The sequence below is a fragment of the Pseudomonas putida genome (assembly GCF_001941965.1).
In the GTDB taxonomy this organism is placed as follows: Bacteria; Pseudomonadota; Gammaproteobacteria; order Pseudomonadales; family Pseudomonadaceae; genus Aquipseudomonas; species Aquipseudomonas putida_L.
Window position 1 is genome coordinate 1 of sequence record NZ_MKZO01000017.1, and the last position, 113,698, is coordinate 113,698.

The following is a 113,698-nucleotide window of genomic DNA, read 5'->3' on the forward strand; positions in this document are numbered from 1 at the left end:
TCAAGCCAGGGTTTGGCTGGCGGTGTCAAGCGATGCGGTATAGGTAGTCAAAAGGGCTTCTCCCATGCACTGATTTGAGCGCTAATTATATGATATTTATGGATAATTTCCAAAGTTGATGACATTGGGGGCTGGCCCGTGCCTACAACGCTCCGGAAGCCACCGACCTGGCCGGCTACCGCTACCGTTACGCCCTGCACCGCACCGACCCGGACCTGCGCCGCCTGCATGCCGCCGCCCCGTGGATCGCCACCTGGGATGACCATGAGGTACAGGACGACTATTCCCAGGTCTATTCCAAGGATCCGAAGATCAGCGTCGAGCGCTTTCGCCTGCGCCGGGCAGCAGCCTACCAGGCCTTCCTGGAAAACATGCCGCTGCGCCGCCCGCCCATGGGCAGCAATGGCGGACCGCAGATCTACCGGCGCTTCCGTTATGGCGACCTCGCCGCGCTACCGGTGCTGGACGGTCGTCAATACCGCTCCAGGCAGCCCTGCTACCAGGCGCCGGTGTTCGGCAAGGGGCATATGGAAGGGGAAAGCTGCGTCGACCTGCGTGACCCGAAGCGTACCCTGCTCGGTTTCGAGCAGGAGCGCTGGCTCTACGACGGGCTGCGCCGTGGTGACAGCCGCTGGAACCTGATCGCCCAGGACCTGCTGGTCGCACCGTTGCGGGCGCAACGTCCCGGTGACGACGAGGCCCGCTACTGGACCGACACCTGGGACGGCTACCAGGCGGCCCGCGGGCGCCTGCTGGATAACCTGCGTGACAGCCGGGTGGCCAATCCGGTGGTTCTCAGTGGCGACTACCACTCCTTCTGGGCCAATCACCTGCACGAGCGGCCCGAGGACCCGGACTCGCAGTCGGTAGCGGCGGAGTTCGTCGGGACCTCCATCACCTCCAACGGCCCGAGCTATGAGGCGGTGCAATCGATCCTGCCGGACAACCCGCAGATCCGCTTCTATGACAGTCGTCCGCGCGGGTACCTGGCGCTGGACCTGCAGAGGGACCGGCTGGAGGTACGGATGCAGGCGATCTCGGACCGGATGGACCCGGCGGCCAGTGTGTCGACCTTGAAGCGCCTGGTGGTGGAGAGTGGGAGTTCGCGGATCCAGGAAGCCTGAGGACCTCGCGGCATGGGTATCTACACATCTTTTGAGGTAAGAAGGTCCGGTAAATCGCATCAGGGCTGGCAGGTGCTTGTCATGCCTTTTTCGGCGCCCTTGAGATCGAGCGCCGCCCGCGCGGCGCATCGCTGTGCATGACGATGTTCTTGCAGCGGCCTCAAGATCGAGCGCCGCGCGGGCGGCGCTCGATCTCAAGGTCGCTGAAGATCTCCCGGCTTGCACCTGGCGGCCATAACGCGGTTCTATGACGGGCAGTCACCTAGATCACCGGCGCAGGCTCAAACGTCCTCAACCCTGCCACCAGCCCCTCGAACGCCGCCAACACCTCCTGCGGTTTCTCCAGCATCAACTGATGCCCACACCGCTCCAGCACCCGGAACTGCGCCCGGGGCAACTGCCGGGCCAGTTCCTCGCCGCCGCTGGCCGGGGTCAGGCCGTCGCGGTCCCCGGCCAGCACCGAGATCGGCACTTCCAGCCGCGCCAATGCCGCGGCGTCCGGCCATTGCGCATGGGCAACCAGGGCCTTGAACACCTGCAACGAGTTCCCCTGGGCCAGCCCGTCTTCATAGTCCACCAGCGCCGGGTCCGCTTCGGGATGCCAGGCCGCCTCGCGGAACCCGCGGGCAAGGCGCGGCCTCAACAATTCCAGGACCCATACCGGCAGGTTCAACAGGCCCTTGCGCTTCAACGGCCGGTGCAACTGGCTGCCCAGCAGCAGGGCCGCGTCGACCCTCACCGCAGGCCCCGCCAACAGTGCGCTCAAGGCCAGCCCGGTGCCGAACGAATGGGCAACGATGATATTGCGCGCCCCGCCGAATCGCCGCAGGACCTCCAGCTCATCCGCCACCAGTTCGTCCCACGCGTAGGCCCGGGCATCCCGGGGCCGGTCACTGGCACCGTGCCCCAGCAGGTCCCAGGCCACCAGGCTGTAGCCTCGCGCCCCCAAGTCCCGCCACAGCTCGCGCCATTGGTCCTTGTTGCCACCGCCGCCATGCCCGAAAAACACCACGGTATCGCCGCCGGCCTGGTAGGCCACGCTCAGATGCCGGCCCGGACGGATCTCCAGGCGTTCGCCACGCACTCGCGGCAGTTGGGAAAAGTCAGCCATGGGCCGTCTGTACCTCTGTTGATTGCGAAGGAACGGGGCGGGAAAGCCCCAGGTGATCACGCAGGGTCCGCCCCTGGTAGCTGCGACGGAACAGTCCACGACGTTGCAACTCGGGGACCACTCGCTCGACGAAGGCGTCCAGCCCGCCAGGCAGGTACGGCGGCATGACATTGAAGCCATCCGCCGCCCCCTCGACGTACCACTGCTCGAGGCAATCGGCGACCCGCGGCGCATCGCCGACCACCACCAGATGCCCGCGCGCGGCGGCCATGCGCAGGTACAGCTGGCGGATGCTCAGGCCTTCACGGCGAGCCACGGCGATCAGCAGGTCGCGCCGGCTGACCCCGGAATTGGTCGCTGGCAACGCCGGCAGGGGACCGTCCAGCGGATACCCGGACAGATCCGTACCGCCTGCGATATCCGCCAGCAACGACAAGCCCACCTTGGGCTGCACCAGCGCCTGCAACCGCTCGAACAGCGCCTCGGCCTCGGCGTTGCTGTCAGCCACGATGGGTAATACACCCGGCATGATTTTCAATTGATCCGGGTGACGCCCGTAGCGCGGCAGCAGGCCTTTCAGCTCGCGGTAGAACGCCTTGGCCCCGGCCAGCTCGGGCTGCGCGGTAAACACCATGTCGGCATGGGCCGCCGCCAGCTCGCAGCCGGCCTTCGAGGCGCCGGCCAGGACCTGCACCGGCGCCACGCCGCTGGCCGCCCAGCGCGCCCTGACCTGTTCCAGGAAACCCCGTGCCAGCCCATAGCGCCGGGCATGTTCGAAGTGGGTTTCCCGGCCGAAATTGAAGGCTTCCCCGGCATTGCTCGAGGTCACCAGGTTCCAGCCCGTGCGTCCGCCACTCAGGCGCTCCAGCGAGGTGAAGGCCCGAGCCACGCTGTCGACACTGTTGTAGGAAGTGGTCGCGGTCGCCACCAGACCGATCCGCTCGGTCACCGCCGCAAGCCCGGCCAGCAAGGTCAGCGGTTCGAAATGCTCGGTGCGCGACATCCGGCCCAGGGCTTCCAGGCTGCCGGGCAGCATGGCCAGGGTGTCGGACAGGAAGATCGCATCGAAACAACCGCGCTCGGCGGTCTGCGCCAGTTGCCGGTAATGCTGGAAATCCAGGCCGCCATCGGCCTGGGCGTCGGGATGACGCCAGCCGGCCACATGATGACCGGTGGCCATGAGGAAGGCGTTGAGGCTCAGCATGCCGCCACCTCCGCCGCCGACGCCGAACTGCGTCTGAAGCCGCCAAGCAGCCTGCGGGTATAGGGATGTTGCGGCTGGTCGAGCACCTGCGCCGTCTCGCCGGTCTCCACGACCTGGCCGCCTTTCATCACAGCGATGCGGTCACACAGCCGTGCGGCCACCCGCAGGTCGTGGGTGATGAACACGATGCTCAGTTTCAGCCGGCGCTGCAGCGACTCCAGCAATTCCAGGATCTGCACCTGGATCAGCGCATCCAGGGCCGAGACGCATTCATCGGCGATCAGGATCCTTGGCCGCACCGCCAGGGCCCGGGCGATGCCGATGCGCTGGCGCTGGCCGCCGGAAAACTCATGGGGAAAACGCTGCAATGCCGTGGCCGGCAGGCCCACCAGTTCCAGCACCTCCCGCGCCCGCCGCGCCGCTTCCTCGCGCTCGACGCCTTGGGCCAGCGGCCCGGTCATAAGCTGGGTCTCGATGCGCTGGCGCGGGTTCAGTGAAGCGAACGGGTCCTGGAAGATCATCTGCACCGCACCGCGCAAACCTCGCAGGCGCGACTGGGACAACCCGGCCACCTCGCGGCCCTGCCACTGGATGCTGCCGCCATCCACCGCGAGCAGGCGCACCAGGGCCCGACCCAGGGTGGACTTGCCCGACCCCGACTCGCCGACGATTCCCAGGGTCTCGCCTTCGACCAGGCGCAGGTCGACCTGGTCCAGCGCCTGCGTACTGCGTCGCCCCCACCAACCGGCGCGGCGGCTGAAGCTTTTGGCCAACTGACGTGCCTCCAGCACGGCCTCGCGCCCGTGCAACGCCGGGCGCGGATGCAGGGCGCTGGCGCTGACCGCCGCGAGCAATTGCCGGGTGTAGTCCTGCTGGGGCTGCTGCAATACCTGCTGCGCACTGCCCTGCTCCACCAGATGGCCCTTTTCCAGGACCAGCACGCGGTCGGCAATGGCTTCGACCACCGCGAAATCATGGGTGATGAACAGCATGGCCATGCCCTTTTCCCGCTGGATCCGCCGCAACAGCGCGAGGATCTGCGCCTGGGTGGTAACGTCCAGCGCCGAGGTCGGCTCGTCGGCGATCAGCAGGAGCGGATCGAAGGCCAGGGCCATGGCGATCACCATCCGCTGGCGCTGGCCGCCGGACAGTTCGAACGGCAGCGCATGCTGCAGGCGCCCGGGATCGGGCAGGCCGACATAGCCAAGCAGATCGAGGATCCGCTGGCGCCGTTGCTCCCTGCCCCTGACGCCATGGGCCTGCAGCGTCTCGTCGATCTGCCGGCCGACGCTGAGCAGCGGGTTGAGCGCGCTCATCGGCTCCTGAAAGACCATGCTGACAGCACGACCACGCAACTGGCGCATCGCCTCCTCCCCCAGTCCGGCCAGGTCCTCGCCACGGAAGCGGATACGCCCGCCCTCCACCCGTGGCCCGGCCGGCAACAGGCGCAACAGGGCCTTGGCCAGCATGGACTTGCCCGAGCCGGACTCGCCGACCACGCACAGGCATTGCCCGGCCTCCAGGGTCAGCGACAGGTCATGCAGGGCATGGCTGCGGTCGGCACCGGCCGGCAAGGCGATGCGCAGGTGTTCGATATTCAACAAGGCACTCATAGGGAATCTCCTGGTCGGCGGGCCGCATCGAAGGCAACCCGCAGGCCTTCACCGACGCGGTTGACCGCCAGCACGCTAAACAGGATCGCCAGGCCCGGCAGCAGGCCCATCCACCAGGTGTCGCGCAACAGGCCACGGGAGGCGTTGATCATGTAGCCCCAGCTCATCGCATCCGGATCGCCGAGGCCGAGGAAGGCCAGGGCGGCCTCGGTGAGGATCGCCGTGGCCATGACGAAGGTCAGGATCACCAACAGTGGCGCCAGGGCATTGGGCAGGATCTGCCGGAAGACGATGGCCAGCGGCGATTGCCCGAGCACCCGGGCAGCCTGGACGAACTCGCGCTGGCGCAGGCTGAGGAACTCGGCGCGCACCAGGCGTGCCACCGCCGGCCAGGCCACCAGGGCGATGGCCAGCACGATGGAGAACAGCGAAGGCTCAAGGATCGCCACCAGTATTACCGCCAGTACCAATTGCGGAATGATCTGGAAGAACTCGGCGATGCGCATCAGCAGGCCGTCCAGCCAGCCGCCGAAGTAACCGGCGATGGCGCCGACCAGCAGGCCGGTAAACAGGGTCGCGAGGCTGGCGAGCAGCGCCACCGACAGGGACACCCGGGCCCCGTACAGCAGGCCGGCGCCGAGGTCACGGCCGAGCAGGTCGGTGCCCAGCCAGTGGTTGCCATCCTGCAGGGGCCCGAGCAGCGGCTGCGCGGCCATTTCCCAGGGGTCGCCCTGGCTGAGCCACGGCGCGGCCAGGGCCAGTAGACCCAACAGCAGCAGCCATATCAGGCCGAGCAACGCCGAGCGCTGGGCAAGAAAACGTCGCCATGGGGAAAAAGCTCTCATGCGCCCTGCCCTCCGGCACCGATCCGCGGGTCCAGCCAGCGGCACAGCAGATCGGTGAGCAGGTTGAAGCCCACCACCAACAGCGAGATCAGCAGGAAGCCGCCCATCAGCACGCCGTAGTCCCGTTGCGCCAGGGCGTCGTACATCAGCCGGCCGATACCGGGCCAGGAATACACCACCTCCACCAGCAAGGCCCCGCTGGCCAGCTGGCCCAGTTGCAGCCCGGCGAAGGTCACCACCGGCAGCAAGGCATTGCGCAGCACATGGCCGAACAGGATGCGCCGCGCACGCAAGCCCTTGGCCCGGGCGGTGTAGACGTATTCCTGGTGCAGGGCTTCAAGGGTGGCGGCGCGGGTCAGGTGGATATACAGGGCCAGGAACAGGAAGCTCAGGGACAGGCACGGCAGCAGCAAGTGCCGCAGGCGGTCACCCAGCCAGGCCGCGCCGTGCAGGTCGAGGGCAACGCTCTCCATGCCGAACGCCGGCAACCAGTCCAGATGCACCGAGAACAGCAGGATCAGCAGCATCGCCAGCCAGAAGGTCGGCACGGCGTAGAGCAGCAGCGCGCCCTGGGAAATCACCCCGTCCAGCCAGTGCCGGCGCTGCCGCGCACGGGCGGCGATCACCCCGAGGGTGATCCCCAGCAGCGACGAGAGCACGAAGGCCGAGCCCATCAGGCTCAGGGTCGCCGGCAGGCGCTCGGCCAGCAGCGCCCAGACGCTGGTCTGGTTGCGATAGGAGTAGCCCAGGTCCAGGTGCGCCACCTGGCCGAGGTAGCGCAGCAACTGCTGGAGCAGCGGCTGGTCCAGGCCCATCTGCTGGCGCAGGTTGGCGATAAAGGCCGGATCATCGACGCCGGCCTCCCCGGCCATCAGCAACGCCGGATCACCCGGCGCCAGGCGGATCAACAGGAAGCTCAGGACCAGCACCCCGATCACCATCAGGCCGGCACGCCCCAGGCGCGCACCGAGGAACACCAGGCCATTCATGGCGTCGGTGCGTCGAGGTAGACGCTCTCGTAGTCTTCATTAAGGCTGGTGGCGGTGCGCAGCAGGTTGTGCACCTGCTTGTGGTACAGGGTCGGATAACGCATCTCGAAGATCGGCGCGATCGGCAGATCCTGGTTCAGCAGGTTTTCCAGCTCGCTGTAGAGCTTCTGCCGCTGCGGACCTTCGGCGGTGTCGGCGACCTGGTTCCACAGGCGGTCGGCCTCGGGATTGTTGTAGCCGCTGACATTGGCGAAGGGCGAGGTCTTGAGGATGTAGTCGGAGCGGTACAGGTAGGCGTTGGTCAGGTACGGATCGCCGATCTGGAAGATGAAGTTGTAGGTCAGATCGAAGTCCCAGTCGCTGACCCGCTGGAACCAGGTCGCGGCGTCCGAGGTGACTACCTGGACCTTGAAGCCCAGTGGCTGCAGGGCCTGCTTGGTGTATTCGGCCAGGCGCTCCCAGGCGCCGCCCTTCTCACCGTTGAGCAGGCGGATGCGCACTGCGCTGACGTCCACCCCGGATTCGGCGATCAGCGCCTTGGCCTTCTTCAGGTCGTAGGCGTACTGCGGCAGCTGCGGGTCGTGGTACGGCGAACTGGACACGAACGGCCCCTGGGACACCCGCCCGGCGCCGAAGAAGATGTTGTCGACGATGAACTGGCGGTTCAGCGCCGTGAGGATGGCCTGGCGTACCTTGGGGTTGTCCAGCGGCGGCTTGCGCGTATTGATCTGCAGGAAGGCCAGCCCGGCATACAGTTCGTAGCCCTGCTCCGAGGCCACCACGTCAGGCAGCGCGCCGAGGCGCTTGAGGTCGGAGTAGTCGGCATCGCCAGCGCGCAGCACCTGCACGTCGTTGCGTTCGAAGGCGGCGGAGCGGGACGAACCGTCGGGGATCACGTGGAAGATCACTCCATCCAGGTGCGGCAGGCCCTGTTTCCAGTAGTGCGGGTTCTTCGCCAGCTTGATGTAGGCGCCGCGTTTCCACTCCAGGAAGACGAAGGGCCCGGTGCCGACCGGCTTGAGGTTGTAGGGGTTGGCACGGAAATCACTGCCCTCGTACAAGTGCTTCGGCACGATCGGCCGCAACCCGCTGCCCAGGGACGACAACAACGGCGCGAAGGGTTTCTTCAGGTGGAACGTGACCTGCAGCGGCTTGCTCGAATCGATGGCGGCGACGAACTGTTCGAAGATCGAACCGATGCGCTTGTCCACCTCGGGATAGAAGGTATTGAAGCTGAACAGCACATCCTGTTCGGTGAAAGGCTTGCCGTCGTGCCAGGTCACACCCGGTTGCAGGTCGAACGTGTAGGTCAGGCCGTCAGGAGAGACGGTCCAGCTCTTCGCCAGCACCGGCTGCGGCTTGAGGTCGGTATCGAAGGTCAGCAGCCCTTGCAGGACCTTGCCGCTGACGTATTGGGTGGACACATGGGTGACGACCCCGTGCATCAAGGATGGCGGCTCGGGCTGGGCGATCAGGCTAAGGATGCCGCCGTTCTGCGGCGCGGCCTGGGCGGTGCTGCCGAACAGCGCTGCACAGGTGAGCACGGCGAGTCCCAGCCTTTTCAAAGCGTGACGCGGGGGGTGTTGGGGCGCTGGCATGGTGACTCCTTGGCAAATGGTCTGCCGGGGATTTTGCAAGCGCTATGCCATGGGTCTGCTGCACCGTGTATACGGGGGCGAGGCGCAGGAATACCGGCCGTGGCTGGTGAAAAAGCCACAGCGCGGTGGCGGGAATGTGGAAAAAGCAGCAGCGGGATCAAGGCCATGGCCCGCTTTCAGGGGCTGCGCGGCGCTGGCACAGGGTTTGCCCTCCAATGCTCAACACGCTCATTCGACCTTTTCGCGGACTGTTCCCATGCCCCTTGACTACCTCGGCAACCCTCTCGACACCGACGACCAGCACGCCCGCCAAGGCCTGGACGATTTCATCGGCGGTTTCATCGGTTACCACCCTCGCGCCGAAGCCATCCTGCCGACCGCCGACCGCCATCCACAATCGGCACTGAGCAACGCCCTGGCGGGGATCCTGCTGATGTTCAGCGAATCCCCCGAAGGCCCGCTGCTGGCCGGAAAATACCGACAACGTGCCGCCGCGGTCGCCACCCGCCACCCCCGGGCCGCACTCTACCTGGCCTTGCTCGATGCCTGGATCGACGACGACCTGGACCGGGCCCTGACCCTGGGCGAGCAGCTCCTCAAGGCTTATCCGCGCGACCTGTTCGCCGCCAAGCTGACCCAGTACATCGAATTCAACCGTGGTAACTGGCCGGCCCTGCTGCGCATCGGCCTCAAGGCCGTCGAAGCGGCCCCGGAGATCGCCCAGAGCCACGCCATGCTGGCTTTCGCCTACGAGCAATGCCATCTGCTGGAAGAAGCCGAAGCCAGTGCGCGCCAGGCCCTGGTGATCCAGGCCGACGAGCCCTGGGCCCAGCACGCCCTGGCCCACGTGATGCTGACCGAAGGCCGGATCGAGGAAGGCATCGCCTTCCTGCAGGAGGTCAGCGGGCACTGGGACGGCCTGAACTCGTTCATGTACACCCACAACTGGTGGCACCTGGCGCTGTTCCACCTGGCCCGGGGCGACGAGGCGCGGGTGCTGGAAATCTACGACCGGCACGTGTGGGGGATCCTGCCGCAGTACTCCCAGGACCAGATCGGCGCGGTATCGCTGCTGGCCCGCCTGGAGATCGCCGGGATCGATGTCGGACAGCGCTGGCAGGCGCTGGCGCCGTACCTGCAACTGCGCCAGGGCGATACCGTGCAACCGTTCCTCAGCCTGCAATACCTGTACGGCCTGGCGCGCGCCGACAAGCTCGAAGCGAATCTGCTGTTCGCCGCCCTCGTCGAACGCAGCCAGCAGGCTCCGGACTTCAGCCGCGCCGTCTGGGCCGAGGTCACCCTGCCCCTGGCCGAAGGCTTGCTGGCCCACGCCCGCGGCGAGCACACCCGCGCGGCACGCCTGCTGGCCGCCAGCCTGCCCCGCCTGAACGAGATCGGCGGCAGCCATGCGCAGCGCGACCTGTTCGCCCAGATCGAACTGGATGCGCGGCTACGCAGCGGGGATTGGGCGGTCGCCCAGCAGTTGCTGGAACTGCGCCGGCGCTACGACGGCCTGGATGTGCCGAGCAACCGCCATCTGCAACGGGTGTATGCCGAACTGGGCCTGCCGGACCTGGCACGGCAGGCCGGACAGCGGGTCGAACAGGTGCTGCTCAACCGCGCGCAGCGTGCACACCCCGGGCAATAGCCCGGGCCACGCAATCGGCGGCAGCAGAACCGATGCTGCCGATACTGACCTGGCGCCGGGCACCAGCGCCCAGCTCCACCGTTCCGGTGGCCAGGGCGAACACGCTATCGCCATCGAACGGCAGATGCGCCGGACGCACCGCCCGGGCAATGCCGTCCTGGGCCATGATCGCCACGCGCTTGCACTCGGCGGTGCTCAGTTGCGCGGTACTGGCAACCACGACCAGGGTGGTATTGGCCCCGGCCTGCAGGCGCCCCATGGAATCCAGGCGCGACAGTTCGGGGATCGGATCGCTGCAATCCTGGTCGCCGGTCGGCCGCGCGCCACCGAACTCCCCGGCGATCTCCCAGGGCCAGGCCCAGAAGGTGCGGCCATCAGGCATGTACACCGAGCCGATGGGGTTGGCCACCACGAGCGCGGCGACCAGCAGGCCGTCGCCAAGATCCAGCGATGCCGTTCCCAGCCCGCCCTTGAGTACCCCGGCCATGGCCCCGCGACCGGCACCGACCGCGCCCTGGGCGGTGTCCGTGCCGGCATTGGCCAGGGCCTCGAAGCCAAGGCGCCGGTAAGGCGGCTCCAGGCCCCACTGCTTGTCGCCGCCGTTGGCCAGGTCATGCAGCACCGCCGAGGGCACGATGGGGATCGCCGGGGCGCCAGCCTTCAGGTGCAGGCCGACACCCTCGGCGGACAGCGCCGCCGCCACGGCATCGGCAGCGCCCAGGCCGAACACCGAACCGCCGGCAAAGACCAGGGCATGCAACTGGCCGACCATGTTCTCCGGCTCCAGCGCCGCCGACTCGCGCCCGCCGGGGCCGCCGCCGCGGATATCGACGCTGGCGGTACAGACGCGGGCAGCGCGGATCACCGTGACCCCGGTATCGACCCGGGGATCGGTGGCATGGCCGACGGTCAGGCCGGGGATATCGGTAAGGGCGTTGCGGGGACCGGGGAGCGGCATACGGGTAATCCTGGTGGGTGGTGGTACGGGGTGGTCAGCAAGTGATGTGCCAGGCAGATGATTGATGTGGGTTTTCATGGCCTTATCGCTGGCAAGCCAGCTCCCACAGGGTCCACAGCGACTTGCCAGCGGTTGGGCCGGCAAAACCACCGCCGCCCCGACTGTAGAAAAACCAGCAGCCTGCCCCCGGCATCGCTGAAAAATCACCAGCCAACTCCGCCACCAAGCTCCAACCAACTGTTTTAAAAGCCTTTTTTCGCCTGGCACAGGCCTTGCTCTTATCCGTACACCAGAGCTTGCCCCAACAAGCCGACCCTCTACCGACCTTTCCGGAGTAAGCCCCTATGCGTTCCTCGATCCGCACGGCCTTGCGGCCCCCACACAAAGCCTTCGCCTACAGCCTGCTGTTTCTCGCCCTGGCCGAGGCGGCACCGGTGCTGGCCGCCGACAACCCACTGGACACCGTGGTGGTCATCGGCAACCGCGGCCAGGCCCGGACCCTGGCGGAAAGCCCGGCGCCAGTCGATGTGATCTCGTCGAAGCAACTGCTCGCCACCGGCCAGGGCGACCTGACCCGGGCCCTGAGCCGGGTCCTGCCCTCGCTCAACCAGCCAGCCTCGTCCGGCTTCGGCTCGACTTCGGTGGTGCGCCCCATCAGCCTGCGCGGCCTCAACGGCGACCAGGTGCTGGTGCTGGTCAACGGCAAGCGCCGGCACAACAGCGCCCTGCTCAACAACGGCACCTACCTCAACTCCGGCTCGCAGCCGGTGGACCTGGACATGATCCCCACCGCCCTGGTGGACCATGTCGAAGTCCTGCGCGATGGCGCCTCGGCCCAGTACGGTTCCGACGCCATCGGCGGCGTGGTCAATATCGTGCTGAAGCAGACCGACCACGGCGGCAGCGTCTCCACCACCTACGGCCAGAACTATGAAAACGGTGACGGCGAGACCAACCGCCAGACCGGCAACATCGGCCTGGCCCTGCCCAACGACGGGTTCATCAACCTGGCCCTGGACGTCAAGCAGCAGAAGGTCTCCGATCGCTCCGACAAGGCGCCGTACACCGACAGTGCCGGCAACACCAGCCTGCAGCACACCTACTACGGCACCGGCCTGCCGGAAGCTCGCAACTTCAGCCTGGGCTACAACGCCGAGCTGCCGGTCAACGACAGCCTGAGCCTGTACTCCTTCTCCACCTACACCCGGCGCAACTCCGAGAAGCCGCTGGCCTTCCACCAGCCGGCCAGCTTCGACGGCATCGCCACGCCCTTCCCGGAAGGCGTGGAAGACACCCTGCGCTTTATCGAAAACGACTTCCAGGTGGCCTTCGGTGGCAAGGGCACGGCACTGGGCTGGGACTATGACCTGTCCACCACCTACGGCCAGGACCATGCCGAGGCGACCCTGCGCCACACCTACAACCTCAGCTACGGTGCCGACTCGCCGACCTCGGTGGACACCGGGGTGAAGACCTTCAGCCAGTGGACCAACAACCTCGACCTGACCCGTGCCTTCGACCTCGGCCTGGCCAGGCCGACCCAGGTTTCCTGGGGTCTCGAGCAGCGCTACGAGAACTACAAGATCGGCAAGGGCGACTACGCCTCCTACGCCAGCGGCCCCTTCACCACCGGGGCCAGCGGCAACCCGATCGCGCCGGGGACCATCTCCGGCGCCGGCACCACCCCGGCCGACGCCGCCGAAAAAGGCCGTACCAGCGTCGGCGCCTACGCGGAAATCGGCCAGGACCTTACCGAGAAGTGGCACGTGGACCTCGCCGGACGCTACGAGGACTACAACGATGGCTCCGGCACCACCAGCAACGGCAAGTTCTCCACCCGCTACCAGTTGACCCCGATCCTCGCGGTCCGCGGTACTTTCAGTACGGGCTTCCGCGCGCCATCCCTGGCCCAGCAGATCTATAGCTCGACCTCGCAGAGCAACGTCAACGGCAACCTGATCGATTACCGCAACGTCGCGGTGGACTCGGCCGTGGCCAAGGCCCTCGGTGCTACCACGCTGAAGCCGGAAAAATCCACCAACTTCGGCCTCGGCCTGACCCTGCAGCCGAGCGACAACACCTCGATCACCCTCGATGCCTACCAGATCAAGATCAAGGACCGCATCGCCCAGACCGGCTACCTCGGCGGCACCCCGCAGATCAACGCGATCCTCGCTGCCGCAGGCCTGGCCACCAACCAGTCGGTGACCTACTTCACCAACGCCCTCGACACCACCACCCGCGGCATCGACCTGGTCGGCGACTACCGCCAGGACCTCGGCGCCTGGGGCGGCGTGCGCTACAACCTCGGGTTCAACTGGAACACCACCGAGATCGACGACATCCACGCCTCCTCCGTGGCCCAGCAAGCCCTCGGCCCGACCGGCGGCTACGACCGCCAGCGTCAGGGCAACCTCAAGCATGGCCTGCCGGAATCCAAGCTGCTGCTCGGCGCGACCTGGACCTTCCAGCAACTGGAGCTGAGCCTGAACCTGACCCGCTACGGCGAGTACACCCAGTACGGCACCCTGGAAACCTACGACCGCACCTTCTCCCCGGCCTGGATAACCGACCTCAACCTGGACTACCACCTGACCAAGGACCTGACCCTCACCGCCGGGGCCAACAACCTGTTCAACAAGTACCCGGAGCGCACCCACCTGGCGAGCACCTCGGGTGGCTTCCCCTATGGCAACTTCTCGCCCTACGGCACCACCGGCGGTTACTGGTACACCGGCCTGAGCTACAACTTCTGACCCGCGGCCCTGCCGGCCGCGTGGCTGGCAGGGCTTTCGCCTGACCTACGGGAGTACTGTCCATGACCCGTCGCACCGATCAACTCAAGCTGGGGGCCTTTCTCGCCAACAGCGGTCACCATGTCGCCGCCTGGCGTCACCCCCTGGCCCAGGCCGATGCCAGCCTGGACTTCGAGCATTTCAAGGCGATTGCCCGCAGCGCCGAGCGCGGCCGCTTCGATGCGCTGTTCGTCGCCGATGTGGTCGCCCTCTGGGGCCATCACCTCGACGCCCTGAGCCGCACCGCCCGCGGCGAGCATTTCGAGCCGCTGACCCTGATGGCTGCCCTGGCGGCGGTGACCGAGCACATCGGCCTGATCGCCACCGCCACCACCAGCTACAACGAGCCGTACCATATCGCCCGCAAGTTCGCCTCCCTCGACCACCTGTCCAAAGGCCGCGCGGCGTGGAACCTGGTGACCTCGGTGGTTTCGGACGAAGCCTGGAACTTCGGCCGCGAAAGCCATATCGAGCACGCCGACCGCTACCAGCGCGCCGAAGAGTTCCACGATGTGGTCAAGGGCCTGTGGGACAGCTGGGACGACGACGCCTTCCCCCGGGACAAGGCCAGCGGCCAGTACTTCGACCCGGACAAGCTGCATACCCTGAACCACCGCGGCCAGCACTTCGCCGTGCGCGGCCCGCTGAACGTGGCCCGTCCGCCCCAGGGCCATCCGGTGCTGGTCCAGGCCGGAGCCTCGGAGCCGGGCAAGGCCCTGGCGGCACGGGTCGCCGAAGTGATCTTCGCCTCCCACCACGAACTGCCGGCGGCCCAGGCGTTCTACCAGGACATCAAGCAACGCGCCGCCGCCCTCGGTCGCGACCCGGACCATATCAAGATCCTCCCCGGCGTCACGCCCTTCATCGGGGAAACCCGCGAGCAGGCCCAGGCCCTGTTCGACGAGTTCCAGGCGCTGATCGACCCGGTACTGGGCCTGCGCCTGCTGGCCGACACCCTGGGCGAGGATATCGACCTGTCCGGCCACGACCTCGACGGCCCTTTGCCGGAAACGCCGGCGGGCCAGCGGGGCAGCCGTCGCGACCAGGTCCTGGAAGTGGCCCGACGCGACAACCTGAGCATCCGCCAGCTGTACCTGCGCCTGGCCGGGGGCAACCCGGTGATCGGTACGCCGGAGGACATCGCCGACACCTTCGAAGCCTGGTTCCAGGGGCGTGCCTGCGACGGGTTCAACGTGTTCTTCCCGTATTTCCCGGGTTCCATCGACACCTTCGTCGACCAGGTGATCCCGCTGCTGCAGGCGCGCGGGCTGTTCCGCCGTGAGTACGAGGGCCGCACCCTGCGCGAAAACCTCGGCCTGCCGCGTCCGGCCAACCGCTTCAGCGCCAGGGAGGAGGCCCGCGCATGAAGACATTGCCCGGCCTGCTCCTGGCCCTGGGCTGCCTGGCCGCCAGCCCGGCCTTTGCCCTGAACATCCTGCTGAGCAACGACGACGGCTACCAGCACCCGAACATCCGCGCGCTGTACAGCGCTTTGAAAGCGGCCGGGCACGCGGTGAAGATCGCCGCGCCACAAAGCGAACAGAGTGCCCGCGGCGGCGCCTTCCTCTACGGTCGCGAAGTGCAGGTGGGACGCGACAGCGACCCGGCCTACCCCGACAGCTATTACATAAGCACCCATGAAACCGGCGTGTGCAGCAGCCCGGCCTGCGCCGGCCAGCCGGTACAGATCGAGATCAGCGGCACGCCGGTCATGGCCTTGCTGATGGGTCTGAAGAAGGTCGAGCCGAACCCGGACCTGGTCATCGTCGGGCCCAACCCCGGCAACAACGTCGGCGCCATCAACAGCGCGTCGGGCACCTTCAATGCCGCCAGCTTCGCCGTGCGCGCCGGCTATCCGACCCTGGCGGTGAGTACCGACCTCAAGGACAAGGACCCGCAACGCATCGCCCGCCAGGTGCTGGGCCTGGTGGACGCCCTCGACCGGCATCGCCAGCCCGATGGCAGGCTATTGCCCGCCGGCCTCGGCCTGAACATCAACTTCCCCGCCGACAGCGCCGCACTCAAGGGCGTGCGCCTGACCCGCATCGGCAGCTACGTCGGCTTCGACACCCTGTACACCGACGATCTCGGCCCGCTGTTCCCGGCCCAGGCCGGCAAGCCGGGGATCAGCTTCCAGCACAGCGCCCCGGCAACGCCGGCGCAACAGGACGATGAAGCCGTGTGGCTGGCCAAGGGTTACCTGACCATCAGCCCGTTCAACGGCCAGCTGCAATCCAGCGACCAGGCCGGCGCCGCCCGTGCCCTGAGCGCCCTGCCCCTGATCAGCGAGGACAAACGACCATGAGCGGCGGATTCTCCCTCGGCTTTCTCAGCCGGGTGTACCAGACCGAGTACAACCCCCGGGTCTACCGGGAAACCCTGGAACTGTTCGAAGCCGCCGAGGCACTGGGCTTCGACACGGGCTGGGTGGCGCAGCATCACTTCGCCAGCGAACAGGGCCGCCTGCCCTCGCCGTTGGTGCTGCTCTCGGCGATCGCCCAGCGCACCCGGCGCATCGGCCTGGGCAGCGGAATCATCGTGCTGCCGCAGGAGCCGGCCCTGCGCCTGGCGGAAGACGCCGCAGTGCTCGACCTGCTGAGCAACGGGCGCCTGGAACTGGGGCTGGGCGCAGGCTTCGACCCGGACACCTTCAACGCCTTCGGCCTGGCCCACGACCAGCGCCATCGCGACTACGAGAACAACCTGCAACGTCTGCAGACCGCCCTTGGCAACGGCCCCCTGAACCACGACGGCCTGCGCCTGCAGCCACTGGCACCGAGCCTGGGCGGGCGTCTCTGGGAAGCCACCTCGCGGGTGGAACTGGTGGCGGCCCGGGGCAACGGCCTGATCATGGCGCCCAATCCACACCTGCCAACCCGGGCCGGCATCGAGCTGGTCCAGCGCTACCGCGACGCCTGGACCGGCGACAACGGCACCCCGGCGCGTATCGCCCGGGTCCAGGGCGTGTTTCCCCTGGCCCACACGGCCGCCTTGCGCGAGGACATCCAGCGCTACCTCGCACGGCAGAAAAGCATCGGCGTCTACCAGGGCCCATTGGACGGTGACTTCGAGGACACCCTGCGACGCCTCGGTGTGCTGCATGGCGCGCCCGAAGCGATCATCGAAGGCCTGGAGGACGGGCCGCGCCTGGGTCGTCACGACCACCTGATCGTCCAGGTACAGAGCGCCAGCACGCCGCTGCGCGACGCCATCCGCGCCCTGCAGATCATCGCCGAAGACGTGGCCCCGGCCCTGGGCTGGCGCCCCGCCCTGGCCCGCACCGCGAAGGAGTTTTCCCTGTCATGAGCACTGCCACTTCCCGCCCGCCGTTCAAACTGGGTTTTCTCACCCATGCGTTCGGCGAGGATGCGCAACAGACCTACCGTGACCTGCTGGAGCAGTTCGAAGTCGCCGAAGCCCTGGGCTTCGACGGTGGCTGGATTGCCCAGCATCACCTGAGCAACGGTTTCGGCCGCCTGCCCTCGCCGCTGCTGGCCTTGGCCGCAGTGGCCGAGCGCACCCGGCATATCGAGCTGGGCACGGCGGTGACCGTACTGCCCTTCGAGGACCCGGTGCGCCTGGCCGAGGATGCCAGCGTGCTCGACCAGCTAAGCGGTGGTCGGGTGCAACTGGGCCTGGGCAGCGGTGGCGCCAACCTGGACAGTTTCACGGTGTTCGAACGGGACGCCGGGCAACGCCAGCAACACTTCACCGAGGACCAGCAACGCCTGCAGGGGCTGCTCAACGGGGACGCGCTGTTCCCCGGCAGCGCACTGACCCTGCAACCGCCTGCCCCCGGCCTGGCCCGCCGTCTCTGGCATTCGCACGGTAGCCTGGAGGGCGCACGCTATACCGCCAGCCAGGGCAACGGCTTTCTCCTCGGTACCGCGACCCATGATCCGCTGACCGTGCAGAAGCCCCTGGCCGAGGCCTATCTCGCGGCCTGGGAACACCCGACGGAGCCGCCGCGCATCGGCGTGGTCCGTGCCGTCTTCCCCGCCGCCGACCGCGCCACCGCGCAGGCCGAGCTGGCGGTGGATATCGAGCGTCATGTGCCACGCCTGCAACGGGAGGGCCTGATCGAACAGGCGATCGACCTGGAAGAACACCTGCGCCTGCTCAATGTCCATCACGGCCATCCCGACGAGGTCATCCGCGGCCTGCGCGAGGATCCATCGCTGCTGCCCTATGCCGACTACCTGATCGTGGTGGTGCAGGCCGAGAGTTCGAGCCAGGAGCAGGTCCTGCAGCGCCTGCGCATCGTCGCCGAAACCATCGCCCCGGCCCTCGGCTGGCGGCCCCGGCCTGTCCAGCCGGAGGCGGCGGTGGGATGATGGTCTTTCCCCTGTTCGTACTCGCTGCGGAGCCTGTACATGGCCCTTGAACTCAGTTGGCAATTGCCGCTTTGCACCCCGACGCCCACGCCGGGCCAGTGGATCCAGCTGGCCCAGGCCGTGGAATACGCAGGGCTCGACGGCCTGTGGATCCCCGGCGGTGCGCCCTGCGCCGACAGCCTCGGGGTAGCCGCCGCGCTCTGTGCCCATACCCGGCACCTGCGCCTGAATATCAGCGTACCGCCGGAAGTGGTACTGCCCGCCGCACTGGCCAGCACCCTGCAAAGCCTGCAGTCGATCAGTGCCAACCGGGTCCGCCTGCACCTGCCCGATGGCGACCGCGACAGCTTGCGCCAGGCGTTCGGCGAATGGCTCAACCGCGACCAGCGCAACGAACGTATCGGCGAATACCTGGAGATCCTGCAACGCCTGCTGCGAGGAGAAGACGGCGGTTTCAACTACACCGGCCGCTATTTCCAACTGGAAAATGCCGGCTTCGCCCGCCGCGCCTTGCCCGCCCCGCCGCTGATCCTCGACGACAGCCACGACGCCAGCCTGATCGCCAGCCATGCCGACCTGTGCCTGCTACGGTCGGCGCCCCCGGCCTGGCTGGAGCAGGAAATCCGCCGCCTGCAAGGGCGCACGGGCTTCGTCTGCAGTTTCGGCCTGATCCTCGGCGACACCGAGGAACTGGCCTGGGAGGCCGCCGCACGGCGTTTCCCGGCGCCTGCCGAGCCCTTCGCCAATGCGGCGGTACGGCGCCTGACCCGTGACCGCCAGTTGGAGGTCCATCCCAACCTGCTGCAACCGGGGCCCGGGCAGCCGCTGTACCTGGTGGGCAACGCGCAGCAGATCGCCACCCGCCTCGGCGAGCTGCATGGCCTGGGCATCGAGCATATCGTGATCCAGGATCAGCCGGCGGTAGCCGAAGTCCTGCGGTTCGGTGAACGGATACTACCCCTGCTCCAGGAGCTGGGCCTGCGCAAGGAGCGCCAGCGTCATGCCCGCTGAACCGCGTCATCCCATCGAACTGAACTGGTTCCTGCCCACCAATGGCGACGGCCATCACCTGACCAGCAGCGGCCTGCCCAAGGTCGGCCTGTTCCAGCAGGGCGAGCGCGAGCCGAACCTCGACTACCTGCGGCAGATCGTGCGGGCCGCCGAACTGTCGAACTTCGACGGCATCATGGTGCCCACCGCCAGCGGCTTCGAAGACCCCTGGCTGATCACGGCGGTACTGGCCCAGGAAGTGCGGCGCCTGCGTTTTCTCCTCACCCTGCGCCCCGGCCTTGAACTGCCGGCCTGGAGCGCTCATCGCGCAGCGACCTTGCAACTGCTCAGCGACAACCGTCTGGACCTCCACATGGTCAGCGGCTCCAGCCGTTTCGAACAGCGTTCGCTGGGGGATTACCTGGAGCATGACGAACGCTATGCGCGCACCGGGGAATTTCTCGAAGCCTTCCAGGCGGTGTGGTCGGGGCGGCGCCAGCCTCATCACGGACGCTACTACCGCTGCGCCGGGGAGACGCCGATCGACCCGCGGGCACGGATGCCGGCGATCTACTTCGGCGGGGCGTCCAGCGCTGCCGAGCAGGTCGGTGCGGCCCATGCCCAGACCTGCCTGATGTGGTGCGAGCCTCCGGCGATGATTGCCGAGCGGATCCAGCGCATGCGCGAACTGGCGGCGGCGCGGGGACGGACCTTGCGCTTCGGTTTGCGCGTCCATGTGTTCGCGGCAGCCACCGATGATGCGGCCTGGAGCCATGTGCAGCGTTTGCTGGACGAGATCCCCAAGGACGCCATCGAGCGTGCGCAATCGCAACTGGCCAGTTATGAGTCGGTGGGGCAATCGCGGCAAAGCGGGCTGGTCAAGGGACGTGGCCGGCAGGCGCGGGAGCTGGAGGTGTCGGCCAATCTCTGGGCCGGGGTGGGCCTGGTCCGTGGCGGGGCCGGGACGGCGCTGGTGGGGAGCTACCAGCAGGTGGCGGAGCGGGTCGAGGAGTATTACCAGCTTGGGGTGGACTGCTTCATTCTTTCCGGGTTTCCCCATCTGGAGGAAGCGATTCATCTGGGCGCGGAGTTGTTGCCGCAGCTGCGCCGGCTGGGGCGCGAGGATCCGGGGCAGTCCCAGGATACCTATCTTTCCTGAGGGCCTCATCGCTGGCAAGCCAGCTCCCACAGGTCCGGCGGTGTACGCGGTCACTGTGGGAGCTGGCTTGCCAGCGATGAGGCCCTCAAGCCATCAGGCGATCGCCTTGTCCACCAGTTCCTGCGCCTCGCCCACCAGACGCTGCAGATGCGCATCGTCGATAAAGCTCTCGGCGTAGATCTTGTAGATGTCCTCGGTGCCCGACGGCCGCGCGGCGAACCAGCCGTTGGCGGTCATGACCTTCAAGCCACCGATGGCCTGGTCGTTACCCGGCGCATGGCTGAGGATCTGCTGGATCGGCTCGCCGGCCAGCTCGGTGGACTTCACCTGCTCCGGCGCCAGCTTGCTCAACAGCGCCTTCTGCTGTGGATTGGCCTTGGCCTCGACGCGGGTGGCGAACGGTTCGCCCAGCTCGGCGGTCAGGGCCGCATAGGCTTCTGCCGGGTTGCGACCGGTGCGGGCGGTCATTTCAGCGGCCAACAGCGCCGGAATCAGGCCGTCCTTGTCGGTGGCCCAGACGCTGCCATCCAGACGCAGGAAGGACGCACCGGCACTCTCCTCGCCGCCAAAGCCCAGGGAGCCGTCAAACAGACCGTCGGCGAAGAACTTGAAGCCCACCGGCACTTCGTACAGGCGACGGCCCAGACGCGCGGTGACGCGGTCGATCAGGCCGCTGCTGACCACGGTCTTGCCCACGGCGGCATCGGCGCGCCATTGCGGACGGTTCTGGAACAGGTAGTCGATGGCCACCGCCAGGTAGTTGTTCGGCGCCAGCAGGCCGGACGGGGTGACGATGCCGTGGCGGTCATGGTCCGGGTCGCAGGCGAAGGCCACGTCGAAACGCTCGCGCAGGCCGATCAGGCCCTGCATGGCATACGGCGACGATGGGTCCATGCGGATCTGGCCGTCCCAGTCCACCGACATGAAGCGGAAGGTCGGGTCGACCTCGCTGTTGACCACTTCCAGGTTGAGCTTGTAGTGCTCGGCAATCGCCGACCAGTAGCGCACCCCGGCGCCGCCCAGCGGGTCCACGCCCAGGCGCAGGTTGGCGCCGCGAATGGCGTCGAAGTCGATGACGTTGACCAGGTCGGCGACATAGGTGCCGACGTAGTCATGGCGATGGGTGGTGGCAGCCTTCAGCGCCTGCTCGTACGGCATGCGCTTGATGCCCTTGAGGCCCTCGGCCAGCAGTTCGTTGGCCTTGGCCTCGATCCACTTGGTCACATGGCTGTCGGCCGGGCCGCCATTGGGCGGGTTGTACTTGAAGCCACCGCTTTGCGGCGGGTTGTGCGACGGGGTGATGACGATGCCGTCGGCCAGGCCCGAGGTGCGGCCGCGGTTGTAGCAGAGGATGGCGTGGGACACCGCGGGGGTCGGGGTGTACTCGTCGTCCTTCGACAGCATCACCTCGACGCCGTTGGCCGCCAGCACTTCCAGGGCGCTGGCCAGGGCCGGGGTGGACAGGGCGTGAGTGTCGGCGCCGATGAACAGCGGGCCGTCGATGCCCTGGGCCTGGCGGTACAGGCAGATGGCCTGGCTGATGGCGAGGACATGGTGCTCGTTGAAACTCAGGTCCAGGGAACTGCCGCGATGCCCGGAGGTGCCGAAGGCCACACGCTGGGTGGCGACGGCAGCATCGGGCTGGCCGGTGTAGTAGGCGGTCAGCAGGCGCGGAATATCGACCAGGATGGAGGCCGGGGCCGGTTTGCCTGCCAGAGGACTGAGCTTCATGCAAAACCTCAAGAATTGAGTTTCAGGGTGATGAAAACACGACAGTTTACTGGCACTTCGACTGTCTGGCGATGACGAAGATTCCCGCGCCTGGCTAATTGCTTTCCGGTGCCCACCAGCTTGGAAACATGCGGCGCACCCGGTCTTCGGCGAAGCGGTCGTCGATCAGCATGACCGTACCGCGGTCTTCGGTGCCGCGGATCACCCGCCCCGCTGCCTGGATCACCTTGCGCACGCCAGGGTAGAGATAGGTGTAATCGAAGCCGGCGCTGAACAAGGCGCCCATGCGCTGCTTGAGCTGTTCGTTGACCGGATTGACCTGGGGCAAGCCAAGGGTGGCGATGAAGGCACCGATCAAGCGCGTGCCCGGCAGGTCGACCCCTTCGGCAAACGCACCGCCCAGCACGGCGAAGCCGACACCCTGCCCGCCCTCGACGAAACGCTCGAGAAAGCCCTGGCGCTGCTCTTCGTCCATCCCCGGCGATTGCGACCACTGGACGATGTCCGGATAACGCTCGACCAGCAGTGCAGACACCTGCTGCTGGTAATCGAAGCTGCTGAAGAACGCGAGGTAATTGCCCGGCTGCTCGCGATACTGGTCGGCGATCAGCTCGACGATGGGCGCCAGGGAGGCCTGGCGGTGCTGATAGCGGGTGGAGACCCGGCTGACGATGCGCACCCGCAATTGCTCGGCCACGAACGGCGACTGCACTTCCAGCCAGGCGGTGTCGGCCGGCATGCCCAGCAGGTCGGCGTAGAAATGCCGGGGGTTGAGGGTCGCGGAAAACAGCGTGACGCTGCGCGCCGCCGCCATGCGCGGGCCGATCAGCGGCGCCGGCACCACATTGCGCAGGCACAGGCTGGCCAGGCGCTTGCGCCCTGCCCCGCGCAGGCTGATATCGAACAGGAAGTGCTCATCGAACACCTCGCTCAGGCGCACGAACTGCAAGGCCTGGAAGAAGAACTGCAACAGTGCCGGGTCCACGGCTTGTGGGGTACGGTTCATCAGGTCCTGGACCAGCCCGACCACCCGCAGCAGCGCCTTGATAAAGGCGGCCGGCAACTCGCTGCTGGCTTGATAAGGTGCCAACTGATCCTTGTACAGGCGGTTCCACTCACGGTTGAGGCCTTGCAGGGCACTGGCCATGCCGGCCGGCGGCTCCCGACGCAGGGCCTGCAACTGGAACTGGTCGAGGCTGGCGCTGTACATCTGCCGCGCCCGCTCCACCAGGTTGTGCGCCTCGTCCACCGCCACGGCCAGGCGCCACTGATCGGTCTGGGCCAGGCCAAAGAGCAAGGCGTTCTGGTCGAAGTAGTAGTTGTAGTCGGCCACCAGCACATCGACCCAGCGCGCCAGCTCCTGGGCCAGGTAATACGGACAGACCTGATGGGCCAGGGCCAGCTCGCGGACCTGCGCCTTGTCCAGCATCGGCACCTGCATTGCCGCCGCCCGGGCTGCCGGCAGGCGATCGTAGAAACCCTTCGCCAGCGGACAGGCCTCGCCATGGCAGGCCGTGCCGGGGTATTCGCAGGCCTTGTCGCGGGCCACCAGTTCCAGGCTGCGCAGGGCCAGCTCGGGGCTGGCGGTCATCACCTGGCGCAGGGCATCGAGCGCCAGGCCGCGGCCCGGGGTCTTGGCGGTGAGGAAAAGAATCTTGTCCAGCGGCTGCTTCGCCATGGCCTTAAGCATGGGAAACAGGGTGCCGAGGGTCTTGCCGATGCCGGTGGTGGCCTGGGCCATCAGGCAACGTCCGGTGCTGACCGCCTTGTACACGGTTTCCGCCAGTTCGCGCTGCCCCTTGCGAAAGGATGGCCAGGGAAAGGCCAACGCACCCAGGCCCGCATCGCGCAGGCTCAAGCGCCGGGACTGCGCCTCGGCCCATTGCATGAAACGAGCGCATTGCTCGTCGAAATACGCTTCAAGGTCGCTGGCGCTGGCGGTGATCTCGAAACGGGTTTCCTGGTCGCTGTCCACCTCCAGGTAGACGAGCGCCAAGGTGATCGCCTCCAACCCACGCTGCTGGCACATCAGCCAGCCATAGACCTTTGCCTGCGCCCAGTGCAGTTGCCGATGGTTGTCCGGCTGGCTGGCCAGGTCGCCGCGGTGGGTCTTGATCTCTTCCAGGCAGTTGCGCGCCGGGAGATAGCCGTCGGCGCGACCGCGCACCTCCAGTTCACCGAATCGCCCTTCCAGCGCCACTTCCGCCTCGTAGCCCTCGCCCCGCCGCGAGACCACCCGCCGGTGCCCGGCAATACCCTCCTGGGCCGTGGGTGACGGGGTGAAGCGCAGGTCAAGGTCGCCGACCTTGGCGGTGAACTCGCACAGGGTGCGCACCGCGACCTTGTAGCTCATGCCGCGGCCCATTGCACATGGCAGACATCCACGGGCAAGCCGTGAAGGGTGCAGAACTCGATCCAGCGCAGTTGGTTGTCCTGCAGGCGGTCACCGGGGCCCTTCACCTCGATCATCCGGTAGCGCTTTTCTGTCGGCCAGAACTGGATCAGGTCGGGCATGCCGGCGCGGTTGGCCTGGATATCTTCCAGCAGGCGCAGGAAACACTGCTTCAGGTGCTCGGGGGGCAGGCAATCGATGGCCAGCTCCAGCAGTTCCGGGCTGAGCAGCTCCCAGTACACGAAGGGCGATTGCAGGCCATGCTTGGCGGTGTAGGTTTCGCGCAGGGTCTGGCGATAGCGGCCATCGTCGAGCTGGCCCAGGCACTCGGCGAACAGTTCGGCGCGGCGGTTATGGAAGCCGGCGTCGAGCAGGTCCTGCGGGCCGCTCTGGAACGGGTGAAAGAAGGCGCCCGGCAGCGGCGCGAAGATCGCCTGCCAGCACAACAGCCCGAACAGACTGTTGAACAGGGTGTTCTCGACGTAATGCACCGGGGCATCGGTGCTTTCAAAATGCACCAGCACCGCCTGTTCGACGCCGAGGGCAGACCAGTCGGCCGGCAGGGTCAGGTCGAGACGGCTGATGGCCTGGGCCTTGCGCCGGGACTGGGGCGGGCCACCGAGCTTGCGTTTCAGGCGCGGCAGGATGCGACCCAGGGCCTGGGCTTCGGCAGCATTGCCGGGGCGTTCGGCGGCCTGGGTCGCCAGGTCGAAGGCCGACTGGTACTCGCCGCTGTTCTCCAGCACGCGGATATGCCGCTCGCGGGCCTGGGGGTGGGCGCAGGCGGAATAGATCGACAGCGCCCGATCCAGGTGGCCGGCCCGTTCGCACAGGTAGGCGAGCTGGTAATGCAGCTTGGCCCGGCGCCGTTGCAGCCAAGGGTTCTCGGTATTCAGGCCGTCCAGCCGGGCGAGCAGCAGATCGACGTCCACCTCGCCTTCCAGTTGCTCGGCGCAGGCATGCAGGGCCAGGCACAACTCGATGTCGCCGCGCTCGCGCAGGGCCCGGGAGTCGGCGCTGAACTCCACCTGTTCATAGCGCAGCACGCCGAGGTCGGCGAGGACGAATTCCGACCAGTCCTGGTACAGGTTGCCGAAGAACAGCAGGCGCAAGCGGTCGCACACCGCCTGCTGGCGCAGGGCGTAGATCGGTTCGGGGGACTCGGGCCACCACTCGTGCAGCGTGCGGGCCTCCGGGAACAGCTCGCTCAATTGCTCGTACAGCTCGTGCTTGGCGGCTTTCGGGTGGGTCAGGTGGATGGCGAAGCAGCGGGCGATCTCGTCCTTGAGGAGGATCTGGAACAACTCGTCGAGGGTCAGCGGTGCTTCACTGTCGACCCAGCCCAGCTCCAGCAGCGGTGCCATGGCCGGCAACGTCGGGCCGATCTCGTCATAGCTCAGGCGCCGCTCGCGGAACAGCAGGCCCTTGCGCATCACCATGCGCACCAGCAGCGCCTGGCTCGGCTGGGGCAGCAGGCGGAAGCCCTCGATGAAACCCCGTTCCTCGGCGTCCAGCAGATCGGCGTAGCGCAGGTGCAGCCAGTCCAGTACCTGGCGGAAGTTGTGCAGGTAGTAGAAGGGGTCGTTGCGGGAGTCGGCGATCACGGGCGGGCAATACCTGGGGAAATCTGGCACTGGTTATACATACAGATAGTAGCGGCTGGCAATCACCGTGGATCGGATCGAGGCAAGCCCATGCCCATTCGGTGCCTCTACTGGCCCTATCGCTGGCAAGCCAGCTCCCACAGGTTCTGTGTGCGCCGCGAACCCTGTGGGAGCTGGCTTGCCAGCGATAGGGCCAGCAGGCGCAATGAAGAACCTGCGACGAACGCCATATCCATTACAGCTTCGTTAACAAACCTTAAACAAATAACTGCCATTTTCTTTCAGCCCGTCCACCAAGGATCCGCCCCACTCCATGCCCGTCCTCGTCACCGGCGCTGCCGGCTTCATCGGTTTCCATCTGGCCCGTCGCCTGTGCGAAGCGGGTCTGGAGGTGGTCGGCATCGACAACCTCAACCCCTATTACAGCGTCGAACTCAAGCAGGCGCGCCTGCAGCAGTTGGCGCAGTACCCGGCTTTTCGCTTCCAGCCGCTGGACATCGCCAACCCGACGGAACTGCTGGCCCTGTTCGCCAGGTTCAACTTCAGCGAGGTCTTCCACCTGGCCGCCCAGGCCGGGGTGCGTTACTCGCTGGACAACCCCGGCGCCTACGGCCAGGCCAACCTGGTCGGCTTCCTCAACATCCTCGAAGCCTGCCGCCAGCACCCGCCACAGCATCTGGTCTACGCCTCCAGCAGCTCGGTCTACGGCGCCAACGCCAAACTGCCGTTCGCCGAGGCAGACCCGGTGGAGCAACCGGTGTCCCTGTACGCCGCGAGCAAGCGCGCCAACGAACTGATGGCCCACAGCTACGCCCATCTCTATGGCCTGCCGATGACCGGCCTGCGCTTCTTCACCGTCTATGGCCCCTGGGGCCGTCCGGACATGGCGCTGTTCAAGTTCACCAAAGCGATGCTCGCCGGCCGTCCCATCGATATCTACAACCATGGCCTGATGGGCCGCGACTTCACCTATATCGACGATATCGTCGAAAGCCTGCTGCGCCTGCGTCCGAAGCCGCCAATCGCCGAGGCCGGCAAAGCGCCTTGCCAACTGTTCAATATCGGTCGCGGCCAGCCGGTGCGCCTGCTGGAGTTCGTCGATTGCCTGGAGAACGCCCTGGGTATCGAGGCCCGGCGCAATTACCTGCCACTGCAACCCGGCGATGTCCTGGAGACCTGGGCGGACGTGTCGTCCCTGGCGCGCTGGATCGATTTCTCCCCAGGCATTTCCCTCGAGCACGGCGTCAGCCAGTTCGTCAGCTGGTACCGCGGGTTCTACCGCGCCCAGCCCACCCCAACAGCCTTCAGGTAGCCCCGATGATCGATCTTTCGGTACTGATTCCGGCGAAGAACGAAGCCGAAAACCTGCCGTCCCTGCTCAGCGAGATCCGCAACGCCCTCACCGATGAGCGCTATGAAATGCTGGTGGTCGACGATGGCAGCGACGACCAGACCCTGGCCGTGCTGCAGCGCCTCAAGGCCCAGGGTTTCGAGCAGTTGCGCATTCTTCACCACGACCGCTCCCTCGGCCAGAGCACCTCGCTCTGGCACGCCGCGCAGGCGGCCCGTGGCCAATGGCTGGCGACCCTGGACGGCGACGGCCAGAACGACCCGGCGGATATCCCCGGCATGCTCCGCCTGGTCCGCGCCACCCCCGGCCTGCAACTGGTAGCCGGGCACCGGGTCAACCGCCGCGACAGCGCCAGCAAGCGCTGGGCCTCGCGCTTCGCCAACGGCCTGCGCCGGCGCCTGCTCAAGGACGCCACCCCGGACACCGGCTGCGGCCTCAAGCTGATCGAGCGCGCCGCCTTCCTGCGCCTGCCCTACTTCGACCATATGCACCGCTATATCCCGGCGCTGATCCTGCGCCACAACGGGCGCATGCAGGTGCACCCGGTCAACCACCGGCACCGCCAGGCCGGCACGTCCAAGTACGGCAATATCGACCGCGCCCTGGTCGGCATCCTCGACCTGGTCGGGGTCTGGTGGCTGATCCGCCGGACCCGCCTGAATACCCTGCCCCAGGAGATCGAAGGATGACCCGGGAAACCCTCTGGCTGATCGTCGGCTTCGCCGGCCAGGCGGTGTTCACCGGCCGCTTCGTCCTGCAATGGCTGTACAGCGAGTTCAAGCGGCGCAGCGTGATCCCGGTGGGCTTCTGGTACCTGAGCATGCTCGGCAGCGCCCTGCTGCTAGCCTACGCCATCTACCGCGAAGACCCGGTATTCATCATCGGCCAGTCCTTCGGTTTCCTGGTCTACCTGCGCAACCTGCAGTTGATCGCACGCAACAAGCCGCAGGAGCAATAGCCGATGTTCAGGTTCGCAAGCGCCAGGCGCGAAGGCCTGGCCCTGGTTGTCCTCGCCGTACTGCTGGTGGCCGCCGGGATCGGCTGGCGCCAGCCGATGAACGTCGACGAAGAACGGTTCCTCGGCGTCGCCCTGGAAATGCTGCAGAACGGCAACTGGTTCATCCCCCACCGTGCCGGGGAGATCTACGGCGACAAGCCGCCGTTGTTCATGTGGACGGTGGCGTTGTTCACGGTACTGACCGGGCTGCCCAAGGTCGCCCTGTATATCCCCGGCCTGCTCTCGGCGGCGACCATCACCGCGGTGCTCTACGACCTTGGCCGGCGCCTGTGGAACCGCCGCGTGGGGCGGATTGCCGCGCTGCTGTTCCTTGCCACCTACCAGACCTACAGCATCCTGCGGACCGGACAGATCGACAGCTTTCTCTGTCTCTGGGTCGCGCTGGGCTTCTACGGGCTGATCCGCCATCTGCTCCTGGGGCCCGCGTGGGGCTGGTTCTATGCCGGCTGTGCGGCGATGGGACTGGGCATCATCAGCAAGGGCGTGGGTTTCCTGCCGGCATTGATGCTGCTGCCCTATGCCTGGGCCGTGCATCGACGCTGGTCCGGCGTGGCCGTCATGCCGGGCCAGGGCTGGCGCTGGAGCCTGGGGCTGCTCTGCGTGCTGGCAGGATGCGCCTTCTGGCTGCTGCCGCTGCTCGCGTCGATTGCCCATGGCGGCGGCGCGGCGGAGATCGCCTATCTCAAGGAAATCCTCCTGCGCCAGACCGCCGCCCGCTACACCAACGCCTGGGACCATCGCGAGCCATTCTGGTACTTCTTCAGCGACGTGATCCCCAAGTACTGGCTGCCGCTGCTGCTGGTCCTGCCGTGGATGGTGCCGGCGTGGCGGCGTCAGTTGCGCAAGCAGGACGGGCGTTTCCTTGTCCTGCTCGGCTGGGTAGCGCTGGTGCTGCTGTTCTTCAGCCTCAGCAGCGGCAAGCGCAAGCTGTACATCTTCCCCGCCCTGCCCGGCCTGGTGCTGGCCATCGCGCCGTTGCTGCCGTGGTTGCTCAAACGCTGGTTCCTGGCACGTCCGCTCCGGCACAAGGTGTTCGTTGCGGTGGCGGTGGTGTGGTTCAGCCTGTGGTTCGTGCGCGGGGTGGTCGAGCCCTTCAAGGAGGGTCGCAACCCCCATGAGACCCTGATGGCCGAGGCGGCGGAGGCTACCGGCGGTGCCGACCTGGCCCTGGTGCAATGGCGCGAAGGCCACTGGCTGTTCGCCCGCCAGCCGATCGTGCATTTCGGTTTTTCCCGCTCCAACACCAGCGATGCGCTGTCCTGGATGCGCCAGCACCCGGGGACCTTCGCCCTGGTGCCGGAGACCGAGCTGGAGCGCTGTTTCGATGCCGGCAAGGCGCGCAAGCTGGGGGATACCTCGCGGGCGGAGTGGTATGTGGTGGGAGCGGATGCGGATAACGGGAAATGCGAGGCCAAGACCCCGGCTCGGGTCTATCGGTTCGCCTGGAACTGAACGGGCGACACGACAACCGTGGAGAGCCGTCTCACCCGCTCCCCACCGTCCACATCCCAAGTGCTATCGAGCACCACCCAACAATGGCGAACGCCGGTACAACGCTTGCAAGCTTTCCATCGGCAAGCCCGTGGTCCCGGTCAGCCATTGCTTCACCGGGTCGGTCGCCGACTGCCCCTGCAACGCCTTGTGCAGGTACGGCAGGGCCACCAGCATGCCCGGGTGACACCGGCGCAGGAAGTCCTCCAGGCGCCGGCCCTGCTCGATGATCGGGGCAAACAGCAGGCTGACCAGTTGCGCCTCGCTGATGCCCCAGGCCTGGGACGCGAAGTCTCCGGCCAGGCGGCGCACCTGCTGCAGGTCCTCTCCCCCTTGCCAGGGCCCAAGCAAATGCTCGCGCAGGACCGCCGGCAGCGCGTCGGCCTGCATGCCCGCCTCGCTGCGCTGCAAGCAGAGCGCCAGGCCGTCCTGGTAGCTGCCGTCCTCGATGAATTCCCGGCACAACCCGAACAGGTGCGCGCGCAGCATGGGATTGCCGACCTCGCAGCGGGAGAAGCCGAAGGCCCAAGGGTCATGCTCGAAGCGCAGCAGCTCGGCGAGCAGGCTGGTGTGACCGCAGACCGGGTCGTAGGTCAGGTCGTCGATGGCGATAAATCGCGGCATGCGCAGGCGCGTGTCGAAACCCTTGCTCTCGGCCGTACTGTCCTGTGGCTGGGGCATGCGGTACTCGTCGCGGATCGCCGCGACCACCTCGAACAGCGCCTGGGGAAACGCTTCGACCGGCCGCACCCGCGGTATCCCCGCCGCCCGCATCATGCGCAGGGCGGTAGCCATGAAGCGCTTGCGCTGGCGCCCCGGCTCGCCACTGATCAGGACGTCCACCCCACCGTTCCAGGCAGCACCGAGGCGATGCAGATCGGCAAGGTCCAGATAGTGCCGGTGGCCCAGGGCCATGCGCACGTCGCCGCCGGTCAGGTGCCCGGCCATCAGCACGGCATGCCGGTCGGCCTGCTGCTGGGCGCGGCAGATCGGCTGACGCACATCGAAGTCACGAACCTGGCCATCTTCCAGCATCAGCAACTCGACCCGGGGATCGTCATGCACCACCAATCCCGCAAAGGCGCGCTCGATATTGCTCAGCACCACCGCCGGCATATCGCTGTGCCGCGCAGTGGCGACGCGCAGGTTGAAGGTCGCGGGCGACCGCGCGGCCAGGGTCAGTTGCGCGGCGCGGAGAAAAGCCAGGCTCTGGGTGCTGTCCGGGCTTCCCGTGTGCACCAGCATCACCTTGAGCCCGCTAATGCACTCCAGGCCACCGGCGATCACCAGCAAGCGCTGGATCAGCAACTGCAAGGAAGCGCGCTGACCCTGGGTCATGCGCTCCAGCACCCGCTGCAGCACCTGCTGATAGACATATTGCATGGCCTGGTCGTGAATCGCGCCCATATTCAATTCCCTGATAATTATCGCAACCATTGAAAACTTGATGCCCGCCCATAAAAGTGCACATGCGAAGTTCTCTCGAAGTTCTGCATGGACATCACGGACGAAGCAGCGTCTATATTGAAGGAAACTTCCTACACACTTACCGCATCACTTCACAAGGTGTGAGGCGCCACGGCGCAGGCGTCCAGCCAACGGCTGCAGGCCTTGTGGCCGGGGCGTCGGTCCGACCGGGTATTTCGACGTACATATCTCGCTCCTTGAGACGACAACAGGAAGAACACTTTTCTGGCAGGCGGAGAAGTACAAGCCAGGCAGAGACCGGAGATTTCCGCACCGCTCCAGGTAACGCTACAGACGCTGCAGTACCTTTATTCCGATAGCAACAACATAGCCCATGCGATGTCCTTAGTCCCCATAAGACTAATAGGAAATTTCTGAAATTTAAGAAGGTAAAATTCACAAAAAAGCCCGAGCGATCGCTCGGGCTTGGCAGGAGGGCACAGCAGTGGTGATCAGGCGTCCGGCAGTTGCAACACGACACGTCCGCCACAAGGACATTCGTCCATATGTCGGTGCGCCTCCACCACCTGCTCGAACGGATAGACCTGGATGATCTGGGTCTGCAACTGGCGATCAGCCGTGAACTGGTTGATATCGCGCAAGGCACGGTGCAGGGCGACCTGGTCCTGGGTGATGCCCAGCTCCGGCTTGCCGGTGAAGTTGCTGATGCAGTGCACGAAGAACTGGATGTTCTTCTGGAACGCCGCGCAAGCCGGGAACGGTGTCTGGTTACCGCCCTGCAAGCCGTACAGCACCAGGCTGCCGCGGGGCGCCAGGACATCGCCGAGCAGCGACATCTGCGGCCCGCCGAGCCCGTCGAGGACCATATCGACGCCACGGTTGTCGGTGTACTTGTTGATCTGCATGAGCAGATCCTGCTCCTCGGTGACGATCACCTTATCGGCGCCCAGCTTGAGCAGCGGCTCACGCTCGTCGGCCTCGCGGGTCGCGGCGATCACCTTCAGCCCCAGGGCCTTGCCCAGTTGCACGAAGGACGGCCCGGCGCAGTGGCTGGCGTCGGTGATCAGCGCGGTCTGCCCGGCCTTGGCCCGGGCCAGGTCGACATAGGCAAAGTAGGCCATGAGGAACGGCGTGTAGTGCACGCTGGCCTCGACCGGGCTGAGGATATCCGGGTAACGGGTCAGCGCCGTGCGTGGCAGGACGATGATCTCGCCGTAGACCGGATGGTCGTTGGGACTGGTGGCCGGGAAGCTGGCGACCTTGTCGCCGACGGCCAGGTCATCGACGCCCTCGCCCAAGGCCGTCACCACGCCCGCCATCTCGTGGCCGATACCGGCCGGCAGACGCGCCTGGGACGGTGCCAGATTCTGCCGCCAGAGCACGTCGTACCAACTGACGCCAATCGCCTGGACACGAATCTGCACTTCCCCGGCAGCCGGCGCAGGCGTAGGCAGCTCCTCTATCTTGAGCACCTCGGACTGGCCGAACTTGTGGAAACGGATCATGCGGGACATCGCAAACCTCGCCTAGTGAACCTCTAATGCCCTGAACTCTATCGGGGCTTTCAGTGTTAGACCATCAGTGGTCATTAATAGTCGACATGCTTGTCATCGATTGGGCTCATGCTACGGGGCTTGCCGTAGAATGGCACGCAGCCATAATCTGTGCCGCAGGGTAACAGCCTTTACCCGCAAGAATCACCCCTCGCCCCACCCGCCAACGAAGCGAAGCCCGATGAACCGAAACGACCTGCGCCGCGTCGATCTCAATCTGTTGATCGTCTTCGAGACCCTGATGCACGAACGTAGCGTCACCCGGGCGGCGGAAAAGCTGTTTCTCGGGCAGCCAGCGATCAGTGCGGCGTTGTCGCGGTTGCGCACGCTGTTCGATGACCCGTTGTTCGTCAGGACCGGCCGCAGCATGGAGCCGTCGGCGCGGGCTACGGAGATCTTTGCGCTGCTCTCGCCGGCGTTGGACTCCATTTCTACTGCGGTCAGTCGGGCTGCGGATTTCGATCCGGCGACCAGTACTTCGGTATTTCGTATCGGTCTGTCCGACGACGCGGAGTTCGCCTTGCTGCCCCTGCTGCTCAAGCGCGTGCGCGCCGAAGCCCCGGGGGTGGTGCTGGTGGTACGGCGGGTCAACTACCTGTTGATGCCGGGTTTGCTCGCCTCCGGGGAAATCTCGGTTGGCGTCAGCTACACCGACGACCTGCCGGCCAATGCCAAGCGCAAGGTGCTGCGGCGCAGCAAGCCGAAGCTGCTGCGGGCGGACAGCGTACCGGGCTCGTTGAGCCTGGATGACTTCTGCAAGCGGCCCCATGCGCTGGTGTCGTTTGCCGGGGATCTGAGCGGGTTTATCGATGAGGAGCTGGCGAAGCTTGGGCGGGAAAGGCATGTGGTGCTGGCGGTGCCGCAGTTCAATGGGTTGGGGAGTTTGCTGACGGGGACGGATATTGTGGCGACGGTGCCGGACTACACCGCCGATATCCTGACGGCTGCTGGGGGATTGCGGGCTGAAGAGTTGCCGCTGGAGACCAGGACGTTCGAGCTTCATATGGCCTGGCGGGGGGCGCAGGATAATGATCCGGGGGAGAAATGGTTGCGGTCGAGGATCAGTATGTTCTTTGGCGACCCTGAGAGCCTATGATCCGCGCGTCGAGACCATAATTGTTATGTATCTAAAACAATCCCTCTCGGCATTCACCTGCAGGTGTCGGCCGCCGTCATCCCCCTTCGCACCACGGCGTGAAGACCTGTTATCGTAGCCCGCATGCAATCCATTCGCCCGGTCCTGCCATGACAATCCTCTATTCCACCGCTGAACTCGGCGCCAGGGAACGCTTCGACTACTGGCAGGATGTCGTCGGCGCAAACTTCGTCCCCACGGCCAACCGGCAACTGAGCGACGACTGGTTCGACGGTTCGCTCAGCACGGTCGCAAAAGGCAGCGTGTCATTCTCGCGGATTCGCTCACTCCCCATCGAGTACACCCGCGAACGGCGGGACGCCGAGATCGACCAGTTCTTCATTTCCCTGAGCTTCTGCACCGAAGCCCACGTGCAGCAAGGCAACCTGCTGTCCCGACAGGGCCCTGGCGACATCGTGCTGTACGACGGCGCCCGCCCCTTCACTGCGTCCTTTCCCAAGGGCGACGATCAAATCGTGTTGAGCGTGCCACGGGCGCTGGTGCTGCGCCACCTGCCGCAGGTGGAGCGCTACCTCAACCGGACGCTCGAAAGCCAGACGCCCCTCGGCAGTCTGGCCCGCACCCTGCTGATGGAAACCTGCACCAGCCCGGCAATGCCGGCCCCGATCAGCGAGCGTCTCAACGGCGCCTTGCTCGACGTGTTGTCGGGTGCCTATGAAGCGGCCTTCGGCAGCAAAGGCCCAGCGACCGAACTGCGCCGCGAACAGCAGGTGGAGCGGGTCAAGCGCTACCTGCTGGCGAACCTCGCACGGACCGATCTGACGGTCGACAGCATCGCCGCAGCGACCCACCTGTCCGCGAGAACCCTGAGCCGGATCTTCTCCGCCGAAGACTCGACGGTCATGCGCTGGCTCTGGCAACAGCGCCTCGCCGCCTGCCATGAGGGGCTGGCCAGCGGACGGTTCCAACAGGTCAGCGTGGCGGCGTTGACGTTCGGTTTCAGCAACCTCTCGCACTTCAGCAAGGCCTTCAGACAGGCCTACGGCATCGCGCCGCAACAGTTGCTGCGTAACGCCTGATCCTCGACTGGCGTACGCGGCACATCACCTGGCGAGACCAGCAAAGCAGCCTCCTCCTTCACGGCGCAGCATGAACTGCCCGTGCCCGCGCCTGTACCTCCCATAAAAACCAGCACTCGCCGGGGCGGGGTCGTATTCCTTTCGTAGCTGCCATAACACCAACAATCGAGGTCCGACCATGAACCGAGGCTACGTCTACGTATTGCTTTGCTATCTCCTTATCGGCATCAGCTACCCCATTGCCAAGGACGCCATGACCCAGATTCCGATCTGGCTGTTCACCTGCATCACCTTCGCCATCGCCTTCACGCTGCTCATGCCCTTCGTTCATTTTGGCGACAAGCTCGCCCTGCACCGCCTCGGCCTGCGCGCCTGGCTGGCGATCTGCACGCAGGCGCTGCTGGGTGCGGTGCTCTACACGGTGTTCCTGCTCTACGGCTTCGCCTCGGCCACGGCGATTGTCGCGTCGGTGTTCAGCAGCCTGGCGCCGGCCGCCGTGCTCACCCTCGCCTCGCTGGTGCTCAAGGAAAGGCTGAGCGCCCGAAAAGTCCTGGCGATCCTCCTGGCCATCGCCGGGGTGCTGGTGCTGACCCTGCCCGCCTCCGACGACAGTGGCCATACCACCCTGGCCGGCGTGGTGTTCCTGCTGCTGTCGACGCTGTCCACCGCCGGCGCGGTCGTCGCCGCGAAGAAGATCGATGTCGATCTTCCGCCCGCGACGCTGGCGGCCGGCGTCTGCCTGGCCGGCACCCTGTTCACCCTGCCGATGGCCGTGGACCAAGGGCTGAGCTTCGACTGGCCTCAACTGGGCCTGAGCAACGGCCTGGTGATGCTCTATTACGGCGCCCTGGTCTGGGCGGTGCCTTACCTGCTTTATTTCAAAGGCGTGCCGCGCATCCCCGCAAGTGCGACAGGGATGGCGATTGCAGTCATCCCGATCGCCGCCAGCTTCTTTTCGATCCTGTTCTACGGCGAGCGAATGCACCTCAGCGATGCACTCGCCCTGATTCTCGTGACCCTGTCGATCATTGCCGCCGAAGCCCGCGAGACGCGCAAGGCGGTGCAGGCAAGCCCCGCCTGACGAACCGTTAACCCCCAAACCGATGGTGACTTGATGAGCACTGCCCACGACAAAACCCTGCGCCTGCTGTTTCCCCAATGGCAGGGCGGCAACAACCCACCCTACTTCTTCGGCGCACACCTGCTCGCCTGGCTGGCGCCTGCCGCCCAGGGGCCGGTCGAGGAAGTACCGGTGATCGAACCCGACGGCCAGCCGCTGCCCCTTGAAGACGGCATCGTTGGGCGCGCGGCGTTGCTCCGGCAACTGCGCGGCGCCCGCCAACTGATCGACAAACACCAACCTGACCGCCTCGTCGTGCTGGGCGGCGACTGCCTCGTGGACCTGGCACCCCTCGCCTACCTGAACGAGCGCTATGACGGGGACCTGGCGGTGCTGTGGGTCGATGCTCACCCGGACGTCATGACCCCGGACGATTTCCGCCATGCTCACGCCATGGTGCTGGGCAACCTGCTGGGCGAAGGCGACCGCGACTTTGCCGACACCGTGCCGGTGCCGCTGAAACCGTCGAACGTCATGTACGCCGGGTTGCAGCAAACCCTGGCGGTGGAAACCGCGACCTTGCAGCGCCTTGGCCTGCGCAGCGCAGGGCCTGCCGAACTGGCCACCACCAGCGAGCCAGTCCTGCAATGGCTGCGCGAGACGGGCGCCAAGCGTCTGGCCATCCACCTCGACCTCGATGTACTGGACCCAACCCTGTTCCGTTCGTTGCTGTTCGCCGAGCCCAACATCGCCCCCGACACCTACGACGGTGTGGCCCAAGGGAAGATGAGCCTGGACCAGGTCATTCGCCTGCTGACCGATGTCGCCGGGGTCGTCGATGTGGTGGGCATCGGCATTGCCGAGCACCTGCCGTGGGATGCCCTGGCGATGAAGAACATGCTGGCGAAACTGCCGCTGCTCGGTAACCCGCAGGGCTGATCCCCTACCTCACCCTTCCCTTCGAGCGCTCTCGGGTTGATCCGCGAGCGCTTTGCTGTTTTCACCTGCCTGGATCTGAACCATGAAAGCACTCGTAGCGACCCGCTTCGGCACACACCCCGAAATGGCGATCGAAGATCGCCCCATGCCCACGCTCAAACCCGGCCACAGCCTTGTAAATATCCACGCCGCGACCGTCAACCCGCTCTCCCATCAGGTACGCTCGGGCATCGTTGCGGCCGCGCGAGCACCGCGGGTGTTGAGCAATGATGGCGCGGGCACCGTCGAAGCCAGCACGACCTTCGCACGCGGTACGCGAGTCGCCGTGTACGGCGGCGCCCAACTGGGCATCAGCGAAGACGGCCTGCAACAACAATGGGTGGTCGTGGAAGACAAGCGCTTGATCGAACTGCCGCAGCAGCTCGACCTCGACGAGGGCGCGGCGCTGCCCATCAATTACGTCACCGCGTATCAGGCACTGACGCGCGTCGGCCAGGTGGTCGCGGGCCAGCGGGTATTGGTCTCGGGCGCCTCGGGAGCGCTGGGCCACGCACTGATCCAGACCGCCCTGGCATTGGGCGCGGTGCCCATCGGTGTCGTTTCCAGTAGCCGGAAAGTGGAATTCGCCCGGCGCTCCGGGGCGGTCGAGGTCATTGACCTCGCCACGCAGCCGCTGAAGGAAAGGGTGTTGGCAATTACCGACGGCAAGGGCGCGGACCTGGCCTTCGATCCGGTGGGTGGCGAACTGTTGGGGCATCTGGTTGGCGCATTGCGCACCCGCGGGGCACTGGTGTCGATCGGCTTCGTGGGCGGTACCTCGGCCCGCATTGACGTCACGGATGTGGTGATCGAGGAAAAACGCATCCTCGGCTATGACGCCTGGCTGGAAACGGACGCCGATGTGGCGGCGGCCTTTGCGGCGATTCGCGGCTTCATCGGCAAAGGGCTGCTGCGACCGGTCATCGACAGCAGCTACTCGATCGAAGAACACGCGAGTGCCTATGCACGCCTCGCCTCTCGTGAAGCGACGGGCAGCATCCTGCTGCGGCCTTGAGGCGCCTCACGCCTCGACGACGGTGTGCGCGTTCACGGCCAGGGTCACCATGCTGGAGAAATCGATGAAGCGCTCACTGTCCTCGACGACCGCGACCCGCTGGGTAGTAAACACCGCATCCGCTTCGCAATGGTAGGTGTAGATCGACAGCGCGTCGTAGGTCGTGGCGCCGGCGTTGCAGACAATGCCGCCGACATCGGCGACGGCGCGGGTCGGGTACTGCACATAGCTGACCAGCCCGCGAGACTCGCGGGTCATGACCTCGCGGTGGGCTTCGTACAAGGCGTCGAAGGTTTCACGGCTGAGGCCCGGCTTGCGGCGGAACATGAAGGCGACGGTAAACATGGCTGCACTCTCCAAAAGGTAGATCGGAATGCAAGACGCCCCCGGCTGGCGGGGGCGCCTTGCAGCGGTCAGAAGGCGTGAACGAATCGAACCCTGGCGCCTCGGGTTTCGAAAGCGTTATCCACCTTGATGTCCTGGATGTACTCGACCTGCACCTGGTCCTGCCGGGTCACCTGCTTGGCGAGCCCGAAGGCCAGGGTCTGGACCTTCGACTTGTCGTTCTGGCTGACCTCGCCCAACTCCGTCTCGCCGCCGCTGGCCCAGGTGTACTTGGCCGAGGCCCAGAGCGTCGGGGTAAGGTTGTAGGCGTAGATGGCCTGGGCGCTCCAGACCTTGTCTTTCTTCTGGGTCTGGCCGAAGTAGTCGTCGTTGCGGCCGAAGAAATCGACCGCGGCAATCAGGTCGAGGGTGGTGTTCTCGCCAAAGCCCTTGGTCATGCCGAACTCGGCGGTGTAGCTCCAGCGGTTGCTGCCCAGGCTGGTGCCGGGACGTTCGTCGTTGTAGTTGCCGGTGGGCACCGTGACGTAGGGCGTGAAGGCGATCCAGGTCTTGTTGGCCGGGTCGTTCACGAACCAGAACGAGCTGAGCAGGATCATGTCGCCCATGCTGCTGCGCCGGTCATCCACGGCGCCGGGCAGGTTCACGTTCAACTGGCCCATGGGCAGGATGATCTGCGGGTCGATGATCATGCCGCCGACTTCCATGAAGTGGACGTAGCGGGCCACCAGCAGGTCGGACGAGAAGTCCGCGCCGATGTCCTTGCCATTGGCAACATAGGTGTTGGCCTGCTTGTGGGTGTAGTAACCGACGGCGAGGTCCACGCCCGCCGGGGCGGCGATGTAGTCCCGGGCCATGGCGTCGCCAGCGGCCTGGGCGTGAATGGACAGGGACAGCGACAGCGCGAGCGTGGAGATCTGGAGGAACGTCTTGGTCATAGGGCACTTTTATTGTTTTTGAGGTAAGCCGTCGCCCTGGCGGGCACCGCAGTGCCAACCTTCCGGGCAAATGAATGAACGATCTGAGGTAGTGCGCCGGGCGTCAGGTCTCGGCCTGGCCGGAAGCGAAGGTGACACGCGCCGAGGCGCTGCGTTTGCGCCGGTGGTCGTACAGCCAGGCGCCGGCGAAGAACACCACGACGACCAGCGGCAGGAAGGACGCCGTGTGGAAGATCGATCCCGCCGCATCGACCATGACCTGGTTATGCGCCGCCGTCCCCTCCTTGAGCGCTTCGAACGCCGCGCTGCCGCCCGCACTGGCGATCTTGGCCTGGTCGAACAGCTTGCCGAACGCCGGCATCAGCACGTAGGTGGAGAGCATTCCGGCGGAAGCGGTGATGCCGATCGCCAGCGACCCGCCCTGCGGAAAGCGCTCCGAGGTGCTCGCCAGCATGGTCGGCCACAGCACACTGGTGCCCATCCCGAACAGCAAGGCGGCGAACAAGCCCGACCCCGGGCTCGTCGCCTGGCTGAGCAGCGCAAGCCCAACGAAGGAGAACAGGCAGCCGAAGAACAGAATGCCGCTGGAACCGATGTGGCGGTACATCACCCCCGTGAACAGCCGCACGACGATCTGCACCGTATAGATGAACGCCACCAGCCAGAAGCCCTGGATGCCCACGATGCGGGTCAGGGTAAGGTCGATCCAGCTACTGGGCACCAGCTCCGTGGCCGACGTGAGGAACATCGCGCACAGGAACAGATAGAACGCCGGCCGGGTCAGGGTGTGGCGGAACATGCCGGAGAACGACACGCCCTGGGCTACCCGCTCGCTGGGCGGATACTTGACCTGGGCGATCATCACCAGCGCCAGCGTCGCCGGAATCGCGACCAGCACCAGTTGAGGCTTCCAGCCCAGCGCAAGCTTTTCCACCATCACACAGGCCGGCGCTGCGACCAGCATGCCCAGCGCGAACGCAGCATGGAACAGGTTGAGCCTGTGCACCTTTCGCGTCGGATAGATCGATACCACCAGCGGATTGAGCGCTGCCTCGATGGAGCCCCAGGCCAGGCCCTGGAGTAGCGAACCGCCCCACAGCAACTGATAGGCCCAGGGGGACTCGGGAGACGCCGACGTCACCGTGAACGTACCCACCAGGTACACCAGGATGCTCAGCACGTGGGTGCGGCGCAGGCCGATGGCGTCCACCAGCGGGGCCATGAAGAAGTTGGCGATGGCAAAGCCTAGGAACAGCACCCCCAGCACTTCGCCGATCATGGCGCCGGAAGTCAGCGGGTTGGTGGCATCGAAAAAGTCATGCTTGATCGAGCTAGCGGCATTGAGCCGCAGCAGCACCTCGAAGCCCATGCAGAACTGGGTGATGAAGGCGGCAATGAAAATCCGCGTGACGGGGATGCCTTGCAGGTAGGCGGGCAGGCCCGCAGGTGTTTTTTGCATGATGCTGTGCTCCTTCACCGACGCGATGCGGTGAATGCAGGTTGTTGTTTTTATCTGTCTGGATCGAAGCGGTTGGCAAGGCGTGCTGGTCGGTGATGAAATTCCTCGATTAGTGTCTGTCGTGCCGGAACGGACGCTGTGGGAGCGGCTTCAGCCACCATTACAGCGGTGAATTCACCAACTGATCGTGGTCAAGCCCGCGCCCGCAAAGCCCGCCGATCAACGCACCTGCTGGGCCTCGCGGATGAACGCCGCCGCGCGCTCGGCGATCATCACCGTCGGCGCCGTGGTGTTGCCGCGCACGATCACCGGCATCACGGAGGCGTCGGCGATCCGCAAACCGTCGATGCCCCGCACCCGCAACTGCGGATCGACCACCGCCTCGGGCCCTGTGCCCATCGCGCAGGTGCCGACCGGGTGAAACGCGTTCTGCGCATGGCCGCGCACGTAGGCTTCCAGCGACGCGTCGTCATCCCCCACTGCCCTGCCCGGCATCAGCTCGCCGTCGACGAAGCGCGCCAGCGACGGTGCCCGCAGAAAACGCCGGGCGACCCGCACGCCATTCATCAGGTTGCGCACATCGCGCGGATCGCTGAGGAAGTTGGCATTGATCAGCGGCGCGTCTTCGGGGTCCCGGCTGCGCAGGCGAATCTGCCCTCGGGAGTGGCTGGTCAGGCAGCACGGCGCAACGGAGTAACCGTGGGACGGTTCGCCGTCCGCCAGCTTGCCCCAGGCGGTGGAGGCCATCGCCAGGGTGTGAATCTGGACTTCGGGACGACCATCGCCGTCCAGGTCCATGAAGCCGCCTGCCTCCACCAGGCAGGAGCTGAGAATGCCGCTACGGAAAAGACTCCACTCCAGGCCGTGACGCAGGGCATTCAGGCCTTTGTCCTGGCCCAACAGGCTGATCGGGGCCTTGAGCTTGCCGTCTACCGGTGCAACCAGGTGGTCCTGGAAGTTCTCGCCCACGCCGGGCAAGTCCACTTGCGGCTCGATGCCATGCTCGCGCAGATGCGCCGCCGGCCCGATGCCGGACAGCATCAGCAACTTGGGCGTGACCAGGGTGCCGGCGCACAGGATCACCTCCCGGCGCGCGCGGATGACCTGCTCCTTGCCCCCGCGACGGACGACGATACCGGTTGCCCGCGCGCCCTCGATCACCACGCGCGACACCCGTGCGCTGGTCTGGACGGTCAGGTTGGAGCGGTGTTGCGCCGCCTTCAGGTAGGTGCGGGCCGAACTGCCCCGCTCGCCGCGCTGGCTGGTGATCTGGTAGTAGCCGAAGCCATGCTGCCGTTCGCCGTTGAAGTCGTCGTTGTAGCCGAACAGATTGCCGTCATCGTCACGAGTCTCCTGGGCGGCCTTCACGAAGGCTTCGCTGAGTGCATCGCGATGAGGGTTGTCGGACACCACCAGCGGACCGTCGTTGCCATGCAGCGGCCCCGCGAAACGTCGATTGCCCTCGGCCTTGCGAAAGTACGGCAACACCTCGTCGAACGACCAGCCGTCGCAGCCGGCAGCTGCCCAGCCATCGTAGTCCTCGCGCTGGCCACGGACATAGAGCATGGCGTTGATCGAATGCCCGCCACCGAGGGTTTTGGCCTGCATGATCTGGATCGGCCGCCCCGCCACATGGGCGCACGGCTCGGCGTGGTAAGTGCGGGTGCGCTCGCTGCCCATCATCCTGAAGTAGCCGCCATTCATGCGGATGAACAGGTTCTGGTCGTCAGGCCCTTCTTCGACGAGCAGCACGTTGTTGCGGGAATCTTCACTGAGGCGCGCAGCCATTACACAGCCACCTGCGCCGCCACCAACGACTATGTAGTCGTAAGCCTGGGTACTCATGTCATCACCGTATCGCTGTTGTATTTGTTGGAAGCGGTCGATGACATGCTAGGTTTTCGCGCCCCGCCCTGACTTGGACGGTGGCGCCAGTGTTTGGCCTGCTCGCGCCAGTGTCGCGCCTACTGGCGCAGCAATTGGTTGGGCGTGACCCCGTAGGCTTTCTTGAAGGTGCGGCTGAAGTGGGACAAGTCGTTGAAGCCACAGTCCAGCGCGGCCTCGCTGACTTGCCGGACGCTTTTCCCGGTCAATGCCTTGTAGCTGGCTTCGAGCCGTTGCTGCCAGAGCCAGCGGTTGGCGCTGAGCCCTTCGGCGGCGAACAGCCGATTGAGCGTGCGCAAGGAGACGTTGTGCTTGCTGGCCACCTCGCCCAGCGACAACTCCGGATCGCCCAGGTGCGTGTGCATGTAGCGCTTGATCTGCTCCAGCGGACTCCGGCGTGGGCTGCCGGCGCTCAGGCCCGCCGCGTTCTCGAAGGCGAAGCACATGACGTCGAGCATGCCACTGGGCAGGCGTGCATCATCGGCGCCGCCCCTCTCCAGGCTCCAGGCCAGCGACTCGCGCATCATGCTGCCGAGCATCGCGCCGAACGGCGAGCTGGCCTTCAGCGACAGGGCCAGCGCCTGCTCGTCACAGGCAATACGGCTGAGCACGCTGGCCCGTGGAATCTTCACCGCGATCGTTCTGGAACCGCCCGGATAGGCGATGGAAGACGGCGCCGTCGCGGTGTAGAGCGCCACGTCGCCAGGCAGCATCACCGCTTGCCGGCCGTGCTGCTGCAACAGGCCGGTGCCGCAGACTTGCAACACCAGCTGAAAGTGCTCCTCGTGGTGCAATTTCAATTGGGAAAGCTCACGGCGGTATTCCATCGGCGGGGAAACCACGTCGATCAGGTCCAGCCCGCCCAGGTGACACCCCTTCATTTCACCGTGGAAATCACTGCCAGGCTGCTGCCGGCAATCGACTGCCAGGAAGGTCTCACAGATGGCTTCGGTCCAGTAGGCAAGGCGCTGGAGCTGGTCAATCGAGGACGTGTTGAAGGCATTGAACATGGTCTGCGGCCTCGCGATCGGTGATTTGTCGTTATTTTATTAACAAGTTAACTACCGCCCTTTTTGCCGTCAACGCGCCTGCCGCTTCCATTCGTCGATTGGCGCGCCCGATCCAATCGCTGGCGCGCCGAACCAAGCGTGACAACAGCGGCCTTCGTAGCCTGTGAGCAAGCACAAAAACAACAAGGCGTTTTCGATATGCACATTGCCAATGGTCCTGCCGGCCAGAACAGTTTCGACTACATCGTGGTGGGAGGTGGTGCGGCGGGTTGCGTGGTCGCTGCCCGGCTCAGCGAAGACCCCGCCAACCGTGTACTGCTGCTCGAAGCCGGCCCTCACGCACGTCATCCATTGATCAAGATGGCGGGGGGCTACTTCAAGATCCACGGTACCGCACGCACCTACCTCTTCAAGAGCGAGCCGACGCCCGGTGCCAATGGCCGGCAAATGCCGCTGCTGCAAGGCAAGACCCTCGGCGGCGGCACCGCCATCAACGCCATGTGCTACAGCCGTGGACAGAAAGAGGACTACGACGGCTGGGCAGCGGCCGGCTGCACCGGCTGGAGCTATGACGAGGTGCTGCCGTTCTTCAAACGCGCGGAGCACAACAGCCGCCTTGCCGGCAAATACCACGGCACCGAAGGGCCCCTGCGAGTATCGGACGGTGTCCACCGCCATCCGCTCAGTGATGCCTTCGTCGTGGCCGCACAGCAAGCGGCCGGCGCACCGGGTCTGCCCGCCGCGTTCAACCACGACTTCAACGGCGACAAACAGGCGGGCGTGGGCTTCTACCAGACCATGAGCTATCGCGGCGAGCGCAGCAGCAGCTACATCGCCTACATCGAGAAGGCGCAGAAACGCCCCAACCTGACGGTCTGGACCGACGCGGCCGTGCTCAAGGTGCTGCTCGACGGCACCCGCGCCACCGGTGTTCGCGTTCGCCAGGACGGCCAGGCACGGGAGGTGAGTGCCGCGCGGGAAGTCATTCTCTCGGCAGGCGCCTTCATGTCGCCCAAGTTGCTCATGCTCTCCGGCATCGGCCCCGCCGCGCACCTGCGCGAGCACGGCATCGAGCCGGTCGTGGACCTGCCCGGCGTCGGCGAAAATTACCAGGACCATGTGCTGGTCCCGGTGGATGCCGATCTCAAGCAACCCATCAGCTTGATGGGGCAGGATCGTGGCTGGCGCGCGGTCTCCAATGGCCTGCAATGGATGCTGTTTCGCAGCGGCGTGCTGACCTCGAACATCGTCGAGTGCGGCGCCTTTTTCGACACCGACGGCGATGGCCGCTCGGAGATCCAGCTCAACGCACTGGCGGCGTCCTCCTGCGGCTGGGGCGATCCGATTCCCCAGGTCCACCGTTTCTCCCTCGCACCACTTTGTAACACCTGCCATTCACGCGGGCAGGTGCGCCTGCGCAGTGCCGATCCCGACGACATGCCACGCGTACTCGGTAACTACCTGGGGGCCCAGGAGGACGTGGACAACCTGGTCAAAGGCATCCGCCTCGCCCGCAAGATCATGGCGGCGCCGGCACTGGCGACGCTGCTCAAGGGCGAGTCGCTGCCAGGTCCGAGCGTCGGTGACAGCGATGCCGAACTGGAAGCCTATGTGCGTGCCCGCACCGGTACGGCGCTGCACCCCGTCGGCACCTGCGCGATGGGCGACGGCGCCGAGGCCGTGGTGGACACCCAGTTGCGGGTCCACGGCATCCAGGGCCTGCGGGTCGCGGACGCCTCGATCATGCCGACCATCGTGCGCGGCAACACCGCGGCGCCGACGATCATGATCGCCGAGCGCGCCGCCGAGTTCATTCGTCAGCAAACCGCCGTCGTGCCACAGCAAGCGTCGGCCTAGAGGTCCAGCATGAGCCAGATATTCCAGCCACTGACCCTGCGCGGGGTCACCTTGAAAAACCGCATCGTCATGGCGCCGATGCTGATGTACGCGGGCCAGGAGGACGGCAAGGTCAACGACCTGCACCTGGCCCACTACGCTGCCCGGGCGCTGGGCGGGGTCGGCCTGATTACCTCGGAAGTGGTGGCGGTATTGCCACAAGGTCGCATCAGCCATACCGACCTGGGGCTCTGGGAGGATGTGCAGATCGCCGGCCTCGCACGGCTGGCGCAGATGATCCGGACCTGCGGCGCGCACAGCACGCTGCAACTGGCCCACGCCGGGCGCAAATCGATGGTGCAAGGCACGATCGTCGCGCCTTCAGCGCTGCCCCACAGTGAACAACAACGCACCCCCGAAGCGCTGACGCTCGCCCAGATCGAAACGATCGTGCAGGCATTCGCCCGCGCCGCCGAGCGGGCCATCGACACCGGTTTCGACTGCCTGGAAATCCATGCCGCCCACGGCTACCTGCTCCACGAATTCCTCTCGCCGTTAAGCAACCACCGGACAGACCGCTACGGCGGCTCCGAGGAGAATCGCAGCCGCCTGCTGCTGGAAATCGTCGAGGTCGTCAGGCAGGTCTGGCCGCAGGACCGGCCCCTGATCGTGCGCCTGTCGGCCGAAGACAAGGCTGGCCCTGGCGGCAACCATGTGGAAGTCACCGAGCGTCTGGCGGTGAAGCTCAAGGCATTGGGCGTCGACCTGCTGGGCATCTCCGCCGGCGGCCTGTCGCCCACCTTCGAGGGCGAAATCGTACCGGGCTACCAGGTGCCCTACGCCGCCCGCATCCGCGAGCAGGTCTGCATTGCGGTCGGCTGCAACGGCTCGATCACCTCCAGCGAGCTGGCCGAGTCCATCCTGTTTTCCGGCGCCGCCGATCTGATCTATATCGGTCGCGAGCTGCTGCGCAACCCGTTCTGGCTGCTGGACGTGGCCCGCCGTGCCGGTGTCGAGCCAGCGCTGGCGATCCCCACCTACGCCCGCGCGACGGGGCCTTATGTCCGTGGCCACTGATAACCGGAGCACCCCGATGTTCAACGACTTGCAACAACAAGCCGCTCGGCACGAAATCCTGCAACGCCTACACGAATACTGCTGGGGCTATGACAGCAACGACATGGCCCTGCTGGGCAGTGTCTTCACCGAACAGGCCAGCAGCGGCGGCATCGTCGCCGACACCAACCTGTCGTGGGGCACTTGGCACGGCAAAGCGGCCATCGTCGAGGCCCTCTCGGCAATTCGCGACTCGCAGCCCGACCGACGCCGCCATGTCATCGACACCTGCGTCTTCGAGCAACTCGACGCTAGCCAAGCCAGCGCACGGGTCTACGTCAACATCTTCTCCTACGCCAACGGCAGGCCGCCGCACCTGGTCACCGTCGGCGAATACAGCTTGAGCGCTCGCCACGGCAACGACGGCTGGCGCCTCGATCGCCTCGACGAAGTGCTGGACAGCGCGTTCTGAGCCCCTCTTCCGACCCAAGGAACTCACCCCATGAACACCTCAAACGACGGATTCGACTGGAGCCAGGCGCAAGCCGTTCTCGACACCCTGCACCGCTATGGGTGGGGCTATGACAGCTTCGACATGGAACTGATGGGCGCAGCCTTCGCCGAAGACGCGACCACAGGTGGCGTTGTCAGCAACTCCACCAGCGGCTGGGGCCCCTGGACGGGCCGCGCGGCCATCGTCGCCGGGCTGTCGGCGATCCATGCAAGCCAGCCCGACCGGCGCCGCCATGTGATCACCACCCCGATGTTCCTCAGCCTCACCCCTGAGCAGGCGGAGCTCAAGGCGTTGCTGACCTGCTATTCCATCCTGCCGGGCGCGCAACCGGTACTGGCGACCACCGGCGAGTACCACGCCCGACTCTCGCGCACGAACGGCAACTGGGCCATCGACCGACTCGATGCCGTCCTCGACGGCGAATTCTGAGAGACCACCATGACTGCATTACTTGAACGCTACCGCCTGGGCGACCTGGAGTTGCCCAACCGCCTCATCATGTCGCCCCTGACCCGTGCCCGCGCCACTGCCGAGGGCGTGCCGACCGCGCTGATGGCCGAGTACTACGGGCAGCGGGCGTCCGCCGGCCTGCTGGTGTCCGAGGCTACCAACGTCAGCCCGCTATCCTGCCCGTTCGAGCGCGCTCCCGGCCTGTACACCGCCGGGCAGGTCGAGGGTTGGAAACAAGTGACCCAGCGCGTCCACGACGCCGGCGGACGAATCTTCGCCCAGCTCTGGCATGGCGGACGCATTGGTGCCATGGGCACCCTGAACTGGGCCGAACCGCTGTCGCCGTCAGGCTTCAACGACGACGTCGACCACCTCCACGTCTGGGCACTGCTGCACAACTACAACTACGTGCGCATCAGCGCAACGCCGTCACGGGCCATGACCCTGGACGAAGTCCGGGGCACCATCGCCGAGTACCGCGAAGCGGCACGCAATGCGATCGCTGCCGGTTTCGACGGGGTCGAGATTCATGCTGCCAACGGCTACCTGCCGCATCAGTTCCTGTCGGCGCGGGTCAATCACCGCACCGACGAATACGGCGGCTCCATCGCCAACCGGGCGCGCTTTCTCGAAGAGATCATCGACGCCGTTGCCGAAGAGATGCCGCTCAATCGGGTGGGCGTACGCCTCTCGCCCTTCACCACCTACAACAACGCCAACGACGACTTCGCCGCCGACACCTATGCCTGGGTCGGACGGATGTTGCAGGACAAGGGGGTAGGTTACATCCATATCGCCGACGTCAACGGCTGGTTCGGCGCCCCCGATCTGGAGCGGATACTGGAGATTTTCGAGGGCAACTTTGAAGGCGCCCTGATCGCCAACGGCGGGCTCGATATTCCACGAGCGCAGACACTGGTCCGCGAAGGACGCGTGCCGCTAGTGGGCTTCGGGCGATACTTCATGGCCAACCCTGACCTGGCCGAGCGCATCCGCGACAACGCCCCGCTCAACGCGCTGGCAGAGCGTGGTCAGTACGCAGGAGGTGAAGAGGGTTACACTGATTATCCACGGTATCGCTGACGGGGTGATCCCACGCTGTTTGACCACAGGTTGCGGGGACGCTGCCCTCTCAATTGCATTGAAAGAGTCGCTCCCCGTTATCGGAGCCCCGCGCAGGGCAAATATCAAAGAATTGCTCAGCCCAGAAAGTCGTTATGGCTAGCGTGGCGGCGAAAGCCTGGTGATTCAGTTCCACCAGGCGCAGCCGCCCTAGCTGCTGCTTACATGCATTGCCTGTATTCGAAGTCGTGCTTTAAGCGCTACAGAGCCCTCGCCCCGCCTATGCTTGATCAGCATAAAGCCAAGAACGAAGTGAAGATTGTTCCTTACTATTCATTCAACATATCCGGGGGAAAGCTCATGCCTGCCATCCACGAAATCGCCACGTTGACCTCGAAGGGGCAAGTCACACTGCCCAAATCCGTTCGCCAGCTGCTGGGCATTGACACCGGTGGCAAGATTGCATTCGAAGTACGCGGGGGTGAAATCGTAGTCAGCCGCGTAGAAACCACCCACGAGGACCCTGCCATCGGTGCATTCCTGGGTTTGCTGGAGGCTGATTTCCGAAGCGGCCGCAACCTCACCACCCTACCGGAAGGCTTGGCGCAAACCATGCTCGCCAACGCAAACCACCCTGTAAACCTGGACGAAGATATCGACGGCGAGGTCGCGATCTGATGGTGCGATATGGCTAGACACCTTTCTTCCATGAAGGTGTGACTCTACAGCTACACAAACTGCAAGAAACCGCCGCCCGAGCCGAGCAGAACGACTCGCAAAGTTTTTAGAGCAACGCCAACGTCAAGCTATTTCGGGCATTGAGTCATCTGATCATAGAGGCTGTGCCTGCCGACCCGGGCCGTGATGAGTTGCACCAAGGCAACACCCTGGGCACCACCTACCGACACTGGCGGCGGGCAAAAATCGGCAGGAGCTTTCGGCTGTTCTTTCGCTACGACTCAAAATCCAAGGTCATCGTCTATGCATGGGTCAACGACGAAAATACCTTACGATCCGCAGGCATCAAATCCGATCCCTACGCCGTATTCGAGAAGATGCTGGGCCGCAGCAACCCTCTTGATGACTGGGATGCGCTGACGGCTGCGACGCGTAGCGACTGGGACAAGCCCAAAGCATAAGCTGCGCGACTGGGTGAGGGATTGCACGTTTGAAACCGCCCCCTCGTTGCGTCCACTGAAGTCCACTCGTAGCTGCTGTTAAAAGGGGTACATCTGGGGGTACAAAACCAATTCCCCATTCATAACCTTTTGATTTATATGAATACCCAAATGTTCTTTGGTGATCCCGATAGCCTGTGAAGATTGAGGTCTCTTAATGACTGCCCTGCCCTCTTTGCGGACTACCGCCATGACGTACAATCCCCCGACCACTCCCCCCGAGGTCCAGGATGTCCCACCACTCCCTCTCCCCCAACACCCTGCCCGACTACAGCCGAGCCCTCCTCTACACCCTCGCGCTCTCCTTCCCCGGCAAGGGCAAAACCTCGCTGCTCAAACTCCTGCGAACCATGGGCGTCTGTGACGAAAGCGACAAGCTGCTTGACGTCACTACATTGCCCGTCTTGCTGGAATCGCTACAGGCGCAGGGCTGGGTCGAGACGGAGCAGCGCAGGGAGGGACAATACTTCGTCGTCCCTGCACAGCGCCGAAGCAGCGTGCTGCTCAGTCTGCTGCACGCCCCAGACGGCATGCTGCGCCTGCAACAGATCAACGACAGCCTGCCTGCACTCAACCAGTGGCAAGCCCCCAGCAAGCCTAGGGCGCTGCAGGAGCTCTGGCTGAACGTGCTGGGCAGCACCGGCGAGCGAGTGGAGTATTTCCTGCGCGACACGGGCAGATTGTTCAGCACGAATGACTGGGCGCCCCAGCACCCCATGCAACTGCTGCAATCCGACCCGGACGGCCTGAAAGTGTTTGGCCAACTGAGCCCGGACGTCCGCGAAGTCCTGCTGGAAGATCATCTGTGCCTGAGCAACTGCCTGCCTGGCCCGATGAGCACGAGTTACGACCTGGCGTTGGGCCAGATGGGGCACCGCCCGTCCCGGGCACTGGGCCAGCAGTTGCTGGAACAAGCCCTGTGGCGGGGTGACTGGGAAACGCTGGAGCTGTGTGGCGAATTTGCCCCACTGACTGTCGGGCTTCTGCATTTGATGCTGCACGGTGAGATCGACGAGGCCCTGGTGGTCTTGCGCAGCTGGCTCACCGAACAGCGCAGGCAAACCAAAAAGCGCAAGATCGACCTGCCGCCACTACTAAACGCCCTGCACTGCCTGGCGCTTATCGCTGAAAACGACAGCCAGCACCACGCGGCGCTGAAGCAGGCGCTGGTGCTCGGCGGCAAGGAAAACTACGGCGGAGCTTATTACGTCCTCAATAAACTGTACGAGCGACTGCAAGGCAATGCACCGGACCTGTCTGACCTGAGAGCCAGGGAACCGGTTGGTCTTGATGGCCTGCTCCATGCTCTCGCCGTGTACTGGCTGGATGCTCCGTTCGCACGGGAGCAGGCGTGGTGCACGATGCTGCAGGACTACCGGACCCAACTCCATCAATGGGGTTACGCCTGGCTGGCCGCCGAGTTCGATGCCTTGATCAGTGCGCAATTCGGCGTGCCAAGGCACCTTCCTGATCTGCATCAGGAGACAGGGCTGAAACCACTGTTCGAACTGCGCCAGCGCCGGGAAGCCTGGCAGCACGCACTCGATGCACTGAGCCAGCTCAAGACCGTCAGCGCGCCGGCCAGCCCGGCAGCCAAAAAGAGCACTCGCCTGGCCTGGCTTTTGAACCCGGACCACTGGTCCACCCAACTTGAGCCGCGCGAGCAGAAACTGGGGGCCAAGGGGCAATGGAGCAAAGGCCGTCCGGTCGCGCTCAGACGCCTGATGGATGAGGTCGATAGCCTGGACTTTCTCTGTGAACAGGACCGGCAAGCGATCAGCATGATCCAGGAAAGCCAGTCCTACTATTCCCACGCCGAGTACCAATTGCCTTTTGGCGTTGCCCTGCAGAAGCTGGTCGGCCATCCAGCGCTGTTCTGGCACGACGCCACGGACGTGCGCCTGGAGCTTGAGACCGGCCACGCCAGCCTGCACCTCGAAGCCGGAGACGGGCAGATTTACCTGCGCCTGGAACCGCAGGGCATCAGCCCTGACGACACCTACTACCTGGACCGGCAGACGCCGACCCGCCTGCAGGTATTTTCGGTCAACGCCGACCTGCGTCAGATCGCCAGGATCATCGGCAAAGGCCTGAGCGTACCGCAGTCAGGCAAGGCGCAACTGCTTGAGGCCATCAGCGCTATCGCCCCGCTGGTGCCTGTCCATTCGGACCTGCCCGAACTGGCGGCACAAGTCGACCACGAACAGGCCGATACCCGCCTGTACGCCCACTTGCTGCCACTTGCCGAAGGCTTACGCCTGCAATTGCTGGTGCGTCCCCTGGCCGAAAGCAGCTGGTTCCGCCCGGGCCACGGCGCCCAGAACGTACTCGGCGAACGCGATGGCAAGCCGTTGCAGGTATCCCGTGACCTGGCCGGCGAGCGCCAGGCCCTGCAACAGGTGCTGATGGCCTGCCCCGGCTTGGCCGCCGCCAACAGCGATGGCCAGGAATGGCAACTCGATCAGCCTCAGGACGCCTTGCAGGTACTCGGCGAATTGCAGGCGCTGGACGGCAAGCAGTTGCACTGCGTATGGCCGGAAGGCGAACGCATGCGCCTGAAAGGCCGGCTGAAACTGAATGAACTCAAGCTGGGCGTGCGCAAACAGGGTGAATGGTTCGTCCTGCAGGGCGAGGTAGCGTTCGATGACGGCAAGGTGCTGCAACTGCGCCAACTTCTGGAACTGATCAAGGCCAGCCCCGGACGCTTCCTCAAGCTCGACGACCGTGACTGGCTGGCACTGGATGACACCTTGCGCAAGCGCCTGGATGAGCTGGCGCACCTGGCTGACAAGGTCACGGACCAGGGCCTGCGCCTCAGCCCGTTGACCGCACCGATACTGGCCGGCCTGGCAGCAGAAGTCGGCGAATTCACGGCCGATAAAAACTGGCAGACACTCCTGAAAAAGCTGCAATCGCTGCGCGATTACCAGCCGCAACTGCCGCGTACCCTGCAAGCCGATCTGCGCGCCTATCAGCATGAGGGCTTCATCTGGTTGTCGCGCCTGGCGCAATGGGGTGTCGGTGCCTGCCTGGCCGACGACATGGGGCTGGGCAAGACGGTGCAGATCCTGGCCCTGCTGCTGCAGCGCGCCGCCGAGGGTCCGCAACTGGTCGTGGCGCCGACGTCGGTCACCCTTAACTGGCAAGCGGAAAGCCGGCGCTTCGCTCCTCAGTTGAAGCTGCGCCTGTACCATCAGGAGCGCAACCTCGATGACCTCGGCCCCGGCGACCTGGTCATCACCAGCTACGGCCTCCTGCAGCAGGACAGCGCCGCCTTCGCCGCGCGCCACTGGCACAGCGTCGTGCTGGACGAAGCCCAGGCCATCAAGAATGCCCAGACCAAACGGGCCCAGGCAGTCATGGCGCTGCAGGCGGATTTCCGTGTAGTCGCCACCGGCACGCCATTGGAAAACCACCTGGGCGAGTTGTGGAGCCTGTTCCACTTTATCAACCCGAGCCTGCTCGGCAGCCAGGAAAGCTTCACCAAGCGCTTCACCAACCCTATCGAGCAGGGCGATGCGGCAGCCCGGCGGACATTGAAGGCCTTGATTCAGCCCTTCATCCTGCGCCGCCTGAAAAGCCAGGTGCTCGACGAGTTGCCTGCCCGCACCGAGATTACCTACAAGGTCCCGCTGTCCGAGGAAGAGGCTCATCTCTACGAAGCCCTGCGCCAGGAAGCGGTGAGCAACGTTTCCGACTCGGCGCCAGGCGCCGCCAGGTCGTTCCGGATACTCACGGAAATCACCCGCCTGCGCCGTTTCTGCTGCCACCCAAGCCTGGTCATGCCGGAATCGACCCTGCCGGGGAGCAAGCTCCAGGCCTTCACCGCCCTTGTCGAAGAGCTGCTGGAGAATGGACACAGGGCCCTGGTGTTCAGCCAGTACGTCGACCACCTGAGCATCGTACGCACCTTGCTCAATGAAAAGCGCATCGCCTACCAGTACCTTGATGGCAGCGTCCCCGCCAAGGAGCGGGAGCACCGGGTGAATGCCTTCCAGGCGGGCATCGGCGAGATCTTCCTGATCAGCCTGAAGGCCGGCGGCAGCGGCCTGAACCTGACCGCCGCCGACTATGTGATCCACCTGGACCCGTGGTGGAACCCGGCGGTGGAAGACCAGGCCAGTGACCGGGCCTACCGCATCGGTCAGCAGCGCCCGGTGACCATCTACCGGCTGGTCGCCGAAAACAGCATCGAAGAGCAGATCGTCGGCTTGCACGCGCGCAAGCGGGACCTGGCCGACAGCCTGCTGGAAGGCGGTGAAGTAAGCGCCAAGCTGGATGCCGACGCACTACTGGCCCTGCTGGGTGGCGGAGCGCCCTGACAGCCACGCGGTTGCGGGTCTCCGGGCCCGCATGATAGCTTCACGAGATTTTCCAGCCCAATCACCAGCTCCAAGTCACAAGCCGTTGGTACTCAAAGCTTTTTGTCAGCGTTGTGGCCTGGATGCGCCGTGCGCCCGTTCCTACCCCGCCCCACCTGATAAGAAGCAATTACGCCCAGGAAGGCTTTTGAAGTGCGACCCTCACCATGAAAACCGTCTATCTGCTGAACAACGTCCAGAACGGTGGGAAAACCTACCTGGAATACCTGGTGCCCGCCCTGAACGCTCTCCGACACCGATACGAGTGCAGGGTCCTCAATACGAAGATCACCGGCGTGAGCCGGGCCGAAGCGGAACAGGCGCTGGGCTACCCGGTCGAGGACGTCGAGGTGGACTTCATCGTCGGCCTGCGCTCGCACGTCATCATCTCCAACGATGCCTTCATCGGCCGGGCGATCGACGAGTCCAACTTTGCGGTGTTCATCGCCCACGGCAACGTCGGCATGCCAGTCCGGGACAGGCACTACACCTCCAGCCTGGTGTCGCTGTTCGATGCGATCGTCGCACCCTCCCGCTCGTACTTCGCCCTGCTGAAAAACGGCATGCAGCTGTACCGGCAGGAGCGCCATGAGTCCCTGCCCTTCCCGTTCGCGACCTTACGCTCGGACCTGCGCCGCACCAGTGCGATCTCCACCCTGCCGGTGAAGATCCCGGCGATCCTGGACACCCCACCCGACTTCCCGCGCAGCCCCGACCGCTACGTCGTCGGCATCCTCCCGACGCAGAAAGGCATCTGCCCGGACGGCGCGTCGCTGTTCGAGAACATGGTGGAGGTCATCAATGCGGTGAAGACCCAGGTGCCCCACGCGAGCATTCTCCTGCGCCCGTACATGACCGACTTCGAACATCCCTTCATCCAGGAGATGTGCGAACAGCTCGCGCGCTACCCGTGGATCACGATCGACGAAACCAAGGGCCGCAGCGACGACTTCTACCGGCGCTGCGACACGATCATCACCGACGCCTCGAGCGGCGGTGTTTCGTTCATGCTCAATACCTGCCGCCTGCCGGTCTATTACGTGCCGGCCGACAGCGCCAGCCATCCGGTGGTCAACGCCTGGTTGCAGCAGATGGAAAACCACCTGCCCATCGCCCGCAACGGCGAGGAACTCATGGAGCTGCTGCACGGCTTCTCGCTGCTGACCCCGGATCAGCATTACGCCATCTACCGCAAGTTCCATGAGTCCGAATTCGGCGGCTTCCAGCACCCCGAGGAGGTCTTCCAGGAACTCGTGGAAATGCAGCACGACTCCAGGTTCCGCTATTTTGAAATGGCAGCCGACGGCGCAGTCGTCGAGGGCCCGACGACACCTGCAGCGAGTCACTCATGAGCCTTGCATGGACAGCGCCGGCATGAACATTGAAAACACCGGACACGTAGTGTGGATCACCGGGTTGTCGGGTGCGGGAAAATCCACCCTGGCCCGGGAATTCGCCGACGGGCTCAGGCGCCAGGGTCGCCCGGTCATCCTGCTGGACGGGGATGAGCTGCGCGAGGTGTTCGGCACCACCAGCGACCAGCCGCTCAACTACGGCCGGGACGGTCGCTTGAGCCTGGCCATGCGCTACGCGCACCTGTGCCACGTCATCGCGGCCCAGGGGCATACCGTGGTGATCGCCACCATCTCGCTGTTTCACGAAGTCCATGCCTGGAACCGCGCGAACCTGCCGGGCTACTTCGAAATCTACCTGAAGGTGCCGCTGGAAGAACTGCGTCGCCGGGACCCGAAACACCTCTATAAACGCTTCGACGCGGGTGAGTTGCACAACGTCGCAGGGCTCGACCTGCCGATAGATGAACCGGACGCCCCCGACTGGGTGGTGGAATTCGAACCCGAGCGCTCGGCAAGGACGTTGGCTGACGACTTGCTGCACCGTTTTAATCAAAGGAAACCCGCATGAAAACCGAATGGGACTACACCATCCTGGCTGACGCTTACCTGAAGCGTCCCGACTACGCCGATGCGGCAATCGACGCGATGCTGTCCATCGCCGGCGCCGAGCAAGGCGACCGTTTCTGCGACGTCGGCGCGGGCGTGGCGCACCTGACCCTGATGCTGGCCGCGCGCGGCCTGGACGTCATGGCCGTGGAACCCAACGACGCCATGCGCGGCAATGGCATCAAGCGCACCGCCGACCTGGGCAACGTCGCCTGGCACGAAGGCACCGGCGAGGCCACCGGGCAGGCCGCCGAAGCCTTCGACATGGTCACCTTCGGCAGTTCCTTCAACGTCTGCGACCGCCAGCAGGCGCTCAAGGAAACCGCACGCATCCTCAAGCCCCGCGGCTGGTTCGCCTGCATGTGGAACCATCGCCATCTCGATGATCCGATCCAGGCGCGGATCGAAGCCATCATCAAGGAACGTGTCGAGGGCTATGGCTACGGCACCCGCCGCGAAGACCAGACCGCCGTCATCGACGCCAGCGGCCTGTTCGGCCCGGTGGTTCATCTCGATGCCCGCGTCACCCACGAGCAGACCCTCGCGGAATGCCTGGAAGCCTGGCGCTCCCACGCCACGCTCGAGCGTCAGGCCGGGGCGAAGTTCGCCGAGGTGATCAGCGCCATCGACGAGTACCTGCAAAGCCTCGGCACGCCGTCGATCAAGGTGCCGTACTCGACCAATATCTGGGTGGCCCAACTGAGATAACGCCGATGGCGCTGCATTTCTCCACCAAGGCGGGAACCCTGGCCAGCCTGCAGGGCCGTCTCGGCTCGGCGTGCATCGCGCCCCTGCTGTCGTTCACCGTGGGCGACTGGCAGGCAGGGCGGCAAGCGTGCTTGCGCGATACCCGTGGGCGACTCGGCGACGCTCCCTGGATCGTGCGCTCCAGTTGCCTGCGTGAAGACGGTACGCACACCTCGGGGGCCGGGGCCTTCCTGTCGCTCGCCGATGTCGACGAGGCGGGCCTGGAGTCCGCAATCGAACAGGTGATTGCCAGCTACGGCGATGCACAGCCGGCGGACGAGGTGCTGATCCAGCCGATGCTGCAGAATGTGCTGCGCGCCGGCGTGGCCTTTTCCCACGACCCGAATACCTGTGCGCCGTACCGGGTAGTCAACTGGTCCGAAGGCGGCGACACCGCCTCCGTCACCGGCGGCATGGGCGGGCGTCTCTGGCAGCAGGCAGCGCTCAGCGAGGTGCCGCCTCCGCCACACCTCGCGCCCATCGTCGGGCTGCTGGAAGAGTTGCTGGCGCTGTTCGGCGCCATGCCGGTCGATTGCGAGTTCGCCGTCACCCGCGAAGCCGAGGGTGAAACCCTGTGGTTACTGCAGGCACGACCGCTGATCCTGCCAGCGGCGGCAGAGCCCGAAGCGGACCAGGCCGCCCGGCTGGACACCATCCAGCGCAAGGTGGCCAGGGGCATGCAACCGCACCCTTTCCTGATGGGCCAGCGCACTGTCTATGGCGTGATGCCGGACTGGAACCCCGCCGAGATCATCGGCGTACGTCCCAAGCCCCTGGCCCTCTCGCTGTATCGTGAGCTGGTGACCGATTCGATCTGGGCCTACCAGCGTCACAACTACGGTTATCGCAACCTGCGCAGCTTCCCGTTGATGCCGCATTTCTTCGGGCTGCCCTATATCGATGTGCGCCTGTCGTTCAACTCGTTCATCCCGGCGGACCTCGACGAGGGCCTGGCCGGGCGACTGGTCGACCATTACATCGACCGGCTGCTGGCCGAACCGGCCCTCCACGACAAGGTGGAGTTCGAGGTGGTGTTCTCCTGCTACACCCTGGACCTGGCGAAACGCCTGGAGCGCCTGGCCGATGCCGGTTTCCAGGCGCACGAACTGGAAGCCATCAGCAGCAGCCTGCGCACCCTGACCAACCGCATCGTCCATCCAAAGGACGGGCTGTGGCGGGCCGATGCCGCCAAGCTGGAAACGCTCCAGGCACGCCGTGAAGAGCTGCTGGCGTCCAACGCCGATCCGCTGGAGCGCATCTACTGGCTCCTGGAAGATGCCAAGCGCTATGGCACCCTGCCCTTCGCCGGCCTGGCCCGGGCCGGCTTCGTCGCGGTGCAGATGCTCAAGTCGCTGGTCACGGTCGGGGTGTTCTCCCAGGCCGACTACGACTGTTTCATGGGCGGTGTCTCGACCGTCAGTGGCCAGTTGGCGCGGGATCGCGCCACCCTGGACAAGGCGACCTTCCTGGCCCGCTACGGCCACCTGCGTCCGGGCACCTATGACATCCTCTCGCCACGCTACGACGAGGCGCCGGAGCAGTATTTCGACTGGAGCCAGCGCCCTGCCGTGCCCGAGCCGGTCAAACCCTTCTCGCTGACCCTGCCGCAGATGCGCGAAATCGTCCGGCAACTGGAGGCACACGGGCTACAGCCCGACCCGGTCGGCCTGCTGGACTTCATGCAAAGCGGGATAGAACTGCGCGAGCTGGCCAAGTTCCACTTCACCCGCAACCTCTCCGACGCCCTGGCGCTGATTGCCGAAGTAGGCGCCCAGCACGGTATCAGCCGTGAAGACATGGCCTATTGCGACATCAATGCGCTGAAGGAAATGCACGTCGCGGCAACGGACCCCAAGGCGCTGCTGTTGCACAGCATCGAGCAGGGCAAGGACCGTTACCAACGGACCCTCAGGCTGTCGCTGCCCCCCGTGATTACCTGCCCGGAGGACATCTGGTCCTTCGAATGGCCGGAAACCGCGCCCAATTTCATCACCCAGAAGCAGGTGACCGCGCACGTGGTCGACAGTGATGACCGGGACAAGCTGGCCGGGGCGATCGTCTGCATCCCCAACGCCGATCCCGGATTCGACTGGTTGTTCGCCTACCCGATCGCCGGCCTGGTCACCGCCTGGGGCGGCGCCAACTCGCATATGGCGATCCGTGCGGGCGAACTGGGCCTGCCGGCAGTCATTGGTACCGGCGAAGTCCTTTATCGCCGCTGCTCGGCAGCACAACGCCTGCACCTGGACTGCGCCGGGCGCCTAGTGGAGGTCCTGGCGTGAAGGTGGTCGCGGTCAGCCAGCGCGTGGATGTGCTTGCCGAGCGCGGCGAAACCCGCGACGCACTCGACCAGCGCTTGGTGGACTTCCTCCTGACGGGCGGGCTCCTGCCGGTGCCGGTACCCAATACCCTGTCCGCAACAGCGGATGCCCTGCAGACCTGGCTCGACCGCCTGGCACCGCAGGCCATCGTGCTGTCGGGCGGCAATGACCTTGGCGAGCAGCCGGCGCGAGACATGACCGAAGCCCGGTTGCTCGAGCATGCCCGGGCCAACCATCTGCCGGTCCTCGGCATTTGCCGGGGCATGCAGATGCTCGGGCACTGGGCCGGCAGCCGCCTGAAACCGGTGAGCGGCCATGTCCGCACCCGGCATCGGCTGTCAGGCCGGATCGTCGCCGAAGTGAACAGCTATCATGGCCTTGCCTTGGCCGATTGCCCGGAGGATTTCGACGTGCTGGCCCGCAGTGAAGACGGCGAAATCGAAGCCATCGGCCACCGCAGCCTGCCCTGGGAAGGCTGGATGTGGCACCCCGAACGGGAACAGGTGTTCGCCGTCCATGACCTCGCCCGACTGCGAGCCCTGTTCGGCGAATGAAGATCCCCGGGCGTACCCTGCGCTCATTCGAATTTCACGAGGTGAAACAGCTGTGAAAGCCATTATCCTGGCTGCCGGACGAGGCAGCCGCATGAAAAGCCTCACCGACGAACGCCCCAAGTGCATGGTCGAGCTGCGTGGCCAGACATTGCTGGCGTGGCAGCTTGCAGCGCTGCGCGAGGCGGGGATCGACGAAATCGCCATCGTCACCGGCTACAAACGCGAATTGCTGGCGGACCAGGGCCTGCTGGAGTTCCACAACCCGCGCTGGGCACAGACCAACATGGTCTCGTCCCTGGCCTGCGCCGAATCCTGGCTGCAACACGAACCCTGCATCGTCAGCTACTCCGACATTTTCTACAGCCCGGCGGCGGTGCGCTCGCTGATGGACAGTAGCGACGCCCTGGCAATCACCTACGACCCGAACTGGCTGGCCCTGTGGACCGAGCGCTTCGGCGATCCCTTGCTCGATGCCGAGACCTTCCGCCTGACGCCTGCCGGCCACCTGGCCGAGATCGGCAACAAGCCGGTCTCGGTAGACGACGTCCAGGGCCAGTACATGGGCCTGCTGCGCTTCACTCCCGAAGGCTGGGCGGAAATCACCCGGCTACGTGCCGCCCTGCCCCCGGAACAACGGGACAAGGCGCACATGACCGGCACCCTGCAGCAAGTGCTGGATGCCGCACGGGTGCCGGTGCGGGCGTTCGCCTATACCGGCGAATGGGGCGAGGTGGACTCTGGCGAGGATTTGCACCTTTACCAATAGAGCCACTCAGCCCTGCCTGAGCTCCTCGATGCTGATCTCGCGCATCCGGAACTTTTGCACCTTCCCCGTCACCGTCATCGGGAACTCCTCGACGAAGCGGAAATAGCGCGGCGTCTTGAAGTGGGCAATGCGGCTCTTGCACCAGGCCTGCAGCTCCACATCGGTGGCGCTGTGCCCCGGGTGGAACTTGATCCAGGCGACGATCTCCTCGCCGTAGCGCTCGTCGGGAATGCCGATCACCTGCACATCCGCCACCGCCGGGTGGGTGAAGAAGAACTCCTCCAGCTCCCGCGGATAGATGTTCTCGCCACCGCGAATGATCATGTCCTTGTTGCGTCCGGCAATGCACACGTAGCCCTGCCCGTCCATGCTCGCCAGGTCGCCGGTGTGCATCCAGCCCGCCGGGTCGATGGCTTCGGCGGTCGCGGAAGGATTGCCCCAGTAACCGAGCATCACGCTGTAGCCCCGGGTGCACAGCTCGCCGATCTGCCCGCGCGGGACCACGCAGCCGTGCTCGTCGACGATCTTGCTTTCCAGTTGCGGCTGGGTCCGCCCGACCGTGGTCACGCGCAGCTCCAGTTCGTCGTCCGGGCCGGTCTGCAGCGATACCGGGCTGGTCTCGGTCATGCCGTAGGCGATCTGCACTTCGCTCATGTGCAGCTCGCTGATCACCCGGCGCATCACCTCGATCGGGCAAATGGCCCCGGCCATGATCCCGGTGCGCAGGCACGACAGGTCATAGTCGGCACGCTGCGGCTGGTCGAGCACGGCGATGAACATGGTCGGCACGCCATACAACGCGGTGGCGCGTTCCTCGGCCACGGCCTGCAGGGTCAGGGCCGGGTCGAAGGCGTCGTTGGGGTAGATCATGGTGCTGCCATGGGTCATGCAGCCAAGGTTGCCCATGACCATGCCGAAGCAGTGGTACAGCGGCACCGGGATCACCATGCGGTCATGCTCGGTGAGGCCCAGGCTCTCGCCGACCATGTAGCCGTTGTTGAGGATGTTGTAGTGGCTGAGGGTGGCGCCCTTGGGGAAGCCGGTGGTGCCGGAGGTGTACTGGATATTCACCGCCTGGTCGAACTGCAGGCTACTCTGCCGGGTGTGATAGTCGTCGGCTCCGACCTTGTCGCCCCACTCCCCCAGCCCGTCCCAGGCAAGGAAGCCCGCTGGCGGCGCGCTGGCCAGGCTGATCACCCCGCGCAGGTCCGGCAGGCGCTCGCAGTTGAACTGCCCCGGCGCCTGGTGCCCCATCTCCGGCAGGAGCTCGGCGAGCATGGCGTGGTAATCCGAACTCTTGAAAGCTCCGGCACAGATCAGCCACTGGCAGCCGGACTGCTTGAGCGCGTATTCCAGCTCGCTGGTGCGATAGGCCGGGTTGATATTGACCAGGATGATCCCGGCCTTGGCGCTGGCGAACTGGGCAATGCACCACTGCGCACAGTTGGGCGCCCAGATGCCGAGACGGTCGCCGCTCTTCAGGCCCAGGGCCATGAAAGCGCGGGCATGCAGGTCGACGGCGGCAGCCAGTTCGGCCCAGGTGTAGCGCAGCTGCTGATGGCGGACCACCAGCGCCTCGCGCTCGCCGAAGCGCGCCACGGTACGGTCGAAGGCCTGGCCGATGGTCATGGCCAGCAAGGGCTTGTCCTGGCGACCCTGGGTGTAGCTCGGTTGATTCATGGCGTTCCCTTTTTGTGTTTGTTCTGGGAGCTGATCGGGGCGGGAACTACTCTCGCCTAAATTAACGTTAACGTAAAGGTCACCTTGACGATTGACAGTCCTTCGACGCAGGTTTACGTTAACGTAAAGGTGAAATACACAGTGCGGCTAGAATCACTGGTCGCCACCCCTGCTACTCCGCCCCATCCAAGAACAAACAATAGAAGGTGCCCGAGCATGCTTTATCCCTCCCTGAACTTCGCCCTTGGTGAAACCATCGACATGCTGCGCGAGCAGGTGCAGGCCTTCGTCGCCAGCGAACTGGCGCCCCGCGCCGCGCAGATCGACCACGACAACCTGTTCCCCGCCGACATGTGGCGCAAGTTCGGCGACATGGGCCTGCTCGGCGTGACCGTCAGCGAAGAATACGGCGGTGCCGGCCTGGGCTACCTGGCCCACGTGGTGGCGATGGAAGAAATCAGCCGTGGCTCGGCCTCGGTCGCCCTCTCCTACGGCGCCCACTCCAACCTCTGCGTGAACCAGATCAACCGCAACGGCACCCATGAGCAAAAAGCCAAATACCTGCCGAAACTGATCAGCGGCGAGCATATCGGCGCCCTGGCCATGAGCGAGCCGAATGCCGGCTCCGACGTAGTCTCGATGAAGCTGCGCGCCGACAAGCGTGGCGACCGCTTCGTCCTCAATGGCAGCAAGACCTGGATCACCAACGGTCCGGACGCCAACACCTACGTGATCTACGCCAAGACCGACCTGGAGAAAGGCCCCCACGGCATCACCGCCTTTATCGTCGAGCGTGACTGGAAGGGCTTCAGCCGCAGCAACAAGTTCGACAAGCTGGGCATGCGCGGTTCCAACACCTGCGAGCTGTTCTTCGACGATGTCGAGGTGCCGGAAGAGAACATCCTCGGCAAGCACAATGGCGGCGTGAAGGTGCTGATGAGCGGCCTGGACTACGAGCGTGTGGTGCTCTCCGGCGGCCCTACCGGGATCATGCAATCCTGCATGGACCTCGTCGTGCCCTATATCCACGACCGCAAGCAGTTCGGCCAGAGCATCGGCGAGTTCCAGCTGATCCAGGGCAAGATCGCCGACATGTACACCCAGCTCAACGCCAGCCGCGCCTACCTGTACGCCGTGGCCCAGGCCTGCGACCGTGGCGAGACCACGCGCAAGGACGCCGCCGGGGTGATCCTCTACACCGCCGAGCGCGCCACGCAGATGGCCCTGGAAGCGATCCAGATCCTCGGCGGCAACGGCTACATCAACGAATTCCCGGCCGGCCGCCTGCTGCGTGACGCCAAGCTCTACGAGATCGGCGCCGGCACCAGCGAGATCCGTCGCATGCTGATCGGCCGCGAACTGTTCAACGAGACCCGCTAGGGACAGTTGCAAGCTTCAAGCGACAAGCTGCAAGAAAAAAGCGGCTTGCATCCGATCCACTCTTGCAGCTTGAAGCTTATGGCTTGAAGCTGCCAAAGGACCTCCGATGATTCTGAAGTCTCAGTTGAACACCCGCGCGCCGGATTTTGCCGTCAACAGCGCGACCATGCTGGAACAGGTCAACAGCCTGCGCAGCCTCCTCGCCCAGGTGCACCAGGGTGGCGGAGCCAAGGCCCAGGAACGCCACACCTCGCGCGGCAAGCTGCTGCCCCGCGATCGTATCGATCGCCTGCTCGACCCGGGCTCGCCTTTCCTGGAGATCGGCCAACTGGCCGCCCATGAGGTCTACGGCGAAGACGTCCCCGCCGCTGGCGTGATCGCCGGTATCGGTCGGGTCGAAGGTGTCGAATGCATGATCGTCGCCAACGACGCCACGGTAAAAGGCGGCTCCTATTACCCGCTGACCGTGAAAAAGCACCTGCGCGCCCAGGCCATCGCCCAGCAGAACCGCCTGCCCTGCCTGTACCTGGTGGACTCCGGCGGCGCCAACCTGCCGCGCCAGGACGAAGTCTTCCCCGACCGCGAGCACTTCGGGCGGATCTTCTTCAACCAGGCCAACATGAGCGCCCAGGGCATCCCGCAGATCGCCGTGGTCATGGGCTCGTGCACCGCTGGCGGCGCCTATGTGCCGGCGATGTCCGACGAGACCATCATGGTCCGCCAGCAGGCCACCATCTTCCTCGCCGGCCCGCCGCTGGTGAAGGCCGCCACCGGTGAAGTGGTCAGCGCCGAGGACCTGGGCGGTGCCGATGTGCACTGCAAGACCAGCGGCGTGGCCGACCATTACGCCGACAACGACGAGCACGCCCTGGCCATCGCCCGGCGCTGCGTCGCCAACCTGAACTGGCACAAGCAGGGCGAGCTGCAACTGCGCACGCCGATCGCCCCGCTGTACGACACCGACGAGCTGTACGGCGTGGTCCCGGCCGATGCCAAGCAGCCGTTCGATGTGCGCGAGATCATCGCCCGGCTGGTGGACGGCTCGGTGTTCGATGAATTCAAGGCGCTGTTCGGCACCACCCTGGTGTGCGGCTTTGCCCACCTGCATGGCTACCCGATCGCGATCCTGGCCAACAACGGCATCCTCTTCGCCGAAGCCGCGCAGAAAGGCGCGCACTTCATCGAACTGGCCTGCCAGCGCGGCATTCCGCTGCTGTTCCTGCAGAACATCACCGGCTTCATGGTCGGGCAGAAATACGAAGCCGGTGGCATCGCCAAGCACGGCGCCAAGCTGGTCACCGCGGTGGCCTGCGCCAAGGTGCCGAAATTCACCGTGATCATCGGCGGCAGCTTCGGCGCCGGTAACTATGGGATGTGCGGGCGCGCCTATGACCCGCGCTTCCTGTGGATGTGGCCGAACGCGCGGATCGGCGTGATGGGCGCCGAACAGGCTGCCGGGGTGCTGGCCCAGGTCAAGCGCGAGCAGAGCGAGCGCAGCGGCCAGGCCTTCAGCGCCGAGGACGAAGCGAAGCTCAAGCAGCCGATTCTCGACCAGTACGAGCATCAGGGGCACCCCTACTACTCCAGCGCCCGGCTCTGGGACGACGGCGTCATCGACCCGGCGCAGACCCGCGAGATCCTCGGCCTGGCCCTGTCCGCTTCGCTCAACGCACCGATCGAAGCTACCCGCTTCGGCATTTTCCGGATGTGACCGATGACCGACTTCAGCACCCTCGAACTGATCAAGGATCCCCGCGGCTTCGCCACCCTGTGGTTGAGCCGTGCGGACAAGAACAACGCCTTCAACGCCGAGATGATCCGCGAGCTGATCGTTGCCCTCGATGAACTGGCGGCCGATACCCGCCTGCGCTTCGTCATCCTGCGTGGCCGTGGCCGGCATTTCAGCGCCGGTGCAGACCTGGCCTGGATGCAGCAGAGCGCGGCGCTCGACTTGCAGAGCAACCTGGACGACGCCCACGAGCTGGCGAAGCTGATGTACAACCTGGCGCAGCTCCGCCTGCCGACCCTGGCCGTGGTCCAGGGCGCGGCCTTCGGTGGCGCCCTCGGCCTGATCGCCTGCTGTGACATGGCGATCGGCGCCGAAGATGCCCAGCTGTGCCTGTCGGAAGTGCGCATCGGCCTGGCCCCGGCGGTGATCAGCCCGTTCGTGGTACAGGCCATGGGCGAACGTGCCGCGCGTCGCTATGCCCTGACCGCCGAGCGTTTCAGCGGCCTGCGGGCCCGCGAGCTGGGGATGCTGGCGGAGGCTTACCCGGCGGCGGAACTGGAGCAGCGCCTGGAAGACTGGATCGCCAACCTGCTGCAGAACAGCCCGCAAGCCATGTGCGCCAGCAAGGAACTGCTGCGTGAAGTCGGCGCGGGAGAACCGACCGCAGCCATCCGCAGCTACTGCGAGAACGCCATTGCCCGCATCCGCGTCAGCGCGGAAGGCCAGGAGGGCCTGCATGCCTTCCTGGAAAAACGCCAACCGGCCTGGCTGGCCGACTCGTCCAACAAGGAACCTCGCCCATGAGCCGTCCCGAGCTGACCACCCTGCTGGTCGCCAACCGTGGCGAGATCGCCTGCCGGGTGATGCGCACCGCCAAATCCCTGGGCCTGACCACCGTCGCCGTGCACAGTGCGGTGGACCGTGAGGCACGCCATAGTCGTGAAGCCGATATCCGTGTCGACCTGGGCGGCGCCAAGCCGGCCGAGAGCTACCTGGTCATCGACAAGCTGATCGCTGCGGCCAAGGCCAGCGGCGCCCAGGCGATCCACCCGGGCTATGGCTTCCTGTCCGAGAACGCCGGTTTCGCCAAGGCCATCGAGGACGCCGGGCTGATCTTTCTCGGCCCGCCGGCCAGCGCCATCGAGGCCATGGGCAGCAAGTCGGCGGCCAAGGCCCTGATGGAAACCGCCGGGGTGCCGCTGGTACCGGGTTACCACGGCGAGGCCCAGGACCTGGAGACCTTCCGCGCCGCCGCCGAGAAGATCGGCTATCCGGTACTGCTCAAGGCCACTGCTGGTGGTGGTGGCAAGGGCATGAAGGTGGTCGAGCAGGAAAGCCAGCTGGGCGAAGCCCTGGCCTCGGCGCAGCGTGAAGCGCAGTCCTCGTTCGGCGACTCGCGGATGCTGGTGGAAAAGTACGTCCTCAAGCCGCGCCATGTGGAGATCCAGGTGTTCGCCGACCAGCACGGCAACTGCCTGTACCTCAACGAGCGCGACTGCTCGATCCAGCGCCGGCACCAGAAGGTGGTCGAGGAAGCGCCGGCACCGGGGCTGAGCGTCGAACAGCGCCGGGCCATGGGTGAAGCCGCGGTGCGTGCGGCCCAGGCCATCGGCTATGTCGGCGCCGGCACCGTGGAATTCCTGCTCGATGCCCGTGGCGAGTTCTTCTTCATGGAGATGAACACGCGCCTGCAGGTCGAGCATCCGGTGACCGAGGCGATCACCGGGCTGGACCTGGTGGCCTGGCAGATCCGCGTGGCCCGTGGCGAAGCCTTGCCGATCACCCAGGAGCAGGTGCCGCTGATCGGCCATGCCATCGAGGTGCGGCTGTATGCGGAAGATCCGGCCAACGACTTCCTGCCGGCGACCGGCAAGCTGGCGCTGTACCGGGAAAGCACTGCAGGCGACGGGCGTCGGGTCGACAGCGGGGTGGCCGAGGGCGACGAGGTGTCGCCGTTCTACGACCCGATGCTGGGCAAGCTGATCGCCTGGGGCGAAGACCGTGAACAGGCGCGTCTGCGGCTGCTGGCGATGCTCGATGAGTTCGCCATTGGTGGGGTGAAGACCAATATCAGCTTCCTGCGGCGCATCCTCGCCCATCCGGCATTTGCGGCCGCAGAGCTGGATACCGGCTTTATCCCGCGCTACCACAACGAACTGCTGCCGGCGCCGAGCGCCCTGCCCGCCGGATTCTGGCAAGCGGCAGCGGAAGCATGGATACAAGGCCTGCCCCTGGCCTCGCGCGGCGACGATGCCGCCTCGCCCTGGGCTTCGCGCCAAGGCTTCCGGGCAGGGCTGCCAGCGCATATCAGCCTGCATCTGAGCAGCAACGGCGAGCAGCAGGCACTGAGCCTGGAGCGTTGCGCGCAATCAGCGTTCAGGCTGGACGGGGAAATGCTGCGGGTCGATGACAATGGCGTGCGTCATCAGCATCAGGCGATCCGTCGCGGTGACAGCCTCTATCTGCGCTGGAACGGCGAACTGCATGCCGTCACGGCATTCGACCCGATCGCCGAAGCCGAAGCCGGCCACGGCCATCAGGGCGGCCTGACGGCGCCCATGAACGGCAGCATCGTGCGGGTGCTGGTGGAACCGGGCCAGGTGGTCGAGGCCGGGACCCAGCTGGTGGTGCTGGAGGCGATGAAGATGGAACACAGCATCCGTGCGCCCCATGCCGGGACAGTTTCGGCGCTGTACTGCCAGGAAGGCGAGATGGTCAGCGAAGGGAGTGTGCTGGTGGCGCTGGAGGAGTGAGCTCCAAGCTTTAAGCTTCAAGCTGCAAGAAACAGCAGGTTGCGTCGCTGCCGCTTTTTCTTGTGGCTTGCAGCTTGCGGCTTGAAGCTGAAAAACAGAAACGGCGCCCTCGGGCGCCGTTTTTAGTTGGTATGGACTCAGAAACGAATCCCGGCCTGGATAGCCACCCCAAGCAACTCGCAGTCCTCACCGCAGAGCATGATCGGGTAGGTCGGATTGAGTGGTTTCAGAAAGCGCTGCCCGCCCTCCACCACCAACTGCCGCAACAGGCCCTGGGGATTACCCGGCACCCGGGCCAGCACCAGGCGCCCGACCTCGGCCTCGACGCCAGGATCGACCAGGACCAGCATACCGGCGGAAATGCTCAAACCGCTCGGCGCGGTCATCGCATCGCCCTCGATCCGCAGCCAGAAGGCCTTGCCCAGCGCCTTGTAGTCGGTGATCTCCTCGGCACCCTCGGCATCATCAGCGAAGTCCGTCAGCGCCACCCAGTCCGACAAGGGATAGCGGAAGGTCGTGGGCAGGCCATAGTTGGCCGGCTCCTCCTCGGTGTCCGGAGTAGGCTTCATGCTCATGTGCGGCAGCTCCAGGCATACCAGCACATGATTCATGCGCGTCAGGGTGAGCTCGCGCTCGCCACGCAGCCACAAACCGACGCAGCCCTGGGTCACCCCGACACGTTCGGCCAGTTTCTCTTGCGTGAGCTTGAGCTCACCCATCCGTCTTTTGACTAGTGCGATCCATTTTTCCATCGCAGGCACGATACGGACTGCTCATTCTCGCTCAATACACAAATTGTAGTATTTAAAATCCTGAAAGAAATACGCTAGGTACTATATTTCCCCATGCCTCTCAACTGCCCTCAGGGAAGACCCTCTACATGACTGCAAGCACCTCCAGCCACCTGCACAGCGACTCCGTACAACGTGCTCTCGACCACTACTTCAACCCGGCGCCGGAGCACTCCCCCGGGCTGAAAGACATGCAACTGGTGGTCGCCCGCGACGATCTTTCGCCCCAGGCCGCCGCCGAACAGGCCATCTGGCTGCTGCGCTGCGCTTCGTCCACCGCCTACGAGGCGGCGCAACACTTGCGCGACAAGACCCAGGACCAGGTGCTGGTGAGCATGCACCTGATCAATCTCGCGCGCGCGATGCTTGACCGCAGCCACAGCCAGGTCAGGAAAGACGAGGAAAACGCAGGGAAGAAATGAACGTCAGGAAGGAATAACAACAGCGTGAAGGCCCGGACTGCCTGGGTTCCAGGCACGGGAAGAAAGAATTTTCGTAAAATTACCGAAAATTCATTTGACTTGAAAATGAGAACGATTATTATTGATCGCAACTGGTCGCGAGACTGGTTGGATAACCCGGAGCCCTTAGGTCGGACTCCAGATTATCTCCTCATCAGGCTAATCACGGTTTTTGACCCGGCTTTTTGCCGGGTCTTTTTTTTGGGCTCTTCAGGCTAATGAAGGCGGTGTGTTACTTAATGTGGCAATGATATCAAAGGACTATCGTCGCCGTAACCCCGTAACAAAGCTTTGCTGAAATTAGCACTTGAGAATCAATCTCGTTACGATTAAGCTCTCAACCGCGTCAAGGAAGATGCCCCCTACTCGCCTCCTCCGTTTCCACCGCAAGGAGCTGGAACCATGACCCGTCTGTTGCTGCCGCTGGACCATCACGCCGACGCTGCCGACGCCGCCGAACTGGCGCTGCTGCACCGCCTGAAAGAGCTGCCACGCCGGGTACAACAGGTGTTCTTGCTCAATCGCCTCGATCAACTCACCCTTGCCGTCATCGCCAAGCGCCTGGACCTGCCCGACGCCACGGTCGAGCGGCAGATGAACCAGGTGCTGCAAGCGTCCCTGCCTTCTTCCACCCCGCTCGCCCGTACCGCCGGCCAATGGTATGTGCGCCTGCAAAGCCCGCAGATCACCGCCAGCGAACGCATCGACTTCCGCCGCTGGCTGGACGCCGACCCGGAGCACCTGGCGGCCTTCCACGCCACCGAACTGCGCTGGCGCAGCCTGCTGGCCCCGGCCCGGATACTGGGCGAAAACCTCTGGTACCGGCAGAGCCGCGCCGCCTTCTCCCTGGGCGGCTGCACCGTGGCCATGGGCCTGGGTCTTGCCGCATTGCTGGCGTTGGGTTTCTGGTCCTGACCGGGTTGTGTAGAGTTGTCGCCCATAACAACTCTGCACAGGACCCAGGCCATGACCGCATTGAGCATCGACTGCGACTTCGACTCCGGCAACATCCTCGTTCGGGATGCCAGCAATCCCGCCCAGGTGCGCCTGGCGATCCGCCCCGACACGGCCAGCGCTCATTTCCAGTGGTTCCACTTCAAGGCCAGCGGCCTGACACCCGGCCAGACCCACACCTTCACCCTGGAGAATGCCGGCGAGTCTTCCTACAACAAGGCCTGGGACGGCTATCACGCCGTGGCCTCCTACGACCAGCAGAACTGGTTCCGCGTGCCCTCCCGCTTCGATGGCAAGGCCCTGCACTTCAGCCTTGAAGCCAGCGAGCCGCAAGCCTGGTTCGCCTATTTCGAGCCCTACTCCCGTGCCCGCCACAACCAACTGGTCGAACGCGCCCGCCACCTGCCCGGCGTCACCCTGCTGGCCACCGGACGCAGCGTCGAAGGCCGTGATATCCCGCTGCTGCGGGTCGGTGACGGCGGCGCGGGCAAACGCAAGGTGTGGATCATTGCCCAGCAGCATCCCGGCGAGCATATGGCCGAGTGGTTCATGGAAGGCGTGATCGAGCGCATCGAAGGCAACGACCCCACGCTGCAGCAACTGCTGGCAGCCGCCGACCTGTACCTGATCCCCAACATGAACCCCGATGGCGCCTTCCGCGGCCACCTGCGCACCAACGCCAGGGGCTTCGACCTGAATCGTGCCTGGCAGGATGCAAGCAGCGAGCAGACCCCGGAAGTGCTGTTCGCCCAGCAGCAGATGAAGCTGCATGGCGTCGACCTGTTCCTCGATGCCCATGGCGACGAGGAGATTCCCCATGTGTTCACTGCGGCCTGCGAAGGCAACCCGGGCTATACGCCGCGCATTGCCGGGCTTGAGGAGCGTTTCCGCAAGACCCTGTGCGGGCTGACCCGGGACTTCCAGGATGTCCACGGCTACCCGCGCAGCGCTCCGGGCCAGACCAACATGACCCTGGCCTGCAATGCCGTCGGCCAGGCCCATGACTGCCTGTCGCTGACCCTGGAGATGCCGTTCAAGGACCATGACGATGCACCGAATCCGGCGACCGGGTGGTCGGGCAAGCGCTCGAAGGAACTGGCCTCGGCGGTGCTGGATACGATTGGGCGGATGGTCAACGAATTGCGCTGATCCAAAGCACGACACAAACCCTGTGGGAGCTGGCTTGCCAGCGATGAGGCCGGCAGGAGCAATGATGTTGTCCGGTCGGGCCTAATCGCTGGCAAGCCAGCTCCCACAGGGGTCAGCGTCGTTCTAGAAGGCCACATCCAGGATCACACTGTCCTGATAAGCCCCCGCCGGCGGCGTGGCCTGGTCGGTGTAGACCCTGGCGTTGTAGTTGAACACCTGGCTCCCGGTCCCCGTGCCGTTCCCCGGATTGATGTCCGCATCACTGCTCGCACGCCGCGCCGTGGTCAACGAGCCCCAGCGCACCGCTCCCGCGCTTTTGAAAATGTCGTAGGCCAGGTAGTTGTTGGCCGCCGACTTCATCCGCCGCCGCCCGCCCGACACATACAAACCATCATTCAAGCCCACGGTATAGGCACTGCCCTTGGTGCAACTGAGGCTGACGCTCTGGCTCACCGTGGAGAAACCGCTGACCACCGGCGCCGTGCCGAAGTTGATCGTCGGCGTGGTGATCTGGCAGTCGGCGGTGACCGTCAGGGTCACGGTCATGGTGGTGCTGCCGCTGGTGGTCTGGCGCCCGAGGCACAAGCCACCGACACCGATGCCATAGCAGTAGTCCCAGTTCCAGAACACGGTGAAGGTTTCCGAGTAGTTGCCGGCGGCGACGTTGCTGCCGGTCAGGGTGCGTACATACACCGGGATGGTCGCGGGTACCACGCTGCCGAGAAGCCCCAGCAGATCGATGATGCCATTGCGCGCGAAGTCGAAGGGCTGGCCGCGGGTGATCGGGTGTGAGGTGGTGTTGTCGGCATACAGCGTGTACTGGATAACGTCGCCGGTGGGCCCGACCAGCCCGGTGGTGTTTCCGGTCGGGGTGAAGGTGGCCTTGAAGAAGTCATCGGTGCGCAGCAAGGTCAGCAGCGACCCGCTGCAGCGCAGGCCGGCGTTGCCGCTGGAAGAGGTCTGCACGGTGGAGGCCACCGTGGTCGACGCCACGCTGCCGAACGCCGCATTGGTCGCCTGTACTACCGCGCACTGCGCCTCTACCCGCTGGGCGACGAACGCCAGCATCAGCACCAGAAACAGGCGCTTCATTTGCACACCAGCGGGCCAAGCAGCGGCACATCGTCCTGCCCGGCTTCGAGGCTGAACTGGACCATGCATTTGCCAGCGTTGGCGATCTGCACTTCCAGGGTGTTCTGCTCGGCCAGCCCTTCGATGTAGACCAGGCCATCCCAGCCCACCACCGCTGCGCTACCGGTCTGCAGATGGCGGACCTGACTGCCCAGGGGCAGGTCCTTGTGGCTGGCATCGACCAACTCGATGCTCGCCGCCCGTACCCGATTCAGGGAAAAGTTCAGCAGATACCCGGCGCCGCGGCGCACCGCGACGCGCTGCTCGACATTGTCCGAACGCACGTTGGCCGGCAATTCCAGGGTGTCGATCTCGTACTTGGCGCGGTAATAGGCGCTGCTCCAGGGCACCAGCAGATGGCCCTTGCTGTCGGTCCGTCCGACCATCTGGTTCTCGTAGCGCACCGGTACATCGGCGAAGCCGTCGGTGCTGACCACGACGAAGGCATCATCGATGCGGTTGGCGGCGAACACCCCGGCGTCCATCCACACCAGCGAGCCGCTGGCATCCGCCCAGCGGGTCATGGCCTGGCTGGTGCCGTAGGTGCCGGCCTGCAGTTGTACCGATTGCAGGCGCCAGGTCAGGTCGGCCTGGCGATAGGCGTCCTGGTCGCCGCCGGTGGCATAGCCGAGGTTGTAGCCCAGCCCGCCATCGCTGGGCACGGCGCGGCTGTAGTTGACCCGCTGGATATTCTCGCCGGTCTGGTTGCGCTCGGTGCTCAGGCTGAGGGTGCCGTGCAGGTCGAAGGGGATCACCAGTTGCGCCTGGGCTGCCCACTGCTCGCCGCCAATCTCCCGGTTGGCCGAGAGGTACAGGCTGGTATTGGCCCACAGCGACTTGCTCCAGCTCAGGTTGACCAGCCGGGTGCGCGAATTGTCGCCGGCACGCACGTCGAAATAACCGGCGCCAAGGCTGCCGTAGCGCTCCATGTTGAGGCTGACCGTGACCTGCTCGCTGCGCTGGCTGAGGCGCAGGTAGGGGCTCTCCAGCAGCGAGGCGTCGGCATAGTCGCCGTAACGTTCCAGGCGCTGGTAATTGAAGCCGATGCGCTGGCTGTTGTACTGGTAGCCGAGGCTTAGTTGCTGGCCGCTGCGGCTGTCGAAGCTGCTCTGGCTGACCGCCGCGTTGACCACGCCGAAGGTGCCCACCAGCAGGTTGCCGCCAACGCCACCGAGGGCCAGGGACTCGGCCGCCTCGCCGTGGGTCTCCAGGGTGAAGCTGTCGCTGACGCCGTAACGCAGGCTGGCCGAGGTCAGGCCCTTGCCGTAGGAAAAGTCGCTGATCCCGTAGTTGCGGCGCAGGGCACCGGCGGCCACGGAGAAATCACTCATGCCCTTCTGCAACAGGGTGCTGGTGACATAGAACGGCAGCGTGGTGGACACCTGCCGGCCCAGTGCATCGGTGGTCACTACCACTGCGTCCCCGGCGCCGTTGATATAGGGCACGTTGGTCAGGGTGTAGGGCCCGGGTTGCAGGTCGGCACTGGCGCTCTTGTAGCCGTTGATGAACAGGTCCACCGAGGACGGCACCGCCGCCTCGCCGGCAAAGGCCGGCAGCGGATAGGTGACCAGGTCCGGGCGTACCGAGAAGTCCCGCGAGACCAGGACGCCGCCCAGGCGCACCGAGCTGGTCCAGGGCAGCGCACCGCTGATCACGTCACCGGCCTCGAAGGTCAGCAGGCGATCTTCGTCGGTGTAGCGGAAGGTGGTGTCGTAGCGCAGGAAACCGCGCTGGTTTTCCGCGTAGTTGCGCCCGCTGATCTGCTGGCGCCACTGCCCGGTGGTGGAAAAGGTGCCCCAACTGTCGAACACCCGCAGCTCGTTCCACACCGACAGGCTGCTGCCGATATCGTCGGTGTCGTTGAGGTAGGCATCGTAGTTGAGCAAGGCCCCGAAGCTACTGTGGGCCTCGCCGCCCGGGCCCAGGGCGCGGTTGCCGATGCGCTGGTTCGGCAGCCAGCCCGGCGGCACCTGCAGGTTCAGGCGCTGGGCCTGGCTGTCGTAGTCGCTGTGCAGGCCACTGACGCTGTCGAGGGGCACCTCTTCCGGTACCGCCACGGGAAACTCGATACCCACCGCACGCAGGTCGCTGGCGGCCACATAGAAACGACCGGAGCGCTGGTGCACGACCACCACGTTACCGCTGCTCATCTGGTTGACCACCAGTTCCAGGTACAACTCTGCATCGCTGATCGCCTCCTGCCCGGAGGGCGGCGGCGGCAGTTCGCCCGCCCACAGCGGGCTGACCACGAACAACGCCATGCCGCCCGCCAACACCAGCGGACAGGTACCGTAGAGAAATCCCTTCACGCACCGTGTCCCACCATCGTCGGGTCCTCCCTGGCCCCTGGTTCATCCTTTATCCGTTCAGCTCACTGGCCCTGACCTATGGTCTGCGCCGTGTCGCCGCCATTGATTCGTCCCTTCAACACCGTCCCGGCCGAGGCCTGCAATGGCGCCGGCCAGCGCATGGTCGCCCCCGGCAACACATAGCCGAGCAAACCCTCCACCACCGGACGGTTCTGCCCGCCCTGCTGCATCACCACATCGGTCAGGCGCGCATGCACCGGGCCGGTGTTGCGGATTTCCACGTAGTTGCGCCCTTGCGCCGAGACCTGGCGCCAGCTCAGTTGCGGCTTGCCGACCCCGGCATCGCTGCGCTGTCCGGTGGGATCGACCTTGCCCCACAGGCCCTGGCCATAGACGAACAGCGGCACCGAATAACGCATCTGGAAGCGCACCGCCGCCTGCGGCTTGTCGGCGTTGTCCGGCGGCAGGGCCGGCGGGATCTCGTCGATGATGATGCGGTAGGCCTGTTCCTGGCCGACCGGCGAGGTGCCGGTACGGGTCAGGCGAATCAACTGTTTCTGCCCCGGGGCGATCTTCGCCAGCGGCGGGCTGCCGATGATCTCGCGCTGGTTCTGGTACTGGTCGTCGAACTCGCCCTGGCGCCAGGCGAAAATGCGGATCTGCAGGTTCGCCTCTTCATCACCGCGGTTTTCCAGCCACAGTGCGCCGGCCTTCTGCTCGGCCTCGATCACCGGATCGATCGGCCAGATCAGTACCGATGTCGCCGCCTGCGTCACTCCGGCCCACAGCAGCAATGCCGCCAATGCCAGCTTCGCCCTGTCCCTGACCATGCAGCTCTCCTTCATGGTGTTTTTGTTATCGCGGCCTTTACGCCGTCAAAAGGTCAACGTCACTTGCAGTACGTCGCTGTAGTTCCCCGCCGGCAGCGTCCCGGTCAGTTGTGCCCGGGCATACACTGGCAACTTGATCGCCGTGGGATCGGAGTAGCTGACGGTCACCGTCTGGTCGATGCCCAGTACCTGACTGAAGGCGGCGTCGCTGTACAGTTGGTAGGCCACCAGGTTGCTGCCGGTGCTGCGCTTGAGGTTGCGCACGCCGTTGTTGTTCTGCCCGCCCCCGATCTTCATGCTCAGGGCCACCCCCGGCGTGCATTGCAGGGTCACCGTGGTGCCGCTCAACTGGGTGGTCACGGCAGACGTCGACAGGGCCGAGAAGGTACCGAACGCCAGGTTGCCGTAGGTGGTCACCCCGCCCACCACCAGACACCCCGCCTGGATCGTCGCATTGACCAGGAAGGTGCTGGTGGTGGCCGCATCCAGCGGCACCGGCGCTGCTGCCGCGAGCAGCGCCAGGCCTAGTGCCAGGCGCACGTGCATGGCTCAGAAACTCAGCTCGACCGCCACGATATCGGTGTAGGTACCCGACGGCAGCCCGGCCTTGCCCGTTGCTTTACCGTAAAGATTCACGGTTTGCGCAGCGCCGGTACTGGTCGGCAAGGTGATGGTGCCGTTGATCGGGATCACCGTGGTGAGCCCGGAGTCGGAATAGAAGTCGTAGGGCACCGAGTTGCCGGAGCCATCGGCCAAGGCCCGGGTGCCGCCAGCGGACGCTCCGTCATGGGCGCCAGCGCCGATCTTGATCACCGGGATCGCGCCATTGGAGCAAAGGATGCTCATGGCACCTCCACCGCCCGCCAGCACCTGGGCGCCGGCCGTGGTGAACAGTGCCGTCTGGGTACCGAAGTTCAAGGCACCGAAGTTGGCCCCGGTGGTGGCCGTGGAGCCATTGACCTGGCAACTGGAGATCAGCACCAGCGAGGCGTTGATGGTTCCGGTGACCGTGGCCGCCTGGGCCTGGGATGCCAGCAACAGCCCTACGCTGGCGAAGAGGAAACGGGAGAGAGTCGGTTTCATGGGTTCACTCCTTGATGGCTGTTACCAGTCCAGCGTCACCGTCAGGGTGTCGCGATAAACGCCCGCAGGCAGGGCTTTGGGGTTGGCTACGACAACGCCGTAGATGGGGATGGGAATCTGCTGCGCGCTGCTCACGGTGAAGTTGAGCTGCTGGCCGATCCCGTAGTTGCTGCGGCCGGCCGGGTCGGTGGAGAGCTGATAGGGAATCAGCACGCCGCCGTTGCTCAGCCGGCGGGTGGCGCCGTCGGGGTTGGCACCGCCATTGATGGTCACGGTGAAGGCGCGCACCTGGGGGTTGCAACTGATCTGCAGGTTGCCGCTGCCGCCCGGATCGTCGATGGCGGCGCGCAGGGTCTGGTTCCACAGCGGGCCCTGCTGGCCGAAGTCGAGGACGCCGCCGCCTTCAGCCGGAGCGGTGACGCTCGGGTCGTTGCTGATCTGGCACGCCGAGGTGATCACCAGGCGTGCCTCGATGTGTCCGCTGACCGCGCCGTCTACGGCGGGGCTGAGCAGGAGCGGTCCCAGGCTCAACAGAAGAATGCGTGATGTCTGCATGTTGCTCGCTCCCTAAGCAATGCTACCTTCGGCCGTCACCAGGTGACGGTCACCTTCACCAAGTCCGAATAGCGCCCCGTCCGTGGAAGCTCGGTCTGTGTGTCGATACGTGCGTACAAGGGAAGTTCCACTGTTCCGCTGTCCGGTACCCGGGCGTGCTGGGCGATGTTCACCGACAGCGGCACGCGCCAGGCGGGATCCTGGAACAGGCGGTAGGGAATGGGTTTGGCTCGCGGATCGCTGGATACCAGATAGCGCACGTCACCCGTGCCGCCATGCAGGCCGCCATCGACCTGGACCTGGTAGGCAGTGTCCGGGTTGCATTCCAGCCGGGGTGGCCGCTGGGCGAGCAACTGGCTGCTCAGCGGACCGGCGGGGTCGTCCAGGCGCGGGCTCTGGCCGAAATCCAGCACGCCCAAAGCCTCAGCGGCCGCCGAGCGAGACTCGTGAATCAGCAGGCAGCCGCGCTGTACGTCGATGCGCACTTCGACGAGGAAATCCGTGGCAGCAACGCCTTGGGCCGCGCAGAGCCCGAACAGCGCTACCAGTGATCGTCCCTTCACCTTCCCTCCCTGTCCTTGCAGGAATTGACCTGGAGTTCAGGGTAGCAGCCGAGGAAAATGCTGCCAGCTGATCAGGAAATGTACAGCTCCTGTACAGGAATTTTCCGACGAACACGGGAGTCTCGACTGGCAGCGCTTTTCACTATCTGGTTAATATTGCCGCCGCTCGTCGCCTGCCTTTCATGAGGAACACCGCTTGCCTGCCTGGATCCGCTCGCCCCTGCGCGCCTTGCGCCAACACCTGACCGCCGCCCCTGCCCCGCAGCCCGGTGTCGCCAGCGGGATCCAGCGCTTCTTCGCCGACAAGGCGCGGCAGCAGGGCTACACCCTCAGCCAGGGCCAACAGCGGGTGATCACAGCCATGGCTGAACAGGCTGCCCGGCTGCAAGGCGGCCAGGCGCGCAGCCTGTACCTGTACGGCGAGGTCGGGCGCGGCAAGAGCTGGCTGCTCGATGGGTTCTTCAACGCGCTGGGCAATATTCCCAAGCGCCGCCTGCACTTTCACGATTTCTTCGCCCGTCTGCACCAAGGCATGTTCGAACACCGCCGGGAAGAAGATGCCCTCGCGGTGACCCTCGACGGGTTGCTCGGTGATTGTCAGGTGCTGTGCTTCGATGAATTCCATGTTCACGATATCGGCGATGCCATGCTTCTCACGCGGTTGTACAAGGCGTTGTTCGCGCGTGGCATCTTCGTCCTCGTCACCTCCAACTACCCGCCCAAGGGGCTGTTGCCCAATCCGCTCTATCACCAGCGTTTCGAGCCGGTGATCCGCCTGATCGAGGCGCGTATGGAGGTGCTCGAGGTCGGCGGCGAGCAGGACTACCGCGCCCTCCCCGACGCCGGCCGCCAGCAGCGTTTTACCCAGGGGCACTATGTCTGGCCCGGGACGGCGGAGCAGTTGCAGCGACTGGGCTTTGCCACGGCGAGCCACGAAGAAGTGCTGGAGGTGAACAAGCGGGAGTTGCCTGCCCGGGTGCGGGATGAGCGCAGCGTAGTGTTCGACTTTGCTGCCATCTGCGAGCAGGCCACCGCGGTGATCGACTACCTGGAACTGATCCAGCGATTTGAACATTGGACCATCGAAGGCCTGCCGGACCTGGAAGACTGCACCATCGCCGCCCAGCAGCGCTTTATCAACCTGATCGACGTGCTGTATGACCGCGACAAACAGCTGCTGCTGGTCGGTGAGCGACCATTGGCAGAGAGCCTGAACGGCAGTGTTGCCGATCTGGCGAGGACGCGGAGCCGGTTGGGGCAGTTGCAGCAGGTTGGGCCTGAGTGATGTGTTGTTGCTGACGGCCTCATCGCTGGCAAGCCAGCTCCCACAGGTATCGCGTAACCTGTGGGAGCTGGCTTGCCAGCGATGAGGCCGGCAAAGCCAACCACTACCTGTCAGGCACTCCTGGCAAGCCCAGCCAACACCTCCTCGATCTCCACCAGCACCGCCGGATCATCCAGGGTCGACGGCGCCACATACGGCTGTTGGTCGGCGATCTTGCGCAACACCGCGCGCAAGATCTTCCCCGATCGCGTCTTGGGCAAGCGCTTGACCACCCGCACCCGGTTGAAACAGGCCAGCGCGCCGATCTGCTCGCGCACCGTGGCCACCAGTTCGGCCTGCAACTGCGCCTCGCTGCTGTCCACGCCATCCTTCAGCACCAGCAACGCCAGCGGCACCTGGCCCTTGATCTCGTCGCGCACACCCACCACGGCGCATTCCGCCACCGCCGGATGCCGCGCCACCAGGTCTTCCATTTCCCCCGTGGACAGGCGATGCCCGGAGACGTTTATCACATCGTCGGTACGCCCCATGATGTAGACGAAGCCATCCTCGTCCAGATAGCCGCCGTCCCCGGTGTGGTAATACCCCGGATAGGCTTGCAGGTACGATTCCAGATAGCGCGGATGATCGCCCCATAGGGTCTGGCTGCACCCCGGCGGCAACGGCAGGGCAATCACGATCGCGCCCTGCTGGTCGGCCCCGAGCACCTGCCCGTCCTCATCCAGCACCTGCACGTGGTAACCCGGGACTGCGCGGTTGCTCGAGCCCGCACGCCCGCCACTGCCCTGCAGGCCAAGGCACGGCGCAGTCACCGGCCAGCCGGTTTCGGTCTGCCACCAGTGATCGTGGACGGTCTTGCCGCTGACGCTTTCCAGCCATTGATGGGTACTGGAATCGAGACGCTCGCCGGCAAGGAACAACTGGCGCAGCGAGCTCAGGTCGTAGCGGCGCAGCAACAGCCCATCCGGGTCTTCCTTGCGGATCGCGCGCATCGCGGTCGGTGCGCAGAACAGGCCATTGACCCGGTACTGCTCGACCACGCGCCAATAGGCCCCGGCATCCGGGGTGCGAATCGGCTTGCCCTCGTAGAACACCGTGGTGCAGCCATTCATCAGCGGGCCGTAGACGATCAGCGAATGGCCCACTACCCAGCCGACATCGGAAATGCCCCACCACACGTCGCCAGCCTGCATGCCATAGATGTTCCTCATGGCAAAACGCAGGGCCACGGCATTGCCGCCGTTCTCGCGGACAATGCCCTTGGGTTTGCCGGTGGTTCCGGAGGTGTACATGATGTACAGCGGATCGGCGGCGCGCAGCTCCACCGGCGGCACCGGCGTGGCGTTTTCCAGCGCGGCCTGCCAGTCGAGGTCACGGCCTTCCACCAGGCTGGCGCGGGCCTGCGGCCGTTGCAGGACGAGGACCTTGCGCGGCTGATGGGTGGCCTGTTCCAGGGCCCGGTCGACCAGCGGCTTGTACTCGATGACCTTGTCGAATTCCAGGCCGCAGGAGGCGGTGAGCAGCAGGGTCGGCCGCGCATCGTCGATACGCAGGGCCAGCTCGTGCGGGGCGAAGCCGCCGAACACCACCGAATGCACCGCGCCGATCCGCGCGCAGGCAAGCATGGCCATCGCCGCCTGGGCACCATTGGCATGTAGATCACCACGCCGTCGCCCTGCTCAACCCCAAGCTCGCGCAACAGCCCGGCGAGGCGCGCCACTTCGTCGTGCATCTGCTTGAAGGTGAAGGTCTGCTGGCTGCCGGTGACCGGCGAATCGTAGATCAGGGCGGGCTGGTCACCGCGGCCCTCCTCGATCTGCAGGTCGAGGGCCAGGTAGCAGCTGTTCAGGCGGCCGTCGGCGAACCACTGGTGAGTGCCGTCGGGATTGGTGCGCAGGATTTCCGTGGGCTTGTGGAACCACGCCAGCTCGGCGGCCTGCTCGGCCCAGAAATCGGCGGGCGCGGCGATGGAGCGGTCATAGCACTGCTGATAACTCATCGATGGATAACCCTGTGTTTGTTGTTATTAAGAGGGCGAACATCGAGTATGGCCCGTCGCAGCCGGCCCGCTATCGAACTTAAGTCGCATGGGCGGCGGGCTTTGCCGCTATCATGGCGGCCTTTTTTTCCACGGCAGCGCCTATGCATTCTCTCGACGACCTCAAGGCCGGCCGCCTGGCAGGCACCGCACGCCTCGACCTGGCCTGCGGCCTTGAGCGGTTCCCGGCGGAAATCTTCGACCTGGCCGACAGCCTCGAAGTGCTCAACCTCACCGGCAACCAACTGACCAGCCTGCCCGACGACCTCGGGCGCCTGTACAAGCTGAAAGTGCTGTTCTGTTCGGAGAATCGCTTAAGCGAATTGCCGGTGGGCGTCGGGCGTTATCCATCGGGCCCATGTCGCCGGTCGCGAGGAGGCGGTGGCGATCAAGCTGTACAAGGGCGAGATCACCAGTGATGGCACGCCACTGGATGAAATGACCGCGTGCATGCTGGCCGGCAACCAGGAGCACCTGATCCCGCTGCTCGGGCGGGTCGATGATCATCCCCAGGGCATTCCGGCACTGGTCATGGAACTGATCGACCCGGCCTGGTTCAACCTTGCCGGGCCGCCGAGCCTGGACAGTTGCACCCGGGATATCTACCCCGCCTAACGCACGCTGGACGCTGCCGGTGTGCAGCGCCTGGCGCGGTCCATTGCCGAAGTCGCGGCGCATCTGCATGGGCAGGGGCTCAGCCATGGCGATTTGTACGGGCACAACATTCTGTGCGATGAGCGCGGACACAGCTTACTCGGGGACTTTGGCGCGGCGTCGTTCCATCCGCGGGATGGGGGTGTCGAAGCGCGGTTGCTGGAGCGCATCGAAGTGCGGGCGTTCGGGGTGCTGCTGGGGGAATTGCTGGAGCGGTGCGGGGAGGAATTGGTGGGGATGAGGGGGTTGCAGCAGGCTTGTGTGCGGGCCGAGGTGCTGGAGAGGCCGAGGTTTGGTGAGATCCTGAATCTTCTGTGATGCTGATGGCCTCATCGCTGGCAAGCCAGCTCCCACAGGTACAGCGGTGATCTCAAGAACAGTGGTGAACCTGTGGGAGCTGGCTTGCCAGCGATGAGGCCGGAACAGACACCCAAAAAAGAAAGGGACCGCATGCGGTCCCTTCTTCACATCAGTCGCTATCAGCCCGCCAGGCCCACATAGACGTTCTGCACATCATCATGCCCGTCGATGGCATCGAGGAAGGCTTCGACCTCGGCCAGCTCCTCGGCGCTCAGGCTCGCCGCGCTGACCGGGTTCTTCGGGGTGTAGCCGATCTTCGCCGAGGTCACGGTGAAGCCTTGGGCCGGCAGGGCCTTCTGCACGCTGTCCAGGTCGGTGGTTTCAGTGATGAACAGGGTCGCGCCCTCTTCAGCCGGCTCGAAGTCCTGGGCGCCGGCTTCGATCGCTGCCAGTTCCGGGTCGGCATCGGCGCTGTCCGGGGTGGCTTCGATCAGGCCGACGTGGTTGAAGTCCCACGACACCGAACCCTCGGCGCCCAACTGGCCCTTGCGGAACAGCACGCGGACTTCGGCGACGGTGCGGTTGACGTTGTCGGTCAGGCACTCGACGATCAGCGGCACCTGGTGCGGGGCGAAGCCTTCGTACTTCACCGCGTGGTACTGCACCTGGTCGCCCAGCAGGCCGGCGCCCTTCTTGATGGCGCGTTCGAGAGTCTCACGGGTCATGGAGGCCTTCTTGGCCTGCTCGACCACCAGGCGCAGACGCGGGTTCATGTCCGGGTCGGCACCGCTGCGCGCGGCGATCTGAATTTCCTTGGCCAGCTTGCCCATGATCTTGCCCTTGGCGTTGCTGGCTGCTTCTTTATGCTTGGCTTTCCACTGTGCGCCCATTTCGACTCTCTTGTTTCAGGTGCCGGTTCAGGAAGCGACCGACAAAGTGGCAGGCAGTTTATACGCGCCGGGGCGGGCAATCGACAAAAAATGTCAAAAGGCCCCCGGGGGCTCGGGAAGGGCAGTTTTCTTCAATACCGGGCCAGGACTGCATCGATACAGTCCTGCCCTCGTTCCCCTGCAAGAGAAACACCCATGAGCCTGACCCTGTCCATGGCCGCCTTCGCGCTGGCCGCCTCCATTTCCCCCGGCCCGGTCAACCTGGTCGCCCTCGCCGCCGGCGCGCGCCATGGCCTGCGCCCGGCGCTGCGACATGTCACCGGGGCAACCCTGGGTTTCTGCCTGCTGCTGATGCTGGTCGGCCTCGGCCTGCATGCGGTCATGCTGCGCTGGCCGGGCCTGACCGAAGCGCTGCGCTGGGCCGGGATCCTGTTCCTGCTGTACATGGCCTGGAAACTGGCCGCCGACAACGGCCGCCTGAGCGACGGCGATGCGCACAAGGCTCCGGGCTTTTTCTACGGCGCGCTGATGCAGTGGCTCAACCCCAAGGCCTGGCTGGCCTGCGTCGCCGGGGTCGGGGCCTTCGTTGGCGAGGGCGAAACCGCGCTACTGTGGCGCTTCACCCTGATCTACCTGGTGATCTGCTACCTGTCGGTGGGCTGCTGGGCCTGGGCCGGCACGGTGATCCGCCGCCATCTCGAAGAGCCGCGACGCATGCGCCTGTTCAATCGCGCCCTGGCTGCGCTGCTGGCCGCCAGCGCCGGCTACCTGCTACTGGGCTGAGCGGTAATGCCCGGGGGTCGCCGCCAGGTGCTGCTTGAACGCCCGTTGCAGATGGGCCTGATCGGCGAAACCGGCCTCATGGGCGACCTCGGCGATCAACCGGCCGCGGCGCAACTGCGCGCGGGCATAGCGCACCCGCTGATCGAGCAGGTAACCGTGGGGCGTCAGGCCGAAGTGTTGCTTGAAGGCGCGGATCAGGTAGGACGTCGATAAACCCGCCGCGACGCCGATATCCTCAAGTTTGAGCGGTTCGGTGCAGTGTCGGCGGATGTAGTCCGCCGCCCGCTGCAAGCGCTCGCTGCCCTGCCCCGCGGTCTGCGGAGCCACTTCGATCTGCTCGCGCAACTGGCCGAAAAAGACTTCGGCGGCAAGGCGTTTGTCGTCGCTGGCGCAACCGCTGTCGGTCAGGCGCTGATACAGCGCCAGCAAGGCGCGATACAGCCCCGGCGAGGTGCTCAGGGTCTGCGCCAGCGGCTCGAAACCCTGCGCCCGCAGCCACGGCATATCGACGTAGAGCATCAGGTAGGACCAGGGCTGGTCGGCGATCGGGTTGCAGGCATGCACCACCCCCGGGTTCATCATCACCACGGTGCCGGCGTCCACCTCGTGCCAGCGTTGTCCGTCGAAGTAGGTGCTGCGCCCGGCAGTGATCGCACCGATGGAAAAGCCCTCGTGGGAATGTCGCGAATAACAGACCTTGCGTCCGTCGGCGACACCCCGGGCCTCGATGAACCCCAGCGCCGGATCGCGCCAGAAAGTCGAACCAGTGTTCATCGATAATTCTCCCGGGGTTGTGCGGAAACGATGACGAGCCTATCACCCACCGGGAGCCGCTGCCAGTCGCTGGTCGCTGGGCAGATCGCGGTCGAGCACGGGCTGGAGCAAGGCCATCAGGTCCTGGTACAGGGCCAGCGGTGCAGCGTTGCGGCTACGGTCGAACAACGCCAGCAACCGAGCGCCGACGCTGCCCTCGACCAGCGGCTCGTAGCGCGCCGCCAGGTACAGGGTCTCGAACAGCGAATGGTAGCCATTGCGCAGCCAGAAGGCGCTGTTGGCCAACTGGAAACGCCAGTAGTCCGGCAGCGTCGGCAGGCCGTCGAAAAGCTGGGGCAGGTCGCGGCACAAGGCTTCGGTGGTGACGCTGATACCGCCGATGAAAGGCGCGTCCAGGTCGTCCATGTAGGCCGTGGCCGGATGCTGCGGATCGGGGGCCCATTGATGGGCGCCACGGTACTTGTCCTCGGCGATCAGCCAGCGATTGTCGCCACCCGCCAGCCACTGCGGGCGGGCATTGAGGATCAGCCAGGGATCGGGACGGGACAGCGCATTGCCCGCACGCAACGAATGCGCATGGACTTCGCCATGGCCGCCACCGAGCTGACCGGCGCGGATCCACAACACCTGGAACAGCACCTGCCGACGCAGGCTGCGGGGTGCTTCGTGCTCGGCGAGCAGCCACTTGAGCAAGCGCAGATCACGGGCGCGATGGGGCATCGGCTCCAGTTCGTCAGCCCGGAGTTGCGCTGCCTGGGCCAAGGTAGCCTGCAGGTAGGGATCATCCAGCAGCTTCTGCACGCCACCAAGCGCGCGCAGGCGCAAAGCCATGTCCGAAAGCAGCGTATCGAGCGCCGGCCATTGCCAGATACGCTCGGCGAACGCCCGCTCCCACCGCACCTTGCCCAAGGCATTGCCCTGGCCGTCGCGCTGGCTGTCCCGGGGCCTGTCCGGCACCGCCAGCAAGGCCCCCGGCGTGAGGTGATTGCGGTCCAGCAAGCGTTGCCAGTGAGCCAGGAACAGCGTGCGCTCGCGCGGGCTGTTGAGCCACGGACAGCCCCCTTCGCCCTGCTCGCGCAAGGCTTCCAATTGCGCGAAAAACGCCGACTCATGTGTCCAGACCCGCTGCACTTCGCTGGCACACAGATGCCGGCTGCCCTGCCCGTCCACCACGGCGAACGGCGTTGCCGCCAGGTACTTGCCGGCATGGGGCAGTTCCAGCAGGCACAGGTGCTCGCCAAAGCCGAGGCTGCGCTCCAGCTCGCGGATACTGACGAAGCGGCCGTCGCGGTCCGGGTCGTAGTGGCTGCTGGCGTAGCTGTCCAGGGTGATGGTCTGGAAACTGTCGAGGTCGGCGTAGCGATTGAGCAAATCGTCCAGGCGTCGCGGCAGGTCAACCTGGCGCACCTTGCCCAGCGCATTGGGTTCGTCGAAGGCCTCGATGCCGATCTGGTTGCACACCTTGCGATCGACATTGATCACCCGCAACCGCGAGCCGTCCTCCATCACCCGCACCAGGAACCCGTCGCGCAAGGTGTGCTCGGAGACCAGCCACTGGCCCAGGAAGTCTTCGACGAAGGCGCTGCGCACCAGCACCGAGCGGATCGGCGCGAAGGTCGGCGAACGGCCCGGCTCGTGCTTGAGGCGATAATGCTGCTGCCAGGCCAGGGAGCGGGCCGCGGTGCCGAAGGAGAAGTTCATCAGGCTGCGGGTCCCGGTCACCAGCCGGCCGTGCTCGAGGTGCAGGTCCTTGTAGCGTCCGTCGAAGCTCGGATCGACCAGCGCTACGTTCATCCGCACATGGCCGGGGCGTTCCTCCATCAGCAGCAACGACAGGTTGACCGGTAGCCCGTCGGAAGCCGGCGGTATCTCCTCGAAGGTCACCGGCTTGCCCTCGAGCAGCGCCCGGTAGCGCCCGGCAACCGCCTGCCAGCCTTGCTGGCGGGCGAATGGTGTGACCCGACGCGTGCCACCTTCAGCGTCGATCTTGCGTTGCAACAGGTCGATCATCCGTTGCAGGCGTTGCAGCAGACCGGCGCAGGGATTGCGCAGACCGTCTCCCGCCCGGATCAGGCGCAACGCCTTGCGCCAGGCGCCTTCGAAGCCGTGCATGGCGGCCTGCTGGCGGCTGTAGAGGTGGATATCGCGATCCAGCGCCTGACGGTAAGGGCTCTCGCTGTCGAGTGCTTCGCGCTGGCGACGCAGCAACGCCAGGTGCTCGTCGATAGTCTGCGGATTGTCTTCCAGGCTGAAATGCTGCGCCGCCAGCACGCTCAGGGTGGTGCGCTGGATCTCCAGCAGGCGCGCATCGACCTCGGCGAGGTAGTCGGCACGCTCACCGGGATCGAGGTGAAACCAGGGGCTGCGTTTCGGCGCGGTGGCGATGCGCTGGTCGATCAGGGTATTGAGCAGGCGGGAGTAATCCCGCGAGGGCTGGAGCATGGCGGTCATCCTTGAGGGCCGGGTGGAATCGCGATGCTAGTCGCGGTCCCGGCCCAAGGGCGCCGGCAAGGCCTACCCGGCGTCGTGCACCACCACCAGCAGTTGCGCCGGCCCGTCGCCCAGGGAACGCAGGCGGTGCGGGGTTTGCGCGTTGAAATACAGGGCGTCGCCCCGTTCGAGAATGACCCGCTCGTTCATGAAGTCCACCTCGACCTGTCCTTCATGGACAAACAGGAACTCCTCGCCAAGGTGCTCCTTGAAAGTGGAGTCGCTGAAGTCCATCGGCGGATTGATCAGGAACGGCAACAGGCTGCGCTGGCCGATCTGGTTGGCCAGTACGGCATACCCCGCTCCCCCGGCCAGCGACTGGCGCTCGCCACTGCGTACCAGGCTGTAGCGCGTCGGGTTCGGTGCATCCTCGGCGAACAACTCCTCGACATTCACATTCAGCGCGCGCGCCAGCTTCAGCGCAGCGGCAATCGATGGCGTATTCAGACCGCGTTCGACCTTGGACAGGTAGCTCTTGGTCATCCCGGAATTCTCGGCCAGCACCTCAAGGGTGATGCCAAGTTTTTTTCTCAGCAATTTCAAACGGATAGACATGCGCTACGGTGTTTTCCGGTCAGTGAGGAAACTTTTCACTTGCTCATGACACTTTGTGTCATATAGCCTTGTTTGTGTCACAGGACAAACCGCCCCGTTCGTTTTCCAGGCAACCGGGGCGGGCTTCACTCACTTCACCGAGGAGCACTCGATGACCGACACAATGACACTGTCCAAGGACCAGCTGGTCCGGCAGGCACTGGCGCGGATGCAAGGTTCGCTTGCGGATAATACGTGGACTGTCAGGGAAAAGCTGGCCCTGACCTGCCGCATTCTGTTTGACCGGGGTCATGATTCCGGCCTGGCCGGGCAGATCAGCGCCCGTGGCCCGCAACCGGGGACCTTCTACACCCAGCGACTGGGCCTGGGTTTCGACGAGATCAGCGCCAGCAACCTGCTGCTGGTCAACGAGGACCTGGAGGTGCTCGAAGGCGATGGCATGGCCAACCCGGCCAACCGCTTCCACAGCTGGCTGTACCGCGCCCGCCCGGACGTCAACTGCATCATCCACACCCACCCGACCCATGTCGCGGCGCTGTCGATGCTCGAGGTGCCGCTGCAGGTTTCGCATATGGACGTCTGCCCGCTGTACGACGACTGCGCGTTCCTCGAAGCCTGGCCGGGGGTGCCGGTGGGCAACGAGGAAGGCGAGATCATCGCTGCGGCCCTGGGCGACAAACGTGCGATCCTGCTCACCCACCATGGCCAGCTCTCCACCGGCGCCGATATCGAACAGGCCTGCGTTACCGCCAACCTGATCGAACGGGCAGCGCAACTGCAACTGCTGGCGATGTCCGCCGGGACCATCAAGCCCATCGACCCGGCCCTGGGCCGCGAAGCCCACGACTGGATCGACCGGCCCAAGCGCCACGGCGCTGCCTTCAACTATTTCGCCCGGCAAAGCCTGCGCAAGCACGCCGACTGCCTGAACTGACCTTTGCTGGAGCACAGACCATGAGCAACCTCTTCCACGGCATCATCGGCTACACCGTCACCCCTTTCAGCGGCAACGATGGCGAGCACCTCGACCTCGCCGCCCTGGGCCAGTCCATCGACCGCCTGATCGACGGCGGCGTACAGGTCATCGCACCGCTGGGCAGCACCGGCGAAGGCGCCTACCTGAGCGACCGTGAATGGAGCCAGGTGGCCGAATTCAGCCTGTCGCATATCGCCAAGCGGGTGCCGACCATCGTCAGCGTCTCCGACCTGACCACCGCCAACGCCATCCGTCGCGCACGTTTTGCCGAAGAACAGGGCGCCGATGCGGTGATGGTGCTGCCCGCCGCCTACTGGAAGCTGAGCGAGGCGGAAATCCTCCGGCACTACCAGCGCATCGGCGACAGCATCGGCATCCCGATCATGCTCTACAACAACCCGGCCACCAGCGGCACCGACATGTCGGTGCAGTTGATTCTGCGCATCGTCAAGGCGGTGGAGAACGTGACCATGGTCAAGGAGAGCACCGGCGACATCCAGCGCATGCATGCCCTGCAGCAACTGGGTGAAGGCCAGGTGCCGTTCTACAACGGCTGCAACCCGCTGGCCCTGGAAGCCTTCGTGGCCGGGGCGACGGGCTGGTGCACGGCGGCGGCCAACCTGATTCCGGTGCTCAACCAGCAGCTTTATCGCGCGGTGACCGGCAACGACCTGGAGCGGGCGCGGGAGCTGTTCTACCGGCAGTTGCCATTGCTCGAGTTCATTCTCAAGGGTGGGCTGCCGGCGACAGTGAAAGCTGGCTTGAAGCTGACCGGGATCGATTGCGGCGTGCCGCGGGCGCCGGTGTTCCCGCTGGATGAGGTTGGGCGGGAGAAGTTGCAAGGCTTGATCCAGCAACTGGGTTGATACGACCGGCCTCATCGCCGAACCCTGTGGGAGCTGGCTTGCCAGCGATGAGGCCATCAGCATCACCAGAGATTTGTGCTCCAGCAGCAAAAATCTTGTGCCCCACTCCCCATTTTTCCTCTGCGCCCGCCTCGGGATACTACCCTCATCCCACCCCACTCGATGAGGACATCCCATGACACGTTCCACGACACTTCCCCTGCTCGGCCTCGGCACTTTCCGCCTCAAGGACCAGGTGGTCATCGACTCGGTGAGCCAGGCCCTGGCGCTGGACTACCGGGCCATCGACACGGCGCAGATCTACGGCAACGAGGCTGAAGTCGGCCAGGCCATCGCCGCCAGCGGCGTGCCCCGCGACCAGCTCTACCTGACCAGCAAGATCTGGACCGAGAACCTCGGTGCCGACCGCCTGATCCCCAGCCTCAAGGAAAGCCTGAACAAGCTGCGCACCGACCATCTGGACCTGACCCTGATCCACTGGCCTTCGCCAAATGGCGCCGTCCCGGTCAGCGAATTCATGGGTGCACTGATGGAGGCCAGGGCCCAGGGCCTGACCCGGGAAATCGGTGTGTCCAACTTCACCATCGACCTGCTGCGCCAGGCCATTGCCGTGACCGGCCCGGGCCAGATCGCCACCAACCAGATCGAACTGCACCCGTACCTGCAGAACCGCCGCCTGGTGGACTTCATGCACGCCCGGAAGATCGCCGTGACCTCCTACATGACCCTCGGCTACGGCAAGGTCCTGCAGGATCCAGTGATCCAGGCAATCGCCGCGCAGCACAACGCCACCCCGGCGCAGGTCACCCTGGCCTGGGCCATGCAACTGGGCTACGCGGTGATCCCGTCGTCGACCAGGCGCGAAAACCTGGCCGGCAATCTCAAGGCCGTCGACCTGCGCCTGAGCGAAGCGGACATGGCCCGCATCGCCGCGCTGGACAGCGGCCTGCGCATCACCGACCCGGCGGGGCTGGCACCGCAGTGGGACTGAGTCAGCCCTGGTCGGAGCACTCCTCTGCCAGCTTCAGGTAGTGCAATTGATGCTGCTGGCCGTGGGAGTCGAGGTAGGTCATGGTCGCCTTGACCACTTGGCACTGGTGGTCGCTCGACGGCTCGCGCAGGTCGAGGACCCTGGCGACATCCAGAGGCATGCCGTAGTGGTATTGCGGGATGCCGTCCTGGGTGGCATGGGCGGCACCCGGCAGCAACAGGACGAGAGGCAAGAGCAAACGCAATTTCATGGCGGAACTCCTTCGTAAAAGGTAGGCACCGAGCTGCGATCACATCACCTTTGAGTGTGGATTCACCTGGTTGACTCCGTAGTTCGGGCGGATCAACGGCAGTCCGATCGGTTAATCTGACGAACTGCTTCCTCGCCCCGGAATCCTGCTTCATGGAACTGCATATCACCCTGCACGGCCGCAAGCACCTGGCCGACCAGCTTTACCGGCAATTGCGCGACGCTATCGACAGCGGCCGCCTCGCCGCCGGCAGCCAGTTGCCGCCGACCCGGCTGCTGGCGGAGCAGCTCGGGGTGTCGCGCAAGACCGTGGCCGAGGCCTATTCGCGGCTGACCAGTGACAACCTGCTCAGCGGCCAGGTCGGACGCGGAACCTTCATCACCCCGCAGCCGCTGGCGCAAGCGCCCAGCGCCCGTGATACCCCGCTGGCCAGCGCCGACACCCTCGCCCGCTGGCGTGCCCGTGGCATCCCCTTGGGCCGCCCCGCCCTCGCCCAGCCCTCGCGCTACGACTTCGTCGGCGGCGCTTCCAGCAAGGTGCATTTCCCTTTCGATGCCTGGCGCCAATGCGCGCAACACGCCCTGCGCCAATGCCAGCGTACCGACACCCGCTACAGCCATGCCCAGGGCCTGCCGGAGTTGCGCGAAGCCATCGCCCGGCATATCGCCTTCGCCCGCGGCGTGCGCTGCACGGCGGCGGATGTGCAGGTGAGCAATGGCGCCCAGCAAGCGCTGGACCTGATCGCCCGGGTGCTGATCGAACCGGGCTGCACGGTGGCCATGGAAGACCCCGGCTACCCGCCGGCCCGGCACCTGTTCGAAGCCCTCGGCGCGCGGATCCGCCATGTGCCGGTGGATGCGCAGGGGATTCGCGTTGACCTGATCGAGGATGGCACGCGGTTGATCTATGTAACGCCTTCCCACCAGTTTCCCCTGGGCATGCCCATGAGCCTGGAGCGTCGCCACGCCCTGCTGGCCCGTGCCGCGCAGCTGGGCGCGGTGATCATCGAGGACGACTACGACAGCGAGTTCCGCTACGCCGCCCGCCCCACCGACGCCCTGCAAAGCCTCGACGAACATGGCCTGGTGGCCTATGTCGGGACCTTCTCCAAGACCGTGCTGCCGGAGCTGCGCCTGGGCTATGCGATCCTGCCGCCCGCCTTGCAGGAGCCGGTGCGCATCGCCAAGCAGTTGAGCGACTGGCATACCTCGACCCTGAGCCAGTGGACGCTGGCGCGGTTTATCAGCGAGGGCCATCTGCTCAAGCACATTCGCCGCTGCCACGCGCTGTACGCCGCGCGGCGCGAGCGCATCCTGCAACGCCTGGCGGGAGACCTGAGCCCGTGGTTCGAAGCGGTGCCGACCAGCGCCGGCTACCACCTCAGCGCACTGGCCAGGGGCGAGCTGGATGTGGAGTTCGTCATCGCCCTGGCGCGCAAGGTGGAGGTGGGGTTGTACTCGCTGGCGCCGTTCTACAGCGAAGTGACGCCCAAACCCGGCCTGCTCCTGGGTTTCGGCGCCATCGAGCTGCTGGATATCGACCCGGCGCTGGACCGCCTGCGCGATACCTTGCAGTCCCTCAGCTGACTGCCCGGGCCGGTTCGGCGCGATCGGCCATCGCCGTGCCGTAGCCCTTCGGCGCAAAGCGCCCGGTGACCAGCAGCATCAGCACCACGGTCACCATCAGCAAGGTCCAGGACGCCTGGAAATCCCCGCTGATATCCCGCAGCCAGCCGGTCAGGTAGGGCACCAGCCCGGTGATGATGAAGCCGATGCCCTGGACGAAGGCCGCCAGGCCGCCGGCATGGCGCGGGTCCTTGAGGTGTTCGAGGGTCAGGGTCAGGCTCAGGCTGAAGCAGGCACCCAGGCCGAAGCCGATCAGGCCCACCCACAGGCCGGGGGACAAGGCCGGGTCCAGCAGCAGGCCGGCGAAACCGATCAACTGCGAGGTCAGCGCCAGCCACAATCCGGGACGCCGGTCGGCCATCCCGCGTAGCAACAGCGGCAGCCCCAGGGCGCCGACCACCTGGAAGATGGTCATCACCCCTACCAGCTCGCCACCGGCCCGGGCACTGCCGCCGACTTGCTGATAGTAGGCCGGCAGCCAGGCCACCATGCTGGTGTAGCCGCCGTTGATCAGGCCGAAATACACCGCCAGCAGCCAGGCCCGGCGATTGCCGAAGAAGTGCCCGCCGCCGCTGCCGCCACGCCCGGCGGCGGCTTCCAGCTTCGGCCCCACCAGCCCAAGCAGCAGCAGGGCGAACAACACTGGCAACAGCCACACCCCCAACCCCGCCTGCCAGTGACCGAAGTGCTCGGCAACCCGGGGCCCGAGCACCGCCGCCACCCCGCCGCCACTCATCAGCGCCGCCGAATACACGCCCATGGCCAGCGCCAGGCGACGGGAAAACCAGCGATTGACCAGCCCTGGCATCAGCGCCTGGACGAAGGCCACGCCCAGTCCGGCGAGTACCGCACTGGCGATCAGTGCCGTACCGCTACCCAGCAACAGGCGCCACAGGCAGGCCAGACCGATGGCGCCCAGGCCCAGCAGCAAACCGCCCTGCTCGCTCAGCCAGCGCCGCAGCCAGGGCTGCAAAAGCGGCACCAGGCCCATGCACAGCACCGGCAAGGCGGTCAGCAACGCCGCCTGCTGATAGCCGATACCGGTCCCGGCGCGAATATCCTCCAGCAACGGCCCGATGCTGGTCAGGATCGGCCGCAGGTTGACCGTCACCGCGATCACCAGCGCCATCAGCGCGGCACCGCGCCAGCGCGAATCAGCCGGGATCATGTCGGCCGCACCTGCTGCCACTGGGCATACAGCCCCTCTTCACCGACCGGTTTAAACGGACGCAGCGGCAGCGACTGCTGCTGCGGCGGCCGGGTCATCTGTTCGTACACCGCCGCAGTGGACAAGCCGTAAGGCTCGCCTTCGGCATTGTCATAAGCGAACCACGCCCGCTCGATCCCGCACAGGTGCATCGCCGCCAGGCACATCGGGCACGGGTGGCCGCTGGCGTAGATCTCGCAGCCGTCCAGGCGCGGGCGACCCAGCACCCGGCTGGCCTGGCGAATCGCCTGCAGCTCGGCATGAGTGGTGGGATCGTTGCTGCTGTGGATCTCGTTGACCGCCCGGGCGATCACCTGGCCCTGATGGACCAGCACCGCGCCAAAGGGCCGGCCGCCGGCCCGGATGTTGTCCCGGGCCAGGGCCACGGCTTCACGCATGAAGGCTTCGTTAGCCATCTCGACTCCTCGCTGACGAATGAAGGGCGATTATCCCGGGCGGCGGGTGTAGCATGAAATTAATTGATTTCATGCATACCAGTGGATTTACGCATGCTTGACCCGCTCCTGCTCCGCGCCTTCGTCACCGTGGTCGAAACCGGCAACTTCACCCGTGCCGGCGAGCGCCTGCATTTGACCCAATCCACTGTCAGCCAGCAGATCATCCGCCTGGAGCAAAGCCTGGGCGCGCGCCTGCTGGATCGCAGCCAGCGCCAGGTCTGGCCCACCGAGGCCGGCGAGCGCCTGCTCGGTTATGCCCGGCGCATCCTGCGCCTGGAAGAGGAAGCGCGGCAGGCACTGACGCCGGCAAAGACCGAAACAGCCCTGCGCCTGGGAGCGCCGGAGGACCTTGCCGGGGAACTGCTGACCGAGGCGTTGCGCGGCTTTATCGGCGAGCGCCCGCACCTGCGCCTGGAAGTGGAAAGCGGGCTGAGCAACCCGCTGCTGCACCTGTATCGCAATGGCGAGCTGGATATCCTGCTGGTCAAGCAATGGGGCGCGGACCGGGATGCCCATGCGAGCTGGCCGGAGCCGTTGTCGTGGGTATGCAGCGCGCGGGGCATGGTGGCCGATGATCCGTTGCCGCTGGTGGTGTTTCCGGTGGGGGCGCTGTATCGGCAGGAGATGATCCATGCCCTGGAAAGCAGCGGGCGGCCGTGGCGGATCAGCTATTCCAGCACCAGCCTGGCCGGGCTAGGGGCGGCGGTGAGTGCCGGGTTGGGGGTGAGCCTGGTGCCGAGTCGCTGTGTGCTGGAGGGGCATCGGGTGCTGGGGGTGGAGGATGGTTTTCCGCCGGTCGAGGGGCTGGCGCTGGCCCTGTATGCCAGGGCCGGGCTGGATGAGGATGGGGTGGCGTTGCGGGGGTTGCTAGAAACCCTATGTACAACGCGATCAAGGTAGGAGCGTGGCTTGCCCGCGAAGGAGTGCGAAGCGCTCCCAAAATGGTGCTGACTGCGAGAATCTGGGACCGCTCCGCAGTCCTTCGCGGGCAAGCCACGCTCCTACACAGGGCTATACCAACCGGTAAACCGCGATCTGAACCTGCTCCGTCGATGGATAGGTAACCCGTCCGATAAAGCACTCCTCCCGCAACCACCCCAGCCGCCCCTCGGCCACCTGGAACCGCGGTGAACAGCTACAACGATAGCGCTCCTCTGCCAACGGCCACTGCCCCTCGGCCTCCAGCCGCTTGCCTTCCTCATCCAGCACCAGCAAGCCGAGGTTATGGATATTGATCCGCTCCCCCCGATCGCTGAGCAGGCTGTAGCGGGCATCCAGCTCTCCTACCCCGTCAGGCCGCAGCAGATACTGGTCGGCCCCACCGGGCAGGACCCAGCCGACCAGGCCCGGCCCTTCGAAATCTCCTCCCAGGATCGGATAGTTGGTCCGCGCTCCATCCACGCAACGGCCCAGTTCCTCTCCCGGGCCAATCCGCACGCGCAAGGTCATCACCCACGTCAGTCCGTTCATTCAGCGATTGCTCTTGATGGTGGTCCAGGTCCGGGTGCGCACGCGCTCCACCGCATTGGGCAGCGGTTCCAGGGCGAATAGCGTGCTGCGCGCCGGCTCCGGGATGTACATGTTCGGGTCGTTGCGGATCACCTGGTCGACCAGGGCGGTGGCGTCCTTGTTCGGGTTGGGGTAGCCGATTTTATTGCTGATCTGCGCAATGACCTCAGGCCGCAGGATGTAGTCGATAAAGGCATGGGCCTCCTTGGCGTGGGGCGCATTGACCGGGATCGCCATCACATCCGCCCACATCGGCGCGCCTTCCTTCGGCAAGGCCATGGCCACCTTCACGCCCTTGCCCGCCGCATTGGCCAGGGTCCGCGCCAGGGCGATGCCGCCCGACCAGCCCACCGCCGCGCAGATATCGCCATTGGCCAGGTCCATGCCGTAGCGTGACGAGTTGAAGTAGCTGATGTTCGGCCGGGCCTGGAGCATCAGGGCCTGGGCTTTCTTGTAGTCGGCGGGGTTTTCGCTGTTGGGGTTCAGGCCCTGGTAATGCAGGGCGATGGGCAGGATCTCCCCGGCGGCATCGAGGAAGCCCACGCCGCAGCCGGCCAGGCGCGAGAGGTTTTCCGGCTTGAAGATCAGATCCCAGGTGTCCAGCTTTGCGTCCGGCCCAAGGGCTTCACGCACCTTGTCGACGTTGTAGCCGATCAGCGTGGTGCCCCACAGGTAGGGCACGGTATAGCGGTTGCCGCTGTCGCCCACCGCTTCCAGGCTGGTCATGAAGGCCGGATCCAGGTGGCTCCAGTTGGGCAGTTGCGCCCGGTCCAGCGGCTGTACTGCGCCGGCCTGGATCAGCTTGCCGATATTGGAGGTGCCGGGGAACACCACGTCGTAACCGGAGTTGCCGGTGAGCAGCTTGGATTCCAGGGTCTCGACGCTGTCAAACACGTCGTAGACCGGGCGGATGCCGGTGTCGCGCTCGAAGTCCTTGAGGATCTCCGGGGGCAGGTATTCGATCCAGTTGTAGATGCGCACTTCGGGTTGGGCAATGCAGAGGGTGCTGGCGAGCAGGGAAGCAGCGGCCAGGGCGCTACGCGAGAAAAGCTTGGACATTACAGAAACTCCATCATTTGCTGATTCGACGCGGACCCTGTGGGAGCTGGCTTGCCAGCGATTGCTGTAGTGAATTCACCATCGCAATCGCTGGCAAGCCAGCTCCCACAGGGTTTGCGGTGCTCTTTTGGTCAGTAGCGGTAGGTGAAATAGGCTTCTACAGCACTGAATCGCTGGTCATCACCAAACACCTGGCGCGCCGCTGACCTGGCACTGACCCAGTTGTACGAAAGCGAGGTATACAGCCGCGGTGTCGGCGTCCAGTCCAGATAGATCACCGTCTCGTCGGCAAACCGCCGGCTGTCCACCGGCATGCCCTGGTAGTTCTTTTCATCGAGCCAGAACTGGTAGTGGATAGTGCCCAGGCTGAGGGTTTCACTGAGCCGGGTCTTGAGCGAGAACTGCTGGACATTCTCGTTGCTGTTGAACAGCAGGTAGTTGCCGGTGATATCCCCGACCAGCCAGGTACTCCAGTCGATAAAGCCCTTGCTCAGGGCATCCCAGTTCTTCTGGCGCTTGTCGCCAAGGTCGTCGTCGCCGGAGAAGTGCGCGTAGCGATAGCCCAGCACCGGGCTCAGCGGCAGATCCTCGAAGGCATAGTCGGCCTGGGCGTACCAGGCGTTGGCGTCGTAATCCACCCCATCGCCGCTGCCGCGCTGCACGGCATATTCGGCATTCAGGGTCAGGGCCGGCACACCCGGTACCTTGCCGTGCAGGGCCCGCAGGTTGTAGACCTGCATGCCGTCGCGCGCCGCTCGGGCCGTGCGGTTGCTGGCCAGGGCATCGACCTGCATGGCCATGGCGCCCAGGGTCACCTGGCCGTCGAGGTCGTAGTCGAGGTTGATGCCGTTGAGGCGGTAGTCGCCCAGGTGATTGTCGGTGCGCAGGCTGAAGCCCTGGACCTGCAACGGCCCGCCGTCCCAGGCGAGCAAGGCGGAATCGCGAAACGCCGTGCGCGGGCCCAGCCAATAGGCGCCATCGCCGAACATGTCGAGATTGCCATCCATCACGATAAAACCGTTGCCCACCAGGTAGTTCTGGCGCCCGGCGGTGAACTTCAGGCTCCCCGCACGAAACCCGGCCCAGGCCTCCTCCACCGTGGCGCGGCCGTCGGCGCTGTTGCTGTAGCCGCCCGGATCGCCATCGCCGAAGGTAGTCGCCGCTACCATGGAACCGCCTGCAAGCAGGCTGAAATCCGGATTCAGTCGATAGTCCAGGGTGATCCCCGGCTTGAGGTAGAACTCCTGCCAGTCGGCGCTTTCACCCGTGTTGCGGCCGCTGCGCAGGTCCGTGCGCCCGGCACCGAAATTGACATTGCGCGCGCTGAGCGTGGCGCCGCCGGCACTGAGTGTCAGCTCGCCCTTGAGGTCCCCTTCTTCGAAAACGTAGCCGGCCAGCGCCACCTGACTGGCCGACGCCAGGCCGAACGCCAGCGCCACGCCGGCATAACGCGCAGTGCGATGCATATGAAGCTCCTGTGCATTTGTTGTTGTATTACAGGGCAGTGGAAGCAGCGCAGAACGCCGCCAATCTCCGGCACGCCAGAGGCGGACGCCGGGTCAGCGGCATCCGCAGTTTCTAGTAATCAGCCGCGCAGACCCGCCGCGATGGCCCGCAGCATGCGCACGCTGTCGGCATCCTGTTCGTCCACCGCTTCCGGCAGCGAGGACTGCTTGACCATCACCGTGCGCGACGGCACGTCGATGAACAGGTACTGGCCGTGGATTCCGCCGGCCATCAAGGCCTGGCTGTGGTCGTTGAACACGTACCACTGGCTGCGGTAGGAAGCGCCGGGGGTCCAGTGGGAGAAATCGGCGTTGTTGGCATAGATCGCCGGATCGGCGCCGCCGAGGATGCGGGCGATGGCGTCGGCGGCGATCAACTGTTCGCCATCCTGTTGCCCGCCATCCAGCAGCAACTGGCCGAAGCGCGCCATGTCCCGGGCCGTCGCGCTGAAGCCGGCTCCGGCCACGCCACGACCCCAGGGATCGGCCATGAAATAACCATCGCGCTCGCAACCGAGGGCGCTCCACACCTGCTCCAGCAACGTGCTGCAGGCTTCGCCGCCGGCGCGCTCCATCACCCAGGCCAGGGCTTCGGTGGTGGCGGTGACGTAATGGAAGAAACCGCCATGCTCGCCGCGTTTGCGCAGGGACGGCAGGTACTGGTACAGCGACTCGAACTGCCGGTACGCCTCGGGCGCCGGCTGGAAACCGCAGGCGTAGCCGTATTGCGAACTCTCCGAGGCGGGATCGTCGTAGACCTCGCTGTAGGCGATGCCCACGGCCATATCGAACAGTTGCCGCACCGTGGCGTCGCCGAAGGCGCTGCCTTCGAGTTCGGGTACGTAGTGGCGGGCGAGGGCCTGCGGATCCAGCTTGCCGAGGGAGACCAGATGCTCGCCCAGGGTGCCGATCAGCGACTTGGTCACCGAGAACATGATGTGCCGGTCATGGGGCTGCTGGCCGTTGAAGTAGCGCTCGTACACCACCTTGCCCTCCTGCAGGACCAGGAAGGCATCGGTGTTGCTGGCCTCCAGGTGCCCGGCAACGCTCACCGAGGGGCCACCGACGCTGTCGAAACTCCACTGCTCCAGTGCCTGCGGGGCACTTTCGAATTCACGTACCGCCCTGCCCCCGGCAGGTACATCGATGCTGGGCCGCAACCGCGCCAGGTTGCGAAAACTCCAGCGATTGAACGGCGGACGCATCCAGTTGGCCCAGGTGACGCGCTGGTCTTGCGGTGCGGGGAAGCCCTGCATCAGCGGGGCGGTGGGGACGATAAGGCTCATGGGTCGATCCTGAGAAATGACTCTGCGTCGGAGCAGATGCCATTAAAGAATTAACCCTGTAAAAACCTTTAGTCAATAAAATATTTTACCGATACAAGCCTGAGAGGTATTCTCTGCCCACCGATGCAAAGCCAGGGAGCCAGCGTGAGCGGACTGCGGGAACTTCAGAAGGAAAAGCGCCGACAGGCGATCGCCGACGCGGCCATCGCCCTGTTCCAGAGCCAGGGCTTCGAGGCCACCACGGTGGAGCAGATCGCCCGGGAGGCCGGGGTGTCGGCGCCGACGGTATTCAAGTACTTCAACAGCAAGCAGGAAATCCTCCTGGAGATGATCCGCGAGGCGGACAGCCACGCGCTGCTGGACTTGCGGGAGCAGATCGGCCGTTTCGAGGACCCGGTGGATGCACTGTGTCATCTGGAGTCGCTGCTGATCGGCTACTCGCTGGAGGTGCTGCCGGCGCCGCTGTGGCGCGAGCTGCTGCCGCTGATCCTGAGCAACGAGCGCGAGGGACTGCCGCAGGCGTACCGGGAGATGAATGCGGCGTTGCAGGGGCAGATCGCCCAGGTGCTGGTGGACCTGCGGGACCAGGGCAAGCTGCGCGCGGACCTGGACGTGGAGCTGACGGCGTTTCTGCTCAATGACTACTCGCACCTGCAATTGCTGCGGCTGGTGAGTTCGGCGGAACCGGATCGGGAGGCGCATGCGCGGCAGGTGCGGTTGACAACCCGCCTGGTATTCGAGGGGATGCGGCCGGTCTGATGGACGACCAGCCGACAACAGGCCCGCATCAACTGCCATCGCGTAAATCGTCGAGCGGTTCAAGGCTCCAGTAGCCGACACATAACCCTGTGGGAGCAAGCCAGCTTCCACAGGTCGGTATCGAACGCTCGACAGTGCTCAGCGCACCAGGCACGGCCGCTTGTTATCGAAGGTCCATCCCTGCACCAGGTACTGCATCGCCACCGCATCATCCCGGGCACCCAGGCCCATGTTGCGGTAGGTCTCATGGGCCTGCATCAGCGCATCCCAATCCAGCTCGATCCCCAGCCCAGGCTTGGCCGGCACCTGCACCAGCCCGCCTTCGATCTTCAACGGCTCGCGGGTCAGGCGCTGGCCGTCCTGCCAGATCCAGTGGGTGTCGATGGCCGTGACATTGCCCGGCGCCGCCGCCGCGACATGGGTGAACATCGCCAGGGAAATATCGAAGTGGTTGTTGGAGTGCGAGCCCCAGGTCAGCCCCCAGTCATTGCACATCTGCGCCACCCGTACCGAACCCTGCATGGTCCAGAAATGCGGGTCCGCCAGCGGGATATCCACCGACTGCAACTGGATCGCATGGCCCATCTGCCGCCAGTCGGTGGCGATCATGTTGGTCGCGGTGCGCAGGCCGGTGGCACGGCGGAACTCGGCCATCACTTCACGGCCGCTGTAGCCGTTCTCGGCACCGCACGGGTCTTCGGCATAGGCCAGCACTTGATGCTGGTCCCGGCACAGGGCGATGGCTTCCTTGAGTGACCAGGCACCATTCGGGTCAAGGGTGATACGCGCCTCGGGGAAACGCTCGGCCAGGGCCGTGACCGCTTCGATCTCCTCTGCGCCACGCAGCACGCCGCCCTTGAGCTTGAAGTCCTTGAAGCCATAGCGCTCGTAGGCGGCCTCGGCCAGGCGCACCACACGCTCCGGGGTCAGGGCTTCTTCATTGCGCACGCGGAACCAGGCGTTGTCGGCATCGGCTTCGCTGCGGTACGGCAGGTCGGTGCGCTGGCGGTCACCGACGTAGAACAGGTAGCCAAGCATCTCCACGGCATCGCGTTGCTGCCCTTCCCCCAGCAGCGCCGCGACCGGCACTTCAAGATGCTGGCCAAGCAGGTCGAGCAGCGCGGACTCCAGCGCGGTGACGGCGTGCACGGTAATGCGCAGGTCGAAGGTCTGCAGGCCCCGGCCACCAGAATCGCGATCGGCAAAGGCGTGGCGCACCTTGTTCAGCAGGCCCTGGTAGTTGCCGATGGACTGGCCGATGAGTAGCTCGCGGGCATCCTCGAGGGTCTTGCGGATGGATTCGCCACCCGGCACCTCGCCGACGCCGGTGCGCCCGGCGTTGTCCTTGAGGATCAGCACGTTGCGGGTGAAGTACGGGCCATGGGCGCCGCTGAGGTTGAGCAGCATGCTGTCGTGGCCGGCCACCGGCACCACCTGCAGTTCGGTGATCAGCGGTGTGCCCTGGGCAGCCTGGGTCATTGCGTTCATTGGCATTTCCTTGTGGTCTTGTTGTAGGCGGAGTTCAACGGGAGGTCGCGACGGCGTCAGGCGCCGGGGTGGATTCGGGCAGGCCATGCAGTTCGATACGCTTGATATCACCGACCACGAACAGGTAGCTGATGGCAGCGATCAGGGCGTTGATGCCAATGAACACCAGGGCCATCTTGAAAGAGCCGGTGGCGGCGATGATGTAGCCGATGACGATGGGCGTGGAGATGGAGGACAGGTTGCCGATGGTGTTGAACAGCCCGCCCGCCAGCCCGGCGATCTGCTTGGGCGAGGTGTCCGACACCACCGCCCAGCCCAGGGCGCCGACGCCCTTGCCGAAGAACGCCAGGGCCATGAAGGCCACCACGATCCAGTCGGCTTCGACGTAGTTGCACACGATCATCGACATGGACAGGACCATGCCCAGCACGATCGGCGTCTTGCGCGCCACGCTCAGAGAGTTGCCGCGGCGCAGCAGCCAGTCGGAGAACACCCCGCCGAGAATGCCGCCGAGGAAACCGCAGATCGCCGGCAACGAAGCGATGATCCCGGCCTTGAGGATGGTCATGCCGCGTTCCTGCACCAGGTACACCGGGAACCAGGTGAGGAAAAAATACGTCAGCGAGTTGATGCAGAACTGCCCCAGGTAGACCCCGGCCATCATGCGGTTACTGAGCAGTTGGCGGATATACGCCCATTTCGGGCCTGCGCGGCGCGCCTGTTTCTGCTCATCGAGATCGACCAGCCCACCGTTGTCGGCGATGTACTGCACCTCGGCGGCGTTGGCCAGCGGGTGCTTGCGCGGGCTGTGGATGACCTTGAGCCAGACCAGCGAGAACAGCATGCCAAGCACGCCCATCATGATGAACACATGCTCCCAGCCGAAGCGATAGACGATCCAGCCCATCAGCGGCGCGAACAGCGCGGTGGCGAAGTACTGCGCGGAGTTGAACACCGCCGAGGCCGTGCCGCGTTCCTTGGTCGGGAACCAGGAGGCGACGATTCGCGAATTGCCGGGGAACGACGGCGCTTCCGCCAGCCCCACCGACAGGCGCAGCAGCACCAGCAGGACCACCGCCGTGCTGGCGCCGAACTCGCCGACGTAGCCCTGCAGGAAGGTGAAGAACGACCAGGTGAAGATGCTCGCCGCGTAGACCCGCTTCGAGCCGAAGCGGTCGAGCAGCCAGCCGCCGGGGATCTGCCCGAGCACGTAGGCCCAGCCGAAGGCGGAGAAGATGTAGCCGAGGGTGATGGCGTCGACGCCGAGCTCTTTCTGGATGCTCGAGCCGGCAATGGAAATGGTCGCGCGGTCGGCGAAGTTGATCGTCGTGACCAGGAACAGCATCAGCAGAATCAGGTAGCGGACGCGGGTCGGCTTGGCAGCCGGTTGGGCCTGTTGCATGGGTAACGCTCCCACGGATTTATTGTTGTGCGGGTAGTCGGGTTGCTCGCCGTGGACGTATGTCGTCGTACAACGATAACGTTATCATGATATGGATAACGTTATCATTCAAGCACCAGGAAAGGCTTTTTGTCGGACAAGCGGATTTTCAGGTGCTGGCGCGTTCGATCAGGCGGAATCCGGTATCGTGCCGTTCCACTGCCTTGCCGCCGGCCAGGCGACGCAGCAGGGCCTCGGCCACGGTGCGGCCCATGGCGGCGGAATTGACGCTGATGGTGGACAGCGCCGGATGGGCGTGCTGGCTGTCGACGGTGTCGCCGAAGCCGAGCACGGCGATGTCTTCGGGGACGCGCAGGCCTTGTGCGGCGGCCTCTGCGAGGACACCGAGGGCCACGCTGTCGGAGCTGCAGAAGACCAGTTGCGGGCGTGGATCACGTTGCAGCAGGCCGCGCAGCCCTTCCCTGCCGACCGACCAGGTGGACGGTAGGGGCAGCACTTCGACCGGTACATCGTCGATACCGAGTTCGGTCAGGCGCCGGGTCATGCCGTCGCAGCGGCGGATGCCGCGAGGGTCGTCGACGGTGATCACGGCGAAGCGCTGGTAGCCTTTGGCATGGAAATGCTCGGCAACCAGTTGTCCTACCTCTTCATGAGAGAAACCGACCTGCATGTCCAGGGCGTGCTCGCTCAGGTCCCAGGCCTCGACCACCGGAATGCCCGCCGAAGCCAGGCGCGCGCGGCTGCCGTCGGTGTGCAGGGTGCCGGTCAGCACGATGGCGTCCGGGCGACGCCCCAGGATCGCCTCCAGCAGCGCCTCTTCCTTCTCCGGCGAATAGCCGGTCGGGCCGAGCAGCGAGTGATAACCCGCCTCGGTCAGGCGCTCCATGACCGACTGGACCAGGGTGGCGAAGATCGAATTGGCCAGGGTTGGCAGGAGGATCGCCACCAGGCGGCTCTTGCTGGAGGCCAGACTGCCGGCCAGCAGATTCGGCACGTAGCCCATCTCGCGGACCACTTCCAGCACCCGTTCGCGAGTGGCTTCGCTGACCCGCTCCGGACGGTGCAGGGCTCGCGAAACCGTGATCGGCGAAACGCCTGCCACCCGGGCTACGTCGATGACGGTGACCGGGATCTCGCCTTGTTCGGCGAGGGCCAGTTCTCTTCTGGATTTTCGTGCCACGGGGGTCTTCCGGCGCTGGTGATTGCTGGGGGGCGAGCTTAGCAAAAACGACGGGGAGGCTGGCAGGGGCAAAGAGGTTGTCTGGTCCGGCCTCATCGCTGGCAAGCCAGCTCCCACAGGGTCCGCGTGCGCCGCCGAACCTGTGGGAGCTGGCTTGCCAGCGATGAGGCCGGCAGGGCCAACAATCAGCCTTGGGATTGCAGGTGAATCCCAAGCCCCTCCTCCCCCGGCGCCAGCTCGGGCCTGAGGGTCAACTCGGGAATCAGATAATCCCCGCCATTCTGCCGGCGGAACGCAATCGGCGCATCACTCCACAACCCGTCCAGCCGTTGCTCAAGTTCCCCGCAAGCCGCCGCAAACCCAGCCTCATCGACCCGACTGGTGCGATGCAGCACATACGGCGGCAGCACCTCGAACCCCGGATAGAACAGGATCCCGTGCTGGATCGGAAACAGAATCGCCTCCATCGGCCCATTGATCCCCCGCGGCGCATAATGAGATTCCCAGCCCCCGGTACTGACCATCAACATCGCCCGCTTGCCGCTCATGCTGCCCTCGCCATAGCGGTCGCCCCAATGCGTATCGGAATGCTCGCCCACCCCGTAGGCAAACCCATAGGCATAGACCCGATCGACCCAGCCCTTGAGGATCGCCGGCAAACCGAACCACCACAGCGGGAACTGCAGGATCACCGCATCGGCCCAGCGCAGCTTGTCCTGCTCCAGGGCGATATCGGCGCTCTGGGTACCGGCGGCGTAGGCCTGGCGGGAATCCTCCGAAGCCCGGAAACGCACGCCCGGCTGACCTTCGGTATTGTCGTCGGCATCGATCTGCGCCTTGAAATTCATCGCGTAAAGGTCCGAAACCTGCACGCTATGGCCCTGGCGCTGCAAGTGCGCGACCGCATGGTCCTTGAGCGCGCCGTTAAGTGAGCATGGTTCGGGGTGGGCATAGACAATCAGTACATTCATGGTAAGGCTCCACAAGGTGATGGAGCGCATCATGGCGAGCGACACGGTATAGTTGAAATGAATATCCAATATGCCAGGTATTGCCATGCATGATGCCTTGCGGCGCCTCGACCTCAACCTGCTGGTAACCCTCGACGCCCTGCTCACCGAGCTCAATGTGACCCGCGCCGCGGAGCGCCTGCATCTGGCGCAACCAACGGTGAGCGTGCAACTGGGCCGGCTGCGCGACCTGCTCGACGATCCGCTGCTGCTCCCTGGCCCGCGCGGCATGCGCCCCACGGCGCGGGCCGAAGCGCTACGTGCGCCGTTGCGCCAGGCACTGGAGGCATTACACCTGGCGGTCGCCCCGGCGCAGCCCTTCGATCCCGCCACTGCCACGCACACCTGGCGGGTGGCAGCCACCGACTATGGCGCCTCGACCATCCTCCTTCCCGCCCTCGCCGGCATTCGTGCCGCCGCACCGGCGACCCGCATCGCCGTGCTCGATCTGCAGCCGTCCGCCATGGTGCGCCTGGCCGAGAACGGCGAGATCGACATGGCCTTCCATATCGCCGAAGCGGCACCGGCCGAGCTGCGCCAGCGTTCGCTGTTCGTCGAGCGTTATGTGCTGGTGGGCCGGGTCGATCATCCGAAACTCAAGCGCAAGCCGACGCTGAAGCAGTTCTGTGCCTTGGAGCAGGTGATCGTCTCGCCGGATGGCGGCGGCTTCCACGGGCCGACCGATGCAGCGCTGGCGGAGCAGGGTTTGAGTCGGAAGGTGGTGCTGTCGGTACCGCATTTCATGTTGCTGGCGGCGGTGCTGGCCGGGTCGGACCTGGTGGCGATGGTGCCGCAGCGGCTGGTGCTGGCGGACCCGCGCTTGAAGGTGATGGAGGCACCGCTGGCGGTGCGCGGCTTCGAGATGCTGATGCTGTGGCCGGAGCGGGTGCATCGGGATCCGGGACATCGGTGGTTGCGGCAGATGATCGTTAACAGCTTGGGAAGCTGATGCCGACTGTGTCTGCGTCGAGCTTGATTTCCGCTGGCGATCCAATAGGGTGGAGGCCTTTGAAACTGCCAAGGACGCATCCTTTCATGGACCTCCACACCCGCCTGCACAACCGCCGCTTCACCGTCGCCGCCAATGCCAGCGGGCTCTCCGGCAGCGGCACAGTGTTCCACTACCTGCTCGACGGCGACGGTATTTCCAGCACCTACCAGGGTGGCCGGATTCGCGTCGGCAACCAGGTCGGCCGGGTGACCGGGCCGGACAGTATCGAGTTGCTGTTCCAGTGCCTGACCAATGACGGCGAGATGCTTGCCGGGTGGTCGCGGGGGACGGTGGGCGTGGATGAAGCCGGGCGGACGACCCTGGCCTTTGTCTGGGGCTGGCTGTCGGGGGCCAGTGGGGGTGGTGAGTCGAGCTATGTGGAACTGGTTGAATAATGAGTTGCTGCTTATGGCCCTATCGCTGGCAAGCCAGCTCCCACAGGGTTCAGCAGCGCTGCGGACACTGTGGGAGCTGGCTTGCCAGCGATAGGGCCAGCAGCAACACCATCAGATACTGCGAGTCACCCCACCATCCACCTTCAGATTCTGCCCGGTGATATACCCGGCACCCTCGCTAGCCAGAAACGCAATGGTCGCCGCAATCTCCTCACTGGTCCCATAGCGCTTCAGCGGCACACTGTCACGACGCTGATCGGTCGACGGCAGGCTGTCGATCCAGCCCGGCAGCACATTGTTCATCCGCACATTATCGCCGGCATAGGTATCGGCAAAGATCTTGGTAAACGCCGCCAGCCCGGCGCGGAACACCGCCGAAGTCGGGAACAGATCGATCGGCTCGAAGGCCCAGGCCGAGGAGATATTGATCACCACCCCACCCTTCTGCCGCTGCATGATTGGCGCCACCAGGCGGGTCGGGCGGATGACGTTGAGCAGGTAGGTGTCCATGCCCTTGTGCCAGTCCTCGTCGCTGATCTCGAGGATCTGCGCCCGAGGCCCGTGGCCGGCGCTGTTGACCAGCACATCGACCCGGCCCCACTGCTCCATCACGGCGTCCACCAGGCGTTGCAGGTCTTCCACCGACTGGTTGCTGCCGGTCACCCCGACCCCGCCCAGCTCCTTGGCCAGCGCCTCGCCCTTGCCGGACGACGACAGGATCCCGACCTTGTACCCATCGGCCGCCAGCCGCCGCGCGGTGGCCGCGCCCATGCCGCTGCCGGCGGCGGTGATGATCGCTACTTTTTCGACTGCCATGTTGCCTCCTGGGGTTCGGACTCTGGATGTTTCGAGTCCCTACACCCTAGCAGCCGGTTCACAGGCCAGGGAGGCAGTGATGCTTTGCAGAGGCAGTAGCTCAGCTATCGGCTGCCTGTTCCTTCAGCCACTGCTTGACCACCTGCAACAGTGGTGACTGCTGCGCCTTGCGCGGCCAGACCAGATAGAAGGCCTTGTCCAGGCGCAGGTCCTGGCTGAACACCTGGACCAGGCGGCTGGCGGCGATATCGTCCTTGACGAAGGCATGGCTGGCCAGGGCGATGCCCTGCCCGCCAATGGCCGCCTCGATGGCCAGGGAAGTCTGGTTGAAGCGCAGGTTTCTCGCGCTCGGTGAAGGGTGGCCGGGGAACAGCGCGGCGACGAACAACGGCCAGTAATGGTGGGCGTCGTGCAGTGCGACAAAGCCCTGCAGCGCGTCGAAGGTTTCCGGCGTGCCCTTCTCCGCCAGCAAGGTCGGACTCGCCACGGCCACCACCCGTTGCTCCATCAACAATTCGGCGTTCAAGCCACCCCCGAAAGGCGGCTGGCCGTAGCGCACGGCGATATCGACACCATCGGTGTGGAAATGGGACAGGCGATCGGTGGCCAGCAGGCGCAGGTCGATCTGCGGATTGCGCTCGGCAAAGCCGCCCAGGCGCGGGATCAGCCATTTCGAGGCGAAGGTCGGGGTCACGCTGACGGTCAGGTGGGAGGACTCGGGGCGCAGCAGGCGGGTCGCCTCGTCGATCATCGCCAGGGCGCTGCGGATGCTGGCGCTGTAGGCGCGGCCGGCGTCGGTCAAACCCAGGCCCCGGGGCAGGCGCTCGAATAGGCGGATCTCCAGGCTCGCCTCCAGCCCGCGGATCTGCTGGGCCACGGCGGCCTGGGTCAGGCCCAGTTCCTCGGCGGCGAGGCGAAAGTTCAGGTGTCGCGCCACCACTTCGAACATGCGCAGGGCGTTGAGGGAGGGCAAACCGGGGAAGCCTGCTGACATGGCGATGGATTTTCTACTGGAGTGGGAAAGTTTGGCTGTCTCTCTGGCTCCGACGCGGGCTTGCTAGCCTGCGCTGGCATCAAGGACTGCTGGACTCGAGGCTACCCGCCGCATCGTGGGATGGAAACCCCGGCCAGTAGAAAAACCATCCGCTCAGCCAAAGGCCCCGTCATGAAAAAGCCTGCCATCGCCGCCTTCGTCTTCCTCGGCGTTATCTGGGGCAGCAACTTCGTCTTCGTCAAGTCCGCTGCCCAGTACATCTCGCCCTTGCAGATCACCCTGTTGCGGGTGCTGTTCGGCTTCGTCCCGGTGCTGGTGTATGCCCTGCTCAGCGGCGCGCTGCGGCGTGAGCACTGGCGGCATGCGCAGCACTTCCTGGTGATGTCGCTGCTGGCGACGGCGGTCTACTACTTCGCCTTCGCCAAGGGCACGGCGCTGCTGGACACCAGCATCGCCGGGATGCTCGGCGGGGCGATTCCGCTGTTCACCTTTCTCTGTGCCTGGGTTTTCTTGCGCAGCGAGCCGCTCAGTGGCTTGAAGGTGCTCGGGGTCGGGCTGGGGTTTCTCGGCATTCTGCTGGTGGCGCGACCCTGGTCGACGCAGGGGGCGATCGATCCGCTGGGGGTGCTGTACATGATTCTCGGGTCGTGCAGCGTGGGGTGTTCGTTCGTGTATGCGAAGCGCTACATCAGCCCGCTGGGGCTGCCGGCGGTGGCGTTGGTGACTTATCAGATCGGGTTGGCGCTGGTGATGTTGCTGGTGGTTACGCCGTTGCAGGGGATCGACGCGGTGTTCGTCGACACCGGGGCCTGGGTGGGGTTGGTGTTCGGGTTGGGGCTGCTGGGGACTGGCGCGGCTTATCTGGCGTATTACCTGATTGTCGCGGCGTTCGGGGCGGTGGCGGCTTCGGCGGTGACCTATATTCCGCCGGTGGTGGCGCTGGTGATCGGGGCCTGGTTGGGGGAGCCGGTGACGGGGAGTTCGTGGGTGGCGGTGGGGTTGATTCTGGGTGGGGTTGGGTTGGTACAGATGCGGGTTGGTGGGTGGCGGAGGGGTGAATTTCAGCGGGATTGAGAGGGTGTTGCTGATGGCCTCATCGCTGGCAAGCCAGCTCCCACAGGGTTCACGGCCAGCCGCGGGATCGTGGTCATGACTTACGAATTCAACCCGGCCCGGAACTCTGGATGGACCATAAAATGTAGCCGCAACGCGGACCCTGTGGGAGCTGGCTTGCCAGCGATGAGGCCATCAGCAACACAGTTGAAACCAGCCCACCACCCAGTTGTCTGCTGCAACACAGAACCCATGTGGGAGCGGGTTCACCCGCGATGACGTCAGTGAATCCACCACCAAACGCGCGCCCCTGGCCAGAGCAATACAAGCCCCGGATAATCCCCTCCAGTTGAAGTACCTCATCGCAAACGGAGTGGACAATGGACTTCCCCGACAGACTCTGGGAATGGTACGGACAAGACGAATTCAAGCGGATACTTGCCGTATGCCTGGCCATCCCGGCGCTCGACTTCCTGGCAGCCTCGGCAGAGGTGCAGCGCTACTCGATCCCCTCTTGCCCGGCCTGTGAGACCTGGTCGGAGAAGATGTTGCCGGTCAACGAGGTGCTGGAGGTCGCAGGCAAGGCCTTGCCGATGGACGTGCGATCGGCGCTGGAAAAGGTCTGGCAGCTAAGCAACGACCTGTCTGAAGCTGCCTTTCACTGTGGAAACCAGCACATGTACATTCATGAGGAATGGCAGCCACTGCGGGACGCAGCAGCCCACGCTCTGGACTTGCTCGGCGCGAAGGAACTGGCACCGCACCTGGACGAACTGACATTGGATTGCCGAAATATCATTCTGGGAAGGAAGCCGAACTGATGGAAATCGAACAAGCAGCTTACGAGGAATTCCTGCGCCTCTGGCATTCGGGAAGTTTCGATCAGCAGCGGCTGGGTCAGGCGTTCTACAACCACTTCCGGCTGCACAAGCTCACGGACCAAAACCCGCTCCACGAGCTGTACGAAGCCAAGGGCGAGCAAGCCCTGCAACTGATCTCCCAGCTCTTCACCATCAAATAAGCACACTGCAAATCAAGGTAGGAGCGAGGCTTGCCCGCGAAGGATCGCAAAGCGGTCCCAAAACCATCCAGCACGAGCCCCTGCCTTGCAGCATTCCAGATCCCACGAGCAAAGCCCCATGCCAACAGAACCCCTATGCCTCGTCTTCACCCCGGCGCTCGTCACCCTGCTCCAAGCCGCCGAAAACCGCAAAGGCTCCCCTCTCACCGAGCCTGAAACCGTCGCCATCCGCGATGCAGCCACCTGCATCGCCGTGACCTTCAGTACCGCCTACGCCATGGAACAGGAGCGCGGCTACCAAGACATCGTCGCCGAGGACTGCTGGAACGAATGGCAGCGGGTACGCCTCTCGAACTGATCGACCAATACCTGCGCTACAACGCCGATCCTTGTGGGAGCGAGCTTGCTCGCGAAGGGCCGCACAGCGGCCCCAAAACCATCCACCTCGACGTATCAGCCCACCTGCGAACTCTGATTCCCCGACGACTCCACCGCCTGCCACCAATCAGTCCCAGGCTCACCACCGCCACTGTGGGAGCTGGCTTGCCAGCGATTACGCCAGTGAATCCACCGCCCTAATCACTACAGAATCATCAGCATCCGCCTACAACAGCTTCCCCTCGCTCGGATTTTCAGCTGCTGGTTTCCAGAGCATGCTTTCCCCCTGCCAAATCTTCATGGCAGCTGTGCATGGGGCGTATTCTCCGCAACGCGCCGGGTTCCTTGATTACCGGTCTACCAACCCATGTACAGCTGCCACCCCTCCCTTCTTTGGTGAAGATACACCTCACAGTCCCAGCTCCAATATCCAGCTAAACCCGCCACTTCTTCCTACAAAATCCCTTCAATTTCCGACTTTCATGTAGGCAATTTCCCAAGCATACTTTTCCGCCTCTTCAGCCGTTGCACATCTGGAAATGGTTACCTAGTCTTCGCCGGTCGCTGCGGTTTAGCGACTCAGGTTTGGTAGCCTGACTTCTGACTTCAGGCGTGCATGTCCCATCAATCCAATCGGCTCAGTCCGGCTGGTTTTGTTATGGCGGCTGTACGCTGGGCGCCTACGGGTGCGCCGGGGAGCCTGAAGTCCGGTCTACCAACCTGCGTACGGTCGCCACCCAATCGTTTGGTAGCGGTTGCGTGTCGGCTCCTTTCCTCTTCAGGAGCACTACGCAATGAAAAAGATGGTTCCAGATCCACCCGCCCCACCCCGCCGTAAAACCGCCAACGTCCACTTCGGCACCTGCGCCGGCGCCCATCCCCATATCTTCGCCGTATGCCCGGATGCCGATATCGAAGATGCTCTGGCCCACCTCTCGGCTGCGATCACCTCAGCCTTCGAATCCAACGCCCAACTCTGCGACATGCTCTCCCGCCCCTTGGCGGACAAGGCATGGGCCACCTGGCAATCGCTGGAAATCTGTCAGGCGCTGACCGAGGCGCTGCGCAAAGGAACGGCCTGCCCGCAAATCGAAAGCTGAGAGGTTCATCGCTTAACGGGCCGCACATGCGGCCCTACAGATCCATGCTTGATGGCAACTGCGCGTAAGGGCGCCTTCAGGCGCGCCGGGTTTTCTCTGTGGACCGGTCCGCCAACCTCACACGCAGTTGCCACCCTCCTCTCCTGCTGTATTCACTCAGAGATATGAACTTACAGTGTCCTCCAGCATGGAAACCAACTCCGGGTCCATGTAACGAAAGTCATCCGGAATATCCAGCACATGGACCCGCTTGTGCTCCAGCAAGCGCGCGTACTCCGCCTGCAACCGTTGCAGGTGCTTTCGCTCCATCACAAAGATGACGTCGGCCCACCGAATATCGGTGGGACCAACCGACCTGCGAGCATTCGGACTGGTGCCCGCCGAACGAGCACTGAAGCCAGCCCGCCGACGCCACATGGTCTCAGCGGTGGGACTGCGCCACTGATTGCGGCTACAAACGAAAAGAAGATTGGTCACTGTCTATCCGGTCGAAGAGTGAATGTCGCCGATGCGCAAACCACCAGCATATGGCCTCTCGACATCATGGTTCCAGCACTGCGACACTACGGCTTGCTTCAGTCATGCCCTCGCAAAGGAACTGCGTCATGGAAAGCACGCCCGTCCTCAAGACAGCCCGCCTGCTGCTCACCCCGCTCCAACTGAGCGACGCCACTGCTATTCAAGAGCTGTTCCCGCATTGGGAGGTCGTCCGTTACCTCGATAGTCGCGTGCCTTGGCCCTATCCCGACGATGGCGCGCTGACCTACGTGCGTGATATCGCTCTCCCGGCGATTGCTGCAGGGCACGAATGGCATTGGATGATCGCACTCACCTCGGACCCCACCCGAAAAATCGGCAGCATCAGCCTTTACAAGCAACCCGGAAACAATCGGGGCTTTTGGCTTTCGCCACAGTGGCAAGGCCAGGGTTACATTCGGGAAGCTTGCACCGTGGTCAATGCTTACTGGTTTGAGACCTTGCACCAGGCGGCCATGCAAGTGCCGAAAGCGAGCGAAAACGATGCTTCACGAAAAGTCTCGGTGCGCGAGGGCATGCGCCTGGTTGACACTCAGCCCGGAAGTTTCGTGTCCGGGCGGATGCAGAAGGAAATCTGGGAGATGACTCGAGATGAGTGGCTTCGTACGCTCGATAAATAACCTGCTGACATTTGTACCGACCGATCATAATCCTAGTCTCAAATCATGACCCCAATGAAAAAACCACCACGACCTTTCATCCTGATCATCGCGCTGCATATCGCCTGTAGCGCGCTGTATGTCCTCGACGCCGTGCAATCGAAAGACCTGACACCGGCATTGCTCGGTGTGATGCTGTCTCTACTGGCACTCCATGGAAGCGTAGTCGCCTGCAAAATCATGATAATCGTGTGTGCCTACTCAGCTCACAGCGCTTTCAACAGCGCAGTTGAAACATGGAGTGCCAGCCCCGCCTGGAGTGCGGCCTTGTTCGCTACTGCAGCGCTGATGGCTGCAAGCGCCAACTATTTGCTATCCAGCAAGAAAATCAAAGAATTTCAAGACTCAAAAACCGGCTCGAGTCACGCACTATGAGTTTCAGCCCTGAACGTACATGTCTTCTCACCACCCCCCCACAACCGAATCCGCCCGCGGCTCCGCCC

99 protein-coding genes and 3 pseudogenes are annotated in these 113,698 nt (G+C 65.0%); 57 read left to right on the forward strand and 45 right to left on the reverse strand.

The features are described 5' to 3' along the window. Positions 1–131 precede the first annotated feature (131 nt). Complete coding sequence (locus PSEMO_RS11055; protein ID WP_256721097.1) at positions 132–1,124, forward strand: alkaline phosphatase D family protein; 993 nt, start codon at positions 132–134, stop codon at positions 1,122–1,124. Positions 1,125–1,386: 262 nt separating this feature from the next. Here the strand turns inward: PSEMO_RS11055 and PSEMO_RS11060 are convergent, their stop codons facing one another. The 6 genes from PSEMO_RS11060 to PSEMO_RS11085 are packed head-to-tail and all read right to left on the reverse strand — an operon-like array spanning position 1,387 to position 8,484. Beyond that, positions 1,387–2,235, reverse strand: a complete 849-nt coding sequence (locus tag PSEMO_RS11060; protein WP_075803112.1) for an alpha/beta fold hydrolase — start codon at positions 2,233–2,235, stop codon at positions 1,387–1,389. Beyond that, positions 2,228–3,439 carry an LLM class flavin-dependent oxidoreductase gene (locus tag PSEMO_RS11065; RefSeq protein ID WP_075803113.1) on the reverse strand — a complete coding sequence of 404 codons (1,212 nt, stop codon included), beginning with the start codon at positions 3,437–3,439 and terminating at the stop codon, positions 2,228–2,230. Before PSEMO_RS11065 ends, PSEMO_RS11060 begins: the two co-directional genes overlap by 8 nt. After that, positions 3,433–5,052: a dipeptide ABC transporter ATP-binding protein gene (locus PSEMO_RS11070; RefSeq protein WP_075803114.1), complete on the reverse strand. Its 1,620-nt coding sequence runs from the start codon at positions 5,050–5,052 to the stop codon at positions 3,433–3,435. The genes PSEMO_RS11065 and PSEMO_RS11070 overlap by 7 nt, the downstream gene beginning before the upstream one ends. Next, a complete protein-coding gene (locus tag PSEMO_RS11075) occupies positions 5,049–5,897 on the reverse strand; it encodes an ABC transporter permease (RefSeq protein ID WP_075803115.1) in 849 nt (282 codons plus the stop codon). Before PSEMO_RS11075 ends, PSEMO_RS11070 begins: the two co-directional genes overlap by 4 nt. Beyond that, the gene (locus PSEMO_RS11080; RefSeq protein WP_075803116.1) at positions 5,894–6,886 is read right to left on the reverse strand and encodes an ABC transporter permease; all 993 of its coding nucleotides are present in this window, start codon (positions 6,884–6,886) and stop codon (positions 5,894–5,896) included. The genes PSEMO_RS11075 and PSEMO_RS11080 overlap by 4 nt, the downstream gene beginning before the upstream one ends. Next, a complete protein-coding gene (locus PSEMO_RS11085; RefSeq protein ID WP_372239114.1) occupies positions 6,883–8,484 on the reverse strand; it encodes an ABC transporter substrate-binding protein in 1,602 nt (533 codons plus the stop codon). The genes PSEMO_RS11080 and PSEMO_RS11085 overlap by 4 nt, the downstream gene beginning before the upstream one ends. Before the next feature lie 256 nt (positions 8,485–8,740). Here PSEMO_RS11085 and PSEMO_RS11090 point away from each other — a divergent pair, with 256 nt between their 5' ends. After that, entirely contained in the window at positions 8,741–10,132 is a 1,392-nt protein-coding gene (locus PSEMO_RS11090; RefSeq protein ID WP_075803118.1) for a tetratricopeptide repeat protein, read from the forward strand. Here the strand turns inward: PSEMO_RS11090 and PSEMO_RS11095 are convergent. Then, positions 10,098–11,090 carry a P1 family peptidase gene (locus PSEMO_RS11095; RefSeq protein WP_075803119.1) on the reverse strand — a complete coding sequence of 331 codons (993 nt, stop codon included), beginning with the start codon at positions 11,088–11,090 and terminating at the stop codon, positions 10,098–10,100. The genes PSEMO_RS11090 and PSEMO_RS11095 overlap by 35 nt on opposite strands. 344 nt (positions 11,091–11,434) lie before the next feature. On the opposite strand from PSEMO_RS11095, the gene PSEMO_RS11100 reads away from it, so the two are divergent. The 7 genes from PSEMO_RS11100 to PSEMO_RS11130 all read left to right on the forward strand — a co-directional run bounded on the left by PSEMO_RS11100 (position 11,435) and on the right by PSEMO_RS11130 (position 20,368). Then, positions 11,435–13,846 (forward strand): TonB-dependent receptor plug domain-containing protein, encoded by a 2,412-nt coding sequence (locus tag PSEMO_RS11100; protein WP_075803120.1) that lies wholly within the window; start codon positions 11,435–11,437, stop codon positions 13,844–13,846. Positions 13,847–13,908: 62 nt separating this feature from the next. Continuing rightward, positions 13,909–15,252, forward strand: coding sequence for an LLM class flavin-dependent oxidoreductase (locus PSEMO_RS11105; protein WP_075803121.1), 1,344 nt, complete (start codon positions 13,909–13,911; stop codon positions 15,250–15,252). After that, positions 15,249–16,190, forward strand: coding sequence for a 5'/3'-nucleotidase SurE (locus tag PSEMO_RS11110; protein ID WP_075803122.1), 942 nt, complete (start codon positions 15,249–15,251; stop codon positions 16,188–16,190). Before PSEMO_RS11105 ends, PSEMO_RS11110 begins: the two co-directional genes overlap by 4 nt. Next, positions 16,187–17,191: an LLM class flavin-dependent oxidoreductase gene (locus PSEMO_RS11115; protein ID WP_075803123.1), complete on the forward strand. Its 1,005-nt coding sequence runs from the start codon at positions 16,187–16,189 to the stop codon at positions 17,189–17,191. Before PSEMO_RS11110 ends, PSEMO_RS11115 begins: the two co-directional genes overlap by 4 nt. Further along, positions 17,188–18,219, forward strand: coding sequence for an LLM class flavin-dependent oxidoreductase (locus PSEMO_RS11120; protein ID WP_075803124.1), 1,032 nt, complete (start codon positions 17,188–17,190; stop codon positions 18,217–18,219). The genes PSEMO_RS11115 and PSEMO_RS11120 overlap by 4 nt, the downstream gene beginning before the upstream one ends. 39 nt (positions 18,220–18,258) lie before the next feature. Continuing rightward, entirely contained in the window at positions 18,259–19,230 is a 972-nt protein-coding gene (locus PSEMO_RS11125; RefSeq protein ID WP_075803125.1) for an LLM class flavin-dependent oxidoreductase, read from the forward strand. Then, positions 19,220–20,368: an LLM class flavin-dependent oxidoreductase gene (locus tag PSEMO_RS11130; protein ID WP_075803126.1), complete on the forward strand. Its 1,149-nt coding sequence runs from the start codon at positions 19,220–19,222 to the stop codon at positions 20,366–20,368. The genes PSEMO_RS11125 and PSEMO_RS11130 overlap by 11 nt, the downstream gene beginning before the upstream one ends. A gap of 93 nt (positions 20,369–20,461) precedes the next feature. Here PSEMO_RS11130 and pgm read toward each other — a convergent pair whose 3' ends face one another. The 3 genes from pgm to PSEMO_RS11145 form a co-directional block, all read right to left on the reverse strand. Next, positions 20,462–22,099, reverse strand: coding sequence for a phosphoglucomutase (alpha-D-glucose-1,6-bisphosphate-dependent) (gene pgm / locus PSEMO_RS11135; protein WP_075803127.1), 1,638 nt, complete (start codon positions 22,097–22,099; stop codon positions 20,462–20,464). Between the two features lie 94 nt (positions 22,100–22,193). Further along, positions 22,194–24,452, reverse strand: a complete 2,259-nt coding sequence (locus PSEMO_RS11140) for an ATP-dependent DNA helicase (protein ID WP_075803205.1) — start codon at positions 24,450–24,452, stop codon at positions 22,194–22,196. Then, positions 24,449–26,095 carry a VRR-NUC domain-containing protein gene (locus PSEMO_RS11145; RefSeq protein WP_075803128.1) on the reverse strand — a complete coding sequence of 549 codons (1,647 nt, stop codon included), beginning with the start codon at positions 26,093–26,095 and terminating at the stop codon, positions 24,449–24,451. Before PSEMO_RS11145 ends, PSEMO_RS11140 begins: the two co-directional genes overlap by 4 nt. A gap of 313 nt (positions 26,096–26,408) precedes the next feature. Between PSEMO_RS11145 and PSEMO_RS11150 the strand changes: the two genes are divergently transcribed. The 4 genes from PSEMO_RS11150 to PSEMO_RS11165 are packed head-to-tail and all read left to right on the forward strand — an operon-like array spanning position 26,409 to position 29,916. After that, complete coding sequence (locus PSEMO_RS11150; protein WP_075803129.1) at positions 26,409–27,407, forward strand: NAD-dependent epimerase; 999 nt, start codon at positions 26,409–26,411, stop codon at positions 27,405–27,407. 5 nt (positions 27,408–27,412) lie between these two features. Beyond that, entirely contained in the window at positions 27,413–28,135 is a 723-nt protein-coding gene (locus PSEMO_RS11155; protein ID WP_075803130.1) for a glycosyltransferase family 2 protein, read from the forward strand. After that, positions 28,132–28,404 (forward strand): lipid-A-disaccharide synthase N-terminal domain-containing protein, encoded by a 273-nt coding sequence (locus PSEMO_RS11160; protein WP_075803131.1) that lies wholly within the window; start codon positions 28,132–28,134, stop codon positions 28,402–28,404. Before PSEMO_RS11155 ends, PSEMO_RS11160 begins: the two co-directional genes overlap by 4 nt. A 3-nt stretch (positions 28,405–28,407) precedes the next feature. Continuing rightward, the gene (locus tag PSEMO_RS11165; RefSeq protein WP_075803132.1) at positions 28,408–29,916 is read left to right on the forward strand and encodes an ArnT family glycosyltransferase; all 1,509 of its coding nucleotides are present in this window, start codon (positions 28,408–28,410) and stop codon (positions 29,914–29,916) included. Between the two features lie 63 nt (positions 29,917–29,979). Here the strand turns inward: PSEMO_RS11165 and PSEMO_RS11170 are convergent, their stop codons facing one another. Together PSEMO_RS11170 and PSEMO_RS11175 are read right to left on the reverse strand one after the other, a co-directional pair. Beyond that, positions 29,980–31,362 carry a hypothetical protein gene (locus tag PSEMO_RS11170; protein ID WP_075803133.1) on the reverse strand — a complete coding sequence of 461 codons (1,383 nt, stop codon included), beginning with the start codon at positions 31,360–31,362 and terminating at the stop codon, positions 29,980–29,982. Positions 31,363–31,874: 512 nt separating this feature from the next. After that, positions 31,875–32,897 (reverse strand): zinc-dependent alcohol dehydrogenase family protein, encoded by a 1,023-nt coding sequence (locus tag PSEMO_RS11175; protein WP_075803134.1) that lies wholly within the window; start codon positions 32,895–32,897, stop codon positions 31,875–31,877. 220 nt (positions 32,898–33,117) lie between these two features. On the opposite strand from PSEMO_RS11175, the gene PSEMO_RS11180 reads away from it, so the two are divergent. From PSEMO_RS11180 to PSEMO_RS11200, 5 genes are all read left to right on the forward strand, one after another. Beyond that, the gene (locus PSEMO_RS11180) at positions 33,118–34,032 is read left to right on the forward strand and encodes a LysR family transcriptional regulator (protein ID WP_075803135.1); all 915 of its coding nucleotides are present in this window, start codon (positions 33,118–33,120) and stop codon (positions 34,030–34,032) included. Between the two features lie 149 nt (positions 34,033–34,181). Next, positions 34,182–35,111 (forward strand): helix-turn-helix domain-containing protein, encoded by a 930-nt coding sequence (locus tag PSEMO_RS11185; RefSeq protein WP_075803136.1) that lies wholly within the window; start codon positions 34,182–34,184, stop codon positions 35,109–35,111. Positions 35,112–35,289: 178 nt separating this feature from the next. Further along, positions 35,290–36,192, forward strand: coding sequence for a DMT family transporter (locus PSEMO_RS11190; protein WP_075803137.1), 903 nt, complete (start codon positions 35,290–35,292; stop codon positions 36,190–36,192). Between the two features lie 33 nt (positions 36,193–36,225). Beyond that, complete coding sequence (locus PSEMO_RS11195) at positions 36,226–37,110, forward strand: arginase family protein (protein ID WP_075803138.1); 885 nt, start codon at positions 36,226–36,228, stop codon at positions 37,108–37,110. An 82-nt stretch (positions 37,111–37,192) separates the two neighbouring features. Then, positions 37,193–38,164, forward strand: coding sequence for a quinone oxidoreductase family protein (locus PSEMO_RS11200; RefSeq protein WP_075803139.1), 972 nt, complete (start codon positions 37,193–37,195; stop codon positions 38,162–38,164). A 6-nt stretch (positions 38,165–38,170) separates the two neighbouring features. Here the strand turns inward: PSEMO_RS11200 and PSEMO_RS11205 are convergent, their stop codons facing one another. From PSEMO_RS11205 to PSEMO_RS11225, 5 genes are all read right to left on the reverse strand, one after another. Continuing rightward, positions 38,171–38,509 carry an EthD domain-containing protein gene (locus PSEMO_RS11205; protein ID WP_075803140.1) on the reverse strand — a complete coding sequence of 113 codons (339 nt, stop codon included), beginning with the start codon at positions 38,507–38,509 and terminating at the stop codon, positions 38,171–38,173. Positions 38,510–38,577: 68 nt separating this feature from the next. Next, positions 38,578–39,444, reverse strand: a complete 867-nt coding sequence (locus PSEMO_RS11210; protein WP_075803141.1) for a transporter — start codon at positions 39,442–39,444, stop codon at positions 38,578–38,580. A gap of 103 nt (positions 39,445–39,547) precedes the next feature. Beyond that, a complete protein-coding gene (locus PSEMO_RS11215) occupies positions 39,548–40,903 on the reverse strand; it encodes an MFS transporter (protein WP_075803142.1) in 1,356 nt (451 codons plus the stop codon). A 219-nt stretch (positions 40,904–41,122) separates the two neighbouring features. After that, positions 41,123–42,748, reverse strand: coding sequence for a GMC family oxidoreductase (locus PSEMO_RS11220; RefSeq protein ID WP_075803143.1), 1,626 nt, complete (start codon positions 42,746–42,748; stop codon positions 41,123–41,125). A gap of 119 nt (positions 42,749–42,867) precedes the next feature. After that, positions 42,868–43,797, reverse strand: a complete 930-nt coding sequence (locus tag PSEMO_RS11225) for a helix-turn-helix domain-containing protein (protein WP_075803144.1) — start codon at positions 43,795–43,797, stop codon at positions 42,868–42,870. A 198-nt stretch (positions 43,798–43,995) separates the two neighbouring features. Here PSEMO_RS11225 and PSEMO_RS11230 point away from each other — a divergent pair, with 198 nt between their 5' ends. The 14 genes and pseudogenes from PSEMO_RS11230 (at position 43,996) to PSEMO_RS11295 (ending at position 60,603) form a co-directional block, all read left to right on the forward strand. Next, positions 43,996–45,654, forward strand: a complete 1,659-nt coding sequence (locus PSEMO_RS11230; RefSeq protein ID WP_075803145.1) for a GMC family oxidoreductase — start codon at positions 43,996–43,998, stop codon at positions 45,652–45,654. A gap of 9 nt (positions 45,655–45,663) precedes the next feature. Beyond that, positions 45,664–46,710 (forward strand): NADH:flavin oxidoreductase/NADH oxidase, encoded by a 1,047-nt coding sequence (locus PSEMO_RS11235; RefSeq protein ID WP_075803146.1) that lies wholly within the window; start codon positions 45,664–45,666, stop codon positions 46,708–46,710. A 16-nt stretch (positions 46,711–46,726) separates the two neighbouring features. Next, on the forward strand, positions 46,727–47,161 hold the full coding sequence (locus PSEMO_RS11240; protein WP_075803147.1) for a nuclear transport factor 2 family protein: 435 nt from the start codon (positions 46,727–46,729) through the stop codon (positions 47,159–47,161). Positions 47,162–47,191: 30 nt separating this feature from the next. Beyond that, positions 47,192–47,632 (forward strand): nuclear transport factor 2 family protein, encoded by a 441-nt coding sequence (locus PSEMO_RS11245; RefSeq protein ID WP_075803148.1) that lies wholly within the window; start codon positions 47,192–47,194, stop codon positions 47,630–47,632. A 9-nt stretch (positions 47,633–47,641) separates the two neighbouring features. Next, on the forward strand, positions 47,642–48,736 hold the full coding sequence (locus tag PSEMO_RS11250) for an alkene reductase (protein ID WP_075803149.1): 1,095 nt from the start codon (positions 47,642–47,644) through the stop codon (positions 48,734–48,736). Between the two features lie 339 nt (positions 48,737–49,075). Further along, complete coding sequence (locus tag PSEMO_RS11255; RefSeq protein ID WP_075803150.1) at positions 49,076–49,393, forward strand: type II toxin-antitoxin system PrlF family antitoxin; 318 nt, start codon at positions 49,076–49,078, stop codon at positions 49,391–49,393. 38 nt (positions 49,394–49,431) lie between these two features. Then, a pseudogene (locus PSEMO_RS11260) lies at positions 49,432–49,854 on the forward strand (type II toxin-antitoxin system YhaV family toxin). Between the two features lie 269 nt (positions 49,855–50,123). Next, positions 50,124–54,215, forward strand: coding sequence for a DEAD/DEAH box helicase (locus PSEMO_RS11265; RefSeq protein ID WP_075803151.1), 4,092 nt, complete (start codon positions 50,124–50,126; stop codon positions 54,213–54,215). 206 nt (positions 54,216–54,421) lie between these two features. Continuing rightward, positions 54,422–55,606 carry a hypothetical protein gene (locus tag PSEMO_RS11270; RefSeq protein WP_075803152.1) on the forward strand — a complete coding sequence of 395 codons (1,185 nt, stop codon included), beginning with the start codon at positions 54,422–54,424 and terminating at the stop codon, positions 55,604–55,606. Between the two features lie 22 nt (positions 55,607–55,628). Next, the gene (locus tag PSEMO_RS11275) at positions 55,629–56,177 is read left to right on the forward strand and encodes an adenylyl-sulfate kinase (RefSeq protein ID WP_075803206.1); all 549 of its coding nucleotides are present in this window, start codon (positions 55,629–55,631) and stop codon (positions 56,175–56,177) included. Next, positions 56,174–56,923, forward strand: coding sequence for a class I SAM-dependent methyltransferase (locus tag PSEMO_RS11280; RefSeq protein WP_075803153.1), 750 nt, complete (start codon positions 56,174–56,176; stop codon positions 56,921–56,923). Before PSEMO_RS11275 ends, PSEMO_RS11280 begins: the two co-directional genes overlap by 4 nt. Before the next feature lie 5 nt (positions 56,924–56,928). Beyond that, positions 56,929–59,244, forward strand: coding sequence for a PEP-utilizing enzyme (locus PSEMO_RS11285; protein WP_075803154.1), 2,316 nt, complete (start codon positions 56,929–56,931; stop codon positions 59,242–59,244). Further along, on the forward strand, positions 59,241–59,837 hold the full coding sequence (locus PSEMO_RS11290; RefSeq protein WP_075803155.1) for a gamma-glutamyl-gamma-aminobutyrate hydrolase family protein: 597 nt from the start codon (positions 59,241–59,243) through the stop codon (positions 59,835–59,837). Before PSEMO_RS11285 ends, PSEMO_RS11290 begins: the two co-directional genes overlap by 4 nt. 52 nt (positions 59,838–59,889) lie before the next feature. Further along, a complete protein-coding gene (locus PSEMO_RS11295) occupies positions 59,890–60,603 on the forward strand; it encodes a phosphocholine cytidylyltransferase family protein (RefSeq protein WP_075803156.1) in 714 nt (237 codons plus the stop codon). Positions 60,604–60,609: 6 nt separating this feature from the next. On the opposite strand, the gene PSEMO_RS11300 is transcribed toward PSEMO_RS11295, so the two are convergent. Continuing rightward, positions 60,610–62,283, reverse strand: coding sequence for an AMP-binding protein (locus PSEMO_RS11300; protein ID WP_075803157.1), 1,674 nt, complete (start codon positions 62,281–62,283; stop codon positions 60,610–60,612). Between the two features lie 216 nt (positions 62,284–62,499). Between PSEMO_RS11300 and PSEMO_RS11305 the strand changes: the two genes are divergently transcribed. From PSEMO_RS11305 to PSEMO_RS11320, 4 genes are all read left to right on the forward strand, one after another. Further along, entirely contained in the window at positions 62,500–63,663 is a 1,164-nt protein-coding gene (locus PSEMO_RS11305) for an isovaleryl-CoA dehydrogenase (RefSeq protein ID WP_075803158.1), read from the forward strand. Between the two features lie 106 nt (positions 63,664–63,769). Further along, on the forward strand, positions 63,770–65,374 hold the full coding sequence (locus tag PSEMO_RS11310) for a carboxyl transferase domain-containing protein (protein WP_075803159.1): 1,605 nt from the start codon (positions 63,770–63,772) through the stop codon (positions 65,372–65,374). Positions 65,375–65,377: 3 nt separating this feature from the next. Continuing rightward, on the forward strand, positions 65,378–66,196 hold the full coding sequence (locus tag PSEMO_RS11315) for a gamma-carboxygeranoyl-CoA hydratase (RefSeq protein WP_075803160.1): 819 nt from the start codon (positions 65,378–65,380) through the stop codon (positions 66,194–66,196). Continuing rightward, on the forward strand, positions 66,193–68,145 hold the full coding sequence (locus tag PSEMO_RS11320; RefSeq protein WP_075803161.1) for an acetyl/propionyl/methylcrotonyl-CoA carboxylase subunit alpha: 1,953 nt from the start codon (positions 66,193–66,195) through the stop codon (positions 68,143–68,145). The genes PSEMO_RS11315 and PSEMO_RS11320 overlap by 4 nt, the downstream gene beginning before the upstream one ends. A gap of 137 nt (positions 68,146–68,282) precedes the next feature. Here the strand turns inward: PSEMO_RS11320 and PSEMO_RS11325 are convergent, their stop codons facing one another. Beyond that, positions 68,283–68,864 (reverse strand): LexA family protein, encoded by a 582-nt coding sequence (locus tag PSEMO_RS11325; RefSeq protein ID WP_256721093.1) that lies wholly within the window; start codon positions 68,862–68,864, stop codon positions 68,283–68,285. 161 nt (positions 68,865–69,025) lie between these two features. On the opposite strand from PSEMO_RS11325, the gene PSEMO_RS11330 reads away from it, so the two are divergent. The 3 genes from PSEMO_RS11330 to PSEMO_RS11340 all read left to right on the forward strand — a co-directional run bounded on the left by PSEMO_RS11330 (position 69,026) and on the right by PSEMO_RS11340 (position 71,500). After that, a complete protein-coding gene (locus PSEMO_RS11330; RefSeq protein WP_075803163.1) occupies positions 69,026–69,358 on the forward strand; it encodes a hypothetical protein in 333 nt (110 codons plus the stop codon). Between the two features lie 441 nt (positions 69,359–69,799). Next, entirely contained in the window at positions 69,800–70,312 is a 513-nt protein-coding gene (locus PSEMO_RS11335) for a DUF4880 domain-containing protein (protein ID WP_075803164.1), read from the forward strand. 51 nt (positions 70,313–70,363) lie between these two features. Then, a complete protein-coding gene (locus PSEMO_RS11340) occupies positions 70,364–71,500 on the forward strand; it encodes a M14 family metallopeptidase (protein WP_075803165.1) in 1,137 nt (378 codons plus the stop codon). A 123-nt stretch (positions 71,501–71,623) separates the two neighbouring features. On the opposite strand, the gene PSEMO_RS11345 is transcribed toward PSEMO_RS11340, so the two are convergent. The 7 genes from PSEMO_RS11345 to PSEMO_RS11375 all read right to left on the reverse strand — a co-directional run bounded on the left by PSEMO_RS11345 (position 71,624) and on the right by PSEMO_RS11375 (position 77,971). Continuing rightward, positions 71,624–72,592, reverse strand: coding sequence for a Csu type fimbrial protein (locus PSEMO_RS11345; RefSeq protein ID WP_075803166.1), 969 nt, complete (start codon positions 72,590–72,592; stop codon positions 71,624–71,626). Continuing rightward, positions 72,589–74,892, reverse strand: coding sequence for a fimbria/pilus outer membrane usher protein (locus tag PSEMO_RS11350; protein ID WP_075803207.1), 2,304 nt, complete (start codon positions 74,890–74,892; stop codon positions 72,589–72,591). Before PSEMO_RS11350 ends, PSEMO_RS11345 begins: the two co-directional genes overlap by 4 nt. A gap of 110 nt (positions 74,893–75,002) precedes the next feature. Continuing rightward, entirely contained in the window at positions 75,003–75,770 is a 768-nt protein-coding gene (locus PSEMO_RS11355; protein WP_075803167.1) for a fimbrial biogenesis chaperone, read from the reverse strand. A 45-nt stretch (positions 75,771–75,815) separates the two neighbouring features. Continuing rightward, the gene (locus tag PSEMO_RS11360) at positions 75,816–76,316 is read right to left on the reverse strand and encodes a Csu type fimbrial protein (protein ID WP_075803168.1); all 501 of its coding nucleotides are present in this window, start codon (positions 76,314–76,316) and stop codon (positions 75,816–75,818) included. A gap of 3 nt (positions 76,317–76,319) precedes the next feature. Further along, positions 76,320–76,853, reverse strand: a complete 534-nt coding sequence (locus tag PSEMO_RS11365) for a Csu type fimbrial protein (RefSeq protein ID WP_075803169.1) — start codon at positions 76,851–76,853, stop codon at positions 76,320–76,322. A 21-nt stretch (positions 76,854–76,874) separates the two neighbouring features. Beyond that, positions 76,875–77,408 (reverse strand): Csu type fimbrial protein, encoded by a 534-nt coding sequence (locus PSEMO_RS11370; protein WP_075803170.1) that lies wholly within the window; start codon positions 77,406–77,408, stop codon positions 76,875–76,877. A gap of 35 nt (positions 77,409–77,443) precedes the next feature. After that, entirely contained in the window at positions 77,444–77,971 is a 528-nt protein-coding gene (locus PSEMO_RS11375; RefSeq protein ID WP_075803171.1) for a Csu type fimbrial protein, read from the reverse strand. Between the two features lie 196 nt (positions 77,972–78,167). On the opposite strand from PSEMO_RS11375, the gene zapE reads away from it, so the two are divergent. Beyond that, entirely contained in the window at positions 78,168–79,256 is a 1,089-nt protein-coding gene (gene zapE / locus PSEMO_RS11380) for a cell division protein ZapE (RefSeq protein WP_075803172.1), read from the forward strand. A 110-nt stretch (positions 79,257–79,366) separates the two neighbouring features. On the opposite strand, the pseudogene PSEMO_RS11385 reads toward zapE, so the two are convergent. After that, positions 79,367–81,255: pseudogene (locus PSEMO_RS11385) on the reverse strand (propionyl-CoA synthetase). A 143-nt stretch (positions 81,256–81,398) separates the two neighbouring features. Between PSEMO_RS11385 and PSEMO_RS11390 the strand changes: the two are divergent. Next, positions 81,399–82,266: pseudogene (locus PSEMO_RS11390) on the forward strand (protein kinase domain-containing protein). Positions 82,267–82,427: 161 nt separating this feature from the next. On the opposite strand, the gene PSEMO_RS11395 reads toward PSEMO_RS11390, so the two are convergent. Next, the gene (locus PSEMO_RS11395; RefSeq protein ID WP_075803173.1) at positions 82,428–83,138 is read right to left on the reverse strand and encodes a YebC/PmpR family DNA-binding transcriptional regulator; all 711 of its coding nucleotides are present in this window, start codon (positions 83,136–83,138) and stop codon (positions 82,428–82,430) included. Positions 83,139–83,333: 195 nt separating this feature from the next. Between PSEMO_RS11395 and PSEMO_RS11400 the strand changes: the two genes are divergently transcribed. After that, a complete protein-coding gene (locus PSEMO_RS11400; RefSeq protein ID WP_075803174.1) occupies positions 83,334–83,921 on the forward strand; it encodes a LysE family translocator in 588 nt (195 codons plus the stop codon). Here PSEMO_RS11400 and PSEMO_RS11405 read toward each other — a convergent pair. The 3 genes from PSEMO_RS11405 to PSEMO_RS11415 form a co-directional block, all read right to left on the reverse strand. After that, positions 83,910–84,695 (reverse strand): AraC family transcriptional regulator, encoded by a 786-nt coding sequence (locus PSEMO_RS11405; protein WP_075803175.1) that lies wholly within the window; start codon positions 84,693–84,695, stop codon positions 83,910–83,912. The genes PSEMO_RS11400 and PSEMO_RS11405 overlap by 12 nt on opposite strands. A 42-nt stretch (positions 84,696–84,737) precedes the next feature. Further along, complete coding sequence (locus tag PSEMO_RS11410) at positions 84,738–87,137, reverse strand: hypothetical protein (protein ID WP_075803176.1); 2,400 nt, start codon at positions 87,135–87,137, stop codon at positions 84,738–84,740. A 72-nt stretch (positions 87,138–87,209) separates the two neighbouring features. Beyond that, the gene (locus PSEMO_RS11415; protein WP_075803177.1) at positions 87,210–87,740 is read right to left on the reverse strand and encodes a helix-turn-helix domain-containing protein; all 531 of its coding nucleotides are present in this window, start codon (positions 87,738–87,740) and stop codon (positions 87,210–87,212) included. 151 nt (positions 87,741–87,891) lie between these two features. Here PSEMO_RS11415 and PSEMO_RS11420 point away from each other — a divergent pair, with 151 nt between their 5' ends. The 3 genes from PSEMO_RS11420 to dkgB all read left to right on the forward strand — a co-directional run bounded on the left by PSEMO_RS11420 (position 87,892) and on the right by dkgB (position 90,573). Further along, positions 87,892–88,674, forward strand: a complete 783-nt coding sequence (locus PSEMO_RS11420) for an aldolase (RefSeq protein ID WP_075803178.1) — start codon at positions 87,892–87,894, stop codon at positions 88,672–88,674. 20 nt (positions 88,675–88,694) lie between these two features. After that, positions 88,695–89,582, forward strand: coding sequence for a dihydrodipicolinate synthase family protein (locus tag PSEMO_RS11425; protein WP_075803179.1), 888 nt, complete (start codon positions 88,695–88,697; stop codon positions 89,580–89,582). Positions 89,583–89,757: 175 nt separating this feature from the next. Beyond that, the gene (dkgB, locus tag PSEMO_RS11430) at positions 89,758–90,573 is read left to right on the forward strand and encodes a 2,5-didehydrogluconate reductase DkgB (RefSeq protein ID WP_075803180.1); all 816 of its coding nucleotides are present in this window, start codon (positions 89,758–89,760) and stop codon (positions 90,571–90,573) included. 1 nt (position 90,574) lies between these two features. Here the strand turns inward: dkgB and PSEMO_RS11435 are convergent, their stop codons facing one another. Continuing rightward, the gene (locus PSEMO_RS11435) at positions 90,575–90,823 is read right to left on the reverse strand and encodes a DUF2790 domain-containing protein (RefSeq protein WP_075803181.1); all 249 of its coding nucleotides are present in this window, start codon (positions 90,821–90,823) and stop codon (positions 90,575–90,577) included. A gap of 152 nt (positions 90,824–90,975) precedes the next feature. Here PSEMO_RS11435 and pdxR point away from each other — a divergent pair, with 152 nt between their 5' ends. After that, a complete protein-coding gene (gene pdxR, locus PSEMO_RS11440; protein ID WP_075803182.1) occupies positions 90,976–92,409 on the forward strand; it encodes a MocR-like pyridoxine biosynthesis transcription factor PdxR in 1,434 nt (477 codons plus the stop codon). Here pdxR and PSEMO_RS11445 read toward each other — a convergent pair. Continuing rightward, the gene (locus tag PSEMO_RS11445; protein ID WP_075803183.1) at positions 92,402–93,616 is read right to left on the reverse strand and encodes a CynX/NimT family MFS transporter; all 1,215 of its coding nucleotides are present in this window, start codon (positions 93,614–93,616) and stop codon (positions 92,402–92,404) included. The two genes, pdxR and PSEMO_RS11445, sit on opposite strands and share 8 nt — an antisense overlap. Further along, positions 93,613–94,071: a nucleoside deaminase gene (locus PSEMO_RS11450; protein ID WP_075803184.1), complete on the reverse strand. Its 459-nt coding sequence runs from the start codon at positions 94,069–94,071 to the stop codon at positions 93,613–93,615. Before PSEMO_RS11450 ends, PSEMO_RS11445 begins: the two co-directional genes overlap by 4 nt. Positions 94,072–94,164: 93 nt before the next feature. Between PSEMO_RS11450 and PSEMO_RS11455 the strand changes: the two genes are divergently transcribed. Continuing rightward, positions 94,165–95,013, forward strand: coding sequence for a LysR substrate-binding domain-containing protein (locus PSEMO_RS11455; RefSeq protein WP_075803185.1), 849 nt, complete (start codon positions 94,165–94,167; stop codon positions 95,011–95,013). A 111-nt stretch (positions 95,014–95,124) separates the two neighbouring features. On the opposite strand, the gene PSEMO_RS11460 is transcribed toward PSEMO_RS11455, so the two are convergent. From PSEMO_RS11460 to PSEMO_RS11475, 4 genes are all read right to left on the reverse strand, one after another. After that, complete coding sequence (locus PSEMO_RS11460) at positions 95,125–95,583, reverse strand: DUF3237 domain-containing protein (RefSeq protein WP_075803186.1); 459 nt, start codon at positions 95,581–95,583, stop codon at positions 95,125–95,127. Next, positions 95,584–96,681 (reverse strand): polyamine ABC transporter substrate-binding protein, encoded by a 1,098-nt coding sequence (locus tag PSEMO_RS11465; protein WP_075803187.1) that lies wholly within the window; start codon positions 96,679–96,681, stop codon positions 95,584–95,586. 131 nt (positions 96,682–96,812) lie between these two features. Next, positions 96,813–98,147 carry a hypothetical protein gene (locus tag PSEMO_RS11470; protein WP_075803188.1) on the reverse strand — a complete coding sequence of 445 codons (1,335 nt, stop codon included), beginning with the start codon at positions 98,145–98,147 and terminating at the stop codon, positions 96,813–96,815. A 119-nt stretch (positions 98,148–98,266) separates the two neighbouring features. Beyond that, positions 98,267–99,472, reverse strand: a complete 1,206-nt coding sequence (locus PSEMO_RS11475) for a serine hydrolase domain-containing protein (protein WP_075803189.1) — start codon at positions 99,470–99,472, stop codon at positions 98,267–98,269. Between the two features lie 144 nt (positions 99,473–99,616). Here PSEMO_RS11475 and PSEMO_RS11480 point away from each other — a divergent pair, with 144 nt between their 5' ends. Next, positions 99,617–100,231 carry a TetR/AcrR family transcriptional regulator gene (locus PSEMO_RS11480; protein ID WP_075803190.1) on the forward strand — a complete coding sequence of 205 codons (615 nt, stop codon included), beginning with the start codon at positions 99,617–99,619 and terminating at the stop codon, positions 100,229–100,231. A gap of 138 nt (positions 100,232–100,369) precedes the next feature. On the opposite strand, the gene gudD is transcribed toward PSEMO_RS11480, so the two are convergent. The 4 genes from gudD to PSEMO_RS11500 form a co-directional block, all read right to left on the reverse strand. After that, a complete protein-coding gene (gene gudD / locus PSEMO_RS11485) occupies positions 100,370–101,719 on the reverse strand; it encodes a glucarate dehydratase (RefSeq protein ID WP_075803191.1) in 1,350 nt (449 codons plus the stop codon). 34 nt (positions 101,720–101,753) lie between these two features. After that, the gene (locus PSEMO_RS11490) at positions 101,754–103,121 is read right to left on the reverse strand and encodes an MFS transporter (RefSeq protein WP_075803192.1); all 1,368 of its coding nucleotides are present in this window, start codon (positions 103,119–103,121) and stop codon (positions 101,754–101,756) included. Positions 103,122–103,269: 148 nt separating this feature from the next. Beyond that, entirely contained in the window at positions 103,270–104,301 is a 1,032-nt protein-coding gene (locus tag PSEMO_RS11495) for a LacI family DNA-binding transcriptional regulator (RefSeq protein ID WP_075803193.1), read from the reverse strand. A gap of 185 nt (positions 104,302–104,486) precedes the next feature. Beyond that, entirely contained in the window at positions 104,487–105,272 is a 786-nt protein-coding gene (locus PSEMO_RS11500) for an NAD(P)H-dependent oxidoreductase (protein ID WP_075803208.1), read from the reverse strand. 85 nt (positions 105,273–105,357) lie between these two features. Between PSEMO_RS11500 and PSEMO_RS11505 the strand changes: the two genes are divergently transcribed. After that, positions 105,358–106,260 carry a LysR family transcriptional regulator gene (locus tag PSEMO_RS11505; RefSeq protein ID WP_075803209.1) on the forward strand — a complete coding sequence of 301 codons (903 nt, stop codon included), beginning with the start codon at positions 105,358–105,360 and terminating at the stop codon, positions 106,258–106,260. 86 nt (positions 106,261–106,346) lie between these two features. Beyond that, positions 106,347–106,697, forward strand: coding sequence for a hypothetical protein (locus PSEMO_RS11510; RefSeq protein ID WP_075803194.1), 351 nt, complete (start codon positions 106,347–106,349; stop codon positions 106,695–106,697). Between the two features lie 111 nt (positions 106,698–106,808). Here the strand turns inward: PSEMO_RS11510 and PSEMO_RS11515 are convergent, their stop codons facing one another. Next, complete coding sequence (locus tag PSEMO_RS11515; RefSeq protein ID WP_075803195.1) at positions 106,809–107,513, reverse strand: SDR family oxidoreductase; 705 nt, start codon at positions 107,511–107,513, stop codon at positions 106,809–106,811. Between the two features lie 100 nt (positions 107,514–107,613). Beyond that, positions 107,614–108,507, reverse strand: coding sequence for a LysR substrate-binding domain-containing protein (locus PSEMO_RS11520; protein ID WP_075803196.1), 894 nt, complete (start codon positions 108,505–108,507; stop codon positions 107,614–107,616). Positions 108,508–108,678: 171 nt separating this feature from the next. Between PSEMO_RS11520 and PSEMO_RS11525 the strand changes: the two genes are divergently transcribed. From PSEMO_RS11525 to PSEMO_RS11545, 5 genes are all read left to right on the forward strand, one after another. Beyond that, positions 108,679–109,581: a DMT family transporter gene (locus PSEMO_RS11525; protein ID WP_075803197.1), complete on the forward strand. Its 903-nt coding sequence runs from the start codon at positions 108,679–108,681 to the stop codon at positions 109,579–109,581. 359 nt (positions 109,582–109,940) lie between these two features. Next, the gene (locus tag PSEMO_RS11530; RefSeq protein ID WP_075803198.1) at positions 109,941–110,381 is read left to right on the forward strand and encodes a hypothetical protein; all 441 of its coding nucleotides are present in this window, start codon (positions 109,941–109,943) and stop codon (positions 110,379–110,381) included. Next, complete coding sequence (locus PSEMO_RS11535; protein WP_075803199.1) at positions 110,381–110,581, forward strand: hypothetical protein; 201 nt, start codon at positions 110,381–110,383, stop codon at positions 110,579–110,581. Before PSEMO_RS11530 ends, PSEMO_RS11535 begins: the two co-directional genes overlap by 1 nt. A gap of 118 nt (positions 110,582–110,699) precedes the next feature. Then, complete coding sequence (locus tag PSEMO_RS11540) at positions 110,700–110,939, forward strand: hypothetical protein (RefSeq protein ID WP_075803200.1); 240 nt, start codon at positions 110,700–110,702, stop codon at positions 110,937–110,939. Between the two features lie 814 nt (positions 110,940–111,753). Further along, positions 111,754–112,059, forward strand: coding sequence for a hypothetical protein (locus PSEMO_RS11545; protein ID WP_075803201.1), 306 nt, complete (start codon positions 111,754–111,756; stop codon positions 112,057–112,059). 156 nt (positions 112,060–112,215) lie between these two features. Here PSEMO_RS11545 and PSEMO_RS11550 read toward each other — a convergent pair whose 3' ends face one another. Then, positions 112,216–112,536: a low molecular weight protein tyrosine phosphatase family protein gene (locus PSEMO_RS11550; protein WP_075803202.1), complete on the reverse strand. Its 321-nt coding sequence runs from the start codon at positions 112,534–112,536 to the stop codon at positions 112,216–112,218. 128 nt (positions 112,537–112,664) lie between these two features. On the opposite strand from PSEMO_RS11550, the gene PSEMO_RS11555 reads away from it, so the two are divergent. After that, positions 112,665–113,216: a GNAT family N-acetyltransferase gene (locus PSEMO_RS11555; RefSeq protein ID WP_075803203.1), complete on the forward strand. Its 552-nt coding sequence runs from the start codon at positions 112,665–112,667 to the stop codon at positions 113,214–113,216. A gap of 45 nt (positions 113,217–113,261) precedes the next feature. After that, the gene (locus PSEMO_RS11560; protein ID WP_144443566.1) at positions 113,262–113,630 is read left to right on the forward strand and encodes a hypothetical protein; all 369 of its coding nucleotides are present in this window, start codon (positions 113,262–113,264) and stop codon (positions 113,628–113,630) included. The last annotated feature ends 68 nt before the right edge of the window (positions 113,631–113,698 follow it).

What these genes read in the sequence shown, in the direction of transcription:
- PSEMO_RS11060 (WP_075803112.1), bottom strand. Translation starts at nt 2,235, where the DNA reads ATGGCTGACTTTTCCCAACTGCCGCGAGTGCGTGGCGAACGCCTGGAG.
- PSEMO_RS11065 (WP_075803113.1), bottom strand. Translation starts at nt 3,439, where the DNA reads ATGCTGAGCCTCAACGCCTTCCTCATGGCCACCGGTCATCATGTGGCC.
- PSEMO_RS11070 (WP_075803114.1), bottom strand. Translation starts at nt 5,052, where the DNA reads ATGAGTGCCTTGTTGAATATCGAACACCTGCGCATCGCCTTGCCGGCC.
- PSEMO_RS11075 (WP_075803115.1), bottom strand. Translation starts at nt 5,897, where the DNA reads ATGAGAGCTTTTTCCCCATGGCGACGTTTTCTTGCCCAGCGCTCGGCG.
- PSEMO_RS11080 (WP_075803116.1), bottom strand. Translation starts at nt 6,886, where the DNA reads ATGAATGGCCTGGTGTTCCTCGGTGCGCGCCTGGGGCGTGCCGGCCTG.
- PSEMO_RS11085 (WP_372239114.1), bottom strand. Translation starts at nt 8,484, where the DNA reads ATGCCAGCGCCCCAACACCCCCCGCGTCACGCTTTGAAAAGGCTGGGA.
- PSEMO_RS11090 (WP_075803118.1), top strand. Translation starts at nt 8,741, where the DNA reads ATGCCCCTTGACTACCTCGGCAACCCTCTCGACACCGACGACCAGCAC.
- PSEMO_RS11095 (WP_075803119.1), bottom strand. Translation starts at nt 11,090, where the DNA reads ATGCCGCTCCCCGGTCCCCGCAACGCCCTTACCGATATCCCCGGCCTG.
- PSEMO_RS11100 (WP_075803120.1), top strand. Translation starts at nt 11,435, where the DNA reads ATGCGTTCCTCGATCCGCACGGCCTTGCGGCCCCCACACAAAGCCTTC.
- PSEMO_RS11105 (WP_075803121.1), top strand. Translation starts at nt 13,909, where the DNA reads ATGACCCGTCGCACCGATCAACTCAAGCTGGGGGCCTTTCTCGCCAAC.
- PSEMO_RS11110 (WP_075803122.1), top strand. Translation starts at nt 15,249, where the DNA reads ATGAAGACATTGCCCGGCCTGCTCCTGGCCCTGGGCTGCCTGGCCGCC.
- PSEMO_RS11115 (WP_075803123.1), top strand. Translation starts at nt 16,187, where the DNA reads ATGAGCGGCGGATTCTCCCTCGGCTTTCTCAGCCGGGTGTACCAGACC.
- PSEMO_RS11120 (WP_075803124.1), top strand. Translation starts at nt 17,188, where the DNA reads ATGAGCACTGCCACTTCCCGCCCGCCGTTCAAACTGGGTTTTCTCACC.
- PSEMO_RS11125 (WP_075803125.1), top strand. Translation starts at nt 18,259, where the DNA reads ATGGCCCTTGAACTCAGTTGGCAATTGCCGCTTTGCACCCCGACGCCC.
- PSEMO_RS11130 (WP_075803126.1), top strand. Translation starts at nt 19,220, where the DNA reads ATGCCCGCTGAACCGCGTCATCCCATCGAACTGAACTGGTTCCTGCCC.
- pgm (WP_075803127.1), bottom strand. Translation starts at nt 22,099, where the DNA reads ATGAAGCTCAGTCCTCTGGCAGGCAAACCGGCCCCGGCCTCCATCCTG.
- PSEMO_RS11140 (WP_075803205.1), bottom strand. Translation starts at nt 24,452, where the DNA reads ATGAGCTACAAGGTCGCGGTGCGCACCCTGTGCGAGTTCACCGCCAAG.
- PSEMO_RS11150 (WP_075803129.1), top strand. Translation starts at nt 26,409, where the DNA reads ATGCCCGTCCTCGTCACCGGCGCTGCCGGCTTCATCGGTTTCCATCTG.
- PSEMO_RS11155 (WP_075803130.1), top strand. Translation starts at nt 27,413, where the DNA reads ATGATCGATCTTTCGGTACTGATTCCGGCGAAGAACGAAGCCGAAAAC.
- PSEMO_RS11160 (WP_075803131.1), top strand. Translation starts at nt 28,132, where the DNA reads ATGACCCGGGAAACCCTCTGGCTGATCGTCGGCTTCGCCGGCCAGGCG.
- PSEMO_RS11165 (WP_075803132.1), top strand. Translation starts at nt 28,408, where the DNA reads ATGTTCAGGTTCGCAAGCGCCAGGCGCGAAGGCCTGGCCCTGGTTGTC.
- PSEMO_RS11170 (WP_075803133.1), bottom strand. Translation starts at nt 31,362, where the DNA reads ATGGGCGCGATTCACGACCAGGCCATGCAATATGTCTATCAGCAGGTG.
- PSEMO_RS11175 (WP_075803134.1), bottom strand. Translation starts at nt 32,897, where the DNA reads ATGTCCCGCATGATCCGTTTCCACAAGTTCGGCCAGTCCGAGGTGCTC.
- PSEMO_RS11180 (WP_075803135.1), top strand. Translation starts at nt 33,118, where the DNA reads ATGAACCGAAACGACCTGCGCCGCGTCGATCTCAATCTGTTGATCGTC.
- PSEMO_RS11185 (WP_075803136.1), top strand. Translation starts at nt 34,182, where the DNA reads ATGACAATCCTCTATTCCACCGCTGAACTCGGCGCCAGGGAACGCTTC.
- PSEMO_RS11190 (WP_075803137.1), top strand. Translation starts at nt 35,290, where the DNA reads ATGAACCGAGGCTACGTCTACGTATTGCTTTGCTATCTCCTTATCGGC.
- PSEMO_RS11195 (WP_075803138.1), top strand. Translation starts at nt 36,226, where the DNA reads ATGAGCACTGCCCACGACAAAACCCTGCGCCTGCTGTTTCCCCAATGG.
- PSEMO_RS11200 (WP_075803139.1), top strand. Translation starts at nt 37,193, where the DNA reads ATGAAAGCACTCGTAGCGACCCGCTTCGGCACACACCCCGAAATGGCG.
- PSEMO_RS11205 (WP_075803140.1), bottom strand. Translation starts at nt 38,509, where the DNA reads ATGTTTACCGTCGCCTTCATGTTCCGCCGCAAGCCGGGCCTCAGCCGT.
- PSEMO_RS11210 (WP_075803141.1), bottom strand. Translation starts at nt 39,444, where the DNA reads ATGACCAAGACGTTCCTCCAGATCTCCACGCTCGCGCTGTCGCTGTCC.
- PSEMO_RS11215 (WP_075803142.1), bottom strand. Translation starts at nt 40,903, where the DNA reads ATGCAAAAAACACCTGCGGGCCTGCCCGCCTACCTGCAAGGCATCCCC.
- PSEMO_RS11220 (WP_075803143.1), bottom strand. Translation starts at nt 42,748, where the DNA reads ATGAGTACCCAGGCTTACGACTACATAGTCGTTGGTGGCGGCGCAGGT.
- PSEMO_RS11225 (WP_075803144.1), bottom strand. Translation starts at nt 43,797, where the DNA reads ATGTTCAATGCCTTCAACACGTCCTCGATTGACCAGCTCCAGCGCCTT.
- PSEMO_RS11230 (WP_075803145.1), top strand. Translation starts at nt 43,996, where the DNA reads ATGCACATTGCCAATGGTCCTGCCGGCCAGAACAGTTTCGACTACATC.
- PSEMO_RS11235 (WP_075803146.1), top strand. Translation starts at nt 45,664, where the DNA reads ATGAGCCAGATATTCCAGCCACTGACCCTGCGCGGGGTCACCTTGAAA.
- PSEMO_RS11240 (WP_075803147.1), top strand. Translation starts at nt 46,727, where the DNA reads ATGTTCAACGACTTGCAACAACAAGCCGCTCGGCACGAAATCCTGCAA.
- PSEMO_RS11245 (WP_075803148.1), top strand. Translation starts at nt 47,192, where the DNA reads ATGAACACCTCAAACGACGGATTCGACTGGAGCCAGGCGCAAGCCGTT.
- PSEMO_RS11250 (WP_075803149.1), top strand. Translation starts at nt 47,642, where the DNA reads ATGACTGCATTACTTGAACGCTACCGCCTGGGCGACCTGGAGTTGCCC.
- PSEMO_RS11255 (WP_075803150.1), top strand. Translation starts at nt 49,076, where the DNA reads ATGCCTGCCATCCACGAAATCGCCACGTTGACCTCGAAGGGGCAAGTC.
- PSEMO_RS11265 (WP_075803151.1), top strand. Translation starts at nt 50,124, where the DNA reads ATGTCCCACCACTCCCTCTCCCCCAACACCCTGCCCGACTACAGCCGA.
- PSEMO_RS11270 (WP_075803152.1), top strand. Translation starts at nt 54,422, where the DNA reads ATGAAAACCGTCTATCTGCTGAACAACGTCCAGAACGGTGGGAAAACC.
- PSEMO_RS11275 (WP_075803206.1), top strand. Translation starts at nt 55,629, where the DNA reads ATGAACATTGAAAACACCGGACACGTAGTGTGGATCACCGGGTTGTCG.
- PSEMO_RS11280 (WP_075803153.1), top strand. Translation starts at nt 56,174, where the DNA reads ATGAAAACCGAATGGGACTACACCATCCTGGCTGACGCTTACCTGAAG.
- PSEMO_RS11285 (WP_075803154.1), top strand. Translation starts at nt 56,929, where the DNA reads ATGGCGCTGCATTTCTCCACCAAGGCGGGAACCCTGGCCAGCCTGCAG.
- PSEMO_RS11300 (WP_075803157.1), bottom strand. Translation starts at nt 62,283, where the DNA reads ATGAATCAACCGAGCTACACCCAGGGTCGCCAGGACAAGCCCTTGCTG.
- PSEMO_RS11305 (WP_075803158.1), top strand. Translation starts at nt 62,500, where the DNA reads ATGCTTTATCCCTCCCTGAACTTCGCCCTTGGTGAAACCATCGACATG.
- PSEMO_RS11310 (WP_075803159.1), top strand. Translation starts at nt 63,770, where the DNA reads ATGATTCTGAAGTCTCAGTTGAACACCCGCGCGCCGGATTTTGCCGTC.
- PSEMO_RS11315 (WP_075803160.1), top strand. Translation starts at nt 65,378, where the DNA reads ATGACCGACTTCAGCACCCTCGAACTGATCAAGGATCCCCGCGGCTTC.
- PSEMO_RS11320 (WP_075803161.1), top strand. Translation starts at nt 66,193, where the DNA reads ATGAGCCGTCCCGAGCTGACCACCCTGCTGGTCGCCAACCGTGGCGAG.
- PSEMO_RS11325 (WP_256721093.1), bottom strand. Translation starts at nt 68,864, where the DNA reads ATGGGTGAGCTCAAGCTCACGCAAGAGAAACTGGCCGAACGTGTCGGG.
- PSEMO_RS11330 (WP_075803163.1), top strand. Translation starts at nt 69,026, where the DNA reads ATGACTGCAAGCACCTCCAGCCACCTGCACAGCGACTCCGTACAACGT.
- PSEMO_RS11335 (WP_075803164.1), top strand. Translation starts at nt 69,800, where the DNA reads ATGACCCGTCTGTTGCTGCCGCTGGACCATCACGCCGACGCTGCCGAC.
- PSEMO_RS11340 (WP_075803165.1), top strand. Translation starts at nt 70,364, where the DNA reads ATGACCGCATTGAGCATCGACTGCGACTTCGACTCCGGCAACATCCTC.
- PSEMO_RS11345 (WP_075803166.1), bottom strand. Translation starts at nt 72,592, where the DNA reads ATGAAGCGCCTGTTTCTGGTGCTGATGCTGGCGTTCGTCGCCCAGCGG.
- PSEMO_RS11350 (WP_075803207.1), bottom strand. Translation starts at nt 74,892, where the DNA reads ATGGCGTTGTTCGTGGTCAGCCCGCTGTGGGCGGGCGAACTGCCGCCG.
- PSEMO_RS11355 (WP_075803167.1), bottom strand. Translation starts at nt 75,770, where the DNA reads ATGGTCAGGGACAGGGCGAAGCTGGCATTGGCGGCATTGCTGCTGTGG.
- PSEMO_RS11360 (WP_075803168.1), bottom strand. Translation starts at nt 76,316, where the DNA reads ATGCACGTGCGCCTGGCACTAGGCCTGGCGCTGCTCGCGGCAGCAGCG.
- PSEMO_RS11365 (WP_075803169.1), bottom strand. Translation starts at nt 76,853, where the DNA reads ATGAAACCGACTCTCTCCCGTTTCCTCTTCGCCAGCGTAGGGCTGTTG.
- PSEMO_RS11370 (WP_075803170.1), bottom strand. Translation starts at nt 77,408, where the DNA reads ATGCAGACATCACGCATTCTTCTGTTGAGCCTGGGACCGCTCCTGCTC.
- PSEMO_RS11395 (WP_075803173.1), bottom strand. Translation starts at nt 83,138, where the DNA reads ATGGGCGCACAGTGGAAAGCCAAGCATAAAGAAGCAGCCAGCAACGCC.
- PSEMO_RS11400 (WP_075803174.1), top strand. Translation starts at nt 83,334, where the DNA reads ATGAGCCTGACCCTGTCCATGGCCGCCTTCGCGCTGGCCGCCTCCATT.
- PSEMO_RS11405 (WP_075803175.1), bottom strand. Translation starts at nt 84,695, where the DNA reads ATGAACACTGGTTCGACTTTCTGGCGCGATCCGGCGCTGGGGTTCATC.
- PSEMO_RS11410 (WP_075803176.1), bottom strand. Translation starts at nt 87,137, where the DNA reads ATGCTCCAGCCCTCGCGGGATTACTCCCGCCTGCTCAATACCCTGATC.
- PSEMO_RS11415 (WP_075803177.1), bottom strand. Translation starts at nt 87,740, where the DNA reads ATGTCTATCCGTTTGAAATTGCTGAGAAAAAAACTTGGCATCACCCTT.
- PSEMO_RS11420 (WP_075803178.1), top strand. Translation starts at nt 87,892, where the DNA reads ATGACCGACACAATGACACTGTCCAAGGACCAGCTGGTCCGGCAGGCA.
- PSEMO_RS11425 (WP_075803179.1), top strand. Translation starts at nt 88,695, where the DNA reads ATGAGCAACCTCTTCCACGGCATCATCGGCTACACCGTCACCCCTTTC.
- dkgB (WP_075803180.1), top strand. Translation starts at nt 89,758, where the DNA reads ATGACACGTTCCACGACACTTCCCCTGCTCGGCCTCGGCACTTTCCGC.
- PSEMO_RS11435 (WP_075803181.1), bottom strand. Translation starts at nt 90,823, where the DNA reads ATGAAATTGCGTTTGCTCTTGCCTCTCGTCCTGTTGCTGCCGGGTGCC.
- pdxR (WP_075803182.1), top strand. Translation starts at nt 90,976, where the DNA reads ATGGAACTGCATATCACCCTGCACGGCCGCAAGCACCTGGCCGACCAG.
- PSEMO_RS11445 (WP_075803183.1), bottom strand. Translation starts at nt 93,616, where the DNA reads ATGATCCCGGCTGATTCGCGCTGGCGCGGTGCCGCGCTGATGGCGCTG.
- PSEMO_RS11450 (WP_075803184.1), bottom strand. Translation starts at nt 94,071, where the DNA reads ATGGCTAACGAAGCCTTCATGCGTGAAGCCGTGGCCCTGGCCCGGGAC.
- PSEMO_RS11455 (WP_075803185.1), top strand. Translation starts at nt 94,165, where the DNA reads ATGCTTGACCCGCTCCTGCTCCGCGCCTTCGTCACCGTGGTCGAAACC.
- PSEMO_RS11460 (WP_075803186.1), bottom strand. Translation starts at nt 95,583, where the DNA reads ATGAACGGACTGACGTGGGTGATGACCTTGCGCGTGCGGATTGGCCCG.
- PSEMO_RS11465 (WP_075803187.1), bottom strand. Translation starts at nt 96,681, where the DNA reads ATGTCCAAGCTTTTCTCGCGTAGCGCCCTGGCCGCTGCTTCCCTGCTC.
- PSEMO_RS11470 (WP_075803188.1), bottom strand. Translation starts at nt 98,147, where the DNA reads ATGCATCGCACTGCGCGTTATGCCGGCGTGGCGCTGGCGTTCGGCCTG.
- PSEMO_RS11475 (WP_075803189.1), bottom strand. Translation starts at nt 99,472, where the DNA reads ATGAGCCTTATCGTCCCCACCGCCCCGCTGATGCAGGGCTTCCCCGCA.
- gudD (WP_075803191.1), bottom strand. Translation starts at nt 101,719, where the DNA reads ATGAACGCAATGACCCAGGCTGCCCAGGGCACACCGCTGATCACCGAA.
- PSEMO_RS11490 (WP_075803192.1), bottom strand. Translation starts at nt 103,121, where the DNA reads ATGCAACAGGCCCAACCGGCTGCCAAGCCGACCCGCGTCCGCTACCTG.
- PSEMO_RS11500 (WP_075803208.1), bottom strand. Translation starts at nt 105,272, where the DNA reads ATGAATGTACTGATTGTCTATGCCCACCCCGAACCATGCTCACTTAAC.
- PSEMO_RS11505 (WP_075803209.1), top strand. Translation starts at nt 105,358, where the DNA reads ATGCATGATGCCTTGCGGCGCCTCGACCTCAACCTGCTGGTAACCCTC.
- PSEMO_RS11510 (WP_075803194.1), top strand. Translation starts at nt 106,347, where the DNA reads ATGGACCTCCACACCCGCCTGCACAACCGCCGCTTCACCGTCGCCGCC.
- PSEMO_RS11515 (WP_075803195.1), bottom strand. Translation starts at nt 107,513, where the DNA reads ATGGCAGTCGAAAAAGTAGCGATCATCACCGCCGCCGGCAGCGGCATG.
- PSEMO_RS11520 (WP_075803196.1), bottom strand. Translation starts at nt 108,507, where the DNA reads ATGTCAGCAGGCTTCCCCGGTTTGCCCTCCCTCAACGCCCTGCGCATG.
- PSEMO_RS11525 (WP_075803197.1), top strand. Translation starts at nt 108,679, where the DNA reads ATGAAAAAGCCTGCCATCGCCGCCTTCGTCTTCCTCGGCGTTATCTGG.
- PSEMO_RS11530 (WP_075803198.1), top strand. Translation starts at nt 109,941, where the DNA reads ATGGACTTCCCCGACAGACTCTGGGAATGGTACGGACAAGACGAATTC.
- PSEMO_RS11535 (WP_075803199.1), top strand. Translation starts at nt 110,381, where the DNA reads ATGGAAATCGAACAAGCAGCTTACGAGGAATTCCTGCGCCTCTGGCAT.
- PSEMO_RS11540 (WP_075803200.1), top strand. Translation starts at nt 110,700, where the DNA reads ATGCCAACAGAACCCCTATGCCTCGTCTTCACCCCGGCGCTCGTCACC.
- PSEMO_RS11545 (WP_075803201.1), top strand. Translation starts at nt 111,754, where the DNA reads ATGAAAAAGATGGTTCCAGATCCACCCGCCCCACCCCGCCGTAAAACC.
- PSEMO_RS11555 (WP_075803203.1), top strand. Translation starts at nt 112,665, where the DNA reads ATGGAAAGCACGCCCGTCCTCAAGACAGCCCGCCTGCTGCTCACCCCG.
- PSEMO_RS11560 (WP_144443566.1), top strand. Translation starts at nt 113,262, where the DNA reads ATGACCCCAATGAAAAAACCACCACGACCTTTCATCCTGATCATCGCG.